Annotated in this window: 87 protein-coding genes (1 of these 87 running past the window's edge); 28 read left to right on the top strand and 59 right to left on the bottom strand. The window is 64.9% G+C overall.

Annotated features, from left to right (window positions below; all coding sequences use genetic code 11):
* Window positions 1–58: the end of a site-specific DNA-methyltransferase gene (locus tag LZ005_RS16645; protein WP_237809619.1), read on the top strand. Its footprint begins 881 nt before the window's first position; the window shows 58 of its 939 coding nt (coding positions 882–939); its start codon lies off the left edge, out of view; the stop codon is at window positions 56–58.
* Here the strand turns inward: LZ005_RS16645 and LZ005_RS16640 are convergent.
* Window positions 51–776, bottom strand: coding sequence for a hypothetical protein (locus tag LZ005_RS16640; protein WP_237809618.1), 726 nt, complete (start codon window positions 774–776; stop codon window positions 51–53). The two genes, LZ005_RS16645 and LZ005_RS16640, sit on opposite strands and share 8 nt — an antisense overlap.
* A complete protein-coding gene (locus LZ005_RS16635; protein WP_269106751.1) occupies window positions 773–973 on the bottom strand; it encodes a helix-turn-helix domain-containing protein in 201 nt (66 codons plus the stop codon). The genes LZ005_RS16640 and LZ005_RS16635 overlap by 4 nt, the downstream gene beginning before the upstream one ends.
* A gap of 234 nt (window positions 974–1207) precedes the next feature.
* Here LZ005_RS16635 and LZ005_RS16630 point away from each other — a divergent pair, with 234 nt between their 5' ends.
* On the top strand, window positions 1208–2989 hold the full coding sequence (locus LZ005_RS16630; RefSeq protein ID WP_237809617.1) for a DGQHR domain-containing protein: 1782 nt from the start codon (window positions 1208–1210) through the stop codon (window positions 2987–2989).
* A gap of 590 nt (window positions 2990–3579) precedes the next feature.
* On the opposite strand, the gene LZ005_RS16625 is transcribed toward LZ005_RS16630, so the two are convergent.
* The 4 genes from LZ005_RS16625 to LZ005_RS16610 all read right to left on the bottom strand — a co-directional run bounded on the left by LZ005_RS16625 (window position 3580) and on the right by LZ005_RS16610 (window position 6760).
* Window positions 3580–4401, bottom strand: coding sequence for an IS3 family transposase (locus LZ005_RS16625; RefSeq protein WP_237809616.1), 822 nt, complete (start codon window positions 4399–4401; stop codon window positions 3580–3582).
* Window positions 4398–4730 (bottom strand): transposase, encoded by a 333-nt coding sequence (locus tag LZ005_RS16620; RefSeq protein WP_373889345.1) that lies wholly within the window; start codon window positions 4728–4730, stop codon window positions 4398–4400. The genes LZ005_RS16625 and LZ005_RS16620 overlap by 4 nt, the downstream gene beginning before the upstream one ends.
* A gap of 255 nt (window positions 4731–4985) precedes the next feature.
* Window positions 4986–5594, bottom strand: coding sequence for a hypothetical protein (locus tag LZ005_RS16615; protein ID WP_237809614.1), 609 nt, complete (start codon window positions 5592–5594; stop codon window positions 4986–4988).
* On the bottom strand, window positions 5564–6760 hold the full coding sequence (locus LZ005_RS16610; protein ID WP_269106746.1) for a PAAR domain-containing protein: 1197 nt from the start codon (window positions 6758–6760) through the stop codon (window positions 5564–5566). The genes LZ005_RS16615 and LZ005_RS16610 overlap by 31 nt, the downstream gene beginning before the upstream one ends.
* 863 nt (window positions 6761–7623) lie before the next feature.
* Between LZ005_RS16610 and LZ005_RS16605 the strand changes: the two genes are divergently transcribed.
* The 3 genes from LZ005_RS16605 (at window position 7624) to LZ005_RS16595 (ending at window position 9257) form a co-directional block, all read left to right on the top strand.
* A complete protein-coding gene (locus LZ005_RS16605) occupies window positions 7624–8049 on the top strand; it encodes a hypothetical protein (RefSeq protein WP_237809612.1) in 426 nt (141 codons plus the stop codon).
* Between the two features lie 126 nt (window positions 8050–8175).
* Window positions 8176–8811 (top strand): uridine kinase, encoded by a 636-nt coding sequence (udk, locus tag LZ005_RS16600; RefSeq protein ID WP_237809611.1) that lies wholly within the window; start codon window positions 8176–8178, stop codon window positions 8809–8811.
* A 248-nt stretch (window positions 8812–9059) separates the two neighbouring features.
* Entirely contained in the window at window positions 9060–9257 is a 198-nt protein-coding gene (locus LZ005_RS16595) for a DUF3079 domain-containing protein (RefSeq protein ID WP_237809605.1), read from the top strand.
* Here LZ005_RS16595 and LZ005_RS16590 read toward each other — a convergent pair.
* The gene (locus tag LZ005_RS16590; RefSeq protein ID WP_237809597.1) at window positions 9254–11593 is read right to left on the bottom strand and encodes a TonB-dependent receptor; all 2340 of its coding nucleotides are present in this window, start codon (window positions 11591–11593) and stop codon (window positions 9254–9256) included. The genes LZ005_RS16595 and LZ005_RS16590 overlap by 4 nt on opposite strands.
* 167 nt (window positions 11594–11760) lie before the next feature.
* Between LZ005_RS16590 and LZ005_RS16585 the strand changes: the two genes are divergently transcribed.
* From LZ005_RS16585 to LZ005_RS16570, 4 genes are all read left to right on the top strand, one after another.
* Window positions 11761–12783 carry a porin gene (locus LZ005_RS16585; protein ID WP_237809590.1) on the top strand — a complete coding sequence of 341 codons (1023 nt, stop codon included), beginning with the start codon at window positions 11761–11763 and terminating at the stop codon, window positions 12781–12783.
* 149 nt (window positions 12784–12932) lie between these two features.
* A complete protein-coding gene (locus tag LZ005_RS16580) occupies window positions 12933–13718 on the top strand; it encodes an ABC transporter substrate-binding protein (protein WP_237809578.1) in 786 nt (261 codons plus the stop codon).
* A gap of 2 nt (window positions 13719–13720) precedes the next feature.
* Entirely contained in the window at window positions 13721–16813 is a 3093-nt protein-coding gene (locus LZ005_RS16575; protein ID WP_237809577.1) for an EAL domain-containing protein, read from the top strand.
* 17 nt (window positions 16814–16830) lie between these two features.
* Window positions 16831–17667: an ABC transporter substrate-binding protein gene (locus LZ005_RS16570; RefSeq protein ID WP_237809570.1), complete on the top strand. Its 837-nt coding sequence runs from the start codon at window positions 16831–16833 to the stop codon at window positions 17665–17667.
* A gap of 6 nt (window positions 17668–17673) precedes the next feature.
* Here LZ005_RS16570 and LZ005_RS16565 read toward each other — a convergent pair whose 3' ends face one another.
* Window positions 17674–19428, bottom strand: a complete 1755-nt coding sequence (locus LZ005_RS16565) for a DUF885 family protein (RefSeq protein WP_237809568.1) — start codon at window positions 19426–19428, stop codon at window positions 17674–17676.
* A gap of 83 nt (window positions 19429–19511) precedes the next feature.
* Here LZ005_RS16565 and LZ005_RS16560 point away from each other — a divergent pair, with 83 nt between their 5' ends.
* Together LZ005_RS16560 and LZ005_RS16555 are read left to right on the top strand one after the other, a co-directional pair.
* On the top strand, window positions 19512–20168 hold the full coding sequence (locus tag LZ005_RS16560) for a hypothetical protein (RefSeq protein WP_237809559.1): 657 nt from the start codon (window positions 19512–19514) through the stop codon (window positions 20166–20168).
* Window positions 20169–20315: 147 nt separating this feature from the next.
* The gene (locus LZ005_RS16555; RefSeq protein WP_237809551.1) at window positions 20316–20555 is read left to right on the top strand and encodes a hypothetical protein; all 240 of its coding nucleotides are present in this window, start codon (window positions 20316–20318) and stop codon (window positions 20553–20555) included.
* On the opposite strand, the gene LZ005_RS16550 is transcribed toward LZ005_RS16555, so the two are convergent.
* Window positions 20516–21697, bottom strand: coding sequence for an NnrS family protein (locus tag LZ005_RS16550; protein WP_237809550.1), 1182 nt, complete (start codon window positions 21695–21697; stop codon window positions 20516–20518). The genes LZ005_RS16555 and LZ005_RS16550 overlap by 40 nt on opposite strands.
* A 164-nt stretch (window positions 21698–21861) precedes the next feature.
* Between LZ005_RS16550 and LZ005_RS16545 the strand changes: the two genes are divergently transcribed.
* Window positions 21862–22104, top strand: a complete 243-nt coding sequence (locus LZ005_RS16545) for a heavy-metal-associated domain-containing protein (protein WP_237809548.1) — start codon at window positions 21862–21864, stop codon at window positions 22102–22104.
* A gap of 1 nt (window position 22105) precedes the next feature.
* Here the strand turns inward: LZ005_RS16545 and narL are convergent, their stop codons facing one another.
* The 8 genes from narL to LZ005_RS16505 form a co-directional block, all read right to left on the bottom strand.
* Window positions 22106–22771 (bottom strand): two-component system response regulator NarL, encoded by a 666-nt coding sequence (narL, locus tag LZ005_RS16540; protein WP_237809546.1) that lies wholly within the window; start codon window positions 22769–22771, stop codon window positions 22106–22108.
* Window positions 22772–22788: 17 nt separating this feature from the next.
* Window positions 22789–24711: a type IV pili methyl-accepting chemotaxis transducer N-terminal domain-containing protein gene (locus LZ005_RS16535; RefSeq protein WP_237809544.1), complete on the bottom strand. Its 1923-nt coding sequence runs from the start codon at window positions 24709–24711 to the stop codon at window positions 22789–22791.
* 39 nt (window positions 24712–24750) lie between these two features.
* On the bottom strand, window positions 24751–25725 hold the full coding sequence (gene moaA, locus LZ005_RS16530) for a GTP 3',8-cyclase MoaA (protein WP_237809542.1): 975 nt from the start codon (window positions 25723–25725) through the stop codon (window positions 24751–24753).
* 253 nt (window positions 25726–25978) lie between these two features.
* A complete protein-coding gene (locus LZ005_RS16525) occupies window positions 25979–26725 on the bottom strand; it encodes a peptidylprolyl isomerase (protein ID WP_237809540.1) in 747 nt (248 codons plus the stop codon).
* Between the two features lie 9 nt (window positions 26726–26734).
* Window positions 26735–27418, bottom strand: coding sequence for a respiratory nitrate reductase subunit gamma (narI, locus tag LZ005_RS16520; protein ID WP_237809538.1), 684 nt, complete (start codon window positions 27416–27418; stop codon window positions 26735–26737).
* Between the two features lie 11 nt (window positions 27419–27429).
* Window positions 27430–28071: a nitrate reductase molybdenum cofactor assembly chaperone gene (gene narJ / locus LZ005_RS16515; protein ID WP_237809536.1), complete on the bottom strand. Its 642-nt coding sequence runs from the start codon at window positions 28069–28071 to the stop codon at window positions 27430–27432.
* Window positions 28071–29624: a nitrate reductase subunit beta gene (narH, locus tag LZ005_RS16510; protein WP_237809529.1), complete on the bottom strand. Its 1554-nt coding sequence runs from the start codon at window positions 29622–29624 to the stop codon at window positions 28071–28073. Before narH ends, narJ begins: the two co-directional genes overlap by 1 nt.
* The gene (locus tag LZ005_RS16505; RefSeq protein ID WP_237809521.1) at window positions 29621–33307 is read right to left on the bottom strand and encodes a nitrate reductase subunit alpha; all 3687 of its coding nucleotides are present in this window, start codon (window positions 33305–33307) and stop codon (window positions 29621–29623) included. The genes narH and LZ005_RS16505 overlap by 4 nt, the downstream gene beginning before the upstream one ends.
* Before the next feature lie 258 nt (window positions 33308–33565).
* Between LZ005_RS16505 and LZ005_RS16500 the strand changes: the two genes are divergently transcribed.
* The 4 genes from LZ005_RS16500 to LZ005_RS16485 all read left to right on the top strand — a co-directional run bounded on the left by LZ005_RS16500 (window position 33566) and on the right by LZ005_RS16485 (window position 35178).
* On the top strand, window positions 33566–33811 hold the full coding sequence (locus tag LZ005_RS16500) for a HigA family addiction module antitoxin (protein ID WP_269106745.1): 246 nt from the start codon (window positions 33566–33568) through the stop codon (window positions 33809–33811).
* 97 nt (window positions 33812–33908) lie between these two features.
* On the top strand, window positions 33909–34256 hold the full coding sequence (locus LZ005_RS16495) for a ribonucleotide reductase subunit alpha (RefSeq protein ID WP_237809512.1): 348 nt from the start codon (window positions 33909–33911) through the stop codon (window positions 34254–34256).
* A gap of 77 nt (window positions 34257–34333) precedes the next feature.
* The gene (locus LZ005_RS16490) at window positions 34334–34750 is read left to right on the top strand and encodes a DUF1801 domain-containing protein (protein ID WP_237809510.1); all 417 of its coding nucleotides are present in this window, start codon (window positions 34334–34336) and stop codon (window positions 34748–34750) included.
* Window positions 34747–35178: a hypothetical protein gene (locus LZ005_RS16485; RefSeq protein ID WP_237809508.1), complete on the top strand. Its 432-nt coding sequence runs from the start codon at window positions 34747–34749 to the stop codon at window positions 35176–35178. Before LZ005_RS16490 ends, LZ005_RS16485 begins: the two co-directional genes overlap by 4 nt.
* Here the strand turns inward: LZ005_RS16485 and LZ005_RS16480 are convergent.
* Genes LZ005_RS16480 through LZ005_RS16465 form a run of 4 tightly spaced genes read right to left on the bottom strand, consistent with a single transcriptional unit; the run spans window position 35175 to window position 38265 of the window.
* A complete protein-coding gene (locus LZ005_RS16480; protein WP_237809506.1) occupies window positions 35175–35822 on the bottom strand; it encodes a carbonic anhydrase in 648 nt (215 codons plus the stop codon). The genes LZ005_RS16485 and LZ005_RS16480 overlap by 4 nt on opposite strands.
* A gap of 49 nt (window positions 35823–35871) precedes the next feature.
* Complete coding sequence (locus tag LZ005_RS16475; protein ID WP_237809504.1) at window positions 35872–36324, bottom strand: SCP2 domain-containing protein; 453 nt, start codon at window positions 36322–36324, stop codon at window positions 35872–35874.
* Window positions 36325–36335: 11 nt separating this feature from the next.
* The gene (locus tag LZ005_RS16470; RefSeq protein WP_237809642.1) at window positions 36336–37241 is read right to left on the bottom strand and encodes a U32 family peptidase; all 906 of its coding nucleotides are present in this window, start codon (window positions 37239–37241) and stop codon (window positions 36336–36338) included.
* Between the two features lie 7 nt (window positions 37242–37248).
* Window positions 37249–38265, bottom strand: coding sequence for a peptidase U32 family protein (locus LZ005_RS16465; protein ID WP_237809496.1), 1017 nt, complete (start codon window positions 38263–38265; stop codon window positions 37249–37251).
* 154 nt (window positions 38266–38419) lie between these two features.
* On the opposite strand from LZ005_RS16465, the gene LZ005_RS16460 reads away from it, so the two are divergent.
* The gene (locus LZ005_RS16460) at window positions 38420–38638 is read left to right on the top strand and encodes a DUF2249 domain-containing protein (RefSeq protein ID WP_237809488.1); all 219 of its coding nucleotides are present in this window, start codon (window positions 38420–38422) and stop codon (window positions 38636–38638) included.
* Complete coding sequence (locus LZ005_RS16455; RefSeq protein ID WP_237809479.1) at window positions 38638–39792, top strand: hypothetical protein; 1155 nt, start codon at window positions 38638–38640, stop codon at window positions 39790–39792. The genes LZ005_RS16460 and LZ005_RS16455 overlap by 1 nt, the downstream gene beginning before the upstream one ends.
* Here LZ005_RS16455 and LZ005_RS16450 read toward each other — a convergent pair.
* From LZ005_RS16450 to LZ005_RS16440, 3 genes are read right to left on the bottom strand one after another with little or no spacing between them, the layout of a single operon-like run.
* Window positions 39789–40472, bottom strand: coding sequence for a Crp/Fnr family transcriptional regulator (locus LZ005_RS16450; RefSeq protein WP_237809477.1), 684 nt, complete (start codon window positions 40470–40472; stop codon window positions 39789–39791). The genes LZ005_RS16455 and LZ005_RS16450 overlap by 4 nt on opposite strands.
* Window positions 40473–40484: 12 nt before the next feature.
* On the bottom strand, window positions 40485–41870 hold the full coding sequence (locus LZ005_RS16445; protein WP_237809475.1) for a NarK family nitrate/nitrite MFS transporter: 1386 nt from the start codon (window positions 41868–41870) through the stop codon (window positions 40485–40487).
* A 20-nt stretch (window positions 41871–41890) separates the two neighbouring features.
* Complete coding sequence (locus LZ005_RS16440) at window positions 41891–43105, bottom strand: nitrate/nitrite transporter (protein WP_237809641.1); 1215 nt, start codon at window positions 43103–43105, stop codon at window positions 41891–41893.
* A gap of 206 nt (window positions 43106–43311) precedes the next feature.
* Here LZ005_RS16440 and LZ005_RS16435 point away from each other — a divergent pair, with 206 nt between their 5' ends.
* The 4 genes from LZ005_RS16435 to LZ005_RS16425 all read left to right on the top strand — a co-directional run bounded on the left by LZ005_RS16435 (window position 43312) and on the right by LZ005_RS16425 (window position 46356).
* On the top strand, window positions 43312–43692 hold the full coding sequence (locus tag LZ005_RS16435; protein WP_237809473.1) for a SirB2 family protein: 381 nt from the start codon (window positions 43312–43314) through the stop codon (window positions 43690–43692).
* A 91-nt stretch (window positions 43693–43783) separates the two neighbouring features.
* Complete coding sequence (locus LZ005_RS16430; RefSeq protein ID WP_269106744.1) at window positions 43784–45517, top strand: ribonucleoside triphosphate reductase; 1734 nt, start codon at window positions 43784–43786, stop codon at window positions 45515–45517.
* Window positions 45501–45668, top strand: coding sequence for an anaerobic ribonucleoside-triphosphate reductase (gene nrdD / locus LZ005_RS21680; protein WP_269106743.1), 168 nt, complete (start codon window positions 45501–45503; stop codon window positions 45666–45668). Before LZ005_RS16430 ends, nrdD begins: the two co-directional genes overlap by 17 nt.
* Window positions 45619–46356 carry an anaerobic ribonucleoside-triphosphate reductase activating protein gene (locus LZ005_RS16425; protein WP_269106742.1) on the top strand — a complete coding sequence of 246 codons (738 nt, stop codon included), beginning with the start codon at window positions 45619–45621 and terminating at the stop codon, window positions 46354–46356. The genes nrdD and LZ005_RS16425 overlap by 50 nt, the downstream gene beginning before the upstream one ends.
* Before the next feature lie 215 nt (window positions 46357–46571).
* Here LZ005_RS16425 and ipdC read toward each other — a convergent pair whose 3' ends face one another.
* The 23 genes from ipdC to LZ005_RS16310 form a co-directional block, all read right to left on the bottom strand.
* Window positions 46572–48200, bottom strand: coding sequence for an indolepyruvate/phenylpyruvate decarboxylase (gene ipdC / locus LZ005_RS16420; RefSeq protein ID WP_237809458.1), 1629 nt, complete (start codon window positions 48198–48200; stop codon window positions 46572–46574).
* A 55-nt stretch (window positions 48201–48255) separates the two neighbouring features.
* Window positions 48256–50226 (bottom strand): hypothetical protein, encoded by a 1971-nt coding sequence (locus LZ005_RS16415; RefSeq protein WP_237809449.1) that lies wholly within the window; start codon window positions 50224–50226, stop codon window positions 48256–48258.
* Window positions 50223–51596, bottom strand: a complete 1374-nt coding sequence (locus tag LZ005_RS16410; protein ID WP_237809447.1) for a UbiA family prenyltransferase — start codon at window positions 51594–51596, stop codon at window positions 50223–50225. The genes LZ005_RS16415 and LZ005_RS16410 overlap by 4 nt, the downstream gene beginning before the upstream one ends.
* Window position 51597: 1 nt before the next feature.
* Entirely contained in the window at window positions 51598–51939 is a 342-nt protein-coding gene (locus LZ005_RS16405) for a multidrug efflux SMR transporter (RefSeq protein WP_237809445.1), read from the bottom strand.
* Between the two features lie 170 nt (window positions 51940–52109).
* Window positions 52110–52739 carry a metalloregulator ArsR/SmtB family transcription factor gene (locus tag LZ005_RS16400; protein ID WP_237809438.1) on the bottom strand — a complete coding sequence of 210 codons (630 nt, stop codon included), beginning with the start codon at window positions 52737–52739 and terminating at the stop codon, window positions 52110–52112.
* Window positions 52736–53956: an MFS transporter gene (locus LZ005_RS16395; protein WP_237809436.1), complete on the bottom strand. Its 1221-nt coding sequence runs from the start codon at window positions 53954–53956 to the stop codon at window positions 52736–52738. The genes LZ005_RS16400 and LZ005_RS16395 overlap by 4 nt, the downstream gene beginning before the upstream one ends.
* A gap of 167 nt (window positions 53957–54123) precedes the next feature.
* Window positions 54124–54432, bottom strand: a complete 309-nt coding sequence (locus tag LZ005_RS16390) for an energy transducer TonB (protein WP_237809639.1) — start codon at window positions 54430–54432, stop codon at window positions 54124–54126.
* Window positions 54433–54516: 84 nt separating this feature from the next.
* The gene (locus tag LZ005_RS16385; protein WP_237809434.1) at window positions 54517–54852 is read right to left on the bottom strand and encodes an energy transducer TonB; all 336 of its coding nucleotides are present in this window, start codon (window positions 54850–54852) and stop codon (window positions 54517–54519) included.
* Window positions 54852–56585, bottom strand: a complete 1734-nt coding sequence (locus LZ005_RS16380; protein ID WP_237809432.1) for a methyl-accepting chemotaxis protein — start codon at window positions 56583–56585, stop codon at window positions 54852–54854. The genes LZ005_RS16385 and LZ005_RS16380 overlap by 1 nt, the downstream gene beginning before the upstream one ends.
* A gap of 250 nt (window positions 56586–56835) precedes the next feature.
* Entirely contained in the window at window positions 56836–57825 is a 990-nt protein-coding gene (dusA, locus tag LZ005_RS16375; RefSeq protein ID WP_237809424.1) for a tRNA dihydrouridine(20/20a) synthase DusA, read from the bottom strand.
* 43 nt (window positions 57826–57868) lie between these two features.
* Entirely contained in the window at window positions 57869–59704 is a 1836-nt protein-coding gene (gene typA / locus LZ005_RS16370) for a translational GTPase TypA (RefSeq protein WP_237809422.1), read from the bottom strand.
* Window positions 59705–59836: 132 nt separating this feature from the next.
* Complete coding sequence (gene truB, locus LZ005_RS16365; RefSeq protein ID WP_237809415.1) at window positions 59837–60763, bottom strand: tRNA pseudouridine(55) synthase TruB; 927 nt, start codon at window positions 60761–60763, stop codon at window positions 59837–59839.
* Window positions 60747–61142, bottom strand: a complete 396-nt coding sequence (rbfA, locus tag LZ005_RS16360; RefSeq protein WP_237809401.1) for a 30S ribosome-binding factor RbfA — start codon at window positions 61140–61142, stop codon at window positions 60747–60749. The genes truB and rbfA overlap by 17 nt, the downstream gene beginning before the upstream one ends.
* Window positions 61143–61148: 6 nt before the next feature.
* On the bottom strand, window positions 61149–63983 hold the full coding sequence (infB, locus tag LZ005_RS16355) for a translation initiation factor IF-2 (RefSeq protein WP_237809395.1): 2835 nt from the start codon (window positions 63981–63983) through the stop codon (window positions 61149–61151).
* Window positions 63984–64028: 45 nt separating this feature from the next.
* The gene (gene nusA, locus LZ005_RS16350; protein WP_237809388.1) at window positions 64029–65594 is read right to left on the bottom strand and encodes a transcription termination factor NusA; all 1566 of its coding nucleotides are present in this window, start codon (window positions 65592–65594) and stop codon (window positions 64029–64031) included.
* A complete protein-coding gene (gene rimP, locus LZ005_RS16345) occupies window positions 65591–66079 on the bottom strand; it encodes a ribosome maturation factor RimP (RefSeq protein ID WP_237809375.1) in 489 nt (162 codons plus the stop codon). The genes nusA and rimP overlap by 4 nt, the downstream gene beginning before the upstream one ends.
* Before the next feature lie 197 nt (window positions 66080–66276).
* On the bottom strand, window positions 66277–68184 hold the full coding sequence (gene rluB, locus LZ005_RS16340) for a 23S rRNA pseudouridine(2605) synthase RluB (protein ID WP_237809373.1): 1908 nt from the start codon (window positions 68182–68184) through the stop codon (window positions 66277–66279).
* The gene (scpB, locus tag LZ005_RS16335; protein ID WP_237809371.1) at window positions 68171–68878 is read right to left on the bottom strand and encodes an SMC-Scp complex subunit ScpB; all 708 of its coding nucleotides are present in this window, start codon (window positions 68876–68878) and stop codon (window positions 68171–68173) included. The genes rluB and scpB overlap by 14 nt, the downstream gene beginning before the upstream one ends.
* A gap of 196 nt (window positions 68879–69074) precedes the next feature.
* A complete protein-coding gene (locus LZ005_RS16330) occupies window positions 69075–70085 on the bottom strand; it encodes a glucokinase (RefSeq protein WP_237809362.1) in 1011 nt (336 codons plus the stop codon).
* Window positions 70086–70243: 158 nt separating this feature from the next.
* Complete coding sequence (locus LZ005_RS16325) at window positions 70244–71182, bottom strand: VTT domain-containing protein (protein ID WP_237809354.1); 939 nt, start codon at window positions 71180–71182, stop codon at window positions 70244–70246.
* A gap of 34 nt (window positions 71183–71216) precedes the next feature.
* On the bottom strand, window positions 71217–72887 hold the full coding sequence (locus LZ005_RS16320) for an ABC transporter ATP-binding protein (protein WP_237809353.1): 1671 nt from the start codon (window positions 72885–72887) through the stop codon (window positions 71217–71219).
* The gene (locus LZ005_RS16315) at window positions 72884–73888 is read right to left on the bottom strand and encodes an ABC transporter permease (protein ID WP_237809352.1); all 1005 of its coding nucleotides are present in this window, start codon (window positions 73886–73888) and stop codon (window positions 72884–72886) included. The genes LZ005_RS16320 and LZ005_RS16315 overlap by 4 nt, the downstream gene beginning before the upstream one ends.
* Before the next feature lie 11 nt (window positions 73889–73899).
* Window positions 73900–74838 (bottom strand): ABC transporter permease, encoded by a 939-nt coding sequence (locus LZ005_RS16310; protein ID WP_237809350.1) that lies wholly within the window; start codon window positions 74836–74838, stop codon window positions 73900–73902.
* Window positions 74839–75073: 235 nt separating this feature from the next.
* Between LZ005_RS16310 and LZ005_RS16305 the strand changes: the two genes are divergently transcribed.
* Together LZ005_RS16305 and LZ005_RS16300 are read left to right on the top strand one after the other, a co-directional pair.
* The gene (locus LZ005_RS16305; RefSeq protein ID WP_237809346.1) at window positions 75074–77824 is read left to right on the top strand and encodes a TonB-dependent receptor; all 2751 of its coding nucleotides are present in this window, start codon (window positions 75074–75076) and stop codon (window positions 77822–77824) included.
* 299 nt (window positions 77825–78123) lie between these two features.
* Window positions 78124–81036 carry a TonB-dependent receptor domain-containing protein gene (locus LZ005_RS16300; RefSeq protein ID WP_237809342.1) on the top strand — a complete coding sequence of 971 codons (2913 nt, stop codon included), beginning with the start codon at window positions 78124–78126 and terminating at the stop codon, window positions 81034–81036.
* A 136-nt stretch (window positions 81037–81172) separates the two neighbouring features.
* Here the strand turns inward: LZ005_RS16300 and LZ005_RS16295 are convergent, their stop codons facing one another.
* Window positions 81173–82462, bottom strand: coding sequence for an aspartyl/asparaginyl beta-hydroxylase domain-containing protein (locus LZ005_RS16295; protein ID WP_237809340.1), 1290 nt, complete (start codon window positions 82460–82462; stop codon window positions 81173–81175).
* 256 nt (window positions 82463–82718) lie between these two features.
* On the opposite strand from LZ005_RS16295, the gene LZ005_RS16290 reads away from it, so the two are divergent.
* Window positions 82719–85592, top strand: coding sequence for a TonB-dependent receptor (locus LZ005_RS16290; RefSeq protein ID WP_237809338.1), 2874 nt, complete (start codon window positions 82719–82721; stop codon window positions 85590–85592).
* A 126-nt stretch (window positions 85593–85718) separates the two neighbouring features.
* Here the strand turns inward: LZ005_RS16290 and aroG are convergent, their stop codons facing one another.
* Window positions 85719–86780, bottom strand: a complete 1062-nt coding sequence (gene aroG, locus LZ005_RS16285) for a 3-deoxy-7-phosphoheptulonate synthase AroG (protein ID WP_237809335.1) — start codon at window positions 86778–86780, stop codon at window positions 85719–85721.
* 329 nt (window positions 86781–87109) lie between these two features.
* On the opposite strand from aroG, the gene LZ005_RS16280 reads away from it, so the two are divergent.
* Window positions 87110–89725: a TonB-dependent receptor gene (locus LZ005_RS16280; protein ID WP_237809333.1), complete on the top strand. Its 2616-nt coding sequence runs from the start codon at window positions 87110–87112 to the stop codon at window positions 89723–89725.
* Window positions 89726–89767: 42 nt separating this feature from the next.
* Here the strand turns inward: LZ005_RS16280 and tldD are convergent, their stop codons facing one another.
* The 3 genes from tldD to LZ005_RS16265 are packed head-to-tail and all read right to left on the bottom strand — an operon-like array spanning window position 89768 to window position 96232.
* Entirely contained in the window at window positions 89768–91231 is a 1464-nt protein-coding gene (gene tldD, locus LZ005_RS16275; protein ID WP_237809330.1) for a metalloprotease TldD, read from the bottom strand.
* A 50-nt stretch (window positions 91232–91281) separates the two neighbouring features.
* On the bottom strand, window positions 91282–92082 hold the full coding sequence (locus LZ005_RS16270; protein ID WP_237809328.1) for a carbon-nitrogen hydrolase family protein: 801 nt from the start codon (window positions 92080–92082) through the stop codon (window positions 91282–91284).
* A 1-nt stretch (window position 92083) separates the two neighbouring features.
* Complete coding sequence (locus tag LZ005_RS16265) at window positions 92084–96232, bottom strand: YhdP family protein (protein ID WP_237809327.1); 4149 nt, start codon at window positions 96230–96232, stop codon at window positions 92084–92086.
* 143 nt (window positions 96233–96375) lie between these two features.
* Between LZ005_RS16265 and glnE the strand changes: the two genes are divergently transcribed.
* Window positions 96376–99078 (top strand): bifunctional [glutamate--ammonia ligase]-adenylyl-L-tyrosine phosphorylase/[glutamate--ammonia-ligase] adenylyltransferase, encoded by a 2703-nt coding sequence (gene glnE / locus LZ005_RS16260; protein WP_237809325.1) that lies wholly within the window; start codon window positions 96376–96378, stop codon window positions 99076–99078.
* Window positions 99079–99404: 326 nt separating this feature from the next.
* Here glnE and LZ005_RS16255 read toward each other — a convergent pair whose 3' ends face one another.
* From LZ005_RS16255 to tkt, 7 genes are all read right to left on the bottom strand, one after another.
* Window positions 99405–100034 (bottom strand): glutathione S-transferase family protein, encoded by a 630-nt coding sequence (locus LZ005_RS16255; protein WP_237809323.1) that lies wholly within the window; start codon window positions 100032–100034, stop codon window positions 99405–99407.
* A 99-nt stretch (window positions 100035–100133) separates the two neighbouring features.
* Window positions 100134–102110: a prolyl oligopeptidase family serine peptidase gene (locus LZ005_RS16250; RefSeq protein WP_237809322.1), complete on the bottom strand. Its 1977-nt coding sequence runs from the start codon at window positions 102108–102110 to the stop codon at window positions 100134–100136.
* 1 nt (window position 102111) lies between these two features.
* Window positions 102112–104868 carry a TonB-dependent receptor domain-containing protein gene (locus LZ005_RS16245; protein ID WP_237809320.1) on the bottom strand — a complete coding sequence of 919 codons (2757 nt, stop codon included), beginning with the start codon at window positions 104866–104868 and terminating at the stop codon, window positions 102112–102114.
* A gap of 134 nt (window positions 104869–105002) precedes the next feature.
* On the bottom strand, window positions 105003–107861 hold the full coding sequence (locus tag LZ005_RS16240; protein WP_237809318.1) for a TonB-dependent receptor domain-containing protein: 2859 nt from the start codon (window positions 107859–107861) through the stop codon (window positions 105003–105005).
* Window positions 107862–108178: 317 nt separating this feature from the next.
* Entirely contained in the window at window positions 108179–111067 is a 2889-nt protein-coding gene (locus LZ005_RS16235) for a TonB-dependent receptor (RefSeq protein WP_237809316.1), read from the bottom strand.
* Between the two features lie 342 nt (window positions 111068–111409).
* A complete protein-coding gene (gap, locus tag LZ005_RS16230; protein ID WP_237809312.1) occupies window positions 111410–112420 on the bottom strand; it encodes a type I glyceraldehyde-3-phosphate dehydrogenase in 1011 nt (336 codons plus the stop codon).
* A 33-nt stretch (window positions 112421–112453) separates the two neighbouring features.
* Complete coding sequence (tkt, locus tag LZ005_RS16225) at window positions 112454–114424, bottom strand: transketolase (protein WP_237809309.1); 1971 nt, start codon at window positions 114422–114424, stop codon at window positions 112454–112456.
* 136 nt (window positions 114425–114560) lie between these two features.
* On the opposite strand from tkt, the gene LZ005_RS16220 reads away from it, so the two are divergent.
* Window positions 114561–115286: a 16S rRNA (uracil(1498)-N(3))-methyltransferase gene (locus LZ005_RS16220; protein ID WP_237809304.1), complete on the top strand. Its 726-nt coding sequence runs from the start codon at window positions 114561–114563 to the stop codon at window positions 115284–115286.
* The last annotated feature ends 57 nt before the right edge of the window (window positions 115287–115343 follow it).

The raw sequence follows: 115343 nt of genomic DNA, 5'->3' as shown, positions 1-115343 counted from the left end.
CGATGCGTGCAAGTGCACGCCTTCAATTTCGCGCCAAAGCACGTTGGACCTCACATAGCTGCGGCAGTTTTCTTCTTCTTTCCCTCTGCCGCCCTACCATCTGCGCCGACTTTGAGATACGGGAAATTTGGGTCGCTAGTTAGTTCGTCATGTTCGACCACTGCAATAGCTAGCATCCCGTAGTTTACGGCCGCACTCATACTCTTCCACATCCCAATATATGGTGAGAGCTCACCAATATTCCCAATGCGATCCGTTAGATGTTCGTATAGATCCCGGCTCGGAAGAATCAGAACGCCAGCTTGAATCTTTCCTGATGCGAGCACGATAGATAGCTTATTTAGGCTACGGTGGGAGGACGAAATATTTCCCGTCTCCCACTCAATAGCAACCCGCATTCCCCCAGACGTCGTGGTAACAAAATCAAAATCTCCGAACGCCGACGTAACCGGCTCTGTGTAAGATTCGAGTGACGGATAAAGGCTGATTGCAATGTCTTCGTCTTGAGCCGACAAATTAACCGTTCCTTCAGCTTCCCATCCCTCGCTCTGAACCATATTTGAAAGAAAACGTTCCTTTAGGTAGCCGACGCCGTTTCGGTTCCATTGCTTTGAAACTGGATCCTTTTCTTTTCGGCGCAAGATCAACGCCCCGCTCCCAATTGGGAAGTCGATGCTGGAAATTGAACGAACGAACGACTTATGGATTTCATCCCAATCGGAGCTCAGTGCGACGCCCCCTTTGTCAAAAATTACCAGTGTACGCAGCCACTTCATTTGGAGCGTCCTGGCAAGTCAACTGTTAACGCGGCGACATCGCACTCTAAAGCCGCACAGATCTGACAGAGGACAGAAAAGGTAAGGTTGCGTTCGCCACGCTCAACGCCTCCGATATAGGACCTGTCAATAGATGCGGCACTTGCCAAATCTTCTTGCGTCCATCCCTTGGTCTTACGCATCTCACGGATGCGCATCCCAAGGGCCATAAGCAACATGTTTTCCATGCGCACATAGTCGAGAAATACGGACTATGAGTCCACGGACTATGATGCTCATTTTGCGAACGGCAACCTTTTCCTTTGAAATGTGTTGTTTTTCACAACCATCCTTACTCCCTGGTCACGCCGGGAAAATCCGTGATCTAATTGTCAAACAATCGTTCTTCTAACTGAAAAATCGGTGGCGAGTTGAAGCGCAGGCAACAAAAAATGCGCAACAGCAAATTCTCAAAGGAAATTAGCATGCCAACAAAGAAGCCGGCGCCAAAATCGTCGTCCAAGGGCACTAATCACGCTGGCAAGGCTTCGACGGGCCACCTAAAGAAAACACAAGCTTCCGCTTCATCTTCAAAGACTAAATCTGCCGGGAAGCCCCCCAAAACGCCGAAACTTCGAGACATCTTTGAGGGTGCTGGGTTCCATCACATCCCTTCGGACAACGTTCACTTCGAACTCCAAGGAAGAACAGGAGAGATCGATCATATTTTTGGGTGGCAGAATGTGATCCTGTTATGTGAAGAAACCGCTGGAAAAGACGCGACAAAACATTGCACGAACAAGATCTTCTTCCATAAACTCATCGCCCAGGACTGGCCCGCATTTTTCGACATCTATCGCACCAAGAACCCGGCACTCGATAGTTACATTGGCTCAAATTACAACGCGGGCGAACTTGAAGTTCGCCACATTTACTATTCAGAAGAAATTGACGTCGATGACGGCGTCAGCAATAACTCGGCCCCGTTCAAGATTCTAAATCGCGCAGAAGGTGCATATTTTTCGGCACTCGTGAAGACTATTGCTCGGTCCGCAAAATTCGAGCTCCTGAAGTATCTTGAAATAGCTCTTGAGCGAGTCGGCGAGACTCGGATTTCTGGCGGAAGCGTGACGTCTCAGAGTTTTCCAGGATTCGCGTTACCGGCCGCGCATACAAATTATCCAAAGGATTTCGCGATCGTCTCTTTCTACGCTGACCCTATGGCGCTAATTCAGCGCGCCTACGTACTGCGGCGTGACGGATGGGAGGACCCTGATCTCTCATATCAGCGTTTTGTCAGAAGCGATAAGTTAAGCGAAATGCGTGAGTATCTTGCGAACAATGGCAAAGTCTTTATCAACAACTTGATAGTCACTCTGCCTTCTAAGGCGATCATGCGCCAAACAGACGGGCAAGTTGTAGATCCAAGACTACTCACTCAACGCACGCACGTCGAACTTGATCTACCACTTGAATTGGGGACTGTTGGCATCATTGATGGTCAACACCGCATACTCGCGTATTTCGAGGGGCAAGGTGCCATTGAAGAGAAGATTGCTCCGCTTCGCAAGCGGCAAAACCTGCTAGTGACAGGAATCATTTTCCCGCCGAATTACGCGGCCGAAATGCGTGTCAAATTCGAAGCTGAACTATTCCTCGCAATCAACAACACTCAGACCGGTGTGCACACCCAGTTGAGGCAAGACTTGGAAAGCATCATCAACCCTGAGACGCCATTGGCGATTGGGCGGGTCCTCATAAATAGGCTTGCACGCGAGGGCTCATTGGAGGGCATGCTTCAGGTATCACAATTCGATCCACCTGAGAAAGTTGCTACTGGCTCTATAGGCCCTTACGTACTAAAGCCTTTGCTCCGCAGAGGGAGCGCATTCTACAAAACGTGGGATTCGAATCTAGTCCAAGACTTATCAAACCCAGTCCACAGACAGCAATACATCGAGTATGCACTTGGAGAGATCAAGAGGCTTCTCGTTGGCTGTAGTAGCAACCTAGAATCTAGATGGAAGCCTGTTTCACAGGGCGGCATACTTTCAACCACTATCGTAGGCGGGCTATTGCTGCTCCTCGAACGATTGGCGGAAGCGGGGCATCCAATTTCCTCACTCGAATACAAGAAGATTCTGGGACCTCTAAAGGCGTTCAATTTCTCGAACTATAAGAGCAGTGGCTGGGCTCAAATGTCCAAGGACCTTTACTCGACCTTAAGCCTGTAACTGCAACACCATCAATTAGGCGGGTTCTATGGCAAGATCGTTGCCGAGAAGTACGTAGCCCCGAATTCGGCCCTTGGAAAGGAAGTGACGGGTGCGGAACAACATTGAACGTCTAAACGCCATCGGGAACGATTAGGCCTGATCCTGTTCCAAATAGTCTAAGCAAGTCCCTGATACTGCTGAGCTACCCGCCCAGCTTGTGATTCCTGTTGTCGTGGGTTCGAGCCCCATCAGCCACCCCAAGAATTTTTAAAGCCCAGCCTTGCGCTGGGCTTTTTCATTTATCCGGCTACGGTTTCACTTCCATCCGCGCCCCTGATTCAAGTGACCGCAATTTCGTGATTCCCTCTGGCTCCTGCGCCTGCCCAATCCCGGTGACAAATCGATAGCTGACAAGAGGGGCGCTGAACTCTGGGCTGTGTTCCGAGAAAATCAACCGCGTATAAGTTTCAGTCAGATCGATCCATTTTGGGTAACACACGCTCGGCAAAATCAATCCGCTCCAGCCGGCCGGCATGATATCGCAGCGCTACACCCTTTGGATAATTCGAACCAGAGAATTTGTAATGACCCAGCGTTTCCTGCTCAAGTTAGGCCGCTAATTTGAATGCCTCAGCGGGTGTTTTCATGCCCAGCGCCTGGTGCGGTCGCTGGTTGTTGTAGAACCCGATCCAATCACCGATGACCCGGCTTGCGTGCTGCAGACTTTCGAATCGATGGCGATGTACGCATTGCTCCTTCAAAGTCCGAATCACACGCTCGACCATGCCGTTTTGTTGCGGGCAATGTGGCGTGATGAATTCTTGACGCAAACCGTAACTGCGCACCAAAGCGGTGTAGCTGCGGCTCGTGAAGACCAGGCCGTTATCCGATCTCAGTAAGAATGGCGTTATCACCTTGCCCAGCGTTCCATAGCGCGCAATGAGCGCTTGTTCCAATGCCGACTCTGCGGTCTTGGCTTTGCCGGAACGAGAGAGGTGCCAGCCTAAGAGCTCGCGGGTGTGGCAATCGATCACTAAGGCCAGCACGGCCCAGCCGTCGCGACCCGCCCAAACCCGGCACATATCTGTCGACCATCGCTCATTCGGGGCCGTCGCCACGGAAGGCAAAGCTTGCACACGCGGCCGAAAGCCAACGGGCCGCTTCTTCACTTGCCAGCCGCGTAGCTGAAAGATGCGTTGGACAGTGTTCTTGTTAAAACCAAGAAGCCCAGCGACCGTGCGGTAGCCGAACGACGGTTCTTCCGAAATCATCGCTTTGATCGGATCAGCAAAGTGCGCCTGTACCTTTGGCGCGCTCTTCACGGGCTTGTAGTACACCGTACGGCGCGGCATCCCGAACCACTGGCAGAGTTTGTTGATCGAAACCTTAAAACCGTCTTCAGCAAGTCCCTGTCGGATCGTCTCGATCATTTCTCGTCCTCGCCCAACAGGGATGCCAGCTTTTTTCTGGCACGCAATTCAAGCATCGCTTCGCCGTAAGCTTCCTGAAGCTCTTTAATCTGCCGCTCGTACTGTTCTTTGATGTCCAGCGGCTTAGCACGCAGTGCGTTCTCCATGCCACGCCGGCCTTCATCGACCCATTCTTCGATTTCAGACGGCGGGATGTCGAAAGCTCGACTGGCCTCGGCGACGCTCGTCTTTCCCTGGATGATTTCAGTGACCAACGCCGCTTTACGCTTCGCCGTCCACCGCTTGAATTCTTCTTCCATAACCATGCTCATGTGACTTCCTTTCAGAATTATCACCTGAGCAGGAATTCACTGGGTCATTACAAATTCGCCATACACAAGAAGCACTTTCTCCTGCATTCCGGCACACTTGTAAATCAATTCAGAATCACGTGAAGCGTCGCTCTCTGTCTCCCCAAGCGCACTTGGCGAGCATTTTATCCCCGTCCGCGCCAACTGTGACCGTTTGGGTAAGAAAAACAAACAACATGAGGGCCGTCGAAGATCTCATTGCGCGGGAGGCGTTTGGAGATCGCACGAATGGTTCTATTTGACCTCTTCGGCAAAATATGACTTTTCAGAACATTCCCTCAAGATTCCAGCCGATTGCGACTTTAGTGTTCGAATAGGCGGTAGAGTCTTGATCACGTCATCACGGAACACGAAACGTTCAATGGTAAATTGTCCGCCGCTTTCGCTTACCGCAAACACTGCGTTATTGTTTCCGCGATAAATGCAGGCGAGGTTGCTGCTAATTCGGCCGGGCATCAAATTATGAAAACTGCCCTTCGAAAGGACGACTAGGTCGAGAACGCTTTGACGCGCACCGGACTTATACAGGAGCCCAAATCCACTCGAATGCAATGTCGGTATCGACGTTAAGGCTGGCCCATAGCCGTCAATCATCTCGATTTTCAAGAGATAACCATTTCGCATCACGCTCCACGCGAAGCCGGTTGCCCCTTTTCCTGGGAGGTCATGCAGGCGAATTTCGTAGTCGCTTTGATTCAGAGCTAGGGTCTTTTCAACTCGCACGGGAAACGCAAATGCCATATCGTCCTCGGCAGAAAACGCAGCAAGTGGAAAAGCAACTAGACAAAATGCCGCTAAGATCGCTGTAGCCTTCATTTCTGTTCCCCGAATACGGAATTCCATTTGCTTATGTACTCTGCAACGGTTCCTCGCCCACTCGACGTGTTGTAGAGGCGTTTCCAAAGCTCGGCCAGCCCGTTGACGTCACTTGGCTGCGGGACCGTCAAGTTGTTCCTCGCAATTCGATCAGTGTACAGTTGGCCTGCAATGGCTGCTCCGAATGCATCGCTGTCCTGAAGACTGGCCTTGACCGCCGCCGCAAATGAGGCTTGGCTCTTGGCGTCCATCTTGTTGATGCTTTGCGTGATGTTGTCACCGTAGCCAAGCGCGACGATGGCACCAAATACTTCAGGCGACTTCTTCGCGAGCCCTTTCAAGATATCTCCAGCCGAAATAGGCTCAATTTGGAACAAACCGGTCCCTGGTCCGCCAGTTGTTTGAGCGCGATGAGTAAAGAAGCCGCTTTCCTGAATAGCTGTGCCCAAAAGGAGGTTTTCCATCGCGGGATCCGAATTCTTGATTATTTTCAGTGCGGGCCGAATAGCCGAATCGAGCAGCGCATCAGCCATCGCGACGGTCTTACGATTTTCATAGTCCGCCTTCCAATCGCGAATAGCACGATAGGTTGGCGTATCAAGGAATGACGTAACACTCTTTTCGGTGAATCCAAGATCACTTTGAAGTTCCTTGAGAACATTCGGTGAATTGTCCTTCGGGTGCTTCAAATTGACGCGGCTTAGCAGTCCACGAATTTGATTATCACCATCCGTACCAAACACGTAGGTCGACCGACTCATCCCTTTTTGTATGACAGCTTTTGTCGCAGCCCCGCCCACCTCTGCGATCATCGGGCCGTCCATCGAAAATGGATCAAAGATCCCATCGCTTGACCCATTTAGATTACCCTCTATGTAGTCAAGTACCGCGAACCTGTGGACTACGTCGCTAGGGCCACTCAAATCACAATTGACCTTCATTCGCTGCTGGGAGGCGATCAGGGATGCCCCACACGCAGTTTTCATACCGTCCAACGCAGTTCCCAGCTTTCCGAAGTAATGCGTTGCTGCGCCTTCAGCGATCGGAAAATTCCCTTTGCATTGGGGGCACAAAACGAGGTGTCCGATGCCGGCAATCGGAATACCGTCCAACTTCATGTGCTCCCAACCCTCAAGCACGGTGCCACCGTGCGAGGTCGTGTCACCTTTCCGGACTACTGCTTTCGCAACCATCGAATCTGCCCTTCATGCCAAGCGGAAAGAGCAGTCATTAGAGCCAGACAATTGTCAGAGAGTTTTGCGCGAGCGCAAGATGTGCTGACGCCTTCGTTTGGAATCCCGCAAAGCGGGCTGAAGCGGACCGGGCCTGCGTTTCAGTCCTTTGTTCCAAATTTGTTCGGCAGTTTGAAACCTGTGGGGCAAGATTGCAGCTTGTGATTCCTGTTGTCGTGGGTTCGAGCCCCATCAGCCACCCCAAAACCATCAGCGGCGCCACACACGCATGCGGCGTGGGCAAGTAGTGAAGCAAACCGCATGAACGGGAGTGGTGTCCCGTAGCCTTCAACTCCCTGACTTTGCTGCGGCAAGTCAGGCGGCCTGAAACACTTACCGAACTCAACAACAACGTGCGATTGCTGACCCTTGCAAGGAGCTTTGTCGTGCGCAATTTGAATTGCGAACTGAAGCAGTTGTGCGATCGAAACCATGATGGCAGTTTCGCCAGCCGAGCGGATCGCATGCGCGTCTTGAGCCAGGCCGTCCGGCGCCCGACTTCAGCAACACCGAGCTGGACAAACTGGAAATGGCGCGGCTCGACGGCCTTCAAGCACAGCAGTCAGTAGCCGAGAAGCAAGGTGTGGCACAGCATGCGGCCAAGGACGTGCGCCAGCGCATTGGGCTGCTCTGGGCCATCCTGCTCTCCGGCTTGCTGTTGCTCGGCGCGCTCGTGGCGACTGGCGCGCGACATGCATCGGCACACACCCTAGCGCCAGGCGTAGCTACCCGAAGCGCCGTCGACGCAAGCCTTACTTTTTCGCAAGAACGCGAATGCACACAGTCCTATCGTGTTAGTTCCCACCATCAACAAAGGAACTCCCATGCGTACGCTGCTTGCCTTGATTCTTCTCTGCCTGTCCTCGCTGAGCTTTGCCGCGACGCCCGGCCGCCCCGAAGTCGGCCCTTACATGAAGGCTTACTGCGGCGACGAAGGCGTCCATCTGTGGCTGGTTCGTGTCGGCCCGCGCGCCAACCAGGAAGTGCTGCTGCAGATTACCGGCATCGACCACCCGCTCGATGGCCGCGTACTGCGCGCGAAACTCGAAGCGAGCAATTCCGGTCTGCGTTACCTGGTCGATCTGGACGGCAAGCACACGGAAATTCTGCGCAAGAGCGCCGGCCGCCTCGAGCTGCTCGTCCCGGGAATGGCACCGCTGGCGCTGACCTACAATCAGCAACTGGCCGAGCAATTGATGCCCGAGCATCTGCTGACGGCCTACCTGGAAAAGCATGCATCCCAGCCGTGAATGGGTGGGGAGGCAGGCAATCTCAGCCTCAAGCTCCCCGCTCTGGCATAATAGCGCCTGAACCTATCAAGCGCTCGCCGACTGCGCCTGCCCGCGCGGGCCGGTGCGGTCTCGTCGCATTCACGTATGAACAAGCAATCTTCCTTACCGTTTGTGATCGGCGTTGCCGGCGGCAGCGGCAGTGGCAAATCCACGGTGACCCAGCAGGTGCTCGCCTCCTTCGGCTCCGACGTGGTCTCGGTCGTCATGCAGGACGACTACTACTGCGACCAGTCGCATCTGACGCCCGACGTGCGCCGCAAAACCAATTACGACCATCCGGACGCCTTCGACTGGCCCTTGCTGGTGCAGCAGGTGCAGGCCCTGCGCCGCGGCGAAGCGATCGAAATGCCGGAGTACGACTTCACCATCGACAACCGCTCGAACAAGACGATCCACGTCAAGCCGGCCCCGGTCATCGTGGTCGAGGGCCTGTTCGCCCTCTACGATGCGGACCTGCGCAAGATGATGTCGCTGAAAATCTTCGTCGACACGGCGCCCGACGTGCGCTTCATCCGCCGTCTGAAACGCGACATCAGCGAGCGCGGGCGCAGCATCGACAGCGTCATCGCGCAGTACCTGGAAACCGTGCGCCCCATGCACAAACAGTTCATCGAGCCGACCAAGCGCTATGCCGACGTGATACTGCCGCACGGCGCCAATGGCCCGGCGGTCGACGTGATCACCACCAAGGTCGCCAGCCTGATCCGCAATCTGAAGTAAAGCTGAGCCGCCGTCGGGCGAACGTCCAGGGCCACGGCCTACCCCGTGGCCCTTTTTGTTGCTTCATGAGGATGATGGGCTTGCTGCCCAGATAAATGGGGTCTGACCCCATTTTTCCATGAGGATGATGGGCTTGCTGCCCAGATAAATGGGGTCTGACCCCATTTTTCGATTATGCTTCTGCCGGCCCAGCCTCGGCCGAAGTGCCTATGTTGCGGGCGCATCGGCGGGCGTAAGATGTGGCCATCATGGCCAAGAAGTTCCCGATTGTCCCGAAGAATCCCGAGCGCATCTGCTGGGGCTGCGACAAATACTGTCCGGCGACGGACATGGCCTGCGGCAATGGCTCCGACCGCACCCAGCATCCGAGCGAATTATTCGGCGCCGACTGGCAGGACTGGAATACCGAACCCGCCAGCCCCGCCGACGACGACAAGCAGTCTTAGAAGCTGGCCGCCAGGCTCATGCCGATACTGCGCGGCGCCAGCCGGTAAGCCTGCACGATCGAGGCCACCTGCGGACGCTGGATGATGGTGTCATTGTCGAAGGCGTTCTTCACATAGGCCGTCAGCGTGTAGCGCTCAAAGCTCAGGCCGGCGCTGATATCGGCCGTGTGATAGCTGGGGCGCGCGTAATCGAGCTGCTCGGGATTGAGCGAGCCTTTGCTGCTGCCGACCCACTGCATTCCGGCCATCACATAGGCCTGCTTATCGCCGCCGACCACGAAGTTATAACGCGCATTGAAGGTCGCGTTATAACGCGGCACCCCTTGAATCTGCGCACCGGCGACGGCGCCGACAATCCCGTTCTTCAGGCCTTTGTCGTTCGACAGTTCGGCTTTCACATAGCCGCCGGCGGCGCTCAGGCTCAGGCCCGGCAGCGGGCGCGCCTGAATTTCCAGTTCCACGCCGCGGCTGGTGGCATCGCCCGCATTCGCGTTGTAGCTGTAGGCGCAGGTCGGCAGATACACGCCCTGCTGGATATTCTTCCAATTCACATAGAAGGCATTCGCATTGATCGACAGGCGATTGCCGAGGAAACGCGATTTGCTGCCGACTTCATAGCTCCACAAACTATCCGAGGCATAGGTGGCCGGCGCTTTGTCGATGCCGTTTTCGGCCAGATCGGCCGCGCAGGTGGTCGGCGGCACGTAGATATTCGAGCCGCCCAGGCGGAAGCCTTTGGCCGCACTCGTATAAATCGTATTGGTCGGACTGACTTCCCAGGTCAGCGCGTATTTCGGCGTGAAGGCCTTGGACGATTGCTCGGCGCTCGTGTTGTTGCCGGCCCCGGCCAGATACAGGCCATTGCGCTGGCTGAGCGTGGTTTCGGCCGTCAGGTAGCGCGCGCCGATCGTCGCGTGCACGGTCGGCGTGAAATAGTAATTCACTTCGCCGAACAAGGAACGCTGGCGCTCGCGGTAATGGAAAGCACCGGCAAACGAGTTATCACCGGGGAAGTCATTCGGGAAAGCGCCGGGCAGAATGGCCGGATCGGCCGGATCGAAACCAAAGCGCTTGAAGGTCGCATTCACGCCGAAAATCGGATCATTCTCGGTGATATTCGTGTGCTGGTTCGAGAAATAAGTCCCGGCCAGCCAGGTCCACGGCCCGCGCTCGGCTGCATACGGCTTGGACGCCAGGCGGAATTCCTGCGACACCTGACGCACCTGATTGTTCAGATACACGGCCGAGGGCAAACCTGCCACCGCGTCGATCAGGGCCGGCGGGGCCAGACCGCCATCGTCGGTCGAAGTCAGAAAGGTCGACAGCGAATAGCTGTTGTAGGCCGAGCCATTCTGGGTGCGGTCGAATTTGCGCTGGAAATAGCTGGTGCTCGAGGTCAGATCGGCCGCGCCCATTTCCCAGTTAATCGCCACATTCGGCGCCAGCAGCTTGTCGTCGGACGGTTCACGCACCTGCTTTTGCACCTGATAGCGCGGCAGGGCGGGATCGAATGCGGCGATGTCCTTCGCCTTCACCACCTGATAGTACAGCGAGGGCGTAATACTCAGGTCCGCATTCGGTTTCCATTTCAGGGCGACGCGGGTTTCCTGATCATCGACCTTATTGATATTGCGTGCGATGACTTTGCCATCGCCATCGACCTGGTCGATAAAACCACCGGCGCGCTGGCTCTGCACACCAATGCGCAGGGCCAGGGTATTGGCCACCAGCGGGATATTCGCCACCGCATTCGCGCTATAGCTGACGCTGCCGCGTTTCATGCCGGCCGCTTCCACATAGGTGCTCAATTCATGGTCTTTCAGATCGGGCTCAATCGGCACGAATTTGATCGTGCCGCCCATCGAACTGGCGCCATACAGGGTGGCCTGGGGCCCGCGCAGCACTTCCACCCGGTCGATATCGAAGAATTTCGGCTCAATCGCGCCCATCGTGTAGACATTCCCGACGGTCATCGAAATATCGCCGAGATAAATGCCGACCGTGGCCGCCCCGGCCGCGCTGCTGATCCCGCGAATTTCGATGTTATTCGTGCCCGGCCCCGCCCCGCCATTGCCGGTGGCGGCCGTGAACGAGATATTCGGCACCGTGCGCGTCAAATCGGTAATGTCCTTCACATGCTCGGCCTGCAATTCGCTGCCGCGCAGCGCGGTGATACTCATGGCCACCTTGTTCGGGTCCTCCATGCGCTTTTGCGCACTCACCTTCACAACGGCGATCTGATCCTGCTCGGCCTCCTGGGCCCAGGCAATTTGTGCAATTGCGCTGGTCAGCACGGCCAGGGAAAACGGAATGGCGGCATGGGGGCGGATTTTCATTATTTTTGGACGGTTTGGAATAAAAAGGGGACAGAATAGACCATTTCTTGGCTTTATTGCACGTGCAGCATAAGCGTATGCGAATTAAGTAGTTCCTCTAATAGTCAATTTACCAATAGACTAATAAGCTGATCAGGCTGTTTCCTGATCCTTTAGAGAAGACCATGATGAAAAAAGCACTGCTGACTACCCTTTTGCTGGCCGCCGCCGGCGCCGCCCAGGCCGAATCGAATGTCGTCATTTACGGCACCATCGACGCCGGCTTCGCCAAATCGACCGATAAAACCCTGGCCGTCGCCAAGCGCGACGCCAACCGCCTCGGCTTCCGCGGCACCGAAGACCTCGGCGACAACCTGAAAGCGCTGTTCCAGCTGGAAATGCGCTTTGAACCCGACACCGGCACCGCCGAAAACGGCAACCGCCCGCTGTTCCAGGGCCAGAGCCGCGTCGGCCTGCAAGGCGACTTCGGTACCGTGCGCATCGGCCGCGCGCTGACCGCCTACATGGAAGCCAAGGACGCCTTCGACCCCTGGAACGGCGTGCCCAGCACGGCCGGCTTCAAGGGCGACCTGCTGGTGGCCGGCTACAACGCCGCCCCGCTCGATCCGGCTGGCTCGGGCACCGACCGCACCGCTAACGGCTTCTGGTACAACTCGCCCAGCGTCAACGGCTTCGCGGTCGCGACCTCGATCGGCACCAAGGAAAGCAATGGCGGCGCCGCCATCATCGGCCGCGGCACCGCTGCTGCTCCGCAATTTGCCGCCGGCGCCAATGGCTCGACCAACCCCTTCTCGCTCGCCGCCAGCTACAAGAATAGCAGTCTGGCTGTGATGCTTGGCTACGACCGTAACGCGATCGAAACGAAGTTGATCTCCTTCAACATTTCGACCCAAGCCACGACCGAGCTGAAACTGACGGCCGCCTACGCCAAGCAGGATCAGGACGCCACCAAGCCGGTCAACAGTGTGACCAAGGCCTGGGTGATCGGCGCCAACTACGTGCTGGGCAATGGCAAGCTGCTGGCCGGCTACGGCCAGAAAAATCCGGAAGGCGTGGCCAAGACCAAGCAGTCCTCGATCGGCTACCAGTACAGCCTGTCCAAGCGTACTTACACCTATGTCGAGGCCTCGAACAAGACCACGACCACGGGCGTGCGCTTCCACGGCGCTGGTATCAATCACAGCTTCTGATCGGCATTCTGCGCTACATCAGGCCGCGTCGCTCTGGCGCGGCCTTTTTTTTGATCTCAATCAAATTATTCTGAATTGAGAGAACATCGGCGCCGAAGCGGCCAGCCCCGTATGACATACTCTCGGGGCGTTTCCCCTTCCCAAATTTCATGCGCTCCCTGTCCCTCGCGATCTGGGCTTGCCTGCTGCTGAGCATCGTGCCGGCCCAGGCGGCCACCCGGCTCAACCGCATCAAGGCGGCGGGGACGGTGCGCGTCTGCATCTGGCCCGACTACTACAGCATCACCTACCGCGATCCCAAGACCCAGGAGCTGGGCGGCGTCGACATCGAGATGGCGCGCGCGCTCGGCCAGGAACTCGGCGTGCGCGTGGCGTTCGTCGACAGCTCCTTCGCCAGCCTGATCGAGGACGTCAGCAAGGACCGCTGCGACATCGCCATGTTCGCCATCGGGATCACGCCCGCGCGCGCGGCCCATCTGCGCTTCACCAGCCCGCACCTGGCCAGCGACATCTACGCGATCGCCACGCGCGCCAACCGCCGCCTGCACAGCTGGGACGAGATCGACACCGCCGGCACCGTGGTGGCCGTGGCCAAAGGCACGCTGCACGAATCGGTCATGCGCGACAAGCTGCACCACGCCTCCCTGCTGGTGCTGGACACGCCGTTCGCGCGCGAGCAGGAAGTGCAGTCCGGCCGCGCCGACGTCTTCATGACCGACTACCCCTACGGCCAGCGCTTCATCGCCAATGCCGAATGGGCGCGTCTGATCGCGCCGCCCAAGCCCTACCACATCACGCCCTACGCGTATGCGATCAAGCCGGGCGACGCGGCCTGGCACGCGCGGCTCGAGCAGTTCGTCCGCGACATCAAGCGCGACGGACGGCTGGCCGGCGCGGCCGCGCATTACGGTCTGACGCCGATCCTGGCCCCCTGAGCATGAAGCGCATCCGACAGCTCCGGCACCAGTTGATTCTCGCGCTGCTGCTGCTCGTTGGCGCGACCGCCGCCTTCGCCAGCTACACCATCTGGCGCCTGCGCGAAGAAGCCATCGCGAACGGTCTCGAAATCGCCGCCATGCACGCGCGCGCCTTCGAGGACTTCCTGACCCAGAGCCTGGGCGTGGCCGAACTGACGGCGATCGGCATCGCCACGCCGGACCTGGACAGCGACAGCACGCGCCTGAGCCAAAGCCTGGCCGAAGCGGTGCGCGCCGCGCCCTATCTGCGCTCGCTATCGGTGCTGGACGCCAGCGGCCGCATCGTGGCCAGCTCCAATCCCTACAACCTCGGCCAGCGTCCCGCGCTCGACGCCTTCCTGCCGCAGGCCGATCCGGGCCGCGCCGTGCTGCGCGTCGGCGTGCCCTGGCAGGGACGCGATTTCGCCGACGGCACGCCGGTCGATCCGGCCCGCCCGCTGGCGCCGGACGGCCTGAATTTTCTGCCGCTGCTGCGCACCGTGAACAGCGGCGGCCAGAGCACGCGCCTGCTGCTGGCCTTTAACACCGACTACCTGAGCAACCATGTGCTGCAGCAGCTCGACACCCATACCGGCAGCGTCGACATCCTGCGCTACGACGGCATCCTGCTTGCCAGCAGCGGCAATCTGGCGCTGGGCCAGCGCTTCACCAACCAGTTGGCCGCTATGCATCTGCACCAGCAGAACAGCGGCAAGCTCGAAGGCGGGCACGATCCGGCCGCACCGGCGCTGACGGCCTTCCGCAGCTCGCCGCGCTACCCGGTGCTGCTGGTGACCCACCTGGAGCGCGCGCCGGCCCTGCGCAACTGGCGCAAGGAGACCAATACCCTGCTGCTGGTGCTGGCCCCCACCCTCGGCCTGCTGGTGCTGCTGGCGATCGCCTACCACCGCCGCCAGTGCGAAGCTGCGCGCGCCCGCTTCGAGGCCGAGCGCCAGCAGGCCATCCACGCCAGCGTGTTCACGCATGCGCGCGAAGCGATCCTGATCACTGACGCCAACGGCACCATCATCGACGTCAACGACGCCTTCACGCGCATCACCGGCTACAGCGCCGCCGAGGCGATCGGGCGCAATCCCAGCATGCTCAGCTCCGGCCGCCACGACAAGGCCTTCTACCGGCGCATGTGGGAGCATCTGCTCGATCACGGCTTCTGGCATGGCGAAATCTGGAACCGCCGCAAGGACGGAGAAACCTATCCCGAGATGCTGACCATCGGCGCGGTGGCGCCCGACCAGGGCATGGCCGGCCACTACGTCGCCCTGTTCTCGGATATCTCGCACACCAAGGCGCACGAGCAGGAGCTCGAACAGATCGCCCACTACGACGCCTTGACCAGCCTGCCCAACCGCGTGCTGCTGGGCGACCGCCTGCGCCAGGGCATGCTGCATGCGCAGCGCAGCGGGCATCCCCTGGCCGTGGCCTTCATCGACCTCGATGGCTTCAAACAGGTCAACGACAGCTATGGCCACGACGCCGGCGACGCCCTGCTGGTGGAACTGGCCACCCGCATGCGCCAGACCCTGCGCGCCGGCGACACCCTGGCCCGCCTGGGCGGCGACGAATTCGTGGCCGTGCTGTTCGACCTGCAGGACAGCGCCAGCAGCCTGCCGCGCCTGCAGCAGCTGCTGACGGCCGTGTCGCAGCCGTTCAGCCACCACGGCCATCTGCTGAAGGTGACGGGCAGCCTCGGTGTCAGCTTCTATCCGCAGGGCGAAGACGTGGACGCCGATACCCTGATGCGCCAGGCCGACCAGGCCATGTACCAGGCCAAGCTGGCCGGAAAAAACCAGGTGCACGTGTTCGACGCCGCCCACGACCGCGACGTGCGCAGCCAGCACGCCAGCCTGGCCGCCATCGGCGCGGCGCTGCGCAACGGTGAACTGGTGCTGCACTACCAGCCCAAGGTCAATCTGCGCAGCGGCCAGGTGATCGGCGCCGAGGCCCTGCTGCGCTGGCAGCACCCGGAACAGGGCCTGCTGATGCCGGGCGCCTTCCTCGGCGTGGTGGAGAACCACGCGCTGGCGATCGACATCGGCGAGTGGGTGATCCGCCAGGCCCTGATCCAGGCCGTGCAATGGCGCGCCGCCGGCCTGCATATTCCGCTCAGCGTGAACGTCGGCGCGCGCCAGTTGCAGCAGCCGGACTTCGTGACGCGCCTGCGCGCGCTGCTGGCCAGCGTGCCCGACGCGCGCGCGGCCGACATCGAACTCGAAATCCTTGAGACCAGCGCGCTCGAAGACCTGCAGGGCATGTCCCAGGTGATCCAGGACTGCCGCCAGCTTGGCGTGCGGTTCGCGCTCGACGACTTCGGCACCGGCTACTCCTCGCTGACCTATCTGAAGCGCCTGCCGGTGGCCACGCTCAAGGTCGACCAGAGCTTCGTGCGCGACATGCTCGACGACCCGGACGACCTGGCGATTCTGGAAGGCGTACTCGGTCTGGCCCACGCCTTCCACCGCGAAGTCATCGCCGAAGGGGTGGAGACGGCCGAACACAGCGCCATGCTGCTGCGCCTGGGCTGCGAACTGGCCCAGGGCTATGGCATCGCCCGTCCGATGCCCGGGCCGGCCCTGGTGGCCTGGGCGGCGCGCTGGCGGCCGGCCCCGATGTGGCAGACCATCCCGCGCGCCCAGCGCGACGACCTGCCGCTGCTGTTCGCCGCGGTCGAACACCGCGCCTGGGTCAAGGCCCTGGAGCAACACCTGCACGGCGCCGGCGCGGCGCCGCCCGAGCCCGCCCACTGGCATGCGCGCGTCAGCGAGTGGCTGGCCGCGCGCGGCCTGCGCCAGCGCGATGCGGCCAGCGTGCGTCACTTCATGCAAAGCCATGCCGACCTGCTGGCCCTGGCCACCGAATTGAGCGACCTGCACGCGCAGGGCCGCACGATGGACGCGCTGGCCGGCCTGGAGCAGCTGTACAGCGTGCGCGACACCATCCACGAACTGGCCTGCCAGCTGCTGGACCGGCGCCGCAGCGCCCCGGCCGTGGTGACGCGCCTGCCGACGCGCAGCGCCAGCAGCGTGGCCGAAGAAGAAAGCTCTCAGCGCGCCTGAGCGCTTAGAATAAGTGCATGCGCCCTGCCCGCCTCCTGCCCCTGCTGCTCGCCGGCGTCCTCGCCACGGCGGCTGCCGCCACGCCCGTACGCTATCTGGCGCCGCCGCCGGATTCGCCCTCGGATGCCTATCCGATCGCCGTGCTGCGTCTCGCGCTCGAACGCAGCGGCCAACACTACACGCTGCAGGCGGTCCATCTGCGCATGGTGCAGGAACGGGAACTGACGGAAGTGGCCAAGGCGGGCGGACAGATCGACATCCTGTCCTCGATGACGACGCATGAACGGGAGCTGGCCCTGCTCCCGGTGCGCATCCCGATCGACAAGGGCCTGCTTGGCTGGCGCATCGCGCTGACCCGCGATGCGCAGCAGATGCGCGCCGTGCGCGCGCTGCCGGATCTGGCGCGTCTGCGCGCCGGACAGGGCGCCGGCTGGCCCGACGCCGATATCCTGCGTGCCAACGGCCTGCCGGTGCTGACCGCGCCATTCGGAGCGAATCTGGTGCAGATGCTCGACGCCGGCCGCTTCGACTACTACCCGCTGTCGCTGCTGGAAGTGAACGACGCCCAGCAATTGCACCCGGCGCTGGCGGTCGATCCGTATCTGGTGCTGCACTATCCGGCGGCGCTCTACTTCTTCGTCCGCAAGGACAATCTCAGCCTGGCCGAGGCGGTGCGCCGCGGCCTTGAAAAAGCCATCGCCGATGGCAGCTTCGAACGCCTGTTCCAGCAGACCTTCGGCGCCGATCTGCGCCGCGCGCGTCTGAGCGAGCGGCGCATCCTGCATCTGAAAAACCCGCTGCTGCCGGCGGCCACGCCCCTGGCACGCAAGGAGCTGTGGCTCACGCCGCAGTAAGGCCGCTTACTCCTGCTTCGGATACGGCGACTTGCCGCCATCCGCGATGAATTGGTCGATGCGCGCGGCCAGCACCGGCAGCGGCACCGAACCCAGTTGCAGCACCGTGTCGTGGAAATTGCGGATGTCGAACTTCGGACCAAGGGCCGCTTCGGCCTTGTGGCGCGCTTCCCAGATCGCCATCTCGCCCAGGTAGTAGGACAGGGCCTGGCCCGGCCAGGAGATGTAGCGGTCCACTTCCGTTTCGACTTCGTGTTCGGACAGCGCGGTATTCGCCTTCAGATATTGCTGCGCCTGTTCGCGCGACCAGCCCTTGGCGTGCACGCCGGTGTCGACCACCAGCCGCGAAGCGCGCCAGGCCTGGTAGCTGAGCATGCCGAACAGCTCGTACTGGTCGGCGTAGATGCCCATCTCGACGCCCAGACGTTCGCTGTACAGAGCCCAGCCTTCGCCGAAGGCCGAGATGTAGGCGCGCCGGAACGGCGGCACGCCCTTCTGCTCGAGCGCCACCGGCATCTGGAAGGCGTGGCCGGGCGCCGATTCGTGCAGGGTCAGCGCCGGCAGGCTATACAGCGCGCGCGAGGGCAGATTGTAGGTGTTGACCAGGTAGACGCCCGGACCGCCGCGACCCGAGGTATAGAACGGGGCCTGATCGTCCGGCACCGGAATGATGGCGAAGCGGCGGCGCGGCAGATAGCCGAAGTAGCGGTCGATCTTGCCGTCGAATTTTTTCGCCACCCAGGCCGCGCGCATCAGCAGTTCTTCCGGCGTCTTGGCATAGAAGCGCGGATCGGTGCGCAGGAACTGCAGGAAGGCCGGCAGATCGCCCTTGAACTCCACCTGCTTCATCACCGCTTCCATCTCGGCGCGGATCTTGGCCATCTCCTGCAGGCCGATCTGGTGGATCTGGTCGGGCGTCAGATTGGTGGTGGTGAATTCGACGATCTTCGACTGGTAGTAGGCCGGCCCGCCCGGCAGCTCGCTGGCGGCCAGGCTGGTGCGCGCCTTGGGCACGTATTCGCTGCGCATAAACTGCAGCACCTTGGCGAAGGCCGGCTGCACCTGTTCGCGGATGCGCTTGACAGCTTCGGCGCGCAAGGCCGCCTGGCGCTCGGCCGGAATCGCGGCCGGCATGCTCTTGAACGGCAGGTAGAACACCGAGGCTTCCGGCGACTTGGCCTCGGCCACCGACACCAGCGAGCTGTCGCGCCCTTCCAGCGTGACCTTGGGCGGCGTGAAGCCGCGCGCCAGACCGAGCTTCATATTCGCGATCTGTTCGTCGAAATAGCGCGGCACGTCGGCCAGCATCTTCACATAGGCTTCGTAGTCGGCCAGGGTCTTGAAGTTCTGACGCGCCACGCTGCTGGTATTCGACCAGAAGGCCGTATCGGCATTGACCGGCTTTTCGAATTCGCGGAATTCGATCTCGGCGACATTCGCCGCGATCTGCGCCTTGTACACCGCGTAGTTGATACGCTCGGCCGGCGAGAGCTGGTCCTGCTTGACCTTCTCGAGTTCGGCCATCACGCCCTTCCAGTAGGCCAGACGGCGCGCCTGCACGGCCGGGCCGACCTGGGGCAGCGTGGCGCGGATGCCTTCATCGTCCTCATCGCGCTCGAGGCGCTCGGCGATGCGCCACTTCCATTCCTTGGTGTAGATCGCCTTGAACTGGGCGTCGGCGGCCGGCGCCGCATGGGCCGGAAGTTGGAGGGTCAGGACAAGCAGGGCCAGGCTGGCGGCCAGGGCGGGACGGCGGATCATCACGGGCAGGCTCCTCGGTGTGCGAAAGCGTCTAGCCTAAACCTGCTGCCCCAAACTCACAAGCCTTCTGTCATCATGCGCGCATGAGAATCCTGCTTGCCACCTTTTCGCGCTCGGGCCACACGGCGGCCCTGGGCGACTGCCTGGCCGCACGCCTGCGCGCGGCCGGCCACACGGTCGACTGCGAAACCATCCGCCCGCTCACGCGGCCGAACAAATGGCGCCTGGTGCCGCCGCTGCTGCCCGCCCTGCCCGTGCTGCCGCTGATCCTCGGCTGGCGCGCCTTCCGCGCCTGGTGGCTGCGTCATTACCATCAGCCGCAGCAGGACATCGCGCCGCTCGCCTACCCCGATGCATCCGCTTACGACCGGGTCCTGATCGGCGGGCCCAAATGGCTGTACCTGGCCTACCCGGTGGCGCGCTATCTGCAGCAGCTCCAGGGCCTGGACGGGCGCACGGTCGGCGTGTTCGCCACCTTCTGCGGGCCGCCGCTCGAGGCCTTCGAAAAGGAGCTGCTGTTCGTGCCCTATGCGCAGTGCCTGGGCGCGCGCGGCGCCCGTCTGGCCAGCTGCCTGAGCGTCTCCAGCGGCTACCACGAGTTCTTCTTCCTGCACGAGATGGAGTGGCTGTTCCGGGGCCTGAGCCGCCTGTGCTTCGGACGCCCGCTCAGCAGCTTTGGCGCGGACAGCCCCTGGGCCGAGCAGGAGATCGGCCGCTTCCTGCGCGAGCTGGGTGCGTGAGTATTGGATAGATTATTGCCGTGCGGCATGTTTTGTTCTATACTGGAAACACGGCCAGACTTTCGCCGTCCTCGCTCCAGTAGCCCCCGCACCCGGCTGCACCGCGCCCGCCGCAAGGCCCGGCGCCTCTCAGACCCCGTAAGCACCATGCCGGACACCCAGCCCTACCAGGAACTACAGCGCGCCTTCGCCGAAGAAGTGATGGCCGCGCGCGCCCTGCACGACGCCTACCGCCGCGGCGTCGACGTGCAAACCACCCACGCGCTTGAAACCCGCCTGCACTACGCGCGCCAGCGCAAACGCGCGGCCCTGGCCGCCGCCAGCGCCGCCAGCGCACCGCCGCCCGATCAGCCCTCGCGGCCGTCGACGCGCGCCGCCCACAGATAAGGGCCGTACTGCCACGCATAGGTGGCAAAGGCCAGCACCCAGCCGAGCGCCGCCAGGCCCACCAGCAGCTGGGCCGTCTCGCCGCTGCAGAAGGCGGCCAGCACACGCAGCAGCGCGCCGGCCTGCAGCGCCCCGTACATCAGCACTTCCAGCCCGCGCGCCTGCAACGGCCGGCCCGTGTGGCCGAGCGCCGTGCGCGTCACCATCCCGATGATCAGGCCGCCGAGCGCCCCCACGGCCAGCGCATGGATGGCCGCACTTTGCGGGGCCAGCTCCAGCCAGGCCGCCGCCAGCAGGCCGTAGCCGACGCCGATCCACGCATACGACAGATGCAGAATCCACAGCAGCGGCACGCCCAGCACGCGCTGCGGCTGCCACTGCCAAACGCGCCACAGCAGCAGGCCGCAGGCGGCCAGGGCCAGCGGCGCGCCCAGCCAGGCCGGCGCGCTGGCCAGCCAGGCCAGTGCGGCCGCCACCAGCAGGCCCTGGGAGATCGCGTCGCGGCGAGCATGCGCAACGGGCGCGCTGCCCGGTGCGCCATTACGGGTGAACATGGGGATCACGCGCGTGCCGATCACCGAGGCGATCATCACCACCACCAGCACGGCCGCCTGGGCCACGCGCAGCGGCGACAAGGCCAGCCAGCCGGCGCTGGCCGCGTGGTAGGCCAGATTCAGGCTCGCCAGCAGCATCAGCAGCAGGGGCAGGAAGCGATTGCGCAGATTGGCCGAACGCTGCATCACCCGGTACAGGGGCAGCGCGGCGGCCGGCAGAAAGGCCAGGTCCAGCGCGACGGCCAGCGGCCCCGGGAACAGCGCCAGGCCAAGCCGGCCGGCCAGCCACAGCGCGAACAGGGCCGCCAGCAGCGGGCCGCGCGGCGTCCACAGATTGGTCCAGTTGCGGCCCGCCGTGAACAGAAAGCCAACCACCACCGCCACCGTCATGCCGAACACCATCTCGTGCATGTGCCACAGCAGATCGAGCTGCGCGCCGCCCACGGCCAGGCCCAGAAAACGCGCGGCCCACAGCGCCACGGCCAGCGCCCCGAACACGGCCGCGCCCAGATAAAAGGGCCGGAAGCCCAGACGCAAGAACGGATGCCCTTCGCTGCTGGCGCCGGCGCGGCGCGGTTCTTCAATCATGACGACTGCCATACTGCCTCCCACATTTAAACATACATTTATTTTGCCACTTTTATCGTCCGGGCAGGCGACTTTTCTTAATCTCGCTTAAGCAAATCGGGATGCGCCTTTACGCCGCCGCGCGCGCGGGCTTAGGCTGGCAGGGCATTCATCAGGAGCCCTTTATGCAAACCGAAACCTTCACCATCCCCGGCATGACGACCGAACTGGTGGCCCAGCGCGTGGCCGCCGCCCTCTCCGAAGTCGAAGGCGTCAGCGCCATCAAACTCTCGCTGGCCGGCCAGCGCACCGCCATCACCTTCGACGAAACCCAGACCTCGGGCGAAGTGCTCGGGGCCACCCTGCTGGCCGCCGGCTTCGACGTCGCCCCCGGCGGCGCCTGCTGCGGCGGCTGCTGCGGGTCCTGAGTCAGTGACCGGTCGAACCCAGCTCGTGCCGGTGTTCGACCGCGTACACGGCGGCCTGCACGCGGCTGCTGAGTTTGAGCTTCTTCAGCACATTCTGCACATGGATCTTCACCGTGCTCTCGGCCAGATCGAGGTTCCGCGCGATCAGCTTATTGCTCTCGCCGCGCGCCAGGCAGCCCAGAATGTCCTTCTCGCGCGGGGTCAGCTTGTCGAAGTCCGAGTCCGAACTTTTCACCGCCCCGCCCTGCAGCTGGGCCACCAGCTTGCCGGTCATGGCCTCGGCCACCACGGTTTCACCGGCGGCCGCGCGGTGGATCGCACGCACCAGATAATCGGCCTCGATATTCTTGATCAGATAGCCGTTGGCGCCCGCCTTCAGGGCCGCGGCCAGGTCTTCCGCGTCTTCCGACACGGTCAGCATCAGGATCGCCGTGTCCGGGCAGTCCTGCTGGATCAGCTGCAGCGCCTGCACGCCCGACATGCCCGGCATGTTCAGGTCGAGCAGCACGACGTCGGGGCGCAGCTGCTGCGCGCGTTTGACGCCTTCGATGCCATCGGCCGCCTCGCCCACGATCTGAAATTCGGGGTGGCGCTGCAGCAGAAATTTGACCCCGCTGCGAAACAGCGCGTGATCGTCCACCAGCAGTACCTTGATCGGTCCTTCCATCCTGTCTCCTTTCCAGTTCAGGCCACGCGCCGCTGCGCATGCTGCAGCAGCAGGCTGACCACCGTGCCCTGGCCGACGGCCGATTGCACATCCAGTTCCGCGCCCATGCGCTGGGCGCGTTCGCCCATGATCGACAGGCCCACATGGGTGGCGCCGGCCGGGTTGGCGGTGTCAAAGCCCACGCCATTGTCTTCGATGCGCAGACGGAAGTCCGGCCCATCCTCGATGCGGATGCGCACCCGGCTCGCCAAGGCGTGCTTGCGCACATTCGACAGCGCCTCCTGCACGATGAACAGCAGCTGCAGCTGCTGCTCGCGCGGGAACGGCGCGCCATCGCTTTGCAGGTCCAGCTCCACGGCGATGCCAGTCTGCTGCTGGAAGCGCTCGATGGTGGCGCGCAGCGCCGTATCGAGGCTGTCCTCGTTCAGGCGGCTGCGGAAGTTCAGCAGCAGCTCGCGCACGTCCTCGTAGCTCTCCTTCACGCCCGCCTTCAGGGCCGGCACCAGGGCCGCCACTTCATCCTGGCGCCCCTGGGCGAGCGAGGACTCGAGCATCTGCACCTGCAGATTGAGGAAGTTGAGCGACTGCGCGATGCTGTCGTGCAGACCCTGGGCGACCAGATTGCGTTCCTCCGAAATCGCCATTTCGCGCGCCCGCGCGGCCAGGCGCAGGTTCTCGATCGCCACCCCCAGCTGACGGCCCAGGGTATTGAGCAGGCTGTCCTCATTCGTGCTGAAGGCGCGCGCGCTGCGAAAGTGCAGATTGAAGAAGCCGATATGCTGCTTGTGCGCGTAGATGTGGTAGACCGCCACCGTGGCAAAGCCCTCCTTGCGGCACATCAGCTGCTCCGAGCGCGGCACCTGGCGCAGGTCGTGCACCACCGCGACCTGCTTGGCCACGGCATCGCCGCACAGGCAGTCGCCGACCTTCATGCAGTGTTCAGCGTCGGTCAGGGCCTCCGAAATGCCGGTGTGGACCACCATGTGCAGATTGCCGCGCGCCGGATCGAGCACCCGCACCGAGCTGCCATCGGCCGCGAAGTAGGTGTTGATGCGGTCCATGAAGCCGCGGCACAGGTCTTCGAGCGGCAGCGGCGTTTGCAGGAAGGCCGAGATATCGTAAAGCAGGGCCAGTTCCATGTTCTGCTGTTCGAGCGCCTGGGTCTTCTCCTGCACGCGCTGCTCCAGATTGCCGTACAGGGTCTCGAGCCGGCCCGCCATGTCATTGAAGCCGCGCGCCAGCTGGCCGAATTCGTCATTCGACTCCACGTCCACGCGCACGCTGAAGTCCTTCTCCTTCACGCGCGCCATGCCCAGACCGAGACGGCGCACCGGCTCGATAATCAGGATGAACATCAGGTAGATCAGGCTGACCGTGCCCGCCATCGCCATCGCCAGCATCGCCAGCTGCGAGGCGCGCAGCCACTGGGTGCGCTGCTCGCTGTCGAATTCGATCGCCAGCACCAGGCTGTTGACGTGGGCGACAAAGCCCTCGGCGCGCCGATGAAAGCCGTCGTAGCGGGCGGCGTCGGTGGCCGCACCGTTGAACATCTCGACGGCCAGCGGCCGCACGGCCCCCGACCACTCGCCCAGCACCGCCTGAAAATCGGTCAGCAAACGCGCATCGGGCGGCAGGAACAGCGGGCGTTGCGGGTCGCCGCGGCGCAGGCGCTCGAGCGTGGTGTCGACATCGGCCACATAGCGCAAGGCCTGCTGGCGCACGCGCGCATCGGCGCCCTGAGCCTGCAGGCGCGCCGCCAGCAGGGTCAGACGGTAGGTCTGCATGCGCAGGCTGCCCGCCTCGTTGATGGCGGCGGCGCTGCCCTCCAGCTGCCAGGACAGGTAGAGCGTGGCGCCGATGGCCGCCATGCCCAGGCACAGGAAGCCGACGAGCGCGCCGACGATCTTGGTCGATAGCTTGTGCAGGCGAGGCGTATTCATGGGCATGAGGAGTCCTTCGGTGGCCAGAGTATAAACCGCTTAGCCGCCGGTCTGCGCCATGAAGCGCACGATCTTGGTCGGGGCCGAGCGGAACTCATGCTGCTGCGGTTTCAGCTCGATCGCCGCGCGGATGGCCGCCTCGATCTCGGCATCGCTGGCGCCGCCGCGCAGCAGCGGCCGAAATTCATAGCGCTGCTCCTGTCCCAGGCACAGATAGAGCGTGCCATCGACCGACAGACGCACCCGGTTGCAGGTGGCGCAGAAGTGCTGCGACATCGGCGTGATGAAGCCAATGCTGGCGCGGCCATCGGGCGTGACCCAATAGCGCGCCGGCCCGCCGCCCAGTTCCAGCGCCTGCGGCAGCAGGCCAAAGCGCGCGGCCAGGCGCTGCTGGATCGGACCCAGATCGAGCCACTCCGTATTCTGGCCCGTGGCGCCGATCGGCATCGCCTCGATCAGGCGCAGCACAAAGCCCTGCTCGATGCAGAAGGCCGCCAGCGCATCGATCTGGCTGTCGTTCACGCTACGCATGGCGACCATATTGATTTTGATCGGCGCAAAGCCGGCCGCCTTGGCCGCGGCCAGGCCGCCGAGCACCTTGTCCAGACAATCGCTGCCGGTGATACGCGCGACACAGTCGCGGTCGAGCGAATCCAGGCTCACGTTCAAGCGCGAGACCCCGGCCGCGCGCAGTTCCGGCGCAAAGCGCGCCAGCTGGGTGCCATTGGTCGACAGCGACAGATCCTCGATGCCCGGCAGCGCCGCGATACGGGCCGCCAGCTGCGGCAGCTGTTTGCGCAGCAAAGGCTCGCCGCCGGTCAGGCGGATCCGGCGCGTGCCGAGCCGCGCGAAGATCCCCAGCAGGCGCTCGATTTCATCGAAGCGCAGCCAGTGATCAGGTTCTTCAAAGCCACGGAAGCCTTGAGGCAGACAATACGTACAGCGCAGGTCGCAACGGTCGGTTACGGACAGGCGCAGGTAGTCGATGGTTCGGCCGAAGCGGTCTTGCAGCATCGGATACTCCTGCGGGAAGGACAGATACGAGCATTCTAGCGACGCCCGCCGCGCCTGCCACTTCGCACCACGCATGACCGCGCCTAGTCATTTCGGACTATACCCCCGGAAATACCAAACGGTGTCAGGTCCGGCAATCGGACATGGTGGAACTTTCGCCGCCCCAGTCTGTCGCCGAAAACAGCGACCACTGAGAGTGACGGAAGTTCCACCATGTCCGATTGCCGGACCTGACACCGTTCAAGATGTGGGTTTATTGCACGAGGGGGCTGTCGGCGGCGGCGAGGTCGATGCCGTCGATCTGGGCCTGGCCGGCCAGCAGGTGCAGGTACTGGTGGATGGCGCGGCGCCAGCTGGCTTCGCTGAGCTCGGCGGCGATGCGCTCGCGCACGCTTTCGTACGGCAACTGCATGCCGTCCACGCGCCGCTGCACTTGGACGATGTGCAGGCCGAAGCGGGTCTCGAGCAGGCGGCCGTGCAGCTCGCCTTCCTTCAGGCGGAACACGAGGGACTCGAACTCGGGCACGGTCTGGCCGCGCCCGATCTGGCCGAGACTGCCGCCAACGGCGCCTGAGGGGCAGTTTGAATACTGGCGCGCCAGCGTCTCGAACTGGCTGGGGTCGGCCTGCAGGGCGTCCAGCACGGCCTGGCCGGTCTCGCGCAGCAGTTCGAGCGGCACGCTGGGCGTTACCTGGAACAGGATGTGGCGCACTTCGGCCAGCTCGCCGACGCTGAAACGGGCGCGCTGGGCGGCGTAGTAGCGCTGGCAGGCGCTCTCGTCCACCTCGGGCACCTTCACCTCCTGGGCGAACAGGGCGGCAATGCGCGCCTCGCTGCTGTCGCCGGGGATGCCGAGGCGGCGCGCCTCGTCGTCGAGCAGAGCACGCAGCACGAGCTCATGCACGCTCTGCTTGAGTGGATTGTCGGCCTCGGCATGGTGGACCAGTTCGGCCTGCACGGCCTCGTCCGTGATATCACGGCCATTGACGGCGATTCCCATACGGCCTCCTTAGCGCGGGCGCACCAGCTGATAGGCGCGGCTCAGATAGCCGAGGGCGCCGAATCCGCTCCACACGTGCACGAGGCGGGTGAAGGGAAAGATCACAAACAGGCTCATGCCCATGAACAGGTGCAGCTTGAAGATCAGCGGGGCATCGGTGATGAAACCGGCCGCATCGCCGCGGAAGGTGATCACGTGCTGGGCCCAGCTCATCAGCAGCACCATCATGTGGCCGTCCATGTGGCCGGCCGACACGAAGATCGAGCTCAGGCCTAGCAGCAGGGTCGCCAGAATCCACAGCACCACGAGTTTGTCGCCGAAGGTGGTGACGGCGCGGATGCGCGCATTGCCGAGGCGGCGCGCCAGCAGGATCAGCAGACCGATCAGGCACAGCGAACCCATCACGCCGCCGGCGGCCATGGCCACGCCCTGTTTGAAGCTGTGCGTCACGCCGAGCGCATCCCACACCCATACCGGGGTCAGCAGGCCGACGCCGTGGCCGAAGAACAGGCCGAGAATGCCGACGTGGAACAGGATATTCCCCACCCGCAGGCTGCCCGCATGCAGCAGCTGGGAGGAATCGGACTTCCAGGTGTACTGCTCGCGCTCGAAGCGGATCAGGCTGCCCAGCAGGAAGATGGCGAGGGCGATATAGGGATAGATCCCGAACAGAAATTGATGCAAATAGTCCATGACCTGCTCCTTCAGGCTGCCGCGCGGGCTTTGGGATAGAAGTTGATCGGCTGCACACCCGCGCCGGCGGCCGTGCGCAGCAGCGGCTCGACGCCATCGGCGCCGGGGCCGAAGGTTTCCAGCGCCTCGTCCATGTCGTGCACGGGCGGTTCGCTGAGCTCGTCGGCGACGACGGGGCTGCATTGCTCGACGATGTCGAAGATGCCGGCATACGGGCTGCCATTGCTGCGCAGCTTGCGCCCGACGTGGGCCAGCACGTGCACAGCGTCGCTCAGCATGGTGTCGACGGTCTTCTGGTCCTGGGTCGAGAGGAATTCGAGGAACAGGGGCACGTAGTCGGGCAGCTCGTCGCCGACCATCTGCAGGCCGTGCTTCTTGTACTCCTCCATCAGGTCGACCATGGCCTGGCCGCGGTCGCGCGATTCGCCGTGGATGTGCTCGAACAGATGCAGCGAATGGGCCGGATTGCGGTCGAAGGTCGCCACATAGTTCATCTGCAGGCCGACCAGGTCCTGGCTGCCCAGGCTGTCGAGCAGGGGCCGCAGGGCGGCGCGCTCGGTCGGGGCCAGCGCCGCCTCGATCTCGGGCAGCGCGGCAATCAGCTCGGGCTGCGGGTATTGCAGCAGGGCCGACAGGATGCTGAAGATTTCCATTACGCTTCCTCCGTGGCTTTCTTGCGCGACTTGGGCATGTGCATGAAGATCACCGAGCCCTGCTTCTTCTTGCCGAACAGGGTGCCGTCGCTGCTGCCCCCGGAACAGCCATTGCCGAAGCTGAAGCCGCACGAGCCTTTTTCGTTGAAGCTGTCCTCGACCACTTCCTTGTGGCTGGACGGGATCACGAAGCGGTCTTCGTAATTGGCGATCGCCATGATGTGGTACATGTCTTCGACCACGGCCTTCGTCAGGCCGACCTGGGCCAGGACCTCTTCATTGGCCTTGCCGTCGACACTCTTGCCACGCATATAGGCGCGCATCGCGAGCATGCGGTCGAGCGCATTGCGCACCGGCCATTCGTCGCCGGCCGTCAGCAGATTGGCCAGGTATTGCACGGGAATGCGCAGGCTGGCCGTGTCCGGCAGGATGCCATTCAGACCGAGCTTGCCCGACTCGGCCGCCGCCTGGATCGGCGACAGCGGCGGGATATACCAGACCATGGGCAGCGTGCGGTATTCGGGGTGCAGCGGGAAGGCCACCTTCCACTCGACCGCCATCTTGTAGACGGGCGAACGGCGCGCCGCTTCCAGCCAGGAATCGGCAATCCCCTGCTCGCGCGCCGCGGCGATCACGGCCGGGTCGTTCGGATCGAGGAACAGGTCGAGCTGGGCGCGGTACAGGTCCTTCTCGTCGGCCACCGAGGCGGCCGCTTCGATCTTGTCGGCGTCGTACAGCAGCACGCCCAGGTAGCGGATGCGGCCGACGCAGGTTTCCGAGCACACGGTCGGCTGGCCGGCTTCGATGCGCGGGAAGCAGAACGTGCACTTCTCGGCCTTGCCGGTCGACCAGTTGTAATAGATCTTCTTGTACGGGCAGCCCGAGATGCACATGCGCCAGCCGCGGCATTTGTCCTGGTCGATGAGGACGATGCCATCGTCTTCGCGCTTGTACACCGAGCCGGACGGGCAGGACGCCACGCAGGCCGGATTCAGGCAGTGCTCGCACAGGCGCGGCAGGTACATCATGAAGGTGTTCTCGAAGGTCGCGTACATCTCCTTCTGCATATTGTCGAACAGCTTGTCCTTGGAGCGCTTGGCAAACTCGCCGCCGAGGTCATCCTCCCAGTTCGGACCCCATTCGATCTTGTCCATCTTTTTGCCGGTGATCACGGACACCGGGCGCGCCGTGGGCGGCGTTTCCGACAGCGGCGCATGCTGCAGGCGCTCGTAGTCGTAGGTGAAGGGCTCGTAGTAGTCGTCGATCTGGGGCAGATTCGGGTTGGCGAAAATATTGGCCAGGATTTTCAGACGTGCGCCCTGGCGCGGCTCCAGCCGGCCGGCGCTGTTGCGCTTCCAGCCGCCGTTCCACTTGTCCTGGTTTTCCCATTCCTTCGGGTAGCCGATGCCGGGCTTGGTTTCGACGTTGTTGAACCACGCGTATTCCACACCGTCGCGGCTGGTCCAGACGTTCTTGCAGGTCACCGAACACGTATGACAGCCAATACATTTGTCCAGGTTCAGCACCATGCCGATTTGTGCCCTGATTTTCATGCCAATGCTCCTTCCAGCCAATCGACTTTCTTCATCTTGCGAACCACCACGTATTCATCGCGGTTCGAGCCCACGGTCCCGTAATAATTGAAGCCATACGACAGCTGGGCGTAGCCGCCGATCATGTGGGTCGGCTTGGTGACGGCGCGCGTCACCGAGTTGTGGATGCCGCCGCGCTTGCCCGAGGTCTCGGCGCCGGGCACGTTCACGATCTTTTCCTGGGCGTGGTACATCAGGGCCATGCCCTTCGGTACGCGCTGGGACACGACGGCGCGCGCCGTCAGGGTGCCGTTGACGTTGAACACTTCGATCCAGTCGTTGTCGACGATGCCGGCTTCCTGCGCGTCCTTCTCGCTGATCCACACGTGCGGGCCGCCGCGCGACAGGGTCAGCATGCGCAGGTTGTCCGAGTAGGTCGAGTGGATGCCCCACTTCTGGTGCGGCGTGATCCAGTTGAGCGCGATCTCCTTGTTGCCGTTCGGCTTGGCGTCCATCATCTGGGCCGTCGTCTTGGTGTTGATCGCCGGCTTGTAGATGCAGAAGCCTTCGCCGAAATCGCGCATCCACTTGTGGTCCTGATAGAACTGCTGGCGGCCCGTCAGCGTGCGCCAGGGGATCAGTTCGTGCACATTGGTGTAGCCGGCGTTGTAGCTGACTTCTTCGCTTTCCAGACCCGACCAGGTGGGCGAGCTGATGATCTTGCGCGGCTGCGACTGGATGTCGCGGAAGCGGATGCTGTCGTGCTCGCGCGGCAGGGCCAGGTGGGTGTGCTCGCGTCCGGTGATCTTGGACAGCGCCTCCCAGGCCTTGACGGCCACGTGGCCATTGGTTTCGGGCGCCAGCGATAGAATCATCTCGGCGGCGTCGATGGCCGTATCGAGGCGCGGCAGACCTTCGGCAATGCCGGGCTCGGTCACGGTGCGGTTAATCCCGCGCAGCACATCGACCTCGTGCTGGGTATTCCAGCTGATGCCCTTGCCGCCATTGCCCACTTTCTCCAGCAGCGGGCCGATGGCCGTGAACTTGCGGTAGACCTCGCCGTAATTGCGCTCGACCACAGTCATCGCCGGCATGGTCTTGCCCGGCACCGGCTCGCACTCGCCGGCGCGCCAGTCTTTCGGATCGAAGGGCTGGCCGAGTTCGCCCGGGGTATCGTGCATCAGCGGGGTCAGCACCAGGTCCTTCTGGGTGCCGAGCTCGGGGCCGGCGATTTCCGAGAACTTCTTGGCGATGCCTTTGTAGATCTCCCAGTCCGACTTCGACTGCCACAGCGGCTGCACGGCTTCGCTCAGCGGGTGGATGAAGGGGTGCATGTCGGACGTGTTCATATCGTCCTTCTCGTACCAGGTGGCGGTCGGCAGCACGATGTCGCCGTACAGGCAGGTGGTGGACATGCGGAAGTCGAGCACCACCAGCAGGTCGAGCTTGCCTTCGGCGGCCGGGCGCACCTTGATGTCGCGCGGCTTGACGCAATCGTCCTCCTCGCTCATCAGCGCGTTCTGGGTGCCGAGCAGGTATTTGAGGAAGTACTCGTGGCCCTTGCCCGAGGAACCAAGGATGTTGGAACGCCACACAAACATATTGCGCGGGAAGTTGGCCGGATTGTCCGGATCGTCGCAGGAGAAGTTGAGCTTGCCGGTCTTCATGCGGTCGACCGCGTATTTGACCGGGTCTTCGCCGGCCGCAATGGCGGCGCGCGTGACTTCGAGCGGATTGGTTTCCAGCTGCGGGGCCGAGGGCAGCCAGCCGAGGCGTTCGGCCTTGGCGTTGTAGTCGATCAGGGCCATGTCCTTGGCCGCGCCATCGGCCGTGCCGCCGAGGATTTCTTCGGCGTGCAGCTTCTCGTGGCGCCACTGGCTGGTGTGGGCGTAGAAGAAGGAGGTCGAATTCATCTGGCGGGCCGGACGGTTCCAGTCGAGCGCGAAGGCCAGCGGGGTCCAACCGGTCTGCGGACGCAGCTTTTCCTGACCCACGTAATGCGCCCAGCCGCCGCCGGACTGACCGATACAGCCGCACATCATCAGCATATTGATGATGCCGCGGTAGGTCATGTCCATGTGGTACCAGTGATTGAGCGCGGCGCCGACGATGACCATGCTCTTGCCATGCGTGCGGTCGGCATTGTCGGCGAATTCGCGCGCCACGGTGATCACATCGGCGGCCTTGACGCCCGTGTGCTTCTCCTGCCAGGCCGGGGTGTAGGCGATGTCCTCGTCATAGCTGGCCGCCACATTGGGGCCGCCCAGGCCGCGGTCGACCCCATAGTTGGCGAGCGACAGGTCGTACACGGTGGCCACCAGGGCTTCGCTGCCATCGGCCAGGGTGATGCGCTTGGCCGGTACATGGCGTTCCAGCAGGGCTTGCGGGTCGTGCCCGCCGTAGTAGGCGAAGCCGACCGAGACCACCGCGTCGTGCTGGCCCAGCAGCGACAGTTGCGGGTCGATCGCGCGGCCGCTCTTGCCTTCGGTTTTATCGAGGTTCCACTTGCCCTGCTCGCCCCAGCGGAAACCGATGGAGCCCGAGGGCGCCACGATCTGGCCCGTGGCCTCGTCGATGACGAGGGTCTTCCAGTCCGGATTATTGCTCTCGCCCAGGCTATCTGCCAGGTGCGAGGCGCGCAGGAAGTAATCGGGCACGAGCGTGTCGCCGTGCGGCTTGAGCAGGACGAGCATCGGGAAGTCCGTGTACTGCTTCGCGTAGTCGCGGAAGTAGGCGGATTTGCCCGTTGCGTGGAACTCTTTCAGGATGACGTGGCCCATGGCCATCGCCAGCGCGGCATCGGTGCCCTGCTTCGGGGCCAGCCAGATGTCGCCGAACTTGACCATCTCGCCGAAGTCGGACGACACCGCCACGGTCTTGGTGCCCTTGTAGCGCACCTCGGTGTAGAAGTGGGCGTCGGGGGTGCGCGTCATCGGCACGTTCGAGCCCCAGACCATCAGATAGGTCGAGTTATACCAGTCGGCCGATTCCGGCACGTCGGTCTGTTCGCCCCAGATCTGCGGGCTCGACGGCGGCAGGTCGCAATACCAGTCGTAGAAGCTCATGGCCACGCCGCCGATCAGGCTCAGGTAGCGGGTGCCGGCCGCATAGCTGACCATCGACATGGCGGGAATCGGCGAGAAGCCGATGATGCGGTCCGGGCCGTATTTCTTGATGGTGAAGGTGTTGGCGGCGGCGATGATCTCGTTGACCTCATCCCAGGTGGCGCGCACGAAGCCGCCCTGGCCGCGCACTTCCTTGTAGGCCTTGGCGCGCTCGGGGTTCTGGCTCACATGCTCCCAGGCGTCCACCGGCGACATGCTGGCGCGCGCGGCGCGCCACATTTCCATTAGACGGCCGCGCACCATCGGGTATTTCACGCGCTGGGCCGAATACACGTACCACGAATAGGACGCGCCGCGCGGGCAGCCGCGCGGCTCATGATTGGGCAGGTCGGGACGGGTGCGCGGGTAGTCGGTCTGCTGGGTTTCCCAGGTGATCAGGCCGTTCTTGACATACACCTTCCAGCTGCACGAACCGGTGCAGTTCACCCCGTGCGTCGAGCGCACGATCTTGTCGTGCTGCCAGCGCTGACGGTAGGCGTTTTCCCACTGGCGGTCCTCCTGGACCACCACGCCATGACCATCGGAGAAGCTCTCCTTGGTCTTGCTGAAAAATTTTAAACGATCGAGAAAGTGACTCATGCTAGCTCCGCGGCACAGGATTCGTGAATGCGGCCAGTCTACGCAGCGCCCGTTGGCTTGGACATTCGCAATAAGTCTGCTGGGAAAGGAGAGACGGACTAGCGCGCCTAGTCCTTTGGGGGTAATGACGGTAGGGGCCGGGTGTAGGGCCAGGCGGGAACTCCATGGGGAGGAGTCTGTCCAAATCTCACGGGGGCGCTGGTCGATGAGCGTCGATGCCAACTGGCGGCTCACGTTCGTATTTGATCACTAGTGAACATGTTTAACCCACCCTCGCCTGGAGAATTTGTCCAGATGGTCTTTATCGAGGAATCCGGAATCACGCCCAGCGAGTTGGCGACGCGCCTGGCTTGCTCGCCCGCCTGGCTGTCTGCCTTCCTCGCAGGCGAAGTACCCGTCACAAGCGAGCTCGCGCAGAAACTGGAGCGCGCACTCGGACCGAGCGCGGCGATGTGGCTGAAGATCCAGGCGGATTACCTCGCGTGGCAAGGCGCACCCGTCTGATGCATGCGCCCGGCCGCTCTGCCTAGTCCATCCAGCCGATAGGCAAGGCTGGCGTGCGGGCGTATAAAGGCGGCATCTGCCTCTTTCCGACTTCATCATGCTGCCCCATTTCGATACCCTGCTCTCCCAGGCCAAGCAACAGGAGGCCGAGCGGCGCCTGCTGTTCACGTTCGCGCGCGCCGAGGGCGGCGCCAGCGGCAGCAGCCTGGCGCCCGTCATGTGCCTCGACCGCCCCGTCGCCGAGCTCGACAACTTTGCCGCCCTGGTGGCCGAATCGCGCCAGTTCCCGCAGGACTGGGACCTGGTCTTCGTCGCCAGCGCCGGCAAGGACGATGCCATCGACGCCGCCCTCAAACAGATGGCGGCCGACATCGCCGGCGGCCACGCGGGCCGCTACCTGGCCTTCAACCGCGACGGCATCATCCTCGACCTGAGCCGGGCGTAAAAATTAGCAATTGAGCCACACGCCAATCCGTCGCATAATCCTCGTCACTACTTTCCTGATGGAGTGCCGAGGACATCATGGCTGCCAATAAAACCCAGGCCACTGTGGCAAGCGTCGACGCCTATCTCGACGCCATCGCGGACCCCGAGCGCCGCGCCGACTGCCAGGCCCTCACCAAGCTGATGAGCAAGGCCACGGGCGAGCCGGCCACCATGTGGGGGACCAGCATCGTCGGCTTCGGCAGCTATCACTACCGCTACGAATCCGGTCGCGAGGGCGATTCCTGTCTGGTCGGCTTCGCCTCGCGCAAGGGCGACATCAGCCTGTACGTGAGCGCCGTCTTTCCCGAGCGCGAGGCCCTGCTTGCCAAGCTCGGCAAGCACAAGACGGCCAAGGCCTGCGTCTACCTCAAGCGCCTGGCCGATGTCGACCTCAAGGTGCTCGAGCAGATCGTCAAGGCCGCCGCCAAGGATACCAAGGCGCGTCACGCATGAAGCGCCTGCTGCTGGCCTGCCTGCTGGTGCTGGCCACGCTGGCGCAGGCCGAACCGGCCGAGGTGCAGGCGGCCCGGCTCCACTTCACCCTGCCCGACGGCTGGACGCACCAGCATCGGCCCGGCCCGGATTTCGACGTCGACCTGCTGCGCGCGGCCGATGGGGCCAGCGTCTTCATCTACAGCGGTTTTGCGCCGCGCGCGCCGCGCACCGGCAGCCTGCCCGCGCGCACCCTCGTGGTCGGCGGCCAGGAAGTCGCCTTCGCCCAGCTGCGCGATGGCGACCAGCTGGTGCTCGAGGCCGTGTTTCCGCATCCGGCCAGCAAGCCCCAGGGCGCGATGGTGTGGAAGCTGCATGTGGTGCTGAGCGCGCCCGACCAGGCCGGGCTGGACAGCGCGGTGGCGCTGCTGGCCAGCGCGCGCCGCTAAGCTTTGTCGAGCGGGCAGACCAGGGGCAGAAAGCACTGCTGGCGCGCCGAATACGCCATCAGCGCGCCCGCTTCCAGGTCGAAGTACCAGCCGTGCAGCTTGAGCTTGCCGGCCTCGACTTTCTCGCGCAGCCACGGATAGGTCATCAGATTGTCGAGCGAATGCAGGATGCTGGCCTGCTCGCAGGCCGTATGCTGGTCGTCTTCCGACTTGTGCGCCAGCTCGCGCCGCACGCGCGCGGCGACGGGCTCGGCAATGCGCATCCATTTGCCGACGAAATCGGTCTCCGTGCGCACGCGCCGCGGCGCCATCAGTGCACGGATGCCGCCGCAACGCGCATGCCCGAGCACGATGATGCGGGCCACTTCCAGATTGCAGACGGCGAATTCAATGGCCGAGCTGACCCCGGGCGGGGCCTCGGGCGTGCAGGGAGGCACCAGATTGGCGATATCGCGCACCACGAACATATCGCCCGGATCGCTACCGGTCAGCAGCATCGGATCGACGCGCGAATCGCAGCAGCCGATCAGCAGCGTGCCCGGATGCTGGGCCTCGCGCAGGTCTTCATAGAGCGTGTGCGGTTCGCCGAAATACTGCTGCTGAAAGCGGTTGAAGCCGTGGACGAATTTCTCGATATCTTCCATCCCGCCATTCTCTGGCAGAGATCGCTACGCGCCTAGCTGGCCGGGCGGCCTAGTCCGTTTGGCGGAGCAACTGCCTGAGCACGCGACGCGGCGCGAAATGGGCCGGATCGAAGGGCCAGGTCTCGAGCGCATCGAGGGTGTTCTTGAACAGCAGGCCCAGCTCGGTATCGCCTTCGAGCACCAGGCGGCGGCTGAAGAACAGGGTATCCGGATCTTCCTCGCGCCGGGCCAGGCGCACCAGATCGTGCAGGCTGGCGCCGATGGTCAGGTGCGGCGCGTCCTGGCGCGCCAGGCCGACGAAGCCGCGCCCGCGCCAGCAGAAGTCAAACGCGAGGCCCGCATCATTGACGCGCAGGCGCAGCGGGCGGCCTTCGAGCAGGGGTTTCACGTCCTCGGGCAGCTGCGGCGTCAGCGCCAGGTTCAGGCCCTGGGCGAACAGCCAGGCGCCCGGCAGCGGCGGCAGCTTGGCCAGCAGGCCGGCCACGGGGCTGGGTACAGTCATCGTCGATGTCGTCATGCGGCGGCCTTCCCTTCCTGGACCCAGTCGAGGCCCGGTTCACCATACCAGTAGCCATTGCACAGCTGATCGGGCGCGATCGCCTCCAGCGCGGCGGCGGCCAGCGTGGTATCGGTCTGCTGGCGGCGCACGGCGTCGAAGGCGGCCAGCACATCGAGCGTGCCTTGCGCCTGCGGGCTGATACGCACCGCGTGCACGCCCATCTCGATCATCTGCGGCAGCGCGTGCACCAGATTGGCCACACGGGCCGACTGGGTCTGGATGCCGTTCAGGACCAGGAAGGCTTCCTTCTCGCGCGTGGCCATGGTCAGACCATCGGGATAATCGAGACAGCTGAACTGGCAGTCGTCCTTGTGCAGGTTGCGGTGGCGCGCCGTGAAGCAGCGCGCCGAAAAGGCCAGCGGCATGCGGCCATAGGCGAAGACTTCGGTCTCCATGCCCTGCGGCGCCGTGTGCATCAGACTGGCGATGCCGTGCTGGCCCATCTCCAGCGGCGGCACCCAGCGGCGCGCGCCACGCCGCGCCAGGATCTCCAGCGTGGCGTCGTTGTAGACGTTCAGATGCGGACCGGCGACGAAGGCTTGGCCGGCGGGCAGCGCGTGCACGGCGCCGAAGTCATTCGCCTCGACCAGGAATTCGCCATTCGCGGTCAGCTTGCGCATGGCCGACAGCTCGCTCGGCGACTCGATCAGGGCCTGGGTCGACAGCACCACCTGCTTGCCGCTGTCGGCCAGCAGGCGGGCGATATCGAGCCAGTCGCTGTGGCGCAGTTCGTGCCGGCGCGAGCACACGACTTCGCCGAGGTAGACGATATCGGCCGGGCTCTCGGCCACCTGCTGATAGAACTCGAACATCGTCAGGCGCGGCCAATAATAGAGGACGGGGCCGAGGGCTAGCTTCATCATGGTCTCACTTCCAGGTTCGGTGATAGGCGCCGAGCGTGTGCTGCTGGCCCTCGGCGTGACGCGCCAGGTCGGCACGCCAGCCCGGCTGCACGCTGAAGCGGCCGGGCGCCTGGCGGCATTGGTCGATCGCTTCGCGCCAGACCTTGGTCACCTGGCCGACATAGGCCGGACTGCGCTGGCGTCCTTCGATCTTCACGGCGCGCACACCCATCTCGATCAGCTTGGGCAGCAGCTCCAGGGTATTCAGGCTGGCCGGTTCTTCGATCGCGTAGTAGGTGTCGTCGGCCACGTCGAAGCGGCCCTTGCACAGGGTCGGGTAGCTGGCGTTCTCGCCTTCCGCATAACGGTCGATCAGCACGCCGTTCAGGCGCGCGTCCAGGCCCTTGGGCGTCTGCGCCCAGCGCACCGCCTTGGCCGGCGAGCAGACCCCGGCCGTATTCGGCGATTCGCCGGTCGCATACGAGGACAGCGCGCAGCGCCCCTCGACCATCACGCACAGGCTGCCGAAGCCGAACACCTCGATCTCCACCGGTACTTTGCCGACCAGCTGCTCGACCTGCTGCAGCGAGAGCACGCGCGGCAGCACGGCGCGCGCGATGCCGAACTCCTGATGGTAGAAGCCGATGGCGTCGGCATTTGTGGCCGAACCCTGCACCGACAAATGCAGGCGCAGATCGGGATGGTGGCGGCGCGCATAGGCCATCAGGCCCGGATCGGCCAGAATCACGGCGTCGATGCCGGCCCCGGCGGCACGGTCCACCGCGCGCTGCCAGGCGCTGCTCGCCCCCGGCTGCGGATAGGTGTTCAGCGCCAGCAGGACCTTGCGGCCGCGCTGGTGGGCGTAGTCGATGCCGCTGGCGATGGCCTTGTCATCGAAATTGAGGCCGGCGAAATTGCGGGCATTGGTCGCATCACGAAAGCCAAGATAGACACAATCGGCACCGTGGTCGATGGCGGCCTTGAGGGCGGGCAGACTGCCGGCTGGGCACACCAGTTCAAAGGGGGTGTTGACGGAGGACATGGGGGGCGAGCTTACGGGGCAGCGACTTCCGCAGTCATTGACCCAGGTCAAGGATTGCAGACAATCGTCCGTGCCAGAATGGCTGGCCTTGAAGAACGGCAGCATTTGGCGCGGGATCGGCCGGCCCATCGGCCGTTCCCGCGGTTTTTTCCCCATGAATACACACTCCATCGACGTGCGCGGCCTGGAAGCGCCCGAGCCCATGCTGCAGGTGCTCGGTGCGCTCGAACAACTGCCGGTCGGCGAATGCCTGCAGGTGCGCATCGACCGCGAGCCTTTCCCGCTCTACCGGATGCTCGAACGCGATGGCTTCGCGCACCGCTTTTCGGCCAGCGACTCGGGCTTTCTCCTGCTGATCTGGCACGCGCGCTGATGCGTGCCCGCCTGCTGCTCGACGCGCGCTCGCCGGCGCCGCTGTCGCTGCGCTTTTTTCTGACGGTGCCGCTGTTCGGCATGCTGCTCGGCGCCCTGCTGCTGGCCGGCGGGGCCGCGCCCTTCGCCTCGCGCTGGCATCCGCTGGTGCTGGCCGCCACCCATCTGCTGACGCTGGGCGTGCTGGGCATGAGCATGGCCGGCGCCTTGTGGCAGATTCTGCCGGTCGTGTGCGGCGTCGCGCTGCCCTGCCCTGCCCTGGCCGCGCGCGCCACCCATCTGCTGCTGAGTGTGGGCGGCCTCGCGCTGAGCCTGGGCTTTCTGCTGGCCGCGCCGGCCGTGTTTGCCATCGCCGGTGTCTGCCTGCTGCTGGCCGTGGCCTGCCTGCTCGCTGGCCTGCTGTGGCCGCTGCTGCGCACCCGCGCCGTGCAGCCGGCCGAGGTGGCGCGCGGCATTCGCCTCGCCCTGTGCTGCCTGCTGGCGGCGGCCATCGTCGGCGGCGCCCTGCTGCTGGCCTGGATCGGCGGACTGGCCTTGCCGCTGACGCAACTGACCGACCTGCATGCCCTGTTGGCTGGCCCGGGCTGGGTCGGCCTGCTGATCATGGCCGTGTCCTTCCAGGTGCTGCCGATGTTTCAGGTGACGCCGCCCTTCCCGGCGTGGGTGGCACGTTGGCTGCCTGTGCTGCTGGCCCTGAGCCTCGTCGATGCGCGCGCCAGCGCGGCAGTGCTCGGCCTGTACGCGCTGCTGGCCCTGGTGCTGCTGGCGCGCCGGCCGCGCCCACCCGAGGCCAGCACCGGCTTCTGGTGGCTGGGTCTGCTGTCCTTGCTGGGATCGCTCGCTTGCGGCTGGGCCGGCGCCTGGCTCGCGGCCGGCATCTGCTTCCTGCTCGGCTTTGGCGCATCCATCTGCTGCGGCATGCTCTACAAGATTGTGCCCTTCCTGCTGTGGACCAGCTGGAGCGAGGCTGGCCGGCCGAAGCCGGTGGCCAGCATCCGCCTGCTGTTGCCTGAGCGAGGCGCGCGCCTGCAGCTGCTGCTGCACACGGCCGCGCTGGCGCTGCTGCTGGGGGGACAGGTGCGCCTGGCCGGCGCCGCCTTGCTGCTGGACTTTGGTCTGCTCGGGGCGCTGCTGTGGCGCGCCGTGCGGCGCTAGCCGGCGTAGCGGCGCAGGGCCTCGCAGTCGCGGATGCGCACCTCGCGGCCCGACAATTCGATCAGGCCCTTGCCGGCCAGCTCGTGCAGGATGCGCGAGAAATGCTCGGGCGTCAGATTCAGGCGCGAGGCCAGCACCACCTTGGTGACCGGCAGGCGGATCTCGCCATCGGGCTCGGGATCGTCCTTGAGCAGATAGCCGATCACGCGCTGGGTGCCGCTGTGCAGGGTATAGGCCTCGAGGTCGGACATCAGCCCATGCAGCCGGCGTGACAGCCCGGCCAGCATGCGCGCGGCGAAAGTCGGATTGCGGCCCAGCTCGGCCATGACCGTGTCCTTGTTCACATGCAGCAGCAGACTGTCGGCCAGGGCCTGGGCCGTGACGATGTAGGGCTTGTCCATGAACATGATGGCCTCGCCGAAGCTGTGGCCCGCGCCGATCAGTTCGACCACTTTTTCGGCCCCGCCCGGCGTCGTCAGCGACAGCTTGATCTGGCCGTAGATCACGACATGAAAGCCGTGGCAGGGATCGCCGCGCTGGAAAACAGGATCGCCCTTGGCGACCAGCACTTCCGTCGTTCCAAGGGCGATGCGCTGGACCTCGCCCGGCTCCAGCGCCGAAAACAGCGGCAGCTGGGCCAGGAAGGTCTGGGGCGCGATGCGCTTACGTTGCTGCGCCATGTCCGTCCATCCTCAGCACGGCATGGCGGCGTTCTTGCGCGCGTAGCACCACCAGGTGATGGCGATGCAGCTCACATAGAAGGCGATGAAGCAGTACAGAGCGGCGTCGGGCGAGCCGGTCAGGGCGATCGAGGTGCCATAGCTCTTCGGGATGAAGAAGGCGCCGTAGGCCGCCACGGCCGAGGTAAAGCCGAGCACGGCGGCCGCTTCCTTGTTCGCTTCGACGGTGGCCTGCTCCTTGGCGGCGGCGCTCTGGCCGGCCACGGCGCGCAGACGCTCGGTCAGGAAGATTACCGGAATCATGCGGAAGGTCGAGGCATTGGCGATGCCGGTGCCGATGAACAGCAGCATGAACATCCAGAAGAAGCCCTGGAAGCTGCCGGCAACCGCGCCATGCGGCAGGAAGTTCAGCACGCCGAGCACGGCGACGATCATCAGCACGAAGGTCCACAGGGTGACGCGGGCGCCGCCCAGCTTGTCCGACACCCAGCCGCCGGCCACGCGCGCCAGCGCGCCGACCAGGGGGCCGAGGAAGGCATACGAGAGCGGATTCACATCCGGGAACTGGGTCTTGATCAGCAGCGGGAAGGCGGCCGAGTAGCCGATGAAGGAGCCAAACGAACCCGTGTAGAGCCAGCACATCAGCCAGTTGTGCTTGCGCTTGAAGATCACGGCCTGCTCGGCAAACGAAGCCTTGGCGCAGGCCAGATCATTCATGCCGAACCAGGCCAGCAAGCTGCTGACCAGAATGAAAGGCACCCAGATGAAGCCGGCGTTCTGCAGCCACATTTGCTTGCTGTCGGCGCCCTTGGTCCAGGTCAGGGGTTCGCCGCCGAGCGCGCCGAACACACCGGCCGTGATCACCAGCGGCACCACGAACTGCACGACCGACACCCCCAGGTTGCCGAGACCGGCATTGAGGCCGAGCGCAAAGCCCTTCTTCTGTTTCGGGAAGAAGAAGCTGATATTCGCCATCGAGGACGCGAAGTTACCGCCGCCAAAGCCGCACAGCAGGGCCAGGGCCAGCATGGTCGGGTAGCCGGTGTTCACATCCTGCACGGCGAAGCCGATGCCGATGGCCGGCAGCAGCAGCGAGGCGGTGGAGATCGCCGTCCATTTGCGGCCGCCGAAGATCGGCACCATGAACGAGTAGAAGATGCGCAGCGTGGCGCCCGACAGGCCGGGCAGCGCGGTCAGCCAGAACAGCTGGTTGGTGCTGTACTTGAAGCCGATATTGGGCAGGTTGACCACCACTACGCTCCACACCATCCACACGGCGAAGGCCAGCAGCAGGGCCGGAATCGAGATCCACAGATTGCGGTTGGCCGTGCTCTTGCCCAGGCTTTGCCAGAAGGCCGGCAGCTCAGGCTCCCAGGTTTGAATCAGGTATTTGCTCATGACGTTCTCCAAAGTAGGAATCAGGCAGCCTGGGCGGCGAGCATGCGCTCAGGCTTGAAGGAGTAATGCATCCACACGAGCGATACGCAGACGGTGCCGTAGAGCAGCATGAAGGCCGAGGAGCGCACGCCAATCAGGTCGACCAGGGCGCCGAACAGGATCGGCAGGATGAAGCCGCCAAGACCGCCAGCGAGGCCGACCACGCCGGAGACGGCGCCGATATTGGCCGAGAAGTCGTCGCTGATGAATTTGAAGACCGAGGCCTTGCCGATCGCCATGGCGATCCCGACGACAAACAGCAGCAGGGTGAACAGCATCGGCGGCAGGCCGACATGCAGGTTCATGTTGCCGTTGACGGTTTTCACCACCATGTCCGTCTGCGGGTAGGACAGCAGGAAGAAGCAGACCCAGCACACCCACATCACCCACCAGGTGGTTTTGTAGGCGCCGTATTTGTCCGAGATCCAGCCGCCGAGGGCGCGCAGCACACCGCCCGGCAGCGAGAAGCAGGCCGCCAGCAGGGCCGCGAATTTCATGTCGAAGCCGTACTCGCTGACGAAGTATTTGGTCATCCACAGGGCCAGGGCCACATAGCCGCCGAACACCACCGAGTAGTACTGGCAATAGCGCCAGACGCGCGGGTCCTTCAGCATGCTGAGCTGGGCGGCAAAGCTCTCTTTCGAGCCCGTCAGGTGTTCCGGGTTCGAAAAGCTGCCGAACCAGAACAGCACGGCCGTGCCGAGCATCATGGCGGCGTAGACCTTGGGCAGCATCTGCCAGCCGGCGGCGGCGATGATGCTCGGGGCCAGGAATTTGGTCAGGGCCGAGCCCGAGTTACCGGCGCCGAACACGCCCATGGCCAGACCACGGCGCTGCGGCGCAAACCAGCGCGCCACATACGGCGTGCCGACCGAGAAGGAGCCGCCGGCCAGGCCGACGAACAGGCCGAGCACGAGGAATTGCCAGTACTCGGTGGCATAGGCGATCAGGTAGATCGGCACGACGCAGATGAGCATCAGGCAAAAGAAGACGATGCGGCCGCCGAATTTATCGGTCCAGATGCCGAGCGGCACGCGCACCAGCGAGCCGCTGAGCACGGGCATGGCCGCCAGCAGGCCGAACTGGGTTTCGTTCAGGTGCAGGTTGTTCTTGATCGGGATGCCGAGCACGGCGAACATCATCCAGATCGCAAAGCAGATGGTGAAGGCGAAGGTGCTGCTGATCAGCACAGACATCGCTTGACGGGGGGCATTCACGGTGATTCTCCGAAGACTTTTTTGATGGCCTCAGATTACGCACCGGAAGCGAACGCCACTATTGGCCGGAGGGGTATTTGCGAAAGGCAATGGGGGGTGGGCGACTAGGTCATAAGGATGAGGCCGCGTCCCCGATTCGGCGGAGCGCCTGTCAATTCCGGATGAATCCGCTACACTCTCGGCCCATGCACTATCTCGCCCTCAAACACCTGCACATGAGCTGCGCCGGCCTCAGCCTGGCGCTCTTCGTCTACCGCGGCCTGTTGATGCTGCGCGCCTCGCCGCGCCTGCAGCAGAAGTGGCTGCGCATCCTGCCGCATGTGGTCGACACCACGCTGCTCGGCAGCGCGATCGCCCTGACGGTGACGATCGGCCAATACCCGTTCGTCAACGGCTGGCTGACGGCCAAGCTCGGCGCCCTGCTGCTGTACATCGTGCTCGGCACCATCGCCCTGAAACGCGGCAAGACCATGGCCACGCGGCGCAGCGCCTTCATCGCCGCGCTGGCCGTGTTCGCCTACATCGTGAGCGTGGCGATCAGCAAGCAGGCGCTCCCCATAACCTAGGTCAAGGAAATCGCAGGCCAGCTTGAGGCCTACTAGGTTTAGCGCCTAATCTCCCTTCACACACTAGATATCGTGGATGAAGGGAGAACAGATGGAAGCAGCACGGGGCACCCGGGTCGACGTTCAGAGCGCCGTCGACGAATACCTGCAGCGCCAGGACTGGCGCGTGAACGCGAACGCCAACCAGGGCTATTCGCTTGGCGGCCTGATCCTCAATGTGGCCGGCAAGGTGATCGCCAATTACTGGCTCGACCACGTCTATCCGCCCCTGGTCGGACGCGCCCACCGCGAAGCCGACCTCCACATCCACGACCTCGACATGCTGAGCGGCTATTGCGCCGGCTGGTCGCTGCGCGTGCTGCTGCAGGAAGGTCTGAACGGCGTGCCCGGCAAGATCGAAGCCGGCCCCGCGCGCCACCTGTCGAGCGCGGTCGGGCAGATCGTCAACTTCCTCGGCACCCTGCAGAACGAATGGGCCGGCGCCCAGGCCTTCAGCTCCTTCGACACCTATCTGGCCCCGTATGTGCGCAAGGACCGCCTCGCCTACGAGGACGTGCGCCAGTGCATGCAGGAGCTGATCTTCAATCTCAACGTGCCCTCGCGCTGGGGCACCCAGACCCCGTTCACCAACCTCACCTTCGACTGGACCTGTCCCGAGGACCTGCGCGCGCAGGTGCCCGTGATCGCCGGCGAGGAGCAGCCGTTCTGCTACGGCGAGCTGCAGGCCGAAATGGACCTGATCAACCGCGCCTACATCGACGTGATGATGAGCGGCGACGCCAAGGGCCGCGTGTTCACCTTCCCGATTCCGACCTATAACATCACGCCCGATTTCGACTGGATGAGTCCGAATGCCGAGCGCCTGTTCGAGATGACCGCGCGCTACGGCCTGCCCTATTTCCAGAACTTCCTCAATTCCGAGCTCAAGCCGAACATGATCCGCTCGATGTGCTGCCGCCTGCAGCTCGACCTGCGCGAGCTGCTCAAGCGCGGCAACGGCCTGTTCGGTTCAGCCGAGCAGACCGGTTCGATCGGCGTGGTGACCGTCAATTGCGCCCGCCTCGGCTACCAGTTCGCGCATGACGAGGCCGGCCTGTTCGCCCGCCTCGACCAGCTGCTCGACCTCGGGCGCGACAGCCTCGAAATCAAGCGCGCGCGCATCCAGGACCTGATGGACCAGGGCCTGTTCCCCTACACCAAGCGCTACCTCGGCACCCTGCGCAATCATTTCAGCACGCTCGGCGTGAACGGCATCAACGAGATGATCCGCAATTTCAGCGAAGGGCGCGACGACATCACCACCCCGGGCGGGCACGCGCTGGCCGTGCGCCTGCTCGACCACGTGCGCGCGCGCCTGCTGGCCTATCAGGACGAGACCGGCCACATGTACAACCTCGAAGCCACGCCAGCCGAAGGCACCACCTACCGCTTCGCGCGCGAGGACCGCAAGCGCTATCCGGCGATTCTGCAGGCCGGCACGCCCGAGATGCCCTACTACACCAATTCCTCGCAGCTGCCGGTCGGCTACACCGACGACCCCTTCGAGGCGCTCGAGATGCAGGACGAACTGCAGCGCAAGTACACGGGCGGCACCGTGCTGCACCTGTACATGAGCGAACCGCTGAGCAGCGCGCACAGCTGCCGCGCCCTACTGCAGCGCGCGCTCGGACGCTTCCGCCTGCCCTACGTGACCATCACCCCCACCTTCTCGATCTGCCCACGGCACGGCTATCTGGCCGGGCAGCACGAGTTCTGTCCCAAGTGCGACGAAGCCGCGCGCGCACGCCACCACACTGCAAGGAGCGAACATGCAAGACAACATTGAACTGCGCGAAGAAGAACGCCAGCGCTGCGAAATCTGGACCCGCGTGATGGGCTACCACCGGCCGCTGTCCTCGTTCAACACCGGCAAGCAGGGAGAGTTCCATGAGCGCCAGTATTTCACTGAAGAGCGAGCCCAGCAGCAAGCCCGCTAAGACCCTGCGCCTCGGTGGCGTGACCCCGTTTTCCGCCACCGACTATCCGGGCAAGCTGGCCGCCGTGCTGTTCGTGCAAGGCTGTCCATGGCGCTGCGGCTACTGCCACAATCCACATCTGCAGGCACGCACGGCGGCCAATCCGGTCGACTGGGCGCAGCTGAAAGCTTTTCTGGCGCGCCGCGTCGGCCTGGTCGACGCCGTCGTGTTCAGCGGCGGCGAGCCGACCATCGATCCGCGGCTGGCGGACGCGATGGCCGACGTGCGCGCGCTCGGTTTCGGCATCGGCCTGCACACCGCCTGCATCTACCCCGAGCGCCTGCGCCAGGTGCTGCCCCAGGTCGACTGGGTCGGCTTCGACGTAAAGGGCCCGTTTGCCGACTATGCGCGCATCACCGGCAGCGATGCCGGAGCCCAGGTGCGGGCGAGTGTCGAGACGATTATTGCCAGCGGCGTGGCGCACGAGTGCCGCACGACCACCCATCCCCAGCTGCACAGTCCAGCGATGCTGATGGCGCTGGCGCGCGAGCTGGCCAGCCTCGGCGTGCGCCACTACGCGCTGCAGCATCTGCGGCCGCAGGGATGTCCGAGCGCCCACTACCCGCCCGTCCCGAGCGACTACCCCGGCCCCGAGGCGCTGCGCGCCATCGCCGCCGAGTTCACCACCTTCACCCTGCGCCCCGCCTGACCATACTCCCAAGACAAATCGGGGTCAGACCCCAATTTCCCCGCCAGGCAATACTCCTCCCAATAACTTTCCACCCAAACAAATCGGGGTCAGACCCCAATTTGTCGGCGCGTCAAGTTGGGGGCCAAAATTTCCGCACGGGGAAATTGGGGTCTGACCCCGATTTTCCGCGTCTTGTTACCTGCCGGATAAATGGGGTCTGACCCCGATTTTGCTTAGGCGCAGGCGGGGGCGTGCAGGCGGCGCACGCCGGCAACGAAGCGGTCGAGCGTCGCGGAGACGGCGCCGTCGGCAATCATCACTTCGATCAGCTGGAATCGGCCGCGCCGCTGCCAGGCACGCTCGAGCGCGTCGCCCAGCGCGCGCCGCGTGTGCACGCGCTCGCCATCGCCGCCCAACGCGCGCGCGGCATCGGCGAAATGCCAGTCGCTCAGGCGGTTGAAGCCGGCCTGGGGCTCGAAGGCGCGCAGCATGCCCCAGCTGCAGTTGTTGAAGACGATGACGATCGGGTCGTAGCCGTAACGCTGGCAGTTGCCTAGCTCCCAGCCGGTCATCTGGAAGGCACCATCACCGACCAGCACCAGCGGGCGCTCGCCGCTGCTGGCCTGAATGCCGATCCCGGCCGGCACGCCATAGCCCATCGTCGCGTAGTAGCCGGGCGCCACCAGCGCGGTGTTGGCGATGTCGAGCGCGGTGAACAGGCAGTCGCCGACGTCGGACGCGATCGGCATGCGCCCGTGCCGCGCCATCAGGTCGTTGATGGCGCGCGCGATGTCGCTCGGCGATACCGGGCTGTCGTCCTGCACCAGGCCGCTCAGCGGCGCTGCCGGCTGGTGCGCGGTCGCCTCGCCGATCGGGGTGGCCTGGGCCAGCAGGCCGTCGACCAGGGCTTCCAGCGCGATCTGCGGATACACGTGGTAGCCCATCGCCACCTGGCCGTCGGTCGCAACCATGCACTTGTGCAGATTGATCTCCTGCTGCTGGGCGCCGAAATTGGTGTCGGACAGGATCACGCCGAGCATCAGCAGCGCGTCCGAGCCTTCGACCGCGGCCGTCACGGCCGGATCGCCGGCGCGCCCGAGGTAGGTGCCGAGCAGCGGCGCATCGGTCTCGGCCAGCAGGCCCTGGCCCATGAAGGTGCTGACCACCGGCACGCCGAGCAGGCGCGCCAGCCGGGCCACCTTGGCTTCAATGCCGTAGCGGCGGATTTCGACGCCGACCATCAGCAGCGGCGCACTGGCGCTGGCCAGGCGGGTCAGCACTTCGTCGACGCAGGCGGCGATGGCCGCATGGTCGGGCGTGGCCGGCGCATCGGGCGGCACGGCGCCGCAGGCCTGGTCGACCATGTCGCGCGGGATCTCGATATACACCGGGCGCGAGGCGCTGCGGCAGCGCTGCAGGGCGCGCGCGATCAGGGCCGGCGCGGTGTCGGGATCGTCGAGCACCACCTGGTCGCAGGTGATCTCGCGGAAGATCGCGGCCTGGGAATCGAGGTGCTTGACCTGGTGATGCAGCATCAGGCCGCTGCGCCGCTCGTGCCGCCCGGGCGCGCCCGACAGCACCACCAGCGGCACCTTCTCGGCATAGGCGGAGGCGACGGCATTGACCAGATTCAGGGCGCCAGCGCCATAGGTCGCGGCCACCACGCCGAGCCCGGCCCGGTAGCGCGCCGCGGCGTCGGCGGCAAACGCAATCGCCGGTTCGTGGCTGAGGGTGATCAGGGGCAGGATGCCCGCCGTTTCAATCTGGCGGAACAGTCCCAGGACGAAGTCGCCGGGGATACCGAAGACTTCGCGCGCACCGCGGTCGGCGAGTGCGCGCAGCAGGGCTTGGGAGAGATTCATGGTCTCGCTGGCTTGGCTGGAAAGGGCCGATGCTAGCGACTCCCTGCCCCGCTGGTCATTGACTCAGGTCAAGGAATTCCCGGCGTTCGGGCGGCGGCAGGCGTTCCAGCGTCAGGCTGCGCAGGTAGAGGCCGAGCAGGCGCCCATCGGCCGACTCGCCACGCGCCTTGGGCGACTGGGCGCGCGGATGGCGCAGCTCGAGGTGCAGCGGCCCGCGCAGATCGTCGGGCAGATTGATGCTGGCTTCGCTCAGGGCGAAGCTGCCGAGCGCGCGGCCATTGATCAGCACCTCGCTGCTGCGCTGGTCGCCGTAGTAGACGCCGCGCAGATGCAGGCGGTAGTGCCCGCCCGGCGCCAGTTCCGGCAGCGTAAGCAGACTGCGCGGCCCTTCGCTCCAAATGCCCTCGCCTTCCATCAGCGACCAGCCCGAGCCCAGCAACGGCTGGCCGCTCGGATCGCCCTGAGCAAAATGCCAGCACTGCACGACTTCGCTTTGCTGACCGCGTTCGCAATGGAACGGCGCATGCAGGTATTCCCAGCCGCGGTCGACGCGGCGCACGGCGCTGCCCTCGAGCCGAAATCCGGGCGGACAGAGGCCAGCCGGTCCGCTCGTCTGGCTGCTGTGGCGCAGCAGCTTGCGCAAATGGCCGTCCACGCGCCAGACGGCGAAGGCGTCCTCATTGATCGGGACGTTGCCGTCGCCGTGGCCGCTGCGCTCGTAGAAGATTTCGGGATCGGGGTTGTACCAGGCCGGGGCGCGCGCGAGCACACGCTGCGCCAGCGCGCCGTGGTGGGCATAGTCGCCCTTCTGACCATACCAGCCCTCGGCCCGCAGCACGACGGCCTGGGCGGCAAACAGCACGCCCAGCACGCACCAGGCGCGCGCGCGCGTCATCTGCGGCAGGGCCAGCAGCACGGCGGCCAGCAGCGGCATCGCCAGCCAGTAGGCGTAACGCGCCACCACCACGGCGCCGGAATTCCAGTTCAGGGCGGTCGCCTGGGGCACCGACATCACCAGCATCAGCGCCAGCATCAGGCCGCTCCAGGTCCAGCTCGCGCGGCGCGCCTCGCGACGCACGAGCAGCAGGCTCAGCACAAAGGCCAGGCCGACGCCGGGCAAGCACACCAGCATGCCCTGGCTCAGATCGAAGTACAGCGAATGCAGGCGGTTCCAGCTCAGCCATTCGGGCACGGTCGCATACTTGCCGGGAATGCTGGGCACGCCGATCATGATCTGGAACCACACGAACGGCAGCATGCCGAGGACGATGCCGGTCACGGCGCCCGCATAGTCGCGCCGCGACCAGGCGCGCACAGGCGGTCCCGGCGGCAGCCAGGCGGCCCAGCGCAGGCGCACCAGCTGGAGGAAAGGCGCCAGCGGCAGCAAGGCCAGCAGCGATGGCGTCTGAGCGGCGCCGATACCGGCCGCCAGCATCGCGGCGCCGACCGCGCCACGCAGCGCGGCCAGCACCGACAGCAGCACGCAGGCGGCGCTCATCACTTCGGTGCCGGTCCAGGCCAGGTAGAAGCTGGTGCCGCTGACAAAGAAGGCGAGCAGGCCGGCGTCGGCCCAGTCCGGCAGCTGGCGGGCAAGCCGGTGCGCCACCAGCAGCACACAGCCGAGGTTCACCAGCAGCAGCGACCACAGGGGATTGGCATGCATGGCGGCCAGCGGTCCCGCGAACGGAGCGGCGAACAGGGACAGCAGCCAGAAGTGGATGGCGTGGATGTGGCGGCCGTCAGACCAGGCATAGCCGGCCCAGCTCGTGGGTGCGGGCGTACCCAGCTTGGACAGCAGCGTCTGGTATGTTTCGGCCGGCGCATTCCAGCTGCCGAGCCAGGACCAGGGCTGGGCCACGAGCTGGCGGAAATCCTCGGGACTCAGCACGGGGCTGGCGTGATGCGCCCAGGCCAGGGCCATCATCAGGTATTCGCCGCCGTCGCCGGCCAGGCGCTGCTCGCGTCCGAGCACGGCAGCGGCCAGCGTCACCAGCAAGGCCGCCAGCAGTCCGGGACGCGCCCTCATGCAGGCCAGCTCGCCAGCAGCAGGCAGGCCAGGGCCGTCAGGCCGAGCCAGCGGCTGGCGCGGTCGCGCACGGCGTAGACGATCGGGTCGTCATGCAGGCGGCCGCGGTGGGCCAGCCACCACGAGCGGTTGAACCAGTACATCAGCACCAGGGCCACGCCCCACAGCCAGTAGGGCGAAGGATAGAGCGGGCCGACATCGCGCGAATTGATGTACAAAATCAGCACCAGCACGGCCAGGTAGCCGGCCGCATTGCCCTGCACCGCCACCAGCGACAGGTCGTCGGTCTGGTAGCCGCGCCCGCGCGCTTCGGCGCCTTCGCGCTGCTGCAGGTCGATCAGTTCGGTGTAGCGTTTCAGGCAGGCCAGGCTGAGGAAGGCAAACATCGAGAAGCACAGCAGCCAGACCGAGGGCAGGATCGCGCAGGCGGCCGCACCGGCCAGCACGCGCAGCGTGTACAGCGCGGCCAGCCACAGCACGTCGAGAATCGCAATGCGCTTCAGGCCCAGCGAATACAGGCTGGTCATCAGGCCGTACAGGGCCAGCACCAGTCCGAAACGCCAGGGCAGCAGACTGGCCACCACCGCCGCGGCGCCGACCAGCAGGGCCGCCACGCGCAGGCCCTGGTCGGCACGCAGCAGCCCGGCCGCGAACGGACGCTGGCGCTTGCGCGGATGGTGGCGATCGTGCTCGACGTCGAGCAGATCGTTGAGCAGATACACGGCAGAGGCGCACAGGCCGAACGCCAGGCTGGCCAGCAGGGCCTGGCCCCACAGGCGCGGATCGGCGCTGTGGGCGGCCAGCAGCGGCAGGAACACCAGCAGATTCTTCACCCACTGGTGCACACGCAATGCGCGCAGCCAGACGCGCCAGCCGGCGCGCGGCGCCGCCAGCGTGGCCAGCGGGGCCGTCTGCAGCTGACCCGCGCCGGGACCGACCAGCACGGCGCCGGCGGCACTGTTCAAGGCCGGCAGATCGCAGCCGCCATGGCCGAGGAAGTCATAGCCGCCGGCGCCATAGCGCGCCACCAGGGCGGCGCTGCGCGCATCGGCATCGCCGGCCGGCAAGTGCAGCACGGCATCGAACAAGGCCAGATGACGGGCCACGCGCTGCACGAAGCTGTCGCGCGCATGGGAGGCCAGCACGAGGCGGCGGCCAGCGGCGTGCTGGGCGCGCAGCCAGTCGAGCACGGGCGCATTCCAGGGCAGATTGGCCGGATCGGGCTCGCCCTCCTCCGCCACGGCCTCGCCCAGACCGAGCGCGGCCAGCGGCGCGCCGACCCAGCGCCGCGCGCGCCCTTCGGCGGCCAGATCGCAGGCCAGCAGGGCGCGGTCGAGGTCGACCACCAGCGGTCGTTGCAGGCTGTCCATCTCAGCGCGTTCCGATCAGGTAGATGCCGGCCAGCAGCAGCACGATGCCGCCGAGCGCGCGCAGACCGAGCTGCTCGCCCAGCCACAGCCAGCTGGCGCTGACGGTGACCAGCAGGGCCAGCGACGTCATCACCGGATAAGCCAGGCTGGCCGGCAGCTCGCGCAGGGCGAAGCCATAGGCCAGAAAGCCGAGGCCATAGGCGCCAAGCGCGGCGCCCGGCAGCAGCCAGGGGCCGATCAGCGCGGGCAAACGGGCGGCAAACAGCCCACTGCCGGCGCAGCGCAAAAGCAGGGTGGCGGCAGCACTGGCAAGCGCTGCAAAGAAGAGTGCAAAAACAGCCATGGTGGGAGGAACGCGGACGCGGTGGCCACCATGCTACGCGATGTCGAGACCGCTATTTGTCGCGAGTTTGTCGGGTGTTCCAGACAGACCAGCGACAAATCGGCGGCAGGATGGCCGGATTGATCGAACCAGCGATCATACTATAAAGACAATTTTTAATTCTCACCAATTCACACCTTGCCGATCGGCACGATGCGATAGGCGCAGCGGCGCGCACCGGCCAGGATATGCTCGCGCCGCTCGACCGTGCAGCCCGGACCGAGCACGCGCTGGAACAGGGCCAGCTCGGAGCGGCACAGGTCCTGGCAGCTGCGCGCGGCCGCGCAGATCGGGCAGTGGTTCTCGAGCAGCAGCAGGCTGCCGTCCTCGTCCGTGCGGGTTTCGGCCATATAGCCTTCGCCCGCGCGCAAGCTGGCCAGGCGCCCGACCCGCTCCTCCAGATCGGCGGCCCCGGCCAGCGCAGCCGCGTACTGGGCGGCGGCCGTGCGTTCGCGCGCATCGATCAGCTGCTGCAGTCCGGCCGCGCCGAAGACGGCGCGCAGCTGCTCGAGCAGTTGCAGGCTGAGGTCGGCATGGCGGTCGGGAAAGCGCGCATCGCCGGCGGCCGTCAGCGACCAGCGCCGCGCCGGCCGGCCGACGCCCTCGGCGCTGTCCTGATGGCGCGCCAGGCCCGCCTGCTCGGCCTGTTCGAGCTGGCGCCGTGCGCCCATCGAGCTGATGCCCATCGCCGTGCCCACTTCCTGGGCCGTGGCGGCCCCGCGCATCTTCAGGTGCAACAGGATGCGCTCGAAGGTGCTCATACGGGCACCCGCTCGGCCTGCAGCTCGGCGTCCCAGCGCAGGAAGCGCCAGCCCGACCAGGCCGTCAGCACGGCGCCGGCCGCCAGAATCAGGCGGGTGTCGAGCAGGGTCAGCACCGAACCGGCCAGAGCCATGAGGATATTGGCCAGGCAGAAGCAGAAGGACAGCAGGCCCATCACCGCGCCCTGCCCGTGCATGCCGAAGCGCTCCGAACTCCAGGCCGGCACCACGCCGTTGAAGAGGGCATGCGGGACCCCGAACGCGGCAATCGCGCACAGGCCGATCAGCAGATTGCCGCCCGCCACCGCCAGTACAGCCGCCGTCACCAGAAACGCCATCCAGGCCGCGCGCCGCAGCGGCGCCGTGCGGCTCTCGCGCCCGGCCAGCAGGGCCGAGGTCAGGGTCATCACCGCGCACATCATGGCCGTGGCCCAGGCGATCGCGCGCGCATCGAAGCCGCCGACCTCCACCAGCCAGAGCGGATAGAACTCGTAGAAGCCGGTCACGCCGCAAAAGTAAGCGAGCTGGGCGATGAACAGGGTGCGCAGCGAGCTGTGCTGGAGCAGATTCAGCGCATGTTGCTGGCGCGCGACGTCCCACCAACTCGGCCCACTCTTCCCCGCCGACTCCGCGGCCGGCAGCACCCAGGCCACGAGCCCGGCCAGCAGCACCAGGGCCACCACCGCGCACCAGAAGGGCACGGTAATCCCAAAGCCGAGGGTCAGCCCGGCCAGCAAGGGCCCGGCCAGCCAGCCCAGATAGAAAGCGCCATTGAGCCAGGCAAAGGCGCGGCTGCGCAGGCTGCCATCGAGCTGGTCGGCCAGCAGAGCCCGCGCGACCGAACCATTGCCTTCGAGCAGACCCGTGACAAAGCGCGCCAGCACAAACAGCGGATAGGACTGCAGCACCAGGGCAAACGCCGTCAGCGCATGGCCAGCGGCCGCACCGAGCGCCGTGCCGAGCAGGATCTGGCGGCGGCCATAGCGGTCCGACAGCGGCCCGATCACGGCCGAACCGATCAGCAGGCCGATCGGATTGATGGTCAGGGCAATGCCGAACAACAGCTTGGGCGGCAGGCCGAGAAAATGGTTGAGGGAGTTGGCCGCATCGGCCGCGAACAGCGGCGGCAGAATCGGATACGGCAGGGCCGCGCCGACGGTCGAGAGCAGGGCCAGCAGGCAGGCCGTGGCCGTCAGAAGGTAGGGATGCTGAGTCATGCCGCGAGTCTAGACCGGCCCGGGCAATAAGTAAACAAATTACTTTATTAATAGCCCATTGCGCGCCGACGCCCTTGCTCCGCCGACAAATCGGGGTCTGACCCCATTTTTTCTTGGCGCAAATAAAAAGGCGGCCCGCAGGCCGCCCTTCTTGGGTGCTGGTGCGCTCAGTCGAGCTTCCAGGCGTAGTCGACCTTGGTCCAGGTCTGGGCCGGCGCACCGTCCTTCGAACCGGGCTTGAACTTGCACGCGGACAGACCCTTCTGGGCTGCCTTGTCCAGGTTCTTGAAACCGCTGGTCTTGTCGACCTTGGCTTCGGCCACGCTGCCGTCGGCATTGACCAGGATGGACAGCGACACCGTCCCCTGCTCCTCGTTCACGAGCGAGGCCTTCGGATAATCAATCTTGCAGGACTTCGGATCAAACTGGGCCGGCACCTCGGCAGCCAGCACAGCATTCGCCATGCCTGCCAGCATCAGGCCACACCACAGTTGACGCAGTGCGTTTTTCGTCGACATTCTACTTCCCCAAAAAAAAGATCAGCCCGTTGGTCTTCGTGCTCAGAGCTTCCAGACGTACTCGACTTTCGTCCAGGTCTGGGCCGGCGCGCCATCCTTCGTTCCGGGCTTGAACTTGCAGGCGCCAATCATCTTCACGGTGGCTTTGTCCAGGGTCTTGAAGCCACTCGACTTCTCGATCTTGGAATCGGCCACCGAGCCATCCGGATTTACCAGAAACGACATGCCGACTTCGCCCTGCTCCTCGTTCATCAACGAGGCCTTGGGATACTCAACCTTGCAATTCTTCTGGTCCAATTGGGCCGGCGTTTCCGCGGCATGCACCAGGGTCGTTGCGGCCAGCAGGGTCGAGGCGGCAGCAATACGGAACTTCATCATCAGAATTCTTCCCATTCATCTGCGGCCGGGGCGGGGGCCGGTTTTTCCTTCTTCGGGGCCGGGGTCTTCAGGGCCGGCTTGGCGGCCTTGACCGGCAGCTTCTCGGCGCTGGCGGCGGCCGGCGGCGCCGACACGATCACCGGGGCCGGGGCCACATACGCCTGCTCGCCTTCCTGCAGCTTGAAGATCGAGACCACGCGCGCCAATTCATTGGCCTGGTCCTGCAGCGACTGGGCGGCGGCGGCGGCTTCTTCCACCAGGGCCGCGTTCTGCTGCGTCATGCTGTCCATTTCGATGATCGACAGGTTTACCTGTTCGATGCCGGCGCTCTGCTCCTGCGAGGCGCTGGCGATTTCGCTCATGATGTCGGTCACGCGTTTGACCGAGGACACCACTTCGTTCATCGTCACGCCGGCCTGGCCGACCAGCTTGGAACCGCGCTCGACTTTTTCGGCCGAGTCGCCGATCAGGGTCTTGATTTCCTTGGCGGCAGCGGCCGAGCGCTGGGCCAGATTACGCACTTCCGAGGCCACCACGGCAAAACCACGGCCCTGCTCGCCAGCACGGGCGGCTTCCACCGCGGCATTGAGCGCCAGGATATTGGTCTGGAAGGCGATGCCATCGATCACGCCGATGATGTCCACGATCTTATTGGCCGACTCGTTGATCGAGCCCATGGTTTCCACCACCTGGGACACCACCTCGCCGCCCTTGCGTGCCACATCCGAGGCGTTCGCGGCCAGCATATTGGCTTCGCGCGCGTTATCGGCGTTCTGCTTCACGGTCGAGGTCAGTTCTTCCATCGCCGAGGCGGTCTTCTCGAGCGCCGAGGCCTGCATTTCGGTACGCGAGGACAGGTCGATGTTACCAGCCGCGATTTCACGCGAGGCCGTGCCGATCGTCTCGGTACCGCCGCGCACCTGGGCCACGATCGACACCAGCGAGTCGCGCATCGACTTCATCTCGGACAGCAGCGAACCGTTCTCGGCCTTCTCGGTATCGATGTAGATCGACAGGTCGCCGTGCGAGATCGAGCCGGCGATTTCGGCCGTGTACTCGGGCTCGCCGCCGAGCTGCTTGAGCAGGCTGCGCGTGATCACGGTGGCAGCACCCAGACCCATCAGCACGGCGACGACGCCGAGGATGATCATGGTGTTGCGCGCATTCTTGTAGGCTTCCTCGGCGTCGACCTTGGACTGCGAAGACAGCTTGTCTTCGGTCGCGGCCAACTGGTCGAGCGCTTCCAGCCACTTGGTCTGGAAGGGTTTGATTTCCTTGCGGTAGATGCGCATCGCATCATCGGGCTTGGCGGCCAGCCAGGCTTCGGAGGCCTTGGGCACGGCGGCCATGGCGGCGGCGTCGTTTTCCTTGACCACCTGCAGCAGTGCGTTTTCCTGCGAGGTGCCATACTTGCCGAACAGGGCCGTCAGGTCCTTGTTCAGGGCGTCGTAGGCGGCGTCCTTCTCTTTGATCTTGGCCAGTTCGCCAGCGATCGCGTCCACGTCCGTCAGCAGGGTCAGCTGCTTGAGGGCCAGGATGCGCTCACTCACATTGGTGCGCATGTCCAGCACCTTGCGGGTGGCGACGTTATTGACTTCGACGACACGGACCAGGCGGTCCTCGATCCCGCCCATCTGGACGATGCCGACGAAGGTCACCACGACCAGCAGGACCAGCACCAGTGCGAAGCCGAGCGCCAGGCGGGTGCCGACTTTCATAGAAGTTAAATTCATGTGATCTCTTTTACTCAACGCTGTTGACGAACCACCCCGGTCTGACCCCGGGCTCCTACCCCGCCCGCACTCACTCTGCGTTGCCAAAAAATCAAAGGCCCGGAAAAGAGTGCTTGAGCTTGGATTATATTCCCCTGATTTGCCTTGAGGCAAGCAAAGCTACGGGGATTCTCACCAATTTTCAACTTTCACACGAACAATACCAAATGCCAAACAAATTAGCTATTGAAGCAACAATATTGACTGGGGTCTACGCTACAGCGAGGCCGATCGTGTTGAGAATCTGACGCATATCATTACTAGCGAGCAATTTCGCATCCGACAACTGGCGGCGGAAATGGCGCGCACCCGGCAGGCCCGCGTACAGACCCAGCATGTGGCGCGTCATCGTCCCCAGGCGCAGGCCGCGCCGGCCCTCGTCCGAAGCCAGCTGGGCGTCCAGATAGGGCAGCATGGCCGCCAGCACCTGTTCGCGCGTCGGCACGGCGTGCGCGTCGCCGTAGAAGCGCGCGTCGACCTCGGCCAGCAGCCAGGGATTGTGGTAGGCCTCGCGCCCGATCATCACCCCGTCCACATGGGCCAGATGGCGGTCCACCTCGTCGAGCGTCTTGACGCCGCCGTTGATGATGATTTCGAGCGCGGGAAAATCGCGCTTGAGCTGATAGGCCACTTCGTACTTGAGCGGCGGGATCTCGCGGTTTTCTTTGGGCGACAGGCCCTTGAGGATGGCATTGCGCGCGTGCACGGTGAAACTGCGGCAGCCGGCCGCCGCCACGGTGCCGACAAAATCGCGCACGAAGCTGTAGTCCTCGATCTGGTCGATGCCGATCCGGTGCTTGACCGTGACCTCGATGCTGACCGCATCGCGCATGGCTTTCACGCAGTCGGCCACCAGCTGGGGCTCGGCCATCAGGCAGGCGCCAAACGCGCCCTTCTGCACGCGCTCGGACGGGCAGCCGCAGTTCAGATTGATTTCGTCATAGCCCCATTGTTCGCCCAGGCGGGCGCTGGTGGCCAGATCGGCCGGATCGCTGCCGCCCAGCTGCAGGGCGACCGGATGCTCGGCCTCGTGATAGCGCAGGTGGCGCGCCACATCGCCATGCACGAGCGCACCGGTGGTCACCATCTCTGTGTAGAGCCAGGTGTGGCGCGAAATGAGGCGATGGAAATAGCGGCAGTGGCGGTCGGTCCAGTCCATCATGGGCGCGACCGACACCCGGCGTTTGGGAAGCGTCTTCATGTGCGGACAGGCGGGCGCGCGCACGGCGGCCCGCCAGGCGGAATTACGCGCCTTCGCGCGCGTTGCGCTTGCGCTCGTGCTCTTTCAGGAAGCGCTTGCGCAGACGGATGCTCTTCGGCGTGATTTCGACCAGCTCGTCGTCCTCGATGAATTCGACCGCGTATTCGAGCGACAGCTGAATCGGCGGCACCAGGCGCACGGCTTCGTCGGTACCCGAGGCGCGCACGTTGGTCAGCTGCTTGCCCTTGATCGGGTTGACCACGAGGTCGTTGTCGCGCGAGTGGATGCCGATGATCATGCCCTCGTAGACCGGGGTGTTGTGCTCGACGAACATGCGGCCGCGGTCCTGCAGCTTCCACAGCGCATAGGCGACGGCGGTGCCGTCTTCCTGCGAGATCAGCACGCCATTGCGGCGGCCGGCCAGTTCACCCTTGCTGGTATCGACGGCCGCGTATTCGTCGAACACGTGGCTCATCAGGCCGGTGCCGCGCGTGAGCGTCATGAACTCGCCCTGGAAGCCGATCAGGCCGCGGGCCGGAATGCGGTACTCGAGGCGCACGCGGCCCTTGCCGTCCGATTCCATGTTCTGCAGGTCGCCGCGGCGGCGGCCCAGTTCTTCCATCACGGCGCCCTGGTTGGCTTCCTCGACGTCGACGGTCAGGTTTTCATACGGCTCGTGGCGCACGCCATCGATCATCTTGAACACCACGCGCGGACGCGACACGGCCAGTTCAAAGCCTTCACGTCGCATGTTCTCAAGCAGAATCGTCAGGTGCAGTTCGCCGCGGCCCGAGACTTCGAAAATCGTGTCGTCGTCGGTCGGGGCCACGCGCAGGGCCACGTTCGATTTGAGTTCGCGCTCGAGGCGCTCGCGCAGCTGGCGGCTGGTGACGAACTTGCCTTCGCGCCCGGCCAGGGGCGAGGTGTTGACCATGAAGTTCATGGTCAGGGTCGGCTCGTCGACGGTCAGCATCGGCAGCGGGTCCGGGGTGTCCGGGGCGCACACGGTCGAGCCGATGCCGACTTCTTCGATACCGTTGATCAGCACGATGTCGCCGGCTTCGGCTTCGTCGACGATGATGCGGTCCAGGCCCTTGAACTTCAGCACCTGGTTGATGCGGCCCTTGATCGGGGTCGAGTCGGGGCCGTTCAGGATGATCACGTCCTGCAGGGCGCGCGCACGGCCGCGCTTGATACGGCCGATACCGATCTTGCCGACATAGGAGGAATAGTCGAGCGAGGAAATCTGCAGCTGCAGCGGGCCGTCCGGATCATCGTCGCGCACCGGCACGTGCTGGAGGATGGCGTCGAACAGGGGCTTCATGTCGCCTTCGCGCACATTCGCGTCGAGCGAGGCATAGCCGTTCAGGGCCGAGGCGTAGACGACCGGGAAGTCGAGCTGCTCGTCGGTGGCGCCGAGCTTGTCGAACAGTTCGAAGGTCTGGTTGATCACCCACTCCGGACGCGCGCCCGGACGGTCGATCTTGTTGATCACGACGATGGGCTTGAGGCCCTGGGCCAGCGCCTTGCGCGTCACGAAACGCGTCTGCGGCATCGGGCCTTCCTGGGCGTCGACCAGCAGCAGCACCGAGTCGACCATCGACAGCACGCGCTCGACCTCGCCGCCGAAGTCGGCGTGGCCCGGGGTGTCGACGATATTGATGTGGGTGCCTTCGTATTCGACCGCGCAGTTCTTGGCCAGAATGGTAATGCCGCGTTCCTTCTCGAGGTCGTTCGAGTCCATGACGCGGTTTTCCACCTGCTGGTTTTCACGGAAGGTGCCGGACTGACGCAGCAGCTTGTCGACGAGCGTGGTCTTGCCGTGGTCAACGTGGGCGATGATGGCGATGTTGCGCAAAGCGCGTTTGGTATTGGACATGGTCGTAATCGGAAGCGAGGAAGGCGGGCGCGGCAGCGCGCCGCGAAATCTGTAACCCACGATTATAGCACGCCTTACCCCAATCCCAACATGACCGGGTGATGACCGTGCAAATCGGGCCGCGCGCGCGGCTCAGACGGGGTCGGGCGGGCGGGCGATCAGGCGCTCGGGCGCGAGGATGCTGTACTCGCCCAGCAGGCCGGTGCCGAGCAGCTGCGCGCCATGGTAGACGCGCACCCTGCCCTGCGTGGCCGGGAGCGCGATGGCCGGGGCCTTGCCCAGGGCCAGGCGCTGGCCATGCAGGAAGCGGCGCGCATGCTCGTCATCGAGCTGCAGGGCGGGAAAGGTGCTGAGCAGCGCATCGACCGGGGCCAGCAGGCTGTGCGGTGCGGCGCTGGCGCGCAAGGCCTCGAGCGTGACGGCGCCGTCCAGCGTCAGCGCACCGACGCCGGTGCGGCGCAGGCTCTGCAGATGGGCGCCGCAGCCGAGCGCGGCGCCGATGTCTTCACCGAGCACGCGGATATAGGTGCCCTTCGAGCAGGTCACGCGCAGGCGCAGCAGCGGCGCGTCGTAGCCGAGCAGGGTGAGCGCATGGATGGTGACCGGACGCGCCTCGCGTTCCAGCGTGATGCCGGCGCGCGCGTATTCGTACAGGGCCTTGCCGTCGCGCTTGAGGGCTGAATACATCGGCGGCACCTGCAGAATCGGTCCGCGAAAACGCGCCAGCACGGCCGCAATCTGGGCCTCGTCGACCTGCACCGGGGCCTCGGCCACGCGCTCGCCTTCGGTGTCGCCGGTGGTCGTCGTGACACCCAGGTGCACCGTCGTTTCATAGGTCTTGTCGGCTTCCAGCAAGTCCTGCGAGAACTTGGTCGCCTCGCCGAAGCACAGCGGCAGCAGGCCGGTGGCGAAGGGGTCGAGCGTGCCCGTGTGGCCAGCCTTCTTGGCATTGAGGATGCGCTTGGCCTGAATCAGGGCGTCGTTACTGCTCAGACCTTCCGGTTTGTCGAGCAGCAGAACGCCGTCGACCAGGGCGCGCGGCTTACGCGTCAGGCTCAAGATCGTCCTTGGCGCGGGTGGCGTTGGCCTCGTCGATCAGACGCGACATTTCCATGCCGCGCGCGGTCGAGGTGTCGTGCACGAAATGCAGCTGCGGCAGCGTGTGGATATGCAGGCGCTTGCCGAGCTGATTGCGCAGATAGCCGGCCGACTTGGCCAGGCCCTGCAGGCATTGCTCGATCGCCGCCGGGTCGTCCTTCAGGGTGGTGAAGAACACCTTGGCGTGCGCGTAGTCGGGCGTGAGCTGGACTTCGGAAATCGTGATCATGCCGACGCGCGGGTCCTTCAGCTCAAAAGCGATGAGCTCGGACAGATCGCGCTGGATCTGATCCGCGACGCGCAGGCCGCGCGCCGGGATCGTTTTACTGTGCTTGACCATAGACCCTTACAGCGTACGGGCGATTTCCTGGACTTCGAACACTTCCAGCGTGTCGCCCACCTGGATGTCGTTGTAGCCCTTGAGCGACAGACCGCACTCGAAGCCGGCGCGCACTTCCTTGGCGTCGTCCTTGAAGCGTTTGAGCGAGTCGATCTCGCCGGTCCAGACCACGATGTTGTTGCGCAGCAGGCGCACCGAGGAGGTCCGCTTGACCACGCCATCGGTGACCAGACAGCCGGCGATCGCGCCCACTTTCGACACCAGGATGACCTGACGGATTTCGACCTGGCCCGTGACCTGCTCGCGCTTCTCGGGCGCCAGCATGCCGGACATGGCCGCTTTCACATCTTCGATCGCGTCGTAGATGATGTTGTAGTAGCGGATGTCGACGCCATTGGCTTCGGCCAGACGGCGCGCCTGGGCATCGGCGCGCGCATTGAAGCCGATGATGACGGCCTTCGAGGCCACCGCCAGGTTGACGTCCGATTCCGAAATGCCGCCCACGGCCGCGTGCACGATCTGCACCCGCACTTCCGAGGTCGACAGTTTCTGCATCGAGCCGACCAGCGCTTCCTGCGAACCCTGGACATCGGTCTTGATGATGAGGGGCAGGTTCTTGACTTCGCCTTCGGCCATCTGCTCGAACATGTTCTCGAGCTTGGCGGCCTGCTGCTTGGCCAGTTTGACGTCGCGGAATTTACCCTGACGGAACAGGGCGATTTCACGCGCCTTGCGTTCGTCGGCCATGACCATCGCTTCTTCACCGGCGGCCGGGACTTCGGTCAGACCCTGGATCTCGACCGGAATCGAGGGGCCGGCTTCGCTGATCGCCTTGCCGTTTTCGTCCAGCATGGCGCGCACGCGGCCATACGAGGAACCGGCCAGCACCACGTCGCCGCGCTTGAGCGTACCGCTCTGCACGAGGATGGTGGCAACCGGGCCGCGGCCCTTGTCGAGACGGGCTTCGACCACCAGGCCGCGCGCCGGCGCTTCGACCGGGGCGGTCAGCTCCAGCACTTCGGCCTGCAGCAGCACGTTTTCGAGCAGGGAGTCGATGCCCATGCCGGTCTTGGCCGACACCGGCACGAACGGCGATTCACCACCGTAGGCTTCCGGCACCACGTGCTCGTTGATCAGTTCCTGGGTCACGCGTTCGACGTTGGCGCCCGGCTTGTCCATCTTGTTGATGGCCACCACCAGGGGCACGCCGGCCGCTTTCGCGTGGGCGATCGCCTCCTTGGTTTGCGGCATCACGCCGTCGTCGCCGGCCACCACCAGAATCACGATGTCGGTGGCCTTGGCGCCGCGCGCACGCATGGCCGTGAAGGCCTCGTGACCCGGGGTGTCGAGGAAGGTGATGATGCCGCGCGGCGTATCGACGTGGTAGGCGCCGATGTGCTGGGTAATGCCACCGGCTTCACCGGCGGCGACCTTAGCGCGCCGGATGTAGTCGAGCAGCGAGGTCTTACCATGGTCGACGTGACCCATGACCGTGACCACCGGGGCGCGCGGCAGCGACTCGAAGTGCGCGTGCTCGCCCTGATCGGCCAGGATGGCTTCCGGATCGTCGGCCTCGGCGGCGTGGGCCTTGTGGCCCATTTCCTCGACCACGATCATGGCCGTTTCCTGGTCGAGCACCTGGTTGATCGTGCACATCTGGCCGAGCTTCATCAGCTGTTTGATGACCTCGGAGGCCTTGACCGACATCTTGTGGGCCAGTTCGGCCACGGTGATGGTTTCCGGCACATAGACTTCCTTGATCACGGCCTCGGTCGGCACCTGGAAGTTCGATTCGCGGTCGTCATGGTGGCCGCCGCGGCGGCTCTTGCCGCCACTGCGCCAGCCGTCGCGGCCGCCGGTCGCGGCCGGGCTGTTGCCACGGCCTTTGCTCGGACCGCCAGCACCGCGCTTATTGCGCTCGTCCTGCCAGGTCGAAGACACATTGGCCGACTTGATCGATTTCTTGTCGCCCTTCTTGTCGTCTTTCTTGTCGGCGCCGGCGGCCGGTTTCTTGTCGGCCGGCTTGTGCAGCGTGCCTTCGGCCGATTTCGGCTTGGCGGCCGGGGCGGCGGTCGGAGCGGCGGTCGGCTCGGGCGCCTTCATCACGCGGCGCGGGGCGTTCATCATGGCCTTGATCTGGGCCACTTCGTCGGCCACGGCCTGGCGTGCGCGCTCGGTGGCGGCGGCGCGGTCGGCCGCTTCCTTGGCGGCCAGCTCGGCGGCGCGCTTGGCGTCTTCGGCTTCGGCCTTCTTGCGCGACTCGTCCTCGGCCTTGTCGGCGTGGGCAGCGGCGGCCTCGGCTTCACGCTTGGCCTGCTCTTCGCTGCGGCGCTTGGCTTCGAGTTCGGCCTGACGGGCCTGCTCGGCCTTCTCGGCTTCGAGCTTGGCCAGACGCTCCTGTTTTTCTTTCAGTTCGGCTTCCTGACGGGCGATCAGTTCAGCCTGGCGGCGCGCTTCTTCCTCGCGCCGGGCCTGTTCGGCCGGGTCGACCACGGGCGCGGCGGCCGGGGCCGGCGCGGGGGCGCTGGCGACCAGATCGTCACGCTGGACGAAGGTGCGCTTCTTGCGCACTTCCACCTGGATCGTGCGCGACTTGCCGGTGGCATCGGCCTGCTTGATCTCGGTGGTTTCCTTGCGCGTCAGCGTGATCTTCTTCTTTTCCGCCGGTTCGCCGCTGCCGTGCGAACGGCGCAGATGGTCGAGCAGCTTTTCCTTATCTTCTTTCGACAAGGGATCCGACGCCGAACTCTTGTCGACGCCGGCCGAGCGCAGCTGAGCTAGCAGCACGTCGGGCGGCATCTTCAGTTCGGTGGCAAATTGGGCTACGTTGTTACTCGCCATGCAAATCCTCTTTTCTCGTGTCGAATCAGATGAAGTAATGTCTGCTTAGGCCTTGGCGGTGTCCACCAGGCTCCAGGCCTTGGCTTGCAGGCCCTTCGCGCGATCGTCGTATTTTGCGTCGATCAGCTTCATCTCATCGTCGGTCACATCATTAAATTCATTGTTGATCAAGTCGCGCGCACGGTCCGTGGACAGGGCCAGGATCGCGCCGAACTCGTCATAGGCCAGGCCCGCGAAGGCGGCCAGGGTCTTGATGCCGGCCAGGCCCAGCTTGCCCGCCGTGGCGCGGTCCATGCCGTCCAGGTTGGCCAGGGCCTCGTCCATGCCTTCCAGCCCCTCTTCCGAGGCGATCGCCTCGGTCACCAGGGCATCGCGGGCGCGGGTGCGCAGCTCGTTGACGGTGTCTTCGTCGAAGGCTTCGATGTCGAGCATCTCGGAGATCGGCACATAGGCGATTTCCTCGAGGCTGGCAAAGCCCTCGTCGACGAGGATGTCGGCCACTTCCTGGTCGACATCGAGTTTTTCCATGAACAGGGCGCGCGTGGCGGCCGTTTCCTGGGCCAGCTTGTCGGCCGATTCCTCGGCCGTCATGATGTTGATCTTCCAGCCCGTCAGTTCCGAGGCCAGACGCACGTTCTGGCCCGAGCGGCCGATCGCGATCGCCAGGTTCTCTTCATCCACCACCACGTCCATCGCGTGCTTGTCTTCATCGACCATGATCGAGGACACATTGGCCGGGGCCAGCGCGCCGATCACGAACTGGGCCGGGTCTTCCGACCACAGCACGATGTCCACGCGTTCGCCGCCGAGTTCGCCGGTCACGGCCTGCACGCGCGAGCCGCGCATGCCGACGCAGGTGCCGATCGGATCGATGCGCTTGTCGGCCGTGTAGACGGCGATCTTGGCGCGCACGCCCGGGTCGCGGGCGGCCGATTTAATCTCGAGCAGGCCCTGTTCGATCTCGGGCACTTCCAGTTCGAACAGCTTGGCGATGAAGTCCGGCGCCGTGCGCGACAGGATCACCTGCGGGCCGCGCACATTGCGGTCGACGCGCAGAATGAAGGCGCGCACGCGGTCGCCGATCCGCAGATTCTCTTTCGGGATCATCTGGTCGCGCGGCAGACGCGCTTCGATCTTGCCCGATTCGACGATGGCGTCACCGCGCTCCATGCGCTTGATGGTGCCGGTCACGAGGGCGTCGCCGCGGTCGAGGAAGTCCTGCAGGATCTGCTCGCGTTCGGCATCGCGCACGCGCTGCAGCACGACCTGCTTGGTGTCCTGGGCGAAGCGGCGGCCGAATTCGACCGACTCGATCGGCTCTTCGATGTACTCGTCGACTTCGATATCGGGAATCTGTTCCTTGGCTTCGAACAGCAGGATTTCCTGGTCGGGCAGCTGCAGACCGGCCTCGTCCGGCACGACGTGCCAGCGGCGGAAGGATTCAAACTCGCCCGTCTCACGGTCGATCGACACGCGGATGTCCACATCGCCTTCGTAGCGTTTTTTCGTGGCTTGCGCCAGCGCGAATTCGAGCGCACCGAAAACGACTTCTTTGTCGACGTTTTTCTCGCGCGCCAGCGCATCAACCAATAACAATACTTCGCGACTCATGCTTTGCGACTCCCAAATGTCACCTGCGGAACCAGGCGTGCCTTATCTACATCGGCCAGCGTGAAATTCAACACTGCCGGACCATCTTTACCTTCAAATTCCAAACCCAGAGTCTCGCCTTCCGGCTCCTGCAAGATGCCGGTGAAGGACTTGCGGTTCGCCGCGGCGGCCATCGGCATGCGCAGCTTCACCACCGCTTCACAGCCGGCGAACCGCACATAATCGGACAGCTTCTTCAGCGGCCGGTCGAGGCCGGGCGAGGACACTTCCAGGCGCTCGTAGGGAATGTTTTCAACCGTCAGCAGGTGCGACAGCTGGTGACTGACCAGCGCGCAATCCTCGACCGAAATCGCGCCTTTTTCCTCGGCGGTTTCGGGCGGAAAGTCGATGTACACGCGCAGGATCCCACGCTCGGCGCGCTCGACCTCGACGAGCTCGTAGCCCATGCCGGTGACGGTGGTTTCAATCAGTTCAAACTGCTGCACGTAATGACTCCAAAGCGGATCAACAAAAAAAAAATGGGCGATTGCCCATCCTTGTATGATTCCAGCCAGATGAAAGCACTTCCTACGAGTACTTTTATTAGGCTGCAAATTATAGCAGTTGACGGGACTGACCGCAATCTGCGCACGGGCGCGTGGACCAGCAAACAACACCGGCCCACGCCAAACTTATCATTCTATCAACCGCGACGACCACGGCGCGGCAGCCCGTGCTCACCCGGGAAGCCGCCATGACCACGGCGGTTGGCGCCACCGCCGGCAAAGCCGAAGGTGGTCATCAAGGGGTCGGGCTGGCGCGGACCGCTGGCCGGCTTGCCCTTCTTGTTCTTGCCTTTGCCGCCCTGACCCTGACCTTGGCCCTGCCCCTGGCCCTGGCCCTGGCCGCCATACGGCTTGCCATACGCGCCACGCCCCTTGGGCGCGGGAGCGAAGGCGGCCGGCACCTGCTCGACACCGGCGCGCGCCACCGGCGGACCGAAGGGGTCGCGGTTGCGGTTGGCGTCGGCGCGGTCGATGCGGTTGCCGTCCGAGCGGTCCATGCCCTTGGCCGGCCCCTTGGCCTGGCCACCCTTGCCCTGCGGCTGGGGCTGGCCGCCCTTCTTGCTGTCGAGGCCGACGATGCGCAGCAGGTCGCGCACGGCGTGCTCGTCCAGCTCCTCCCAGCGGCCGCGCTTCAGGCTCGACGGCAGGGTCATGACGCCGTAGCGCGTGCGGATCAGGCGCGACACGGTCAGGCCGACCGCCTCGAACATGCGGCGCACTTCGCGGTTGCGGCCTTCGCCGATGACCACGCGGTACCACTTGTTGACGCCTTCGCCGCCGCCATCGGCGATCTTGCTGAACTGGGCCAGGCCATCATCGAGCTGGACACCGGCCAGCAGCTTCTGGCGGTTGCCTTCTTCGAGTTCGCCCAGCGTGCGCACCGCGTATTCGCGCTCGATGTTGTAGCGCGGGTGCATCAGGCGGTTGGCCAGATCGCCCGAGGTCGTGAACAGCAGCAGGCCTTCGGTATTGAAGTCGAGACGGCCGACGGCCAGCCATTTGCCGGTCTTCATGGTCGGCAGGCGGTCGAACACGCTCGGACGGCCTTCCGGATCGTCGTGGCTGACGATTTCGCCGGCCGGCTTGTGATAGATGAGCACGCGCGGCGGCTTCTTGCTGACCTTACGCTGAATCAGCTTGCCGTTGATGCGCACGGCGTCGGTCGGCAGGATGCGCTGGCCGATGTGGGCCGGCTCGCCATTGACCGAGACGCGGCCGGCGATGATCAGCTCTTCCATGTCGCGGCGCGAACCGAGACCGGCCTCGGCCAATACCTTGTGCAGCTTGGGCGCGTCGTCCTCGGCGGTCAGATCGCGCCGCACCGGCTTGGCCGGGGCGTTGCGGGCGCCGTCGTCGGCGTCAAACGCGTCCGAGGTCACGAAGGAGAAAATATCGTCGGGATGGAGTTTGCCGCCCTGCCCTTTCGGACCCTTGTGCGGCTGGCCCTTGTGCTGCGGCCCCTTGCCCGGCTGGCCGCCGGCGGCCGGCGCCTGGCCCTGGGCCTGCTGCGGCTGACCCGGCTTGTTTTTGTTCTTCTTCTTTTTCTTCTTGCCCGGACGGGCGCCCTCGGGATGGGCCTCGACGGCGCCACCCTCGACGCCCGGCTGGGCGGCGGCAGCCGCTTCCGGCGCCCGTGCGGCGCGCTCTTCGCGCAGCTTGCGCGGGCCGCGCGGTGCGCGTTCCGCTGCGCTCTCGCCTGCGGCCTCACCAGCGCTGACGGCCACCGCGGCGGGGACCTCGGCCGGCGCAGCCTCGGCGCTCTTGGCGCGGCGGCGCGGCTTGGCAGGCGCATCCTCGGCGGCGGCCGGGGCGGCGCTCTCGGCGGCTTCAGCGGCCGGCTTGCGCGTGCGCTTCGGCTTGGCCTCGGCCGGGGCGGCCTCAGCCTCGCTCGTGGCGGCGGCGCTGGCGCGTTTGCGCTTGGGCGCGGCTACTTCGCCTGCGGCGGCGGCAGCCGCCTTGTCGGCCTCGATTTCGGCCTTGGTGCGGCGCTTGCGCTTCGGTGCGGCCGGCTCGGCGGCGATGTCTTGGGGTTCAGTCGTGTCCATGGTCTTGTTCTTGCTGCGGCGGCAGGGCCGCTGCGTTCTGTGCGTTATCAGGTTCCGGCTCAACGGCCACAGCGGCCGGCAGCGTCTTCTCAAAGTTTTCGGCCAAGGCCGCTTCCAGCTGTTCCATCGGATTGGCCTGCGCCTCGCCCAGCTGGGGTAGCGGCGGCAGCTCGGCCAGGGAATGCAGGCCGAGGTCGTCGAGGAAGGCCTTGGTCGTACCCAGCAGGGCCGGCCGGCCGATCACGTCGCGGTGACCGACCACATCGATCCAGCCGCGGTCTTCCAGCATCTTGATCGTCTGCGAATTCACGGCCACACCGCGAATCTCCTCGATATCGCCGCGCGTCACCGGCTGACGGTAGGCGATGATGGCCAGGGTCTCCAGCGTGGCACGCGAATAGCGCGCCGGCTTTTCCGGGTTGAGCCGGTCCAGGTAAGGCTTCATTTCCGGCCGGCTCTGGAAGCGCCAGCCACTGGCCACATTCACCAGTTCCACCCCGCGCCCGGTCCAGTCGGCCTGCAGGGCTTCCAGCAGGGCATTGACTTCCGCCGTGCCCAGCCCGTCCTCACCCGGACGCGGCCGCCCCTCGGCATCCACGTCGATGAACAGCTTCTTCAGCATGGCCATGCTCATCGGCTCGCGCGCGCATAGCAAAGCGGTTTCGAGGACTTGTTTAGCCTCTGCAAATTCCATAACGATGTCGAAAGCGGGAATCCTGCGCCTTGGGCGGGTCGCCAGGCGGGTGTTCAAACAGCCGGGACGGGCCCCGGACACAGCTGCGCGGAGAGAAAAATGCGGCAAGCCGTTGATTTAGCAAGGGAAATTTGCCCGCCAGGAGCATCTGACCGCTTACCATCTCACCCATTGTACCCCAAGCCGGGGCCAAAACCTAGCGTGTGCTGAGTTTTTCAGCAAGGATGGCCGATACGCCGAGGAAGGCCGGGTACTCGGCCGTGATCACAAAGGTCGGAATCCGCGCCAGGTAGGCGCCGAAGCGGCCCTTGTGCTCGAAGCGGGCGCGGAAGCAGGAACGGGCAAAATAGTCGCCGAGCTTGGGCACGATGCCGCCGCCGATATACACGCCACCGGCGGCGCCGAGCGTCACGGCCAGGTTGCCGGCCACGGTGCCGAGCATGCCGCAGAACACGGCGATCGCGTCGGCGCACAGGGCGCAGCTGCCATCGAGGGCGCGGCGCGAAATTTCGGGGGCAGCCAGACCTTCGTCGGGCATGCCGCGCTGGGCCGCCAGGCCGCGGTAGATCAGGCCGATCCCCTCGCCCGACAGGAAACGCTCGGCCGAGACATGCGGATATTGGGTCCACGCGTATTGCAGCAGGCCGACTTCCTCGGCATTGACGGGGGCGAAGCTGACGTGGCCGCCCTCGCTTTTGAGGGCGCTCCAGTGCGGACCGCAGGGCACCAGGCCCGACACGCCCAGGCCGGTGCCGGCGCCCAGCAGGCCGATCGGCTGGCCGGGCTCGGGGCTGCCGCCGCCGACCTGCACCTTGTCGTCCGCGCCCAGATGCGGCAAGGCACGCGCCAGGGCCGTGAAATCATTCACCACGCACAGGGTCGCCAGGCCGCAGGCCTGACGCAGGGCTTCGATCGAGAAGGCCCAGTGGTGGTTGGTCATGCGCACCTGGTCGCCGTCGATCGGATTGGCAATCGCAATCGCCGCATGGCGCACCGGGCCGTGGGCCGCCACCGCGGGCAGAGCCAGATAGGCCTGCACCGCCTCGGCCAGACCCGGGTAGTCGGCACAGGCCAGCACCTGCACCGCCGCGAACTGGCCGCGCGCCGTTTCGAGCGCGAAGCGGGCGTTCGTGCCGCCGACGTCGGCCAGCAGGCGCGCACCGTCAGCAAAGGCGGCGAAAGTTTCGGCAGGAGCGGACAGACTCATTGGCGGCAAATAAGCAAGCAATGCTCTAGCTTAATGTATCCGCATCCTCGAAGGCAAGAATTCTTTGTAGTTTAGGTACATTTCGCGGAAAAATTTTCCTAAGTGACGGTAAATTCCGCGAAAAATCTACGTAGTCCCACTACCTGCACCAAGTTGGATCAGCCGTGCTGGACGGCCGTGTCGGGGGTAGCGAAGTGGGCATGCCAGGCCTCCAGCCCACCCTGCAAGGGGCGCGCCCGGGCAAAACCCATGGCCGCCAGATCGTGCGCCACGCGCGCCGCCGTCGCATCGTTGGGGCAACTGCAATACACGACGATATGGCGTTCCTTGTCCAGGCCGGCCAGCAGTTCGGGCGCGCTCTTGTTATAGATGTGCGCGCCCGGGATCGGCGCCTCGAACTGCAGGGCCGTGTCGCTGCGCGCGTCCAGCAGCAGCGGCTGCTCGCCGTCGGCGATCAGGCGCGCCAGCTCCTTCATCGTGATGCGCTCGATGTCGAGTTCCTTGCGGAAGCGGCGCCGGTCGACATATTTAATGGCGACGAAAATCAGCAGCAGCACCAGCAGCACGGCCAGGGCGGTCGAGCCCATGGTCGAGAGCAGGTCGATCACGCCGTCCACGCTCGCGTGGAAATACATGCCGATGGCCACGGCGCTGCCGCCCCACAGCAGGCTGCCGAGCATCGTGTAGCCGATGAAATGCGGGGCCGGGGTGCCCATCGCCCCGACCAGGGGCGGCGCCACCGTGTTGAAGCCGGGGATGAACTTGGCCACGATCAGGGCCTTGGGGCCGAAGCGGCCGAAATGGTCCTCGGTCTGGCCGACACAGTAATCGGGCGACAGCGAGATTTTGCACAGCACCTTGAGGATGCGCTTGCCGAAGCGGCGCCCGGCGGCGAACCAGAAGTAGTCGCTGAACAGCGAACCGGCCAGACACAGCAGCATGATCGGCAGCCAGTGCAGATCGCCGCCGACGGCCAGCGCGCCGGCCACGATCAGCACCGGATAGGCCGGCACCGGCAGCCCGGCCTGCTCCAGCATGACCGCGATGAAGACGATCACATAACCATACTGCTGCAGCAGGGGGGCGAATTTTTCCATGGGCAGATGGTAGCGGAAATCGGCCTGTCCCGCTTCAGGACAGCTGCGGAATCGCCGCCAGCAGGCGCTGGGTGTAGGGATGCTGGGGCGCGCGGTAGAGCGTGTCGGCGTCGGCCAGCTCGACCACCTGGCCATGCTGCATCACCATCACCTGATCGGACATGTACTTGACCACGGCCAGGTCGTGCGAGATGAACAGGTAGGACAGGCCGAGCTCGTCCTGCAGCTCCTGCAGCAGGTTCAGCACCTGGGCCTGGACCGACACATCCAGGGCCGACACCGATTCGTCGCAGACCAGGATCTCGGGCTGCAGGCTCAGGCAGCGCGCAATCGCAATGCGCTGGCGCTGCCCGCCCGAAAACTCGTGCGGATAGCGCGCGAAGGCGCTCTCGGGCAGGCCGACCCGGCGCAGCAGGGCCAGGGCGCGCGCCGTGCGATCGGCATCGTCGGCGCCGATCGCATGCAGGCGCATCGGCTCGAGCAGAATCTGGCCGACCGTGAAACGCGGATTGAGCGAGGCATACGGATTCTGGAACACCACCTGGATGCGGCGCCGGTAAGGCTGGAACTCGGCCGCGCTCAGGGCCAGCAGATCGCGCCCGTCGAACATGGCGCTGCCGCCGCTGGCCTGATGCAGGCGCACCAGGCTCAGGCCGACCGTGGTCTTGCCCGAGCCCGATTCGCCGACGATGCCCAGGGTCTTGCCGCGCGCCAGGGTGAACGAGACGTCGCGCACGGCATGGAAAGTCTCGTGGCGCAGCCAGCCGCGCTTGACCTGAAAGCTTTTGCTCAGATGGCGCACGCTCAGCAGCGGCACATCCTCGGGCGCGCTGCCGCGCACGCGCTCGGGCGCGGCCGTCACATGGCCCTGCAGGTAGTCGTCGATCACCGGCAGGCGGCGCGGGCGCGTCGCCAGCGGCGGGCGGCAATGCAGCAGTGCCTGGGTGTAGGGATCGTGCGGCGCCTGGAAGACCTGGGCCACCGGCCCCGTTTCGCGCACCTCGCCATCGCGCATGACGACAACGTGCTCGGCCACTTCGGCCACCAGGCCGAGGTCGTGGGTGATGAACAGCACGGCCATGCCGCGCCGCCGCTGCAGGCTGGCCAGCAGCGCCACGATCTGCTTCTGGATCGTGACGTCGAGGGCCGTGGTCGGCTCGTCGGCGATCAGCAGGCGCGGCGCGCAGGCGATCGCCATCGCGATCATCACGCGCTGCTGCTGGCCGCCCGAGAGCTGGCTCGGGTAGGCGTCGATTTTCAGGGCCGGGTCGGGCATGCCGACCTCCTCCAGCAGGGCCAGAGTGCGCGCGCGTGCGGCCGCGCGGCTCAGGCGCAGATGGCGGCGCAGCACTTCGCCAATCTGGAAGCCGACCGTGAACACCGGGTTGAGCGAGGACATCGGCTCCTGGAACACCATCGCGATGTCGCGTCCGCACAGGCGGCGGCGCGCGCGCAACGGCTGGCCGAGCAGCTCCTGGCCGTCGAAGCGGATGCGCGAGGCCGGGTCGATCGCGCAGCCCTGCTCCGGCAGCAGGCCCATCACGGCCAGCGAACTGACCGACTTGCCGCTGCCCGACTCGCCCACCAGGGCCACCGTGGTATTGGCCGGCACATCGAAGGAAACGCCCTTGAGGCGCTCGACCCAGTGCGTCTTATCGGTCTGAAAACGCACGCGCAGATTGCGCACTTCTAATAGAGCAGTCATTTGATTTTCGGATCGAGGGCGTCGCGCAGGGCGTCGGTCAGCAGGGAGAAAGCCGTCACCAGCACGGCCATGGCGCTGGCGGCGGCCGTCAGCTGCCACCATTTGCCAAGGATCAGTTCGTTCTGGGCTTCATTCAGCATGCTGCCCCAGGACACCACGCCGACCGGCACGCCAAAGCCGAGGAAGCTCAGCACCACCTCGGCCTTGATGCAGCCGACCACCAGGATCGAGGTCTGCACCAGGGTCACATGGCTGACGTTGGGGAAGATGTGGACGAAGATCTGGCGCCAGGACGAGGCGCCGATGGCGCGCGCGGCCTGCACGTATTCGCGCACGCGGTGCTTCAGGTATTCGGCGCGCACCAGGCGGTACGGCCCGGTCCAGCTGGTCAGGCCGAGGATCAGCACGATGCTGAGCACGCCCTTCTGCTGCAGCACGGCGGCCACGGCCAGAATCATCAGGATATTCGGAATCGCCGTGAACACCGCATACGCCCAGTTGCAGACGGCATCGACCCAGCCGCCGAAGAAGCCGGCCACGGCGCCCAGCGCGGTGCCGATGGCCACCGCCAGCAGGGCCGCCGCAAAGCCGACCACGAGCGAAGTGCGCGCGCCCTGCAGGGTCTTGGCGAGCACATCGTGACCCCATTTGTCGGCCCCGAACGGCAGACTCGGCAGGCGCTCGGCCGGCGGGCGCACGCCGGCGCGCGCCAGCTCGGCGCGCAGGGCCGCGATCTCGGGCGCAAGCGGATCGGCCGGATTGGCCGGCAGGGCCGCGGCCGCCGCGCGCGCCTGGCGCGCCTGCGCGGCCGGGGCGCCGGCCAGGAAGGATGGCGGCGCGTAGTTGATCGCGACCTCGTCCTCCCAGTCGGCCGCCAGCAGGCCGCTCGCGGTCAGCAGCACGAGCAGCAGGAAGCCCGCCACCACGGCCAGGGCCGCCATCGCCAGACGGTCCTGGCGCAGGCGGCGCCAGGCCAGGGTCCACAAACCGGCACTGTGCATGGACGCCCCCATCAGCCGAGTTGCACGCGCGGGTCGGCCGCACGGTAGAGCAGATCGGCCAGCAGGCTGGTCAGCATGGTGGCGAGCGCGACGGCGATGGTGATCGCCTTGATCACCGGGAAGTCGCTGCGCTCGACGGCCAGAATCACCTCGCGCCCGATGCCGGGGATATTAAAGAAGCGTTCGAGCAGGAAGGCGCCGATGAACAGGGCCGGCAGGTTCGCCATCACATGGGTGATGATCGGGATGGCCGCGTTGCGCAGCACATGCAGGCCCATCACGCGGCCCTCGCCCAGGCCCTTGGCGCGCGCCGTGCGCACATAGTCCTGCTGCACCTCGTCGAGGATGAAGCTGCGGTACAGGCGCACGGTCGGCGCCAGCGACACGGCCAGGCCGATCAGGATCGGCAGCGGCGCATAGCGCAGCAGGTTCTCGCCCAGCTGATTGCTCCAGCCCTGGACCGGGAACCAGCCGAGCCGGTAGGCCAGCAGATACTGCATGCCGATCAGATACACCAGGATGCTGACCGACATCCCGACCGTGCAGGCCAGCATCAGGCCGCGGTCGAGCAGGCCGCCGCGGCGCCAGGCCACCAGCAGGGCCAGCACGATGCCCAGACCGGTCTCGAGCACGGTCAGCGGCAGCAGCACGGTCAGCGAGGGGCCGAGCCGGGTCGACAAAATCGCCGCGACCGGTTCGCCCGTGACCCAGGAGTTGCCGAAATCAAAGTGCAGCACCTGCTGCACAAAGATCCCCAGCTGCACGTACAGGGGCTGGTCGAGCCCGAGCTGGGTGCGGATATTGGCAATCGCCGCCGCATCGGCCATCTTCCCCGCCAGCACATAGGCGGGGTCGCCACCGACCCAGTGGAACAGGGCGAACACCAGCAGCACCACCCCGGCCAGGGTGGGCAGCATCTGGGCGAGGCGCCCCGCAATGAAAGCCAACATTGTTACTCCAAATTCGATAAATGTGACACCGACCGCCATTGTTAACGGTGAATCGCGATGCATACCAAATATTTCGTGGCATAAGTGTTGTTTCTGCCGCAAACGATGCACATGCAATATTGACAGGCAACAAGCCCAGGTGGTCAGATGTCGGGCTTGAAAAAAGACCGTGAGCTTTTTTCAATCCGAAAAATACCAAGTTTTAACCCAAGCCTCTACCTACTGGAGTGAATCTATGAAGAAAACTGCAATGGCCCAAGCGGTAACGCTGGCCCTGGCGGCTGCGGCTCTGGCCCAGACCGCCGTGGCGCAGGAAAACCCGGGCGCGATCCAGCGCGTGGAAATCACCGGCTCGAGCATCAAGCGTGCTCAGGCCGAAACCGCCTCGCCGGTGCAAGTGATTTCGCGCGACGACCTGGTCAAATCGGGCAAGGCCACCGTGGCCGAGTACCTGCAGACCCTGACCGCCGACGGCGCCGGCTCGCTGCCGACCGGTTTCGGCAACGGCTTCGCTGCCGGCTCGACCGCGATCTCGCTGCGCGGCCTGGGCGCCACCGCCACCCTGGTGCTGCTGAACGGCCGCCGCATGGCCCCGTTCGCCCGCGCCGATGACGGCACCAAGACCTTCACCGACCTGTCGACCATCCCGATGGAAGCCGTGGACCGCATCGAAGTGCTGAAGGACGGCGCCTCGTCGACCTATGGCGCCGACGCGATCGCCGGCGTGGTCAACATCATCCTGCGCAAAGACCTGCAAGGCGGCATCGTCAAGGTCAGCGGCGGCGAATCCAAGTACTCCGACCAGGAACAAGCCAAGGGCTCGATCACCTGGGGTACCGGCTCGCTCGACAAGGACGGCTTCAACATCCTGCTGAACGCCGAAGTCTACAAGTCAAACGAAATCATGAACAAGGACCGCAGCGACCGTAAATGGATCGGCGCCTCGGACCTGCGTCCCTACGGCTACTCGCTGACCGGCTCGCAGTTCCTGGCCGGCGACATCCGTGGCGGCGTGGCCGGTGCCAACCCGGTCGGCGCGATCCGCGATCCGAAGACCCTGGCCTACACCTATCTGCCGGGTTGCGAAACTCTGTCGAAGGCCGTGCAAGTGGCCGGCAACGGCTGCGTCTGGGGTCAGGACCAGTTCCGCTCGATGCAACCGCAGATCGACGGCTCCAACCTGTACGCACGCGGCACCTTCAACCTGAACGCCGACACCCAGTTCTACACGGAAGCCGGCTACAGCAAGCGCGACACCCACTTCACGCTGACCCCGCCGTCGGTCACCCCGACCGTGGTGTCGCAGAACACCGTGACCAGCTGGGGCACGCTGATGACCATCGGCGCGACCCACCCGCAGAACCCGTTCGGCGCGGCCGCCCGTATCCGCTACTCGGCCTTTGACGTCGGCGCCTCGACCCGCTACGCCAACAACGAGTTCAAGCGCTTCGTGCTGGGCCTGAAAGGCAGCTATTCGGGCTGGGATTACGACACCGCCGTCACCTACTCGGATTCGGCGCTGGACCTGATCTACACCAACATGCTGAACATGAAGAACCTGCAGGCCGGTCTGAACGATCCGAAGAGCGCCCTGTTCCCGTTCTACATCGGCGCCCAGGCTTCGAAGAACACCCAGGCCCAATATGACGCGATCCGCGCCACCGCCCGTTCGCACTCGACCACCTCGCTGGTGACGGCCGACTTCAAGGCCTCGCGTGAGCTGATGGCTCTGCCGGGCGGCAACATGGGCATCGCTTTCGGCGCCGAACACCGCCACGAGAAGGTCAGCAACCCCTCGCTGTCGGGCACCGAAGACGGTTCGATCAACGCCTCCTACGTGTCGACCTTCGGCGACACCAAGGTGGACGCCCTGTTCGTGGAACTGGCCGCCCCGGTGCTGCCGACCCTCGAGCTGAGCGCCGCTGCGCGTTACGACCACTACCAGAACTTCAACTCGACCACCCCGAAAGTGGGCGCCAAGTGGACCCCGGCCAAGAACTTCGCCGTGCGCGGCACGTTCTCGCAAGGTTTCCGCGCGCCTGGCCCGGCTGAAAGCAATCCGCTGTCGGCCTCGGCTGGTTCGGCTCCGGTGTCGGATCCGGTGCGTTGCCCGGGCGGCAAGCCGGCCGCTGGCGGCGCCACCACTGGCGACTGCTCGACCACGGTGGCTGGCATCAAGGTGGGCGATCCCACCCTGTCGCCGGAAAAATCGAAGGGCTACACCCTGGGCATGATCTGGGATCCGTTCAACGGCACCTCGATCGCCATCGACGCCTGGAAGATCAAGCGCTCGAACGAAATCAACCAGGTGACCTTCTCGGAAGCCGTGGCCATCCCGGGTAATGCCATCCGTTCGGACAACAACCTGGTCGTCAACGGCGTGGTGATCCCGAACTCGGGCACCCTGCTGGTGATTAAGGCCCCCTACCGCAACGCCAACTTCACCGAAATCAAAGGTGTGGACCTGGACGTCAAACAGCGCTTCTCGCTGGGCGAGTATGGCCGCGCCACGGTCGGCATGACCTGGACCCACATCGCCTCCTGGCTGCGCGTCGACAGCAGCCGCTCGTTCCAGTACGCTGGCACGCACGGCAACTGCGACACCTCGAACTGCGCCGGCACCCCGAAAGACAAGATCAACCTGGTCGCGTCGTGGGACAAGGGTGACTGGAACGTCACCGGTACCGTCAACTACCGCGCCGACATGAAGAACGTGTCGGAAGCCTCGGACACCACCTGCGCCAACACCTTCGCGGACGGTTCGCCGGCCCCGAGCGGTTGCCGCCTGGCGTCGTTCACCACCCTGGACCTGTCGGCCCGTTATAACTACACCAAGAACCTGCAGTTCCTGGCGTCGGTCAATAACGCCTTCGACAAAGTGGCTCCGCTCGATCCGCTGACCTACGGCGGCATGAGCTACAACCCGATGGACGCCTCGGGCGCCATCGGCCGCTACTACAAAGTCAGCGTCCGTTACCAGTTCTGATCGCGCGCGGGTCGGCTGACCCGCTTCAGACTGCAACCCCGGTGCCGCCCTGCGGCCCGGGGTTTTTTCTTGGGCGTCGTTTTAAGTGTCAATGATTTCCAACGATTCGTTGTTTTTATGAACAAACCGAATGATTGAACATTGACACCAATTGGGGGGAGTGATTTGATAAGCCACTTGAAAAAAAGACCCGTTTTTTTCAAGGATGTCCTTCATGGGCAGCCAATAACAACAACTAACCAGGTGTTCGATCAGGACGCACTTGTTTGTTAATGCTTCATACCTTAGGAGTTAAAAATATGATGGTGGAAACTGTTTTGTCCCGCTCGGTGCGCATGATTTGCGCCAGCGGTCTGGCACTCGGTGCGAGCGCTGCCTTCGCCCAGGAAGCCCAGCAGCCGATGCAGAAAGTGGAAGTGACCGGTTCGCGCATTCCGACGCAGAACCTGGAAGGCACCTCCCCGGTGACCGTGATCGGCGCCAAAGACATCAAGACCGACGGCGTGCGCGACGTCGAGTCCCTGCTGAACAACATGCCTTCGGTGTTCGCTGCCCAGACCGGTAACGTGGTCAACGGCGCCTCCGGTACCGCCACCGTCGACCTGCGCGGCCTCGGCGCCAACCGCACCCTGGTGCTGGTCAATGGCCACCGTCTGCCGATGGGCTCGGCCAACTCGGTCGCCGCCGACTTGAACCAGATCCCCGCCGCCCTGATCAAGCGCGTCGAGATCCTGACCGGCGGTGCCGGCGCCGTGTACGGTGCCGACGCCGTGGCCGGCGTGGTCAACTTCATCATGAACGACCGCTTCGAAGGCGTGCAGGTCGAACTCAATGGTTCGGGCTACCAGCACAAGCAACACGGCACCGCCGGTGTCGCCTCGATCGTGGCTGGCCGCGCCGCCTCGAACCCGGGCCAGTTCCACGTCCCGGGCGACGTGAACAGCCTGGACGGCAAGTCGAAAGAATTCGCCCTGACCATGGGCGGCAACTTCGACAACAACAAGGGTAACGCCACCCTGTTCTTCAACTTCAAGCGTACCGATGCTCTGCTGCAATCGGAACGTGACTGGTCGGCTTGCTCGCTGTCCTCGTCGGCCGCCGGCTTCGCCTGCGGCGGCTCGGGCACCAATGCCACCGGCCGTATCACCAACCTGACCACCGGCAAGGTCTACACGACCGACGCCACCGGCACCCCGCGCGCTTACTCGACCGCGACCGACGCCTACAACTTCGGCCCGATCAACCACCTGCAGCGTCCGGACGACCGTTATGGCCTGGCTGCCTCGCTCCACTATGACATCGACGACAAGACCCGCGTCTACGCCGATATCGCCGCCCACGACGACCACACCGACGCCCAGATCGCTCCGGGCGGCCTGTTCGGTGACGTCTACACCGTCAAGTACGACAACCCCTTCCTGACCCCGGCCTGGCGCACCGCCCTCGGCCTGAACAAGGCTGGCGATTCGACCGACGTCGTGATTCAGCGTCGTAACGTCGAAGGCGGCGGCCGCGTGGCTGACTTCACCAACACTTCGATCCGCTCGATCATCGGTGTCAAGGGCGAAATCGGCAAGTGGACCTATGATGTGTTCGCCCAGGCCGCCAAAGTGCGTTCGACCGGCGCTTCGCAGAACTACTTCTCGTCCGAGCGTGCCAAGCGTGCGTTTGACGTCGTGAACCAGAACGGCACCGCCGTCTGCGCCTCGGTCGTCAACCAGACCGATCCGGCTTGCGTCCCCTACAACGTGTGGAAAGTCGGCGCCGTCACCCCGGCCATGCTGAACTACCTGCAGATCCCGGGCACCCAGTCGGGCTTCACCGAGCAGCAGATCCAGGGCGCCAACATGGCCGCCGATCTGGGCGAGTATGGCCTGCAACTGCCGGGCGCCAAGTCGGGCGTCGGCGTGTCCTTCGGCGTCGAGCGCCGTACCGAGAAGCTGGAACTGAACCCGGATGCCGCCTCGCAAGCTGGCGACCTGTCCGGTTCGGGCGGCCCGGCCACCCCGCAGAAAGGCTCCTACACCGTCAAGGATGTGTTCGGTGAAGTGCGTCTGCCGATTCTGGAAGGCAAAGAATTCGCCGAGAACCTGGCGACCAATATGTCCTTCCGTCACACCAACATCTCGACCGGTACCTCGGCCAACACCTTCGGTATCGGCCTCGACTGGCAGCCGATGTCCTCGTTCAAGCTGCGTGCTTCGCACCAGAAGGCCGTGCGCGCGCCGAACGTGATCGAACTGTTCTCGCCGGCTGGTCTGGGCCTGTATGACAACGACGCTGATCCCTGCGCCGGCGACAAGCCGTCCGCCAGCGCCGCTGCCTGCGCCCGCACCGGTGTGACCGCTGCTCAATACGGCAAGATCCAGGACAGCCCGGCTGGCCAGTACAACGCCAACTTCGGTGGCAACACCAAGCTGAGCCCGGAAACGGCCAAGTCGAACACCGTCGGCCTGGTGCTGACCCCGATGCGTAACCTGTCGTTCACCATCGACTACTTCGACATCAAGGTCAAGGACACCATCTCCAACGTGTCGCCGACCACCACCCTGCAGAAGTGCCTGGACACCGGCAATCCGCTGTTCTGCTCGAAGATCCACCGCGACGCCCTCGGTACCCTGTGGCTGCTGCCGCAAGGCTACATCGAAGCGACCAACGTGAACATCGGCTCGCTGCGCACCACCGGTATCGACGTGTCGGCCAACTACGCGTTCAAAGTGGCTGACTACGGCTCGTTCGGCATCGCCATGAACGGCACCTACCTCGACAAGTTCGAAGTCGAAGAACTGCCGGGCGAAGGTTCGTATGACTGCGCCGGCCTGTACAACGGTTCGGGCAAGTGCGGCCAGCCGCGTCCGGTGTGGCGTCACAAGCTGCGCGTGAACTGGAACTCGCCGTGGAACGTGGACTTCGCCGCCACCTGGCGTCACTTCGACAGCGTCAAGCTGGAGAAGGATTCCAACCAGGCTCTGCTGAAAGGCTCGTTCAACGCCGTGGATAACAACATGAGCGCACGCGACTACCTGGACCTGGCTGCGACCTGGAACATCACCAAGAAGATCGCTCTGCTCGGTGGTATCAACAACCTGTTCGACAAGGATCCGCCGATCACCTCGCTGTACGGTACCGGCTCGGGTAACGGCAACACCTTCCCGTCCCTGTACGACGCACAAGGCCGCAAGTTCTTCCTGAACCTGACTGCCAAGTTCTAAGCAGATCTGCTGGAATGAAACGGCGGGCGCAAGCCCGCCGTTTTTTTTCGTCCCTGCGCGTTGCGCGCCGGGCCAAGAAAAACGCCTGAGGGCCGCTGCCGCGGCGCTCAGGCGTGGTGGTGGAACGGGGCCGGAATCAGGCGCCGTAGCCGCCGCCGGCCTCGCCATCGGCAAACTGCTTGACCCCGCTGTTCAGGGCCGTGATCAGGGCGCGCTCGGGCGCCGACAGATGCGGATGCCAGACGTCGAAGATCAGAATCACGCGCAGCTTGTCGCTGTCGTTCCAGGCCTCGTGCTCGATGGTGTCGTCGAACACGAAGGCGGTGCCCGGCACCCAGGGACGCGTGTCGTTGCCGACGCGGAAGCCGCAGTTTTCCGGAATGATCAAAGGCAGGTGGCACAGCATGCGCACATTCGACACACCGACATGGGGCGGAATCCGCGTGTGCGGCTTGAGCAGCGAGAACATGGCGGTCGGCGTGCGCCCCGGCTGATCCGGCTGCGGCACTTTGGCCAGCATCGCCATCGTGGCCGGACATTTCTCGACGTTGCCCGCCACCGGCAGGCCGTCCTTGTACAGGTGGAAGGCGCTCCAGCGCGGCGAATTGTTCAGCTCGGCGAACTGGTTGTGCGGCAGATCGGGAGGATAGGTCAGATAGGGCGCAAAGCCCTCCTCGGCCGCCAGCACGGCCAGGAATTCCTCGCGGATCGCATCGGTCTGGGCTTCGACTTCGCCGATCCAGGGCGTGTCGGCGCGGTCGAAAAACGTGATCGGCGCCAGGCCCGGATAGTAGTAGAGCGTGGGCTGGGAATCGTAGCGCTTTTTGCGGCCGAACATGATGTCGACCGAGTCGTGAAAACGCTTGAGGCTGGCGCCTTCGAGTGCCTGCACATGCGGCTTCAGATAGGCGTCGAGGAAGTCGCCGAAGCGCGTGTTGTACTGGTCGCGGTAGTCGAGCGCATGCTGGACGGCCGGACGCAGATCGGGATGCAGTTTCTCGAGCGGCGGCGCGACCGTGCCGATCGCGCTGGCGACCTGGGCCGCCGCGTGGATCTTGCCCTGACGCTCGAGCAGATTGCCGCGCATGATCAGGCCGAGCAGGTCGGACGGGTCGCGCGTCAGACAGCCCGTGATGGCCGCGCTCTCGCCGGCCTCGTCGCCCATGGCCTGGCAGATCACGGCCAGATTGATCCACTGCTGCGGATCATTGCCATCAGCCTGGACCAGGCGTTCGGTCAGGGCGCGCGCATCGGCCAGATTGCCCATGCGGAAAGCGTACTGGCCCATCGCCATCAGGCCCTGCGGGTGGCTCGGATCGAGTTCGAGCAGACGCGCCCACAGGCGCAGCGCATGCTCGCCCTGGCCCTGCTGCTGTGCTCGGAGAATTTCCTTTTCGATTGCTGCAATATTCGCGTGATCTTGCACAACAGCTTCCTTCAGTAATGACATACAGACATTCTAGCGTGCGTACGTATCACCTTGTCGGTTTTGAGTCTGTAAGCAATTGTCACCCGTTGCCTTACCACAACGTAAAGACTATACAAATTTGACACAGGATTTCGCGCTGTGATCCCATGCTCGCTGCTATGCGGAACAACTTTGCCGTATTTGCAAGATGGAGACTTGCCCAGTCCGGACAAGCCAACAACAACAACACTCTCAGCTCAAAGGAAACCCCAGCATGATGAAAGAAACCGTGCTCTCGCGCTCGGTGCGCCTGATCTGCGCCAGCGGCCTCGCCGCCGGCCTGGCGCTGCCGGCCCTGGCCCAGGAAGCCAAGCAGGACACCATGCAACGCGTGGAAATCACCGGCTCCTCGATCAAACGGATTGCCCAGGAGGGCGCGCTGCCGATCCAGACCCTGTCGCGCAAGGACATCGAACAGACCGGTGTCAATAACGTGGCCGATCTGGTCGCGGCCCTGCCCGCGATGCAAGGCTTCATCACGGCCTCGACCTCGGTCAATGGCGGCGGCGGCGGCGTCCAGACTGCCTCGGTGCACTCGATCGGCACCAACTACACGCTGGTGCTGCTCAACGGCCGCCGCATGGCGCCGTACGGCACCGGCTCGGCCGTCAACCTGGCCTCGATTCCGCTCGCCGCGGTCGAGCGCGTCGAGATCCTGACCGACGGCGCCTCCACCCTGTACGGCTCGGACGCGATCGCCGGCGTGGTCAACTTCATCCTGAAGAAGAACCAGACCGACACGAATATCGAAGTCACCGCCAGCCGTCCCCAGCATGACGGCGGCCAGAGCAGCAACATCGCCCTGTCCAAGGGCTTCGGCGACCTCGACAAGGATGGCTTCAATGTCCTGCTCGCCTATTCGCACGACAAGCAGAAGGCCCTGGAAGCCTCGCAGCGTGACTTCGCCAAATCGGGCGTGCGCCGCTTCAGCGAGAACGGCAAGCAGTTCGTGACCTGGCAGAACTCGATCAACTCGATCCCGGCCAATGCCGACGTGTATGACTCGCTCGGCAACAACGCGACCTTCTCGCCCGACCTCGTGGCCAACGGCAAGTGCTCGGGCCCGAACACCTTCGCCCGCGGCGGTGTCTGCCGCTACGACTACGCCGCCACGGTCCAGCTGATCCCGGAAATGAAGCGCGACAGCTTCTTCGCGTCGAGCGTCTTCCAGGTCAATAACACGACCACGGTCAATGCCGAATTCGTCGCCAGCCGCTTCTCGAACACGGCGCGCTACGCCGCCCCGGCCCAGCCGCTGACGGTGATGAGCACCGACCCGGTCTCGGGCGTGAAAACCACCAGCCCGGTCTACATCGGCGCCTACAACAAGAGCGTGCTGCCGCTGCTGGCCGGCCAGGGTGTCGACCCGACCAAGGTCACCGACGCCTTCCTCTACTACCGCGCGTATGATGCGGGCGGCCGTGCCGACGAGTACCAGACGAATGCCATGCACTTCTCGGTGGGCATCAACTCGAGCTATGCGAACTGGGACTGGAACGCCAACTACACCCACTCGGAAAACGAGCAGAAGGACATCGCCGTGTCCGGCTACATGAGCTCGGACAAGTTCGAAGCTCTGGTCAAGGCCGGCAGCTACAACCCCTTCATCATCAACCCGAACGCCTCGGCCACGCTGGCCCCGGCCGTGCTGCACGAAAACCTGGGCACGACCAAGTCGAAGATCGACGTGATCAGCGCGCACGCCTCGCGTGAGCTGTTCGCCATGGACGGCGGCAACGCCGCCCTCGGTCTGGGCGCCGACTTCACCAACCAGAAATACGACAACCAGCCGAGCAAGCTGTCGCAGGGCCCCGGCCCCGGCAACCCCGGCTGGACCGACGTGATCATCGGCGGCAGCACCGGCCTGCAGGCCCTCGACGCCAGCCGCAAGAACTGGGGTGCCTTCGGCGAACTGCAGATGCCCGTGCTGAAGAACCTGGACGTGACGGCCGCCGCCCGTTACGACAGCTATGAAGCCGTGCAGAAGCACAACACCAGCTACGACGTCGCCGGCAACCCGTCCAATCCGGGCGAACAGGGCACCAGCGTGTCGAAGTCGACCTACAAGCTGTCGCTGCGCTACCAGCCCGTCAAACAGCTGATGCTGCGCGCCTCGTACGGCACCGGCTTCAAGGCCCCGACGATGAACAACATCTCGGACCCGCTGAAGAACAATGGCTCGTCCAACTTCTTCCCCTGCCCCATCACCAAGCCGACCGATCCGCGCTATCCGTACTGCCGCGGCACCTCGGAATACGGCCTGCTGACCAAGGGTAATCCGAGCACCGGCAGCGATGCGCTGAAGGCAGAGGAATCGAAGCAGGCCACGTTCGGCTTCCGCCTCGAGCCGATCGACATGCTGTCGCTGGGCGTCGACTTCTGGGATGTGAAGCTGAAGAACCAGATCCAGAACCTGTCGCAGGACCAGATCTTCACGATCCCGGCCCTGGCCGACAAGTATGTGTCGATCTACTACGATCCGATCCAGAAAGCCAAGGTCCTGGTGGCCACCCAGAGCCCGCTGAACCTGGCCAGCTCGCACTTCCGCGGCATCGACCTGGACGCCACGCTGCGCAACAACACGCCGCTGGGCAAACTGACGACGAACTGGACCGCCACGTATATGCTGAAGGCGGAGCAGGACGTGCCGGGTTCGGGCACCGTGAGCAGCCTCGGCCGCTTCGACTCGTATGACAATGTGACCTTCCGCGTGATCTCGCGTCTGGTGTTCTCGCTCAAGAGCGGCGACAACCTGACCAACACGCTGACCGTCAACTACCGTTCGGGCTACCACGACAAGCCGCTGACGGCCGACGACGCCGCCGTGCGTTCGCTCAATGCCGATGGCACCTATGGCGGTTACGTCGACATGTTCCGCGACGTCAAGTCCTACACGACGCTCGACTTCCAGACCAAGTACACCTGGAACAAGGCCTGGAACTTCACGGCCGGTCTGCGCAATCTGCTGAACCAGGATCCGCCCCTGTCCGTGCGCAACAGCGGCGGTGGCAACCAGGTCGGCTACGATGGCCGCTACACCGACCCGCTCGGCCGCCAGTTCTACGCGACCGTCGGCTACAAGTTCTGATCCGGACGACGCCCACAAAAATCCCCGCCTCGGCGGGGATTTTTTTTCGCCAGAAAAAATGGGGTCAGACCCCTTTTTTCCGGGCAGATAAATGGGGTCTGACCCCGATTTATCTTGAGAGAAAGGTCAGGCGTATTCGCGCAGGCGGCGCTGGCGCACGGCCGCGGCCAGGCCTTCGAGCACGCCGACGCTGGCCGCCCAGTCGATGCAGCCGTCGGTGATCGACTGGCCATAGGTCAGCTCCTTGCCCGGCACCAGATCCTGACGCCCGCCGACCAGATGCGACTCGACCATCACGCCGATGATGCGGGTGTCGCCGCCCGCCACCTGGGCCGCGATGTCGGCGCACACCGGCACCTGGTTCTCCGGCTTCTTGCTGCTGTTGGCGTGCGAGGCGTCGATCATCACGCGCGCAGCCAGTCCCTGGGTTGCCATCTGCTGGCAGGCTTGCTCGACACTGGCGGCATCGTAATTCGGCGCCTTGCCGCCGCGCAGGATGATGTGGCAGTCCTCGTTGCCGCTGGTCGAGACGATGGCCGAATGCCCGCCCTTGGTGACTGACAGGAAATGGTGCGGCTGGCTGGCCGCCTTGATCGCGTCGGCCGCGATCTTCAGATTGCCGTCGGTGCCGTTCTTGAAGCCGACCGGACAGGACAGGCCGGAGGCCAGCTCGCGGTGCACCTGGGATTCCGTGGTGCGCGCCCCGATCGCGCCCCAGCTGATCAGGTCGGCAATATACTGGGGCGTGATCATGTCGAGGAATTCGGTCCCGGCCGGCAGACCCATCTCGTTGATGTCACGCAGCAGCTCGCGCGCCATGCGCAGGCCGTCATTGATGCGGAAGCTGTTGTCCATGTAGGGGTCGTTGATCAGGCCCTTCCAGCCGACCGTGGTGCGCGGCTTCTCGAAATACACGCGCATCACGATCTCGAGCTCGCCGGCGAAGCGCTGGCGCTCGTGCGCGAGGCGCTGCGCGTATTCGATCGCGGCCTTGGTGTCGTGGATCGAACAGGGCCCGATCACCACCATCAGGCGGTCGTCCTGGCCGTGCAGGATGCGGTGCAGGGCCTGGCGCGCCTCCGCCACCGTGCGCCCGGCCTCCTCGCTGACCACGAACTCGCGGATCAGGTGCGAGGGCGGCGCCAGTTCCTTCATTTCTCGGATGCGTAAGTCGTCGGTACGGGGCATGGGTTTCTCCAATCAAACGGGTCGGGATAAAAAAAAAGACCGCCCTTGGTGGGCGGTCTCTTGGGATGCTGTTGCGGGCTTGCCTTTGCTTACTGTGTGCACCTGCCGCTCATCCACCGCCCTGGGGCTGGAAAGCTAAAGTAAAAATAGCAGGTAAACCAGATCTGGCGCGTCATACGATGACTCTACACCCTCCGCTTGTCGTTTGGCAAGCGCTTTATTTTGCGCCGCACGATTGATCTGCCGCAGAGGGATCAGACCACATTCTGCAAGACTCGGCGTCTACGCCCGTGCTGTGCACGGCCTTTTACCCATTCTGGAGCCAACCCATGAGACATCGCTTCTTGCTGCGCGCGCTCGCGGCCGGGGCTGCTTTGTGCGCTGCGCAAGCGGCGCTCGCGCAAGCCGAGCAGACCATGACGCGGGTGGAAATCACCGGCACCTCGATCCGCCGCCTGGCGGCCCAGTCCTCGCTGCCGCTGACCACGATCCGCGCCGACGACTTCGCCAAACAGGGCCTGACCACGGCCCAGGAAGTGCTCAACACCATCCCGATGAACCAGACGTCGGTGTCCGGCAGCCAGTCGGTCGGGGCCGGCACGGGCGGCCGCTCGGAGGCCGATCTGCGCGGCCTGGGCAGCAACAAGACCCTGGTGCTGCTCAATGGCCGGCGCCTAGCCAACCACCCGTACGGGGCCGATACGGTCGACCTGAACGTGATTCCGGTGGCCGCGCTCGAGCGCGTCGAAGTGCTGCGCGACGGCGCCTCGGCCATCTACGGCACCGACGCCATCGGCGGCGTGGTCAACTTCATCACGCGCCGCTCGGTCAAGGGCGGGGCCGTCACGCTTGAGGGCGTCAAGCCGCAGGCCTCGGGCGGCGGCGACGAGGCGCGCCTGAATCTGCTGGCCGGCTTCGGCGAGCTCGACACCGACCGCTTCAATGTCTTCGGCGTCGTCGACGTGCACCACCAGGCCGCCCTGCCGGCCACGGCGCGCGCCTTCTCGGCCACCGGCCTGCGTCCCGAGCGCGGCGTGCTGCAGACCAGCGGCACGCCCTTCCCCGCCAACTTCTATTCGGCCAATGACATCAGCGGCAATCCGGCCTTCGCCAGCGGCTGCCTGCCGCCGGCCTCGGTGCCCTCGACCAGCAACCGCACCTGCCGCTTCGATTACACGCGCTTCGTCGACGATATTCCCGAGGCCTGGCAGGAAACCTGGCTCGGCAAGGCCTCCTACAAGCTCAGCGAGACCGACACCGCCAGCCTCGAGCTGCTGCACAGCCGCAGCACCAATGAAACCCATGTGGCGCCGCCGCCCCTGGCCGGCATCGGCCTGACCATGACGGCGGCCAGCCCCTACTATCCGGGGCGCGGCATCACCCCGGCCGTGCCTGGCCTCACCGGCGAAGACCTCGACGTCAGCTGGCGGCCGCTAGTCACCGGGCAACGGCGCGATTTCTCCACCAGCCTGACCGACCGCATCCTCGGCAGCGTGGTCGGCAGCATGGGCGGCTGGGACTATAACGCCGGCCTCAGCTACGCCGAATCGCGCGCACGCAGCGCCTTCCGCGGCGGCTATGTGATCGACCAGCGCATGGTCAGCGGCGTTGCTTCCGGCCTGCTCAATCCGTTTGGCGAGCAGTCGCCGGCCGGCCTCGCCTACCTGAACGACTCGCTGCTGCTGGGCGAATACCTGAACGCCAAGATGCGCAGCACGGCCCTCGACGCCCATGCCTCGCGCGAGCTGGGCACCCTGGCCGGCGGCGCGCTGGCCCTGGCCCTGGGCGCCGAGTTCCGCCACGACCGCGCCACCTACCGCGTCAACCGCGACCTGGCCAGCCAGGCCTCGAGCTCCGGCTATGCGGACGCCAAGGACCAGGAAGGCAGCCGCAATATCGGCGCCGTCTTCTTCGAAATCGACGCGCCCTTCCTGGCCATGCTCGAAGCCAATCTGGCCGTGCGCTACGACCGCTACAACGATGTCGGCGGCAGCACCAATCCCAAGCTCAGCCTGAAGTGGCAGCCGACCCGCCAGCTGCTCGGGCGGGCCTCCTACAACACCGGCTTTCGCGCGCCCACGCTGTACGATCTGCACGCGCCCCAGGTCAGCACCAATACCTCGGATGTCTACAATGACCCGCGCCTGTGCCCGAACGGGGTGGCGGTGCCGGGCGCCAATCCGAACCTGGCCTGCGACCAGCAGCAGACCATCCGCGGCGGCGGCAATCCCAATGTGAAGCCGGAAAAATCGCGCACCTACTCGGCCGGCGTGGTGATCGAACCGATGCCGACGCTGACCCTCAGCCTCGACTACTGGAACATCCGCCTCAAGGACCAGATCAATTCGCTGGCCGAGCAGACCATCTTCGGCGACCCGCTCAAGTACGCGAGCCTGTTCCATTACAACGCGGCCGGCAACCGGCTCGACTATATCGAGGCCACGACCACCAATCTCGGTGAAGTGCGCGCGCGCGGGCTCGACCTGTCGCTGACGATGCGCCTGCCCTACAGCCTGGCGCTGCAGGCGGACGGCACCTATGTCGACCGCTATGCCTACCAGAACGAACGCGGCGGTCCTTACACGGAAAACGCGGGCGTGTATGCGGACGCCTCGCCGGTGTTCCGCTGGCGCCATAACCTGCTGCTGAGCTGGCTGCACGGACCGTGGAGTGTGAATGTGGGCAACCGCTACATGTCGGGCTACCACGACCAAAACGCCGTGGCTCCGGCCTTCCGCCAGAACGTGGGCGCGTATTCGACCTGGAGCCTGGCCGGCAGCTATACGGGCTTTCAGCGCCTGAATCTGACGGTCGGGGTGAAAAACCTGTTCGACAAGGACCCGCCCTACACCAACCAGCACACGACTTTCCAGCAGGGCTATGACCCGCGCTATACCGACCCGCTGGGCCGGACCTTCTATGCGCGCGGCACCGTGAAGTTCTGAGGATGCAGCGCGGGCTCCCGGCCCGCGCCAGGGCGGCGCCGCTTAGCCGGCGGTGCCGCCGACGGTCACGCCCTCGATGCGCAGGGTCGGCTGACCGACGCCAACGGGCACGCTCTGCCCCTCTTTGCCGCACACGCCCACGCCCGAATCGAGGCGCATATCATTGCCGATCATCGAGACCCGCTGCAGCACATCGGGGCCATTGCCGATCAGGGTCGCGCCCTTGACCGGATAGCTGATCTTGCCGTCCTCGATCATGTAGGCCTCGGAGGCCGAGAACACGAATTTGCCATTCGTGATGTCGACCTGGCCGCCGCCGAAATTGACCGCGTACAGGCCGTGCTTGACCGAGGCCAGAATCTCGCCCGGGTCCTTGTCGCCGGCCAGCATATAGGTGTTGGTCATGCGCGGCATCGGCAGGTGGGCAAAGGACTCGCGCCGCGCATTGCCCGTCACCGGCATCTTCATCAGGCGCGCATTCAGCGTGTCCTGGATATAGCCCTTGAGGACGCCGTCTTCGATCAGGGTCGTGCACTGGGTCGGGTTGCCCTCGTCGTCGATATTCAGCGAACCGCGGCGGTCGGCCAGAGTGCCGTCGTCGACCACGGTCACGCCCTTGGCGGCCACGCGCTCGCCGATGCGGCCCGAGAAGGCCGAGGAACCCTTGCGGTTGAAGTCCCCTTCGAGACCATGGCCGACCGCCTCGTGCAGCAGCACGCCGGGCCAGCCGGGACCGAGCACGATGGTCATCGGCCCGGCCGGGGCCGGACGCGCCTCGAGATTGACGAGGGCCGATTTGACGGCCTCGCCCGCGTACTGCTCGAGCAGGGCCTCGCTGAAATAGCCATAGTGGTAGCGGCCACCGCCGCCGGAAGAGCCCATTTCGCGCCGCCCATTCTGCTCGGCGATGACGGTGATCGACATGCGCACCAGCGGGCGGATGTCGGCCGCCAGCACGCCGTCGCTGCGCGCCACCAGCACCACATCGTATTCGCCGGCCAGGCTGGCCATGACCTGCACCACGCGCGGGTCCTTGGCGCGCGCGATCTGCTCGATTTTTTCGAGCAGGCGCACCTTGTCGGCCGCATCGAGCGAGGCCAGCGGATCGTTCGGCAGATACAGGGCGCGGCCGCCGGCCGGCTGCATGCGCCCGGCCACCTTGACCCGGCCGCTGCCGGCGCGCGCGATGGTGCGCGTGGCGGCGGCTGCGTCGAGCAGGGCCGCCTCGGAGATTTCATCGGAATACGAGAAGGCCGTCTTGTCGCCGGCGACGGCGCGCACGCCGACGCCCTGGTCGATCGAGAAGCTGCCGGTTTTGACGATGCCCTCCTCCAGGCTCCAGCCCTCGCTCTTGGTGAACTGGAAGTAGAGGTCGGCGTAGTCCACCTTATGCGAGAACATGGCGCCGAGTGCCTTGACCAGCTTGGCCTCATCCAGGCCAAAGGGCGTGAGCAGAATCTCGCGCGCGGTGGCCAGCGATGACAGATTGGGTTCGAATGGGCTCATGGTGTTCAGTTCAGACTCGGTTACGGCGCATTGTGCCACAAGCGCCGCGATCACATCGTCCGGTGGCGCAGCGCGGGCAGGCTGGCGCGCACGCTGGCGATGCGGGCCGGGTCGAGCGCACCGGCCACCACGCCTTCGCCCTCGGGCAGCACGGCGAGCACCTCGCCCCAGGGATCGATCAGCATCGAATGGCCGAAGGTGCGGCGCCCGCTCGCATGGGTGCCGCCCTGGGCCGCGGCCAGCACATAGCACTGGTTCTCGATGGCGCGCGCACGCAGCAGCACCTCCCAGTGGGCCTGGCCCGTCACATGGGTGAAGGCGGCCGGCAGCACCACCAGATCGACCTCGCCCATCGCGCGGAACAGCTCCGGGAAGCGCAGGTCGTAGCAGATGGCGATGCCGACGCGCGCGAACGGCGTGTCGATCACACCGACCTGGCGGCCCGGCACGATGGTGCGCGCTTCGTCATACGACTCCTCGCCGCGCTGGAAGCCGAACAGGTGGATCTTGTCGTAGCGGCCCACAGCCTCGCCATCGGGCCCATACGCGAGCGTGGTGTTGAGCACCTTGCCCGCTTCGGGCGCCACCAGCGGCAGCGTGCCGCCGAGGAGGTAGATGCCATGCGTGCGCGCGGCCGTGGCCAGCGCCTGCTGGATCGGACCGGCGCCAAGCGGCTCGGCCACGTCCACCTTGTCGGTGTCGCGCACACCCATGATCGCAAAATATTCGGGCAAGGCCACCAGGCGCGCGCCGCGCGCGGCCGCCTCGCCGATCAGGCGCGTGGCCGTGGCCAGGTTCTCGGCCACCGTCGGCCCCGACACCATCTGAATCGCCGCTACCGTCGTTGTCATCTCAGTCTCCTTTGGCGCTGCTGGGCGCGGCCGCCTTGGGCGGGCCCTTGTCCGGCACCGGGGCCAGCTTGCCGCTATCGAGTTTGGTCACCACCGGCGCCTTCCACGGGCCGGCCACCTGCATCTGGTAGGTCAGGGCCTTCATCACCGGCTGGCGCAGGAAAAGCTGGGCCAGCATCGAGGTCACGCCGACCACCGGGTTCACGGCCAGGTACATCAGTGAGCCGGTGCCGAGGTTGAATTCGGGGATCACCACCACATGCAGATTGGTCGTTTCATTGGCGATGTCGATCGCCCCGTCCATCAGCACCGTGGCCTGCACCCCATGCATCTTCAGATTATCGGTGCGCAGGGTGCCGCGCGCGATGGCGGCCGTACCGGCGATGCCGTCGAAGGCCAGGCCCTCGGAGAAGACGTCGTTGAAATCGAGCTTGAGCAGGCGTGGCAGGGCCTGCAGCGACAGCACGCCAAGCAGCTTGGCCGCGCCCGGATCCTGCTTGAGGAACTGGCCGTTCTCCACATTCAGCACCACATTGCCCGACAGGCTGGGCAGGTCGAGCGCATGCGGCAGGCCGTTCCAGGCGAGGTCGCCACTGAGTTTGCCCTTGCCGCGCTTGAGCGTATCGGGGAAGCCGAGCCGCTCGAGCAGCTTGCCAGCGTCGCCGATATCGAGGTTGAAGTTCAGGCTCGTGGTGCTGCTCTTGCCCTCGCCCAGCACCCACTTGCCGGTGCCATCGAGCTTGCCGTCGGGCGTGACCAGGGCCAGTTTATTGATGCGCCACTCGCGCGGCACATTATTGGCCACCAGCTCGAGCCGGCCGAGCTGCTTGTTGGACAGCTCGAAGCGCTCGGCCACGATGTCCAGGGCCGGCATCGAGGCCGTTTTCGAGCTCTCGACGATGTCCTTGACGGCCGCCTCGCTGGCATCGGGAATCAGCAGCGAGGCCAGACGCGCCGTGATCTTGCCCGCGCCCGGCCCTTCGGCATAGGTGATGTGGCCGGAAGCCTGGCGCGCGTCGACGTTGGCTTGCCACACGCCGCGCTGGCGCGTCATGCCGATCACCACATTGTCGATCTTGCGGTCGGCCACGATCATCTCGGTCGCATGGGCGGCCATGATGTCGGGCGCGATATACGGCGTGAAATCGAGCCCGCCCTCGGCCGCCGCACGCGCATCGGGGCGCGCGCTGGCCACGCTGTTGCCCAGGGCGCTCCACTGGTCGACATTCAGGGTCTTCAGATTGACGTTCAGCTGCAGGCCGCTATCGGGCTCCGGCACCGTGGCATTGACGCCGACACCGGCGCGCAGCACGCTCCATTGCTTGCCCTGCTTCTGGCGCTGGTAGCGCGCGCCGATGCTATTGCCAAGCGAGATGCGGATATCGTCGCGCGCCGGATCGGTCGAGCTCAGCACGAAGCGCAGCGGCAGGCTGTCCGGCGCCGCCTTGCGCAGCGGGGCTGGGAAATCCAGGCCCAGACCGGCCAGGCTCGATTCCACATTCACCGTCGTCGCATGGTCCTTGACCAGCACCGAACCGCTGAAGCGCGTATTGCCGCTGATGTGGCCCAGCACGCGCTGCAGGCCCGCCCCCGGATAGGTTTTCTTCAGGCCCTCGGCCGTCATCTGGCCGCCGAAGCGCACCAGGATGGCGCCGTCCTTCTGGCTGCCGCCGCTGACCGTCAGCGGACCACCGAGCATGCTCGCGTTGAGCGTATTGAGGTTGACGCCGCGTTCATTGAATTCGATCTTGCCGCTCGTGCCCAGGGCCGGCGGCAGGTCGTTGAACAGCACGATGTCGTTCCCGGCCAGCTGCAGCGCGCCCTGCACGCGCGTGTCGATCGCATGGTTGAGCGGAATATGCAGCTTCAGCGCCAGCTTGGTATTGCCGCCGGCGCGCGTCTCGTCCAGCACATGGCCGGTGAAGTCGGCCACCGGGCTGGCCGCCACATACTTCATGAACTCCTGCAGCGGGCCGCTGGCGCTGCCGTCGATGTCGAGCATCAGATCGTGCGCCAGCAGGTCCGCCACCACGGCCGTCACCTTGTTCAGACTGACGCCGAGCGTGCGCGCCGTGTCGCCCTTGATCTCCATGCGCGCGCGGTCGAACACGATGCTGCCATTGATCTTGTCGGCCACGGGCCAGAGCGGCGCCTTGCCGTCCTTGGCGAATTCGCCGGGTACATAGTTCAGACGCGCGTTTTCCAGCTTGCCGGCCACGCGGAATTCGCCATGCGGCTTGTCGGCCGGGGCGGCAAACGGGAAGTGGGCCAGCTCGCCGCGCAGCTTGAGCGTGGCGTCCTTCAGCACGCCCGCCTCGAGCGCGCGGGTCAGCCAGGCCTGCAGGTCGGCGCCGGTGGCGCTCGGCAGCCAGGCGCCGACCTGGTTGATCTCGAAGCGGCTGATGCTGCCGTCGATGTCGACGGTGCCGAGCGGATTGGGCGCCTGCGGGTCGAGCGGCAGCAGGTGGCGGCCCTGCAGCTGCAGCTTCATCGGCCCGCGCGTGAGCACCAGCTGGTCGGCCTGGAACAGGAACTGGTTCTTGGCCTCGTAGCTCCAGCGCGACTTCATCGTCGCCGTGTCGAACTGCAGGTCCGGCTCGATCATGTAGCCGGGCAGGTGCAGCATCAGATTGCGCGAATCGAGCTGCAGGCTGCCGCCCTTCTCGCTGGCGTCGATGCTGCCGCTCAGGCCGGCGAAACCGGGAATCGCCGGCGCACCCGGCAGCGCCGGGCTGGTGGCCGTCTTCGGCTGCGGCGCGCGTGCCGGCTGGGCCTTCAGGGCCAGATCGGCCAGCTCGGCCTTGAGCTTGTAGCTGCTGATGGCCGGGTAATGCCCTTCCCACTGGGCGCTGACATTGCGCAGCTGGCCGCGCGGCTCCAGATCGGCCAGCAGCTGGCGCTGCGAGGGCGACAGCGGCAGCTGGGCCGCCAGTTCGGCGAAGGTGGCCAGATCGACCAGCTTGGCCGTCAGTTCCACCCGCGCCGGCTTCTTGCCGTCGGCCTCGTAGTAGGTTTCGTTCAGGGTCGTCGGCGGCAGGCTCAGGCCATCGCGCGTGAGGACCGAAAAATTCTCCAGGCCGATGCTGTGGCCATGCGCGCCAAAGGTCGGCAGGCCCTCGGCCACGCCGAGCTTGATGGTTTCCTTGGCCGACAGACGGCCCGCCACCTGCACCAGATCGAGGGCCGGCAGCTCCGGCGCCAGGCGGGCCTGGACATCGGCCAGCTGCACATCGGCCGTGATGCCGGCCAGGCGCGCCTGGTCGAGGCTGATCCAGGCACGCACGGCGCCGCGCCCGCTCTGGACCGCGAACGGATAGTCGACATAGGCCTTCCAGGCGGCCAGATCGCTGCCGCGCACATCGGCGTACAGCTCGCCCTTCCAGCGCGCGACGTCGGCGATGCGGGTGGCAAAGCGCGGGTGGCTGAAGTCGGCGCGCACATCGACCGGCTGGCCGAGGGCGGCCGGCGGCGTCGCCTGCAGCGCGAACTGGTGGTGGGTCCAGCGGTTGCGCAGCACCAGATTGAGCTTCTCGAGCACCAGTTCGGGCGCGCCACGTTTCTGGTCGGTCCAGTGCACGCGGCCATCGCGGATCACGACTTCGTGCTGCTGCAGGGCCCAGTCGGCACCCTGGCCCTGGCCCTGGGCCGTATCGAGCACGATGCCGGCCACCTGGATACGCCCATCGGGGCGGCGCAGGATGTCGAGGTCGGGGCCGATCAGTTCCAGCTGCTGGAAGCGCACGTCGAGGGCCAGCACGCTCCACCACGAGACCGTGGCCGACACGCTCGGCAGGTGCAGCAGCTGGCGCCCGGCGGCGTCGTGCAGGCGCACATCGCCCAGGAAGAAATTCGGGCGCAGCCCGTTCCAGGACGCGTAGATGCGCGCGATCGAAACCGGATTGCCGAGCGCGCGCCCGGCCATGCGTTCGATGTCGGCTTTGTACAGATCGATATTCGGCAGCACCGCGTAGCGCAGCGCCAGAAAGGCCAGCGCAAACAGGAAGTAGACCAGGGCCACTGTCTTGACAGCGAAGCCGAGCGCATGGTGCGAGACCCGGTTGGCCAGCCGATAGGCCGCGCGCAGGCGGCGCCAGCGTTCGGCCAGGTGCGGGTGGTGCCCATGTTCCGGATTGTGCAATGCGTCGCTCAAGGTGCTCGCCGTGTTCAGTCTGTCATCAATAAGAGAGCGCTTGCATCAATGCCGCCATCACCTTACCATCGATTCCGCCCCGGCTGCCGGGGCGGCCCATTTTACCCCATCCGCGCCTTCCTGAACGCCGCATTCCGCCCGCCATGACCGCCCCCGATCCCCTGCTCGCGTCCCGTTTCTACCAGCGCTGGCTGGCCGCCGATCCCGCCCGTGCCGACCAGGTCGCCACGCTGTGCGAACGGCCGCTGCACACGCACGATCTGGACGCCCTGCTGGCGGCCGAACAGGCCGGCGGCCTGCCCCTGCCGCGCGCGCTGCGGCGCCTGCGCAATCTGCTGATCTGCGGGCTGATCCGGCGCGACCTGCTCGGCCAGGCCGATCTCGACGAAGTGCTGGCCACCACCACGGCCCTGGCCGATTTCGCCATCGCGCGCAGCTATGCCAGCGCCTATGCCGAGCTGGCGGCCACCCACGGCCTGCCGACCGGGCACGAGTCCGGCAGCGTTCAGGAGCTGCTGGTGCTGGCGATGGGCAAACAAGGCGGCGGCGAGCTCAATGTCTCGTCCGACATCGACCTGATCTTCGTGTATCCCGAAGACGGCGACACCGCGGCCGGGCCCGGCCAGCGCGGCCTGTCCAATCACGAATTCTTCACGCGCCTGGGCAAACGCCTGATCGCCGCGCTGTCCGAGATCACCGAGGACGGCTATGTGTTCCGGGTCGACATGGCGCTGCGCCCGAACGGCGCCTCCGGTCCGCTCGTGGCCAGCCTCGCGATGGTGGAGGAATACCTGATCGTCCAGGGGCGCGAATGGGAGCGCTATGCCTGGCTGAAGGCGCGCGCCGTGACCGGCAAGCCGATCGACATCGCCGCGCTCGACGCCATCGTGCGGCCGTTCTGCTTCCGCCGCTATCTCGATTTCGGCGTGATCGAATCGATCCGCACGATGCACGCGCAGATCCGCGCCGAGGTCAAACGCCAGGAGCGCCTGCATCCCGAGCGCAGCAATAACGTCAAGCTCGGGCGCGGCGGCATCCGCGAGATCGAATTTCTGGCCCAGGTGTTCCAGCTGATCCGCGGTGGGCGCGATCCGGCCCTGCGCGAACGCTCGACCCGGCGCACCCTGGTACTGCTGGGCGAGAAAGGCCTGCTCGCGCCCGAGGTGGTCGAGCGCCTGCTCGAGGCCTACCGCTTCCTGCGCAATCTCGAGCACCGCCTGCAATACCGCGACGACGCCCAGACCCACAGCCTGCCGCCCAGCGCCGACGAGCAGGCCATCGTCGCCGCCATGATGGGCCTGCCCGACACCGAAAGCCTGCTGGCCCGGCTCGAAGCGGCGCGCAGCTACGTGGCCGCCCAGTTCGATGCGATCTTCGCCGACAAGGCCGAGGACAGCGACAGCAGCGCCGACGACGCCGATCTCGCCAGCAGCGAGACCCTGGCCATCCAGCTGGCCGGACTCGGTTTCGACCAGCCGGCCGAGGCCGCGCAACGCCTGGTCGCCAGCTGGCAGGCGCCGCGCCTGCAGGCCATGCCCGAAGCGAGCCGCCAGCGTCTGCAGAGCCTGATCAACCAGGCCCTGCCCCTGATCGCCGCGCGCGCACGCCAGTCGCATCTGGGCAGCGCGGCCGCCACGCTCGGGCGCCTGCTCGATTTCTTCGAGAGCATCGCGCGCCGCGCCGCCTACCTGTCGCTGCTGACCGAGTATCCGCACACGCTCGAACGCGTGATCGCCATGATGCACGCGAGCGCCTGGGCCGCCACCTTCCTCAGCCAGCATCCGATCCTGCTCGACGAGCTGCTCGACGCCCGCGTGCGCCAGGCCGCGCCCGATCTGGGCGCCTTCGCGGCCGAGGTCCAAGGCCAGCTCGACGGCGCCGACGGCGACACCGAGCGCCAGATGGACATCCTGCGCGAGGCCCACCACGCCCAGCTGTTCCGCCTGCTGGCCCAGGACCTCGCGGGCGAGCTCAGCATCGAGCGCCTGGCCGACCACCTGTCGGCCCTGGCCGATACCCTGGTGGCGCTGGTGGTGCGCGCCGCCTGGCGCAGCATCCCCAAGCGCCACCGCGAAGAGCCGCGCTTCGCCGTCATCGCCTACGGCAAGCTGGGCGGCAAAGAGCTCGGCTACGTGTCCGACCTCGACGTGATCTTCCTGTACGACGACGACGACCAGGACGCGCCCGCCCTGTACGCACGGCTGGCGCAACGCTTCATCACCTGGATGACCTGCCCGACCTCGGCCGGGATCCTGTTCGATATCGACACCGCGCTGCGGCCCGACGGCGCCAGCGGCATGCTGGTCTCGACCGTGGCCAGCTTCGAAAAATACCAGCAGCAATCGGCCTGGGTCTGGGAGCACCAGGCGCTGACGCGCGCCCGCTTCTGTGCCGGCGACAGCGCGATTGGCGCGCGCTTCGAACAGATCCGCGACAGCGTGCTACGCCAGGTGCGCGAGCCGGCCGCGCTGCGCGACGCCGTGCTCAGCATGCGCCAGAAGATGCACGACGCGCAGCCGAACCGCGGCGCGCAGTTCGACCTCAAGCAAGACGCCGGCGGCATGATCGACATCGAGTTCATCGTCCAATACCTGGTGCTGCGCTATGCGAGCACCTACCCGCAGCTGACCGCGAACGCCGGCAACATCGCCCTGCTGCACGCCTGTGGCGAGCTCGGCCTGATCGACGCCACGCTCGCGCGCAGCGTGGCCGACGCCTACCGCGCCTACCGCAAGCTGCAGCACGCCGTGCGCCTGCAAGGCCAGGACGCCGCCCGCATCGACCCCGACCAAGTAATCAAGCACACCGACGCCGTCCGCCTGCTCTGGCAAATCCTCTTCGAATAGCCGACATCCTGAACGGTGTCAGGTCCGGCAATCGGACATGCCGGAACTTTCGTGGCCAATGCTGGTCGTTCTCCGTGCGCGACACGGCCTGAGGCCAAAAGTTCTCAAATGTCCGATTGCCGGACCTGACACCGTTCGGTTTCTGGACGCCGCCCGCATCTGCCCCGACCAGTGATCAGGCACACCGCCGTACGCCTGCTCTGGCAAGTCCTCTTCGAATAAGCGAGATCCTGAACGGTGCCAGGTCCGGCAATCGGACATGCCGGAACTTTCGTGGCGATTGCTGGTCGTTCTCCATCTGCGACACGGACTGAGGCCAAAAGTTCTCAAATGTCCGATTGCCGGACCTGACCCCGTTCGGTTTCTCGGGGCATGGCGTGGAAGCGGGGTAAGGCTTCGATGCGGGTGAGCCAGGCGCGCACCTGGGGATATGGTGTCAGGCTGATGCCGCCTTCGTCCGCGACCGCGGTGTAGGAATACATGGCGATGTCGGCCAGGCTCGGGGCTGCGCCGGCTAGCCATTCTCGCGCGCTCAGCTCGCTTTCCATCACCTGGTACAGGCGCGCGGCCCGCGCCTGCGCGTCCTCGGGATTGTGCTTGCCGCCGAACAGGCGGTTGGCGCGCGCCGCCGCTGGTCCGAATGCGAGCATGCCGGCCGCCGCCGACAACCAGCGCTGCACTTGGGCCTCGCCCGCGGGATCGTGCGGCAGCCAGGCGCCGCCGCCGTAGCGCCGCGCCAGGTACACGAGGATGGCGTTGGAATCGGCCACGATCGTGCCGCCGTCGTCGAGCACGGGCACCTGGGCAAACGGGTTCAGGGCGGTGAACGCGGGCGTCCGCTGCTCGCCCTTGAACAGGTCGATCTGGCGCCGCTCGTACGCCAGCCCGAGCAGGCTCAGCATCAGCTCGGCGCGGTGGGCGTGGCCCGAGCGCGGATAGGTGTAGATGGTGATCATCGGCGTTCTCCTTTCTTGTTGAGAACGCCAGTGTGGCGCAGCCCGCCGCGCCCTTGAAGACGCGGCGCGCTCAATTCATTCTTTCGCCACTCGCAATAATCACCGGCCGATGTGCTTGTCGAGGAAGTCGGCCACGCGGCTCCAGAAGTCGATATTCGTTTCCTTCAACTTCCAGCCGTGGCCTTCGTTCGGGTATTCGATCCACTCGACCTGGGGATTGTGCGCGCGGATGGCGTCGCGGAAGGCGAGGCCATGGATGATGGGCACGCGCGCGTCGGCCCCGCCATAGGCCAGCAGCAGCGGCGCCTTGATGCGCGCGGCCTGGACGATCGGCGAGGTGGCCTGCAGCTGGGCTGCGTCCTTCTCGCGGTCGCCGATCCACAGCGGCAGCTGGTAGGCGCGCGCCTCGGGCCCCATGTCGCCCCAGTTCACGCTGTACATCAGCTGAATGTCGGTGACGCCGACCCAGTTGACGCCGCAGCGGTAGAGATCGGGATCGTTGACCAGGCCCATCAGCGTGGAATAGCCGCCGTAGCTCGCGCCGGCAATGCAAATGCGCTGCGGATCGGCATAGCCTTGGGCGATGGCCCAGCGTGCGCCGTCGGCGATGTCGTCCTGCATCTTCAGACCCCACTGCTTCCAGCCGGCGCGCTCGTGCGCCTTGCCGTAGCCGACGCTGCCACGGAATTCGGGCTCCAGCACCGCATAGCCGCGCGAAGCGAGGAACTGCACTTCGCGGTTGAAATTCCAGTCGACGCCGCGCACCGAGGGACCGCCGTGCACGAGCATCACCAGCGGCAGCTTGTTCGGCGCGACGCCGCGCGGCAGCGTCAGGTAGGCGGGAATCTCGAGCCCGTCGCGCGCCTTGTAGCGCACGAAGCGTTTGTGCGCCATCTTGGCCGGGTCGATCTCGGGATGCAGGTCGCCGATTTTGATCAGCTTGCGTGTCTCGGTGTTCAGCAGGTGCAGCTCGCCGGGCTGGACGTCGGAGCGCGAAAACACCATCACATACGGCACCTCGGCGCGGTAGGGCTGGCGGATCAGGTTCTCGGCATTCGGAAACGCGAGGTCGACCTGCTTTTGCAGCGCCGCCATGGCCGGATCGAACCAGGCGCTGACCATGCGGTCGGCCTCGACCGCGACGCCGTGCACGGCCTGGCTGGTCACCAGCAGCTCACCGGAGAAATCGAAATCGGGCAGCTCGACCACGGGTTCGTCGGCGACCTTGTTCGCCTTCAGGTCGAACGGATACAGCGCATACTTGTCGCCCTTGCGCGCCCGCACGTACAGGGTGCCATCGGGACCGATGCGCACCGGCTCGACCGCATCCTCGCGCCAGCTGTCGTATTCGGCGATCACGCGCCAGGCGCCGCTGGCCGGCTCGCGGTAATGGATGCGGGTGATGTTCTTTTCCCAGGACATGGCCACGCGCGGCTCGCCCTGCGGATCGACATACCAGCGCCGCACGGGACCGGGGCGCGGCAAGGTGATGGCGGCGCCGCTGCGGGTGTTCACGCGCAGCAGATTGACGGCGTCGACGCGCTCGCCGCTGAACACGGGCTCGAGCACGAAGATGTCGTCGGTGTCCATCCGGCCGACCGGCGCCAGGAACAGGTCCCACAGGGGCAGCACGGTGCGCGGCCCGGAACTGGGCGGCAGCTCGAGGCGGGTGATCAGGGTGCGCAGATTGCTGCCGTCGCGGTCGACGGCGAACAGGCCGGGCGCGCGCGACCATTCGCCGATGGCTTCCTTGCGGTCGCCCAGGCTGAACACGAGGCGCCGGTCATTGACCCAGCTGAAGCTGGCGATGTCGCCTTCGGCCATGGCGGCCACGACAGTCGGCACGCGCGTCTCGACGTCCATCACGGCCAGCTTGATGCGCTCGTCCTGGGCGCTGTACAGCATGGCCACGTGGCGCCCGCTCGGCGACAGCGCGGCGCGCGCAAACGCGGCCGGCTGGAAGAAGCTGGCCACGGGCAGGCTGCGCGCGGCCGGCACATTCACCTTCGGTATCTCGTCGGCCTGCGCGAGCGCACAGGCGGCGGCCATCAGCAGCAAACTCAGCAGGCGTGCCATGTCAGAGGTCCCGTTCGTAGGCGACGCGCAGGCTGCGTCCGCGCAGCACCGGATCGGCCAGGCGCACGTCGGCGCTCGGGCTGCGGTTCAGTGCATTGTCGAGATTGACGAGGATCTTGCCCTTGGCCAGGCCCGTGTAGCGCGTGTTCAGGTCGAGCGTCATGTCCTTGTGCAGGCGGCAGTAGCCGTCGGGAATGCCGCGCGCGGCGCAGCCGAGTTGCGAATAGCTGAGGTCGTACTGGTCCTGCATCAGCGAGGTCTCGGGCCAGTAGTTGAGCATGGCGCCCCACTCCCACGGCCCGCGCTTCCAGCTGGCCGTGCTGCGCAGCACGTAGCGGTAGTTGGCATAGGTGCCGACATAGTTCTCGTTGTAGCTGGCCGCGCCGCTATTGCCGATCTTGTACTCGAGCTGGTAATTGGCCTTGATGCCGAACTGGAAGCGGCCGAGCGAGCCGGCATTGAGCTTGTAGTCGAGGTCGAGGTCGATCCCGGCCACGCGCGTCTTGTTCAGGTTCTGGTAGCTCTGGTTCAGCGATCCGATCGTGCCGACCGTGAAGGCCACGTCCTGGCCCGACAGCTGCTTGACGCGGGCGGCGATGCGGCGGTCGTCGTCCGACACCGGATTGCGCGCCACGCTGCCCGGCAGCAGGTCTTCGCGCGCCAGAATCTGGTCGACGCTCTGGGTGCCGATCTCGTTGCGCCGTTCGAGGCGGTAGTAGTCGAGCGTGAGGCTGAGATTCTTCAGCGGCACCAGCACGAAGCCGGCGTTCAGGCTCTTCGATTTTTCCGGCGCCAGGTCGGGATTGCCCTGGATCGCCAGGGCGAAACTCTCGCCGCAGCCGAGGCTGTCGCGCACGCGCAAGGCGTCGGCCTTGTCCAGGTCATTGCCCTGTCGCAGGATCTGATACATGTACTGGGCCGTCGCGCAACGCTTGGGATCGACCACGCCATTGCGGAAGGCGGACAGGATCACTTTGCCGGTCTCGGCCGCATTGGGCGCGCGGAAGCCGCCCGAGACGGTGGCGCGCAGCATCAGCTTGTCGTTGAACTTGTAGCGCGCGCCGAGCTTGGGCATCAGCGAATGCTCGGTGCTGCCGACCTTGTCGTAGCGGAGCGCGGCATTGACTTCGAAGGCGCGCGTGAACGGCGCATTCAGCTCGGCATAGGCGGCGCGCATATGGCGGGCGCCGTCGACATTGATCGAGCCATAGCCGACCACGCGCGCATTGGCGACGTTGTCGCCGACCCAGGACTCGAAGCTGTCGGTGCGGTAGTCGAGGCCGAGCGCCAGGGCCAGCGGGCCGCCGCCCAGCGCCAGCAGCTCGCGCGAGGCGCGCGCATCGACGAAGGCCTGCTTCGATTCGCCGCCGAACTCGACGCGCGGGAACATGCGCAGCAGCAGCTCGGCGCTGTTCTGTTTGCCGAACTGGTATTCGCCCGACAGCACGGCCTGCAGGTACTGCTCGGCGTCCTTGGCGCCGCGCGTGACGAAGCCCGAGCGCGCGCCCATCACGCCGGCCGCCGTGCTCCAGTCCCAGCCGCCGTGCTGCCCTTCCAGGCCCACCATCCAGCGGTACTGGCGCGAACGGGTGGCGTTCTTGTACACGTCGGGATCGTCGTTGTAGCGGTAGCGCAGCTCGACCGGAATCGGGAAGGGGTTGTACGGATGGCCGACCGGCAGCATCGGTTCGGTGAAGGACTTGAGCTTGCCCTCCTTCACGCTGTACCAGTAGCTGGGCGTGCCCGTGTACTGCATGATCGGCGGCGGGTTGTAGTAGGTGGTACCGAGGTCGGACAGGGTCAGCTCGGTGAACAGTTCGGTCTTCGCCCCCAGCTGCTTGCGTGCGCCGCCATGAAACTGCAGGCGCTTGGCCTCGGCATGGATGCCCAGGCGCGCATACTGGTCGAAGCGGCACAGGCCGTTCTCGACCTCGGGGCAGCCATTGACCGGCACCGGCACTGTCTGGCCGCCAAAGCGCAGGATGTAGTTGCCGGGGTTCGAGTAGCTGGACTTGACGCCGAAATTCGGGTTCACATAGTCCTTGTACCACTGGCCGACATTCGGCTCGATCTGCCGGTCGCTGTAGGGAAAACGGTGAAAGCCTTCGAGGTGGCCGAAGATATTGTAGCCATCGGCGGCCAGGTCGCCGCGGCCCCAGGTCAGGCTGAGGATCTGGTCCTTGTCGAGCGCGCTGTTCATCAGGCTCTGGCGCTGGGCCGCCTTCACATAGGCGCCGCGGTAGGCCTTGCGCGTGATGATGTTGATGACCCCGGCCACGGCGTCCGAGCCATAGATGGCCGAGGCGCCGTCGAGCAGAATCTCGACGCGCTCGATGGTCTCGAGCGGAATCGCGTCGATGTTGACGAAGGTTTCGCGGCCGCCGTCGGCCAGACCGTAGCTGGCCACGCGCCGGCCGTTCAGCAGGATCAGGGTGGCGCTCTTGCCAAGGTTACGCAGCGACAGACCGGTGGCGCCGGCCGCAAACGAGGAGGAGCCGCCCAGGTCATTGAGCGCGCCGGTATTGGCCGGGATCTTGTCGAGCACATCCTTGACGGTGCTGGCGCCCATCGCGGCGATGTCTTCGCGCGTCAGCACCTGCACGGGCGAACTGGTCTCGCTGTCGGTGCGCGAAATATTCGAGCCGGTGATGACGATCTTGGTCAGCGGCGCCGGCGCGGGCGCGCTGTCGGGCGTGGTCTGGGCCAGGGCCGGCAGGGCCTGGGCGATGGCGAGGGCAAGGGGCCAGGGCTTGAACACTGGGAACTCCGTTTAAGCGATCCCGTGAGTATGCCCAATGCCGAACAGAAAAAAAACCCTCGAACTGTCAGGCGTTTGTCGCAAAAAAAAACGGGCGCCGCAGCGCCCGTTTCTGGTTCACATCCCTGCTGGGCTTACTTGAACGAGTAAGCGGCGGAGACGCGGAAGTTACGGCCAGCACCGTTATGCAGCTGGGTGTTGAAGCCGGTGGTGGCCGAACGCGGATCGTACGGAGCCTTGGTGTCGAGCAGGTTACGCACGTTGAAGTTCAGCTTCCAGTCCTTGAAGCCGGTGTAGCCGTAAGCCAGACCGAGGGTGGTCCAGCCGTCCACGGTACAGGCCGGGTTGTTGTAGCGCGGCAGGCCGCCCAGCTGGTAGGCGCTCGACGGCTGGCCGGTACCATAGTGGCAGTACGGCACAGCGTAGATGTCCTGGTTTTCCGAACGACGCAGCAGCGAGACCGAGGACACGAAGTCGATGGTACCGGTCACGGTGTGCACGTCGCGGGTCCAGGTCACCGAGTAGTTCACGCGGTGACGCGGGATATCGCCGACCGAGGTGGCCCAGTCGGAGATGCCGCCGGCGGTGCCGACCACATTGGCTTCACGCTCACCCGGGCGCTCGGCGCGCTTGTAGGTCAGCAGATAGGCCCAGTTCAGGGTGTTGGTCAGACGACCAGCTTCGCCCAGGTTGGTGCGGGTGGTGATTTCGAAGTCGATACCCGAGGTGTCGGTCGAACCCTGGTTCACGTACGAGCGGTTGACCTGGGAGATCGGGCCAGTGCCGGCGATCGGCTTGCCCGAGGCGTCGACCAGCAGGTTGGCCGGGTTGGTGTCACGCACCACGCGGCCCGGGTACAGGGACTCGTGATCGATCACATACTGAGCCGACAGCAGGGCCGATTCGTCGACCTTGCGAATGCGCCACCATTCGGTGATCACGTCCACGTTCTTGGTCGGGTTGAAGATCGCGCCCAGCGACCAGGACTTCGATTTCTCTGCCTTCAGGTCCGGGGTCGCGGCCGAGAACGACGAGATACCTTTCGAGCAGTCGGTGCGGTCGGCACCCGGTTTCGGGTTGACGCCGTCCGGGCAACGCAGCGAGTCGGTCACCGTGGTGAAGGACTGCACGCCGCCAGCCGACACCTGGGTCAGGGCCGGTGCGCGGAAGCCTTTCGAGAACGAGCCGCGGAAGGTCAGGTTATCCAGGGCAGCGTACTTGAAGCCGGCTTTCGGAATGAACGAAGTCGGGAAGGTCGGGTATTTGTCGACGCGGGCGGCGAAGTCCAGATCCAGGGACTTGAGCACCGGTGCGCGGAATTCGACGAAGGCCGACGACACTTTGCGCTGACCATCGGCCGAGGAGTTGGCCAGACCGACGATGTTACCGGCGCGCGTGTTGGCGTCCGGATCCAGACCGATCTTCTCTTCACGCACTTCGGCGCCGACGGCCATGCCCATTTCACCGCCCGGCAGCTTGCCGAAGGTGGTCGAGGCTTTGACGTCGAACTGCAGCACCGAAGCGAAGCCGTTGTTGTTGACGTCAACGGTCGAGTTCGGATCGGCGATGGTGGCGGCGATCGTGCGGTTTTCCGTCATGATCTTGTTCAGCACCGGGATGTAGCGCATGCCGTAGTAGGTCTCATGACGCTCCGAACGGTTCCACAGCAGGCCGGTTTCCCAGTCCCAGCTGCCGGTCGTGCCACGCAGGCCGGTCAGCACGCGGTAGGTTTCGTTGACGTTGGCCGAACCGCCCTTGTGGCCGACCAGACGGAACGAAGCCGCGGCGCGCGAGGTGGGGAAGGGATTGTCCGGGTGGCCCACCGGCAGGATGACCTGGAAGGAGCTCGGCACACCGGTCAGCGAGAACACGGTGGTGGCCGAGGTCGACGGCACGGTCAGCGGGGCGCCCAGGTAGATACGCTCGGAACGGTTGTAGCCGATCTCGGTGAACGAGGTCACGCCATTGGCGAATTCCTTGGTGATGCGGGTCATCGCATTGCGGTCATTGCCTTCGGCCTGGACATCCGAGTACTGGTCGATGTCGTAGTTACAGAAGGTGCGGCCAATCAGCGGCGAGGTGGCCGACAGATTGTGCTTGGCGGCGTCGCCGGTGATCTGCTCCGAGGTCGGGCAGTTCAGGGCGTTCTTGATATCGGCGGCCAGCGACAGGCTGGTGGCGAAGTTACGCGCGCCCGGGGTGCGCTCGCGGTAGAAGAAAGGCGAGGCCGAAATCGAGCTCGACAGCGGGTTCAGACGGGCATTGACGTAGGCGTACTGGTCGACAGCGATGTCGCGCACTTCCTTCATATTCGTTTCGCCGCGCTTGGACAGATCCCACGTGACCATCACGTTGAACTTGTCCTTGGCCAGGTCGCCCCAGCCAGCCACGCCGCTGACGCGCTTGGTCATGAACTCGTTGTTGTCATTCGCGGCGTAGGACGCACGCAGGTCCACACCCGTGTAGTCGGTCTTGGTGATGAAGTTGATCACGCCGGCGATCGCGTCGGAGCCGTACACGGCCGAGGCGCCGTCCTTGAACACTTCGACGCGTTCGAGGGCGGTGACGGGGATCGAGTTCAGGTCGTACACAGCCGACTTGCCCTGGTTCGGGTCAGCGTAGGCCGAGGCCGTGATGCGGCGGCCGTTCAACAGCACCAGGGTCGAGGACGAACCGAGGCCGCGCAGCGAGGCGGTCGAGGCGCCCTTCGAGAAGCCGCCGTCGGTGATGTCGACCGAGGCGCCCGAGCCGAAGGCCGGGATCGAGTGCAGCAGTTCCTGCACGGTGTTGGCGCCAGTGGCTTCGATCTGCTTGGCGGTCAGGACTTCGACGGGCGACGAGGTTTCTTTGTCTGCACGTTTGATGTTGGAGCCGGTCACATACACTTTCTGGACCGGGGCCTCAGCAGCTTGCTGGGCCAGCGCGACGCTGGTGGTGGCCAGGGTCATGGCCACGGCGATCACGCTTTGTTTAAGGACGAATTGCTTTTTCAAGGGTTTTTCTCCGCTCTGGTTTTCATGCCCCGCCCCTGTGATAACAGGCGTTCTGAGGCATGTTGATGTAGATCATTGTTGACCTAACCTCAAATGAGAACATTTTTGCCAAACCCGCGTCAAATCTGATTGCGAAACTGTTTGCGATATACAACAAAAATGCATTCTTGGGGCCTTTGTTTGGCATATGCATATACCGAACAAATATTTGACGGCCTAAATGCATATATGCATTTGTGATGTTCAGTTACAAGCGCCGTAATGACAGGCAATAAAAAACCCCGCCCGAAGGCGGGGTTGCAGGGCCGCGCAGCCGCTTACTTGAAGCGGTAGCTGGCCGACACGCGCCAGTAACGGCCGTAGTTGTTATGCAGCTGACCGTTGTAACCCGCGGTCGTCTGGTTCGGATCGTACGGGGCCTTGGTGTCCAGCAGGTTCTGCACATTCAGGCTCATGGTCCAGTTCTTCACGCCCGAGTAGCTGTAGGAGGCGCCCAGCGTGGTCCAGGACGGAATGTTACAGTCAGGCACGAAGGCTTCGAACAGCGGGATCGAGGTGTTGCGATCGCCGGCAGCGTCGGTCGGCTTCTTGGTGCCGTAGTAGCAGAACGGCTGGGCGTAGGTGGTCGAACCGTCCATCACACGCAGCAGCGAGATCGGACCCACGTAGTTGATCGAGCCGGTCACGCTGTGCACATCGTAGTTCCACGAGGTGCTCAGGCTACCGCGCCATTTCGGCGTGTCGTAGCCCGAGTTCAGCTGCCAGTCCCAGATACCGGCGCGGGCGCCGGCCACGTTGTTGACCACGTTACCAGCGATCTCGGCGATCAGGTATTTCTGGATGTAGGTCGCTTCGAGCGTGGTCTTCAGACGGCCCCAGGCACCGAGGTTGTTGGTCAGGTTGGCGCTGATGTCGACGCCGCGGATCTCTTTCGAGCCTTGGTTGGTCCAGGGTTCCTTGACCATCAGCAGCACACCGGTGCCCGGAATCGGCTTGCCGGCCGCGTCCAGCACCCAGTTGGCCGGGTTCGGATCACGCAGCACGTTGCCCGGATTCTTGTCTTCGTTCTTCAGAGCTTCGTTGGCCGAGCCCAGCGCGATTTCGCCTTCCTTCTTGATGCGGAAGAAGTCGAAGGTCGCGTCGAAGTTGTTGGTCAGCTGCAGGATCAGGCCGAGCGAGAACTGCTTCGACTTTTCCGGCTGCAGATCGGGGTTGGCGCCACCGGTACCGGCGATCGACTTCGAGCAGTCGCCCGCCACCGCACCGGGTTTCGGCGTGGTCTGGTCGGCTTCGCAGCGCTTCGGATCCCACACGCCGTTCAGGAAGAACTGGGCGCCACCCGGCGTGACCTGCTGCAGTGCCGGGGCACGGAAGCCTTCCTGGTAGGTACCGCGCATGGTGATGCGGTCGGTGGTCTTCCACTTGGCCGAGGCCTTCGGCACGAAGTTGCCTTTCAGGCCTTCGTACTTGTCGTAGCGGCCAGCCAGGCCCAGTTCGAGGGACTTCAGGACCGGCAGACCGATTTCGCCGCCGATACCCCATTCCGAACGCTTACCGTCGATCAGGGTGTTGGCCAGACCGTAGATGTTACCGGCCGCCACTTGGGGATCCGGATCGATCTTGATCTTCTCGTGGCGGTATTCGGCCACCACGGCGGCCTGGGCGTCGCCGCCCGGCAGCGAGAACAGCGAACGCGTGCCCTTGATGTCATAGGTCACGACTTCCGACTTGCCGTTGCCGACCACATCGCGGCCGATGGTCGGGTCAGCCGACAGCTGGGCCAGGGTGGTGCCGGTGTTCAGCTTGCGCAGGGTCGGCAGGTAGAGGCGGCCGAACGAGGTGTTCTCGTTCTTGTTCTGGTTGAACAGCACGGCCGTATCCCAGTCCCAGCCGAAGTTCGAACCACGCAGGCCGACCAGCAGGCGGCTGGTGTTGTTGTTGACTTCCGAACCGCCGCGCAGATTCACGAAACGGTACTGGACCGAGGCGCGGTAGCCCTGGCTCGAGAAGGGGTTGTCCGGGTGGCCGACCGGCAGGATGACCTGGAAGGGATCGGCCACGCCGCTGGCCATGAAGTTGGTCACGCTGGTGGTGCCGATCGAGATCGGGGCGCCGGTGTAGACACGGTTCGAGTGGTTGTAGGCCGCTTCGATGAAGGCGCTGGTGGTCGGCGACAGGCGGAACTCGGCGCGCGTCAGCAGGCTGCCGTCCTTACCGCCCGACTGGCCTTCGCTGAACTGGTCGACGTCGTAGTTACAGAAGGTGCGGCCGATCAGGGTGCTGGTCGACAGCAGGCCGTCCTTAGTGCCGCCGGTGATCTGTTCCGACGTCGGGCAGCCGAGGTTGAAGATGGCGCGGCTGGCGATCGTGGCCTGGGTCACGCCGAAGTTCTTCGAGCCGTTCGAGGATTCGCGGTAGGCGATCGGATATTGCGACACCGAGCTCGAGTAGTTCGACTTGAAGCGGCCGTTCAGCTCCTGGTAGCGGGCGTACTGGATGTCGGTGACGTCCTTGATGGCCACGCGGTTGCGGCTGTTGATTTCGCCGGTGATGAAGAAGCTGTAGCCGTCCTTGTCGAGGTCGCCCTTGCCCCAGATGCCGGTGTAGCGGCGGCGGTTGAACAGATCGTTGTCGTTGGCGCCGTAGGAGGCGCTCACTTGGGCGCCTTCGTAGTTGCTCTTGGTGATGAAGTTGATCACACCGCCGATGGCGTCGGAGCCGTACACGGCCGAGGCGCCGTCCTTGAGCACTTCGACACGTTCGATGGCCGACAGCGGGATGCTGTTCAGGTCATACAGGGTCGAGTTGCCGTTGTTCGGATCGGAGTAGGCGGTGTAGACCATGCGGCGGCCGTTGATCAGCACCAGGGTCGAGGTCGAGCCCATGCCGCGCAGCGCGGCCGTGGAGACGCCCTTGGCGAAACCGGAACCCGAGGTCAGGTCGCGGTTGGTGTCATTGCCCATCGCCGGGATGAACTTCATCAGTTCCGACACCGAACCGGCGCCGGTGTTTTCGATGTCCTTGGCGGTCAGCACCTGGACGGGCGACGGACCTTCCTTGTCGGAACGCTTCAGGTTGGAACCCGTCACGACCACGCGCGCGACAGGTTCGGCGGACGTGGCTTGTTGCGCCCAGGCCTGGGGTGCGTAGGCAGTGGCCAGAGCAAGCGCGAGTGCGCTCGGTCGAAGTACGGTGTGCTTCTTCAAAATCCCTCCCATTTCGGTCTCAGTGACGAATATCGCTGTTGTTCTTGGTGTACGTGGCAGAAAAGCCAAGTGCATACAAGTCTCGCACAAGATGCCGTGAAAACCGATAAATCCGACAGTTTTTCCACCCCGATTGTTGTTTTTGTATCGCATTTACATACAGCAAGCAGGGGAAAATTCGGTCAACATATGTATATGAATTCATATGCAGATCGCCGAAGATCGCGTCGATATGCATGATTTTCAAGGAAAATCAGCATATTCCGTTCAAATTTACACAAGCCCTGACGACCGACGAAAAAAAACGCCCCGGAGGGCGTTTTTTGGGGAGGCGGCGCGTAATTACTTGGCCGACATCAGGGCCACGGTGGTGTCCAGCATGCGGTTCGAGAAGCCCCACTCGTTGTCGTACCAGGACGACACTTTGACCAGCTTGCCCGAGACCTTGGTCAGGGTTGCGTCGAAGTTCGACGAGGCCGGATTGTGGTTGAAGTCGACCGAGACCAGCGGCTCATTGTTGTAGGTCAGGATGCCGGCCAGCGGACCGTCGGCAGCGGCCTTCATGATGCTGTTGATTTCATCGACCGTGGTGTCGCGCTTGGCGATGAAGGACAGGTCGACGATCGAGACGTTGATGGTCGGAACGCGGATGGCGTAGCCGTCCAGCTTGCCATTCAGCTCCGGCAGCACCAGGCCGACGGCGGCGGCGGCGCCGGTCTTGGTCGGGATCATCGACTGGGTGGCCGAGCGGGCGCGGCGCAGGTCCTCGTGCATGACGTCGGTCAGCACCTGGTCATTGGTGTAGGCGTGCACAGTGGTCATCAGCCCGGTTTCCAGGCCGATCGCATCGTGCAGGGGCTTGACCAGCGGGGCCAGGCAGTTGGTGGTGCAGGAAGCGTTCGAGATCACGGTGTCCGAGGCTTTCAGGGTGCCGTGGTTGACGCCGTACACGATGGTGGCGTCGACATCCTTGCCGCCCGGGGCCGAGATGATGACCTTCTTGGCGCCGCCCTGCAGGTGGGCCGAGGCTTTTTCCTTGCTGGTGAAGAAGCCCGTGCATTCGAGCACGACGTCCACGCCGAGTTCGCCCCAGGGGATGTTGGCCGGGTTGCGCTCGGCGAACACGCGGATCTTGTCGCCATTGACGATCATGTAATCGCCTTCGACCGACACGGTGCCCGGGAACTTGCCATGGGCGGTGTCGAAACGGGTCAGGTGGGCATTCGATTCCGGCTTGCCCAGATCATTGATGGCCACGATCTGGATATCGTGTTTCTTGCCGCCTTCGTAGTGGGCGCGCAGGATGTTGCGGCCGATACGGCCATAACCATTGATTGCAACTTTGATCGTCATACTCTGAACTCCTAGGATAAAAAAACCGGTCGATTAGGCAGACACAACAGCTTTCGTCTTGGCGACGACATTCTCCACAGTGAAGCCGAAGTGCTTGAACAGCACGCCGGCCGGGGCCGATTCACCAAAGCTGTCGATGCCGACAACGGCCCCTTCCAGACCCACATACTTGTACCAGAAACTGCTGACACCGGCCTCGATGGCCACGCGCGGCAGGCCCTTGGGCAGCACGCTGGCGCGGTAGGCCGCGTCCTGGCGCTCGAAGGCCTCGGTCGAGGGCATCGACACCACGTTCACGGGCAGGCCCTGCTCGCCGAGGGCGGCCGCGGCCTTGACGGCCAGTTCGACTTCCGAGCCGGTGGCGATCAGCACGGCCTTGGCGCCAGCGTTGTCGATCAAGACATAGCCGCCCTTGGCGATATTCGCCACCTGCTGGGCGCTGCGCTCCATGAAGGGCAGATTCTGGCGCGAGAAGATCAGGGTCGAGGGATTGTGCTTGCGTTGCACGGCCTGGCCCCAGGCGACCATCGATTCGACGGTGTCGCACGGACGCCAGTTGTCCAGGTTCGGGATCAGGCGCAGCGAGGCCACGTGTTCGACCGACTGGTGGGTCGGGCCGTCTTCGCCGAGGCCGATCGAATCGTGGGTGAACACGAAGATCGAGCGCTGCTTCATCAGGGCGGCCATGCGCAGGGCATTGCGGCTGTAGTCCGAGAAGGTCAGGAAGGTGGCGCCGAAGGGGATGAAACCGCCATGCAGGGCGATCCCGTTCATGATGGCCGACATGCCGAATTCACGCACGCCGTAGTTGATGTGGTTGCCCGGCTGGCCGGAGCGCACGGCCACGCATTCCTTCCAGTTGGTCAGGTTCGAGCCGGTCAGGTCGGCCGAGCCGCCGAGGAATTCGGGCAGCACCGGGGCCAGGGCCTGGATCGCGTTCTGCGAGGCCTTGCGGGTGGCGATGGTTTCTTTCTTCTCGACGCAGGCGGCGATGGCCTGCTCCAGCGTGGCGCCGAAATTGGCCGGCAGCTCGCCGGCCATGCGGCGCTGCAGTTCGGCCGCTTCGGCCGGGTAGGCGGCCGCGTACTGGGCGAACAGCGCGTTCCAGGCGCCCTCGGCGGCGGCGCCAGCGGGCTTGGCGTCCCAGGCGGCGTAGATCTCGGCCGGAATCTCAAACGGCGCAGCATCCCAGCCGATGGCGGCGCGGGTGGCGGCGATTTCCTTGTCGCCCAGCGGGGCGCCATGGACCTTGTCGCCGCCCTGCAGATTGGGCGAGCCCTTGCCGATCAGGGTCTTGCAGCAGATCAGGGTCGGCTTGGTGGCCGTCTTGGCCTGGGCGATCGCGGCCGAAACGGCCTCGGCATTGTGGCCGTCGACGTCGCGGATCACGTTCCAGCCATAGGCCTCGAAACGCTTGGGCGTGTCATCGGTGAACCAGCCGTCGACCTTGCCGTCGATCGAGATGCCATTGTCGTCGTACAGGGCGATCAGCTTGTGCAGGCCGAGCGTGCCGGCCAGCGAGCAGACCTCGTGCGAGATGCCTTCCATCAGGCAGCCATCGCCGACGAAGGCATAGGTGTAGTGGTCGACCACAGCGAAGCCCGGCTTGTTGAACTGGGCCGCCAGCAGGTATTCGGCGAGCGCCATGCCGACCGCGTTGGCGATGCCCTGGCCAAGCGGGCCGGTGGTGGTTTCCACGCCCGGGGTGATGTCGACTTCGGGGTGGCCCGGGGTCTTCGAATGCAGCTGGCGGAAATCCTTGATATCGTCCATCGACACCGCATAGCCGGCCAGGTGCAGCAGCGCATAGTGCAGCATCGAGCCGTGGCCATTGGACAGCAGGAAGCGGTCGCGGTTGATCCACTTCGGATTGGCCGGATTGTGCTTGTAGTGGCCGTTCCAGAGGGCGACAGCGATGTCCGCCATGCCCATCGGCATACCGGGGTGGCCCGAATTGGCTTTCTGGACGGCGTCCATTGCCAGCGCGCGGATCGCGTTGGCCATTTGGGTGGTCGTAGGTGTCATGGATAGGATGCGAGAAGTAGGAAAGCGGGGTCGTGCAAGACAACGAGCCCATTATTCTACCAGAGCCCACCCCGGACGCCTTAAAATGAGGCATTCCCAAACCGTCCTGTCCGCTATGTCCCGCTTCTATTGTCCTCAGCCGCTCGAGCCCGGCAGCGAAATTGAACTGCCGACTACCGTCGCCCACCATCTGCATGTGCTGCGCCTGGCGCCGGGGGCGCCGCTGCGCCTGTTCAATGGCAGCGGCGGCGAGGTCCAGGCCGAGCTCAGCAGCATCGAAAAGCGCCGCGCCACGGCCCGCATCCAGACCTGGATCGGACGCGAGGCCGAGCTGCCGTATGCGCTGACCCTGGCCCAGGCCCTGCCTGAGGGCAGCAAGATGGACTGGATCATCGAAAAGGCGGTCGAGCTGGGTGTGGCCGGGGTCCAGCCGCTGGCCGCCGCGCGCAGCGTGGTGCGGCTCGACGCCGAGCGGGCCGCGCGCCGCCAGCAGCACTGGGAGGGCGTGATCATCGCCGCCGCCGAGCAATGCGGGCGCAACCGCCTGGCCCATCTGGCGCCGCTGAGCAAACTGCAGGACTGGCTGGCCCTGCCCCATCTGCACAAGCGCGTGCTGCTGAGCCCGCGTGCAGAGCAGAGCCTGGCGGCCTGGGCGCGCCACCAGCCGCCCCAAGCGCTGAGCCTGCTAGTCGGCCCCGAGGGCGGTTTCAGCGACGCCGAGGAAGCGGCCGCGCTGGCGGCCGGCGCGATTGCCCTGAGCATGGGCCCGCGCGTGCTGCGCACCGAGACGGCCGGCCTGGCCGCACTGGCCATGCTCAACGCCCACTGGTCCCCCGCCTAAGCCCCTGCCCTTTCCGCGCAAACAAATCGGGGTGAGACCCCCATTATCCGGGCGGAT

It is taken from the genome of Massilia sp. TS11 (assembly GCF_022012445.1).
Lineage (GTDB): Bacteria > Pseudomonadota > Gammaproteobacteria > Burkholderiales > Burkholderiaceae_D > Telluria.
Note: the sequence above shows the minus strand (reverse complement) of the source record. Positions and strands in the feature narration are given on the sequence as shown.

What these genes read in the sequence shown, in the direction of transcription:
- LZ005_RS16580 (WP_237809578.1), top strand. Translation starts at nt 12,933, where the DNA reads ATGCGCTCCCTGTCCCTCGCGATCTGGGCTTGCCTGCTGCTGAGCATC.
- LZ005_RS16500 (WP_269106745.1), top strand. Translation starts at nt 33,566, where the DNA reads ATGTTTAACCCACCCTCGCCTGGAGAATTTGTCCAGATGGTCTTTATC.
- LZ005_RS16460 (WP_237809488.1), top strand. Translation starts at nt 38,420, where the DNA reads ATGAATACACACTCCATCGACGTGCGCGGCCTGGAAGCGCCCGAGCCC.
- scpB (WP_237809371.1), bottom strand. Translation starts at nt 68,878, where the DNA reads ATGGAATTTGCAGAGGCTAAACAAGTCCTCGAAACCGCTTTGCTATGC.
- LZ005_RS16320 (WP_237809353.1), bottom strand. Translation starts at nt 72,887, where the DNA reads ATGACTGCTCTATTAGAAGTGCGCAATCTGCGCGTGCGTTTTCAGACC.
- LZ005_RS16405 (WP_237809445.1), bottom strand. Translation starts at nt 51,939, where the DNA reads ATGGCTGTTTTTGCACTCTTCTTTGCAGCGCTTGCCAGTGCTGCCGCC.
- narJ (WP_237809536.1), bottom strand. Translation starts at nt 28,071, where the DNA reads ATGGAAATCTTCAGCATCCTGTCGGCCCTGCTGCAATACCCGCAGCCC.
- aroG (WP_237809335.1), bottom strand. Translation starts at nt 86,780, where the DNA reads ATGCCCCGTACCGACGACTTACGCATCCGAGAAATGAAGGAACTGGCG.
- LZ005_RS16430 (WP_269106744.1), top strand. Translation starts at nt 43,784, where the DNA reads ATGGAAGCAGCACGGGGCACCCGGGTCGACGTTCAGAGCGCCGTCGAC.
- LZ005_RS16550 (WP_237809550.1), bottom strand. Translation starts at nt 21,697, where the DNA reads ATGATTGAAGAACCGCGCCGCGCCGGCGCCAGCAGCGAAGGGCATCCG.
- LZ005_RS16415 (WP_237809449.1), bottom strand. Translation starts at nt 50,226, where the DNA reads ATGAGGGCGCGTCCCGGACTGCTGGCGGCCTTGCTGGTGACGCTGGCC.
- LZ005_RS16450 (WP_237809477.1), bottom strand. Translation starts at nt 40,472, where the DNA reads ATGGCGCAGCAACGTAAGCGCATCGCGCCCCAGACCTTCCTGGCCCAG.
- tkt (WP_237809309.1), bottom strand. Translation starts at nt 114,424, where the DNA reads ATGGCCAACGCGATCCGCGCGCTGGCAATGGACGCCGTCCAGAAAGCC.
- LZ005_RS16495 (WP_237809512.1), top strand. Translation starts at nt 33,909, where the DNA reads ATGCTGCCCCATTTCGATACCCTGCTCTCCCAGGCCAAGCAACAGGAG.
- nusA (WP_237809388.1), bottom strand. Translation starts at nt 65,594, where the DNA reads ATGAGTCGCGAAGTATTGTTATTGGTTGATGCGCTGGCGCGCGAGAAA.
- LZ005_RS16310 (WP_237809350.1), bottom strand. Translation starts at nt 74,838, where the DNA reads ATGTTGGCTTTCATTGCGGGGCGCCTCGCCCAGATGCTGCCCACCCTG.
- LZ005_RS16585 (WP_237809590.1), top strand. Translation starts at nt 11,761, where the DNA reads ATGAAAAAAGCACTGCTGACTACCCTTTTGCTGGCCGCCGCCGGCGCC.
- ipdC (WP_237809458.1), bottom strand. Translation starts at nt 48,200, where the DNA reads ATGAATCTCTCCCAAGCCCTGCTGCGCGCACTCGCCGACCGCGGTGCG.
- LZ005_RS16465 (WP_237809496.1), bottom strand. Translation starts at nt 38,265, where the DNA reads ATGTCCTCCGTCAACACCCCCTTTGAACTGGTGTGCCCAGCCGGCAGT.
- LZ005_RS16560 (WP_237809559.1), top strand. Translation starts at nt 19,512, where the DNA reads ATGAGAATCCTGCTTGCCACCTTTTCGCGCTCGGGCCACACGGCGGCC.
- LZ005_RS16435 (WP_237809473.1), top strand. Translation starts at nt 43,312, where the DNA reads ATGCACTATCTCGCCCTCAAACACCTGCACATGAGCTGCGCCGGCCTC.
- LZ005_RS16400 (WP_237809438.1), bottom strand. Translation starts at nt 52,739, where the DNA reads ATGAGCACCTTCGAGCGCATCCTGTTGCACCTGAAGATGCGCGGGGCC.
- LZ005_RS16395 (WP_237809436.1), bottom strand. Translation starts at nt 53,956, where the DNA reads ATGACTCAGCATCCCTACCTTCTGACGGCCACGGCCTGCCTGCTGGCC.
- LZ005_RS16625 (WP_237809616.1), bottom strand. Translation starts at nt 4,401, where the DNA reads ATGATCGAGACGATCCGACAGGGACTTGCTGAAGACGGTTTTAAGGTT.
- LZ005_RS16305 (WP_237809346.1), top strand. Translation starts at nt 75,074, where the DNA reads ATGAAGAAAACTGCAATGGCCCAAGCGGTAACGCTGGCCCTGGCGGCT.
- LZ005_RS16605 (WP_237809612.1), top strand. Translation starts at nt 7,624, where the DNA reads ATGCGTACGCTGCTTGCCTTGATTCTTCTCTGCCTGTCCTCGCTGAGC.
- LZ005_RS16640 (WP_237809618.1), bottom strand. Translation starts at nt 776, where the DNA reads ATGAAGTGGCTGCGTACACTGGTAATTTTTGACAAAGGGGGCGTCGCA.
- LZ005_RS16290 (WP_237809338.1), top strand. Translation starts at nt 82,719, where the DNA reads ATGATGAAAGAAACCGTGCTCTCGCGCTCGGTGCGCCTGATCTGCGCC.
- LZ005_RS16565 (WP_237809568.1), bottom strand. Translation starts at nt 19,428, where the DNA reads ATGATCCGCCGTCCCGCCCTGGCCGCCAGCCTGGCCCTGCTTGTCCTG.
- LZ005_RS16385 (WP_237809434.1), bottom strand. Translation starts at nt 54,852, where the DNA reads ATGATGAAGTTCCGTATTGCTGCCGCCTCGACCCTGCTGGCCGCAACG.
- LZ005_RS16595 (WP_237809605.1), top strand. Translation starts at nt 9,060, where the DNA reads ATGGCCAAGAAGTTCCCGATTGTCCCGAAGAATCCCGAGCGCATCTGC.
- LZ005_RS16315 (WP_237809352.1), bottom strand. Translation starts at nt 73,888, where the DNA reads ATGCACAGTGCCGGTTTGTGGACCCTGGCCTGGCGCCGCCTGCGCCAG.
- LZ005_RS16445 (WP_237809475.1), bottom strand. Translation starts at nt 41,870, where the DNA reads ATGAGCAAATACCTGATTCAAACCTGGGAGCCTGAGCTGCCGGCCTTC.
- typA (WP_237809422.1), bottom strand. Translation starts at nt 59,704, where the DNA reads ATGTCCAATACCAAACGCGCTTTGCGCAACATCGCCATCATCGCCCAC.
- dusA (WP_237809424.1), bottom strand. Translation starts at nt 57,825, where the DNA reads ATGAAGACGCTTCCCAAACGCCGGGTGTCGGTCGCGCCCATGATGGAC.
- LZ005_RS16440 (WP_237809641.1), bottom strand. Translation starts at nt 43,105, where the DNA reads ATGTCTGTGCTGATCAGCAGCACCTTCGCCTTCACCATCTGCTTTGCG.
- LZ005_RS16330 (WP_237809362.1), bottom strand. Translation starts at nt 70,085, where the DNA reads ATGAGTCTGTCCGCTCCTGCCGAAACTTTCGCCGCCTTTGCTGACGGT.
- nrdD (WP_269106743.1), top strand. Translation starts at nt 45,501, where the DNA reads ATGCAAGACAACATTGAACTGCGCGAAGAAGAACGCCAGCGCTGCGAA.
- LZ005_RS16220 (WP_237809304.1), top strand. Translation starts at nt 114,561, where the DNA reads ATGTCCCGCTTCTATTGTCCTCAGCCGCTCGAGCCCGGCAGCGAAATT.
- LZ005_RS16380 (WP_237809432.1), bottom strand. Translation starts at nt 56,585, where the DNA reads ATGAATTTAACTTCTATGAAAGTCGGCACCCGCCTGGCGCTCGGCTTC.
- narH (WP_237809529.1), bottom strand. Translation starts at nt 29,624, where the DNA reads ATGAAAATCAGGGCACAAATCGGCATGGTGCTGAACCTGGACAAATGT.
- rluB (WP_237809373.1), bottom strand. Translation starts at nt 68,184, where the DNA reads ATGGACACGACTGAACCCCAAGACATCGCCGCCGAGCCGGCCGCACCG.
- narI (WP_237809538.1), bottom strand. Translation starts at nt 27,418, where the DNA reads ATGGACTATTTGCATCAATTTCTGTTCGGGATCTATCCCTATATCGCC.
- LZ005_RS16535 (WP_237809544.1), bottom strand. Translation starts at nt 24,711, where the DNA reads ATGAATACGCCTCGCCTGCACAAGCTATCGACCAAGATCGTCGGCGCG.
- LZ005_RS16250 (WP_237809322.1), bottom strand. Translation starts at nt 102,110, where the DNA reads ATGGCACGCCTGCTGAGTTTGCTGCTGATGGCCGCCGCCTGTGCGCTC.
- LZ005_RS16635 (WP_269106751.1), bottom strand. Translation starts at nt 973, where the DNA reads ATGCGCATCCGTGAGATGCGTAAGACCAAGGGATGGACGCAAGAAGAT.
- LZ005_RS16575 (WP_237809577.1), top strand. Translation starts at nt 13,721, where the DNA reads ATGAAGCGCATCCGACAGCTCCGGCACCAGTTGATTCTCGCGCTGCTG.
- infB (WP_237809395.1), bottom strand. Translation starts at nt 63,983, where the DNA reads ATGGCGAGTAACAACGTAGCCCAATTTGCCACCGAACTGAAGATGCCG.
- tldD (WP_237809330.1), bottom strand. Translation starts at nt 91,231, where the DNA reads ATGAGCCCATTCGAACCCAATCTGTCATCGCTGGCCACCGCGCGCGAG.
- LZ005_RS16590 (WP_237809597.1), bottom strand. Translation starts at nt 11,593, where the DNA reads ATGAAAATCCGCCCCCATGCCGCCATTCCGTTTTCCCTGGCCGTGCTG.
- LZ005_RS16270 (WP_237809328.1), bottom strand. Translation starts at nt 92,082, where the DNA reads ATGACAACGACGGTAGCGGCGATTCAGATGGTGTCGGGGCCGACGGTG.
- LZ005_RS16525 (WP_237809540.1), bottom strand. Translation starts at nt 26,725, where the DNA reads ATGGGAATCGCCGTCAATGGCCGTGATATCACGGACGAGGCCGTGCAG.
- narL (WP_237809546.1), bottom strand. Translation starts at nt 22,771, where the DNA reads ATGGAAGGACCGATCAAGGTACTGCTGGTGGACGATCACGCGCTGTTT.
- LZ005_RS16545 (WP_237809548.1), top strand. Translation starts at nt 21,862, where the DNA reads ATGCAAACCGAAACCTTCACCATCCCCGGCATGACGACCGAACTGGTG.
- rbfA (WP_237809401.1), bottom strand. Translation starts at nt 61,142, where the DNA reads ATGGTCAAGCACAGTAAAACGATCCCGGCGCGCGGCCTGCGCGTCGCG.
- moaA (WP_237809542.1), bottom strand. Translation starts at nt 25,725, where the DNA reads ATGCTGCAAGACCGCTTCGGCCGAACCATCGACTACCTGCGCCTGTCC.
- glnE (WP_237809325.1), top strand. Translation starts at nt 96,376, where the DNA reads ATGACCGCCCCCGATCCCCTGCTCGCGTCCCGTTTCTACCAGCGCTGG.
- LZ005_RS16325 (WP_237809354.1), bottom strand. Translation starts at nt 71,182, where the DNA reads ATGGAAAAATTCGCCCCCCTGCTGCAGCAGTATGGTTATGTGATCGTC.
- LZ005_RS16475 (WP_237809504.1), bottom strand. Translation starts at nt 36,324, where the DNA reads ATGACTGTACCCAGCCCCGTGGCCGGCCTGCTGGCCAAGCTGCCGCCG.
- LZ005_RS16470 (WP_237809642.1), bottom strand. Translation starts at nt 37,241, where the DNA reads ATGAAGCTAGCCCTCGGCCCCGTCCTCTATTATTGGCCGCGCCTGACG.
- LZ005_RS16610 (WP_269106746.1), bottom strand. Translation starts at nt 6,760, where the DNA reads ATGGTTGCGAAAGCAGTAGTCCGGAAAGGTGACACGACCTCGCACGGT.
- LZ005_RS16455 (WP_237809479.1), top strand. Translation starts at nt 38,638, where the DNA reads ATGCGTGCCCGCCTGCTGCTCGACGCGCGCTCGCCGGCGCCGCTGTCG.
- LZ005_RS16505 (WP_237809521.1), bottom strand. Translation starts at nt 33,307, where the DNA reads ATGAGTCACTTTCTCGATCGTTTAAAATTTTTCAGCAAGACCAAGGAG.
- LZ005_RS16410 (WP_237809447.1), bottom strand. Translation starts at nt 51,596, where the DNA reads ATGGACAGCCTGCAACGACCGCTGGTGGTCGACCTCGACCGCGCCCTG.
- LZ005_RS16480 (WP_237809506.1), bottom strand. Translation starts at nt 35,822, where the DNA reads ATGGAAGATATCGAGAAATTCGTCCACGGCTTCAACCGCTTTCAGCAG.
- LZ005_RS16390 (WP_237809639.1), bottom strand. Translation starts at nt 54,432, where the DNA reads ATGCTGGCAGGCATGGCGAATGCTGTGCTGGCTGCCGAGGTGCCGGCC.
- LZ005_RS16280 (WP_237809333.1), top strand. Translation starts at nt 87,110, where the DNA reads ATGAGACATCGCTTCTTGCTGCGCGCGCTCGCGGCCGGGGCTGCTTTG.
- LZ005_RS16555 (WP_237809551.1), top strand. Translation starts at nt 20,316, where the DNA reads ATGCCGGACACCCAGCCCTACCAGGAACTACAGCGCGCCTTCGCCGAA.
- LZ005_RS16490 (WP_237809510.1), top strand. Translation starts at nt 34,334, where the DNA reads ATGGCTGCCAATAAAACCCAGGCCACTGTGGCAAGCGTCGACGCCTAT.
- LZ005_RS16570 (WP_237809570.1), top strand. Translation starts at nt 16,831, where the DNA reads ATGCGCCCTGCCCGCCTCCTGCCCCTGCTGCTCGCCGGCGTCCTCGCC.
- LZ005_RS16300 (WP_237809342.1), top strand. Translation starts at nt 78,124, where the DNA reads ATGATGGTGGAAACTGTTTTGTCCCGCTCGGTGCGCATGATTTGCGCC.
- udk (WP_237809611.1), top strand. Translation starts at nt 8,176, where the DNA reads ATGAACAAGCAATCTTCCTTACCGTTTGTGATCGGCGTTGCCGGCGGC.
- LZ005_RS16255 (WP_237809323.1), bottom strand. Translation starts at nt 100,034, where the DNA reads ATGATCACCATCTACACCTATCCGCGCTCGGGCCACGCCCACCGCGCC.
- LZ005_RS16615 (WP_237809614.1), bottom strand. Translation starts at nt 5,594, where the DNA reads ATGGAATTCCGTATTCGGGGAACAGAAATGAAGGCTACAGCGATCTTA.
- gap (WP_237809312.1), bottom strand. Translation starts at nt 112,420, where the DNA reads ATGACGATCAAAGTTGCAATCAATGGTTATGGCCGTATCGGCCGCAAC.
- LZ005_RS16485 (WP_237809508.1), top strand. Translation starts at nt 34,747, where the DNA reads ATGAAGCGCCTGCTGCTGGCCTGCCTGCTGGTGCTGGCCACGCTGGCG.
- LZ005_RS16630 (WP_237809617.1), top strand. Translation starts at nt 1,208, where the DNA reads ATGCGCAACAGCAAATTCTCAAAGGAAATTAGCATGCCAACAAAGAAG.
- LZ005_RS16425 (WP_269106742.1), top strand. Translation starts at nt 45,619, where the DNA reads ATGAGCGCCAGTATTTCACTGAAGAGCGAGCCCAGCAGCAAGCCCGCT.